We start from the raw sequence: 113017 nt of genomic DNA, 5'->3' as shown, positions 1-113017 counted from the left end.
GTGGCGATCTCAAGCTGTTCGCCGAGGCCGGGGCCGATGTGCCCTCGCTCGCGAGCGACATGCTCGTCGACTACCACGGTGCGATCTACAAGATGAACTCGATCCCGAAGCCGTTCGTGGCCGGTGTGCGCGGCGCCGCCGGCGGCGCCGGCCTGTCGCTGATGGCGGCGTTCGACCTGGTCGTGTCGAGCGAGTCGGCCAAGTACACGATGGCGTATACGCGTGCGGGCGTGACCCCCGACGGCACCTCGTCCTATTTCGTCGCCCGTCACATCGGTCTCCGCCGGATGCTCGATCTGACGCTGACGAACCGGGTGCTCGACGCCGCCACCGCCGAACAGTGGGGGCTGGTCAATCGCGTGGTCGGCGACGACGAGGTCGACGCCGCCACGGCCGATCTCGCCCAGCAACTCGCCGATGGTCCTGCCTGGGCGCTCGGGCACGCCAAGCGGGTCGTCTACCACGGCTACGAGACGTCGCTGCCCGCCGCCGGCGAGTTCGAAGGGGTCGTGATCGCAGAGTCGATGGGCCGACGCGACGGTCAGGAGGGCATCGCGGCGTTCGCCGAGAAGCGAGCCCCGAACTTCACGGGCGACTGACCTCAGCGAGCGCTTCGGCCGGTGCCGGCCGCCCGAACAGGTAGCCCTGCGCGAGCGGACAGTCGAGACTCTGCAAGAACGCGGCCTGGTCGTCGGTCTCGACGCCTTCGGCGATCGGCTGGAGCTTCAACGCGTGGGCCAACCCGACGACCGCCTCGACGATCGAGCGGTCGTCGTCGTTCGTCGGGACGCCGCTGACGAACGATCGGTCGACCTTCACGAACGTGACCGGCAACCGCTTGAGGTACGTCAACGACGCGAAGCCCGTCCCGAAGTCGTCGACACCCACGCCGACGCCGTGGCCGCGGAGCTCGTCGAGCTGGCGCAGCGACGACCCGACGGCGTCGATCAGAACGTTCTCGGTCAGTTCGACGGCGAGTCGTCCGGGGTCGACGCCGTGACGCTGCAGGGCGTCGAGCGTCGCCTCGACGAAGTCGGATGTCGCCAGTTGTCGGGCCGACACGTTCATCGTGATGTACCGCAGGTGCGGGAAGCGGGCCAGCGTGGCGCACACGTCGTCGGCCACGAACCGACCGAGCTGCACGATCAGGTTCGACTCTTCGGCGATGTCGATGAAGCGGTTCGGCGGGACCTGGCCCAGCTCGGGGTGCTCCCAGCGCAGGAGCGCCTCGGCGGCCGAGACCTCACCGGTTCGCATGTCGACGATCGGTTGGTAGACGACGCTCAGTTCGTCACGGTCGATCGCATGGCGGAGCTCGGCGGCGATCCGGATCCGTTCGAGCGCCTCGGTGCGGAGCGCCTCGTCGAACACCGCCGTGCGGGAGCGGCCGAGCGCCTTGGCGCGATACATCGCGACGTCGGCATTGCCGAGCGTCTCGCGGATCGGCGTGCCGGTTCCGGTCACGAGGTGCGAGCCGATGCTGGCCGACACGAACTGGGGAGCTTCGTCGTCCCCGATCGGGTCGCGCAGCGTCTCGTGCAAGCGGTCGGCGATCTCGAGCAGCTCCGACTGGGCCTCGATCCGATCGGTCGACAGGTCTTCGCAGAGCACCACGAACTCGTCGCCGCCGAGCCGAGCCGCCGTGTCGGTCGGTCGCACGACCGACGAGAAGCGAGTAGCGACCTCGCGCAGCAGCGAATCGCCGGCGCCGTGACCGAGGGTGTCGTTCACGTCCTTGAAGTTGTCGAGGTCGACGTAGAGCACACCGACGTGGCGCCCGTTGCGCCCGCTGCGCTCCTGGGCGTGCTCGATCCGGCTCGTGAGCAGCACCCGATTCGGCAGACCGGTCAGCGAGTCGTGGAGTGCGTTGTGGGCGAGCTCCTCCTGGGCGAGGTGCTGCTCCGTGATGTCCTCGACCTGGAGGATCAGCATCCGACGATCGGACCCCGACGAACGGTCGGCCGGCGCCGCGACGACTCGCGCCCACCGGTCACCTTTCGGTCCGGTGAGATGGCTCTCCCACGTGACGGGGCCGTCGGCGAGCGACCCGGCGAGGTGGGTCCGCAGCCCGAGCCCGCCGTGTTGCCAGAACGAATGCGACCAGTGCTCGGAACCGTCGACGCCCAACTGGTGCGCGAGGTAGCCGAGCTGGCCGTTGATCTCGACGATGCGGCCGTCGTCGGCCCCGTCGAACTCGATGATCGCCATGCCGATCGGCGATCGGTCGAACGCCGCCCGGAACTGCGCCTCGGACCGGCCCAGTTCGAGTTCGGCGCGCTTGCGGGCGTCGATGTCCTGGATCTGGGAGATGAAGTGCAGCGGCTCACCGTGGACGTCGCGCACCAGTGAGACCGACAGGAGTCCCCACACGACGCTCCCGTCGGGGCGCAGGTAGCGCTTCTCCATGTGGTAGGTCGTTCGCTCGCCGGCGAGCATTTCCTGGACGTAGTGGAGGTCGGCTTCGAGGTCGTCGGCGTGCGTGATTGCCTGGAACCCGATCTCGGCCAACTCGGCGCGTTCGCGTCCGAGGAGTCGACACAACGACGGGTTTGCGTCGATGAAGGCGCCGTCGGGGGCGACCAGGGCCATCCCGATCGCAGCCTCGTTGTAGGCGAGTTCGAAGCGCTGGGTCGCCAGGGTGAGTTCGTCGTCGGCCTGCCGGCGCCGGATCGCATCACCCAGGCGGGCGACGATCTCGGCCGCCATGTCGATCGAGGTCGGCAGCACGGTGTGATCGGGGCCACCGACCTCGACGATGGCGATCACCTCCCCGAGCGCGGTCATCGGCAGGAGCATCGACGTGAGGCCGTCTCGGATCGGCCCGTCGAGCTCGGCCGGCCAGTAGGGCACGCCGTCGGCCCAGGCGCGGTCGACCTCGGCCGGGGTCGCGTGGACGGGCGCTGCGGTGGACGTGGTCAGAACGACCGTCCGGCGACGCAGCGGTGTCCCGTCGTGTCGTTCCCAGGCCGCCGCCCAGCCGAAGCCGGCCATGCGGGCGAGTGATTCGAGGCCGCGCTCCCACGCCTCGTCGAGGTCGTCGGCGGCGTCCATGATGCGGCGCAGGTCGAGCAGTGGTCCGAGGATCTCGTCGGAGAGGTACTGCGTCGACACGTCGCGGAGGTCGACCGCGGTGTGGTGACCGGGTGCGCCGTCGTCGGACGGCCAGGGGCGGAACGTGCACTCGGCCCACAGCCAGCGCCCACCGAGTGAGCGAAGCCTGATGTGGACCCTCTGGTTCCGACCGGTGGCGCGCACATCGTCGCGCACGGTTCGGGCGAGGAGGCGGTCGTCGGGATGGACCATCTGGGGCGCGCTGGCGCCGATCAGGTCGTCGACGGGCCAGCCGTAGACGGTGTTGCCGGGAGCGCTCGTCGCGATGTCGACGATGCGGCCGTCCGCGTCCTGCACGATGCGTGCGTCGGACGTGTCGGTGAGAACGGGCGGCATAACGATATTGGTCGGGTGGTTGACCGATCACCGAGCGTAGTGGCTGGGGAGTGCGCACGTCATGACCCCGGTGATCGACGTCGACATGACGCCGTGATGAGGTGACCCCGTGATCGCGCTCAGCCGGCGGGCCGTTGGCGGTAGAACTCGGCCAGACGGTCGTACACCCGGGGGAGTCGATCGTGCAGGTCGTCCGGGCGGGTGAAGAACACCTCGCTCGTCACGGCGAAGTACTCCGCCGGGCTCGACGCGCCGTACATGCGTACCAGCCCGTCGGACCCGCGCCGTCGGAGTCGGCGGAAGTTCGTCCCGATCGTCTGCGTCCACTGGTCGCGGGCGGTGCGGGAGGGGAGCGGTGGCATGCCGTCGGCCGCCCCGGTGAGCTGGTCGAGCTTGTGTGCGAACTCGTGCACCACCACGTTTGTGCCGCGGCCGCGCCCGCTCGTCTGCTGGCGAACCGTTCGCCAGTCGAGCACGACCGGTCCGCGCCCGTGACCGGACTGCCCGGCGAGCCGCCTCGGTGAACGATCGACCGAGCCACGAACCGGACCCGGCCGCTCGCGGTCGAGGTAGGTGCCGTCGCGGAAGACCACCGCCGTGACGAGATGGAACGGCGCTTCGCGTGGCTCGTAGCCGGCCACCAGCAAGGCGGCGTACGCCGTCGTCGTCGCGATCATCTCGTCGGTGAGATCGAATCCTCGGGCCGCCTCCCAACGGACGCGACGCCGCAGGTCGGCACGGTGCCACTCGTATCGTTCGAGGTCGGCGTCGGTGAGCCACGGGGCATCGATCGTCGCGAGCACGTGCACAGTCTGCCCGTCGCCGGTAGAAATCGTGTCGCGGTGTCGCCCGCCACGCGCGACCCTTGCACTTGTCATGCCCCGCCGATCCCGCCCCGAGACCCGCGAGGCGCGCGCCGCGCGTCTCGCCGAGATCGTGGGTGCGCGCCCGATCGCCGTTCCCGAGTCGCTCCCGATCGCGGATCGTCGCGAGGAGCTGGTCGATGCGATCCGCAGCAACCAGGTGGTCGTCGTCGCGGGCGAGACCGGTTCGGGCAAGAGCACCCAGCTGCCGAAGCTGTGCCTCGAGGCCGGCCGGGGCGTCGACGGCATGATCGGCCACACCCAACCCCGACGTGTCGCCGCCCGCACCGTCGCCGAACGCGTCGCCGACGAACTCGGCACCGCCGTCGGCGACGGGGTCGGCTACTCGGTCCGGTTCAACGACCGGGTGACCGACTCGACGCTGATCCGGGTCATGACCGACGGCATCCTGCTGAACGAACTCCAGCGCGACCGCGATCTGCGCCGGTACGACACGATCATCATCGACGAGGCGCACGAGCGCAGCCTCAACATCGACTTCCTGCTCGGCTACCTCAAGCAGCTCCTGCCTCGTCGACCCGACCTACACGTGATCATCACGTCGGCGACCATCGACACCGAACGGTTCGCCGAGCACTTCGCCGATCCCGATGGCGAACCGGCACCGGTGTTCGTCGTCGAAGGACGCACGTATCCGGTCGAGGTCCGCTACCGGCCGTACGGTGCCGACAACGACGATGATCCGGGCGACCGGCGCGACCAGGTGCGTGCCGTCATCGATGCGATCGACGAACTCGAGCGAGAAGGGCCCGGCGACGTGCTCGTGTTCCTGAGCGGTGAGCGCGAGATCCACGACATCGCCGATGCGCTCCGCGACGAACGCCGGCAGGGCCTCGAGGTCCTGCCGCTGTATGCCCGCCTGTCGGCGCACGAACAGCATCGGATCTTCGAGCCGCATCGCGGCCGACGCGTCGTCCTGGCGACGAACGTCGCCGAGACGTCGATCACGGTGCCGGGCGTGCGCTACGTCGTCGACGCCGGCATCGCACGCATCTCCCGGTACAGCCGCCGTCTCAAGGTGCAACGTCTGCCGATCGAGCCGGTGTCCCAGGCGTCCGCGAACCAGCGCGCCGGGCGCTGCGGCCGCGTTGCGCCGGGTGTCTGCATCCGCCTCTACACCGAGGACGACTACGAGCAGCGACCCGAGTTCACCGAACCGGAGATCCTGCGGACCAACCTCGCCTCGGTCATCCTGCAGATGACGGCGATCGGCCTCGGTGACGTCTCACGGTTCCCCTTCGTCGAACCGCCCGACGCCGCCGCCGTTCGCGACGGCGACCTGTTGCTCGACGAACTCGGTGCGGTCCGCCACGACGGCGACCGTCGGTCGCTCACGAAGATCGGGCGCAAGCTGGCCCGACTCCCGATCGACCCGCGCCTCGGTCGGATGGTCATCGAGGCCGAACGCTACGGCTGCGTGCGCGAGGTCCTCGTCATCGCCTCGGCACTCTCGATCCAAGACGTCCGCGAGCGTCCGCGCGAGCAGCCCGAGCGGGCGAACGAACTCCACGCCCGCTTCCGGGTCGACGGCTCCGACCTGCTCGGCATCGTCGAACTCTGGGACTACCTGCGTGAGCGACAACGAGAACTGTCGGGAAACCGGTTCCGCCGGATGTGCCACGACGAGTTCCTCCACTACCTCCGAGTGAGGGAGTGGCGCGACCTGTACAGCCAGCTCCGACAGGTCGCCGGACAGCTCGACATCCGACCGTCGGTCGATGCAGCGCACCCCGATCACGTGCACCGGGCGCTGCTCGCCGGCCTGCTGACCCACATCGGCACCCGCGACGGCGACGGTCGCGAGTTCCGCGGCATCCGTGACTCGCGCTTCGTGATCGCCCCTGGCTCGGTGCTGTCGAAGCGGCCACCGCGATGGGTGATGGCGGCGGAGCTGGTCGAGACCGACCGGATCCGAGCGCGGCGCGTCGCGACGATCCAGCCGGAGTGGGCGGAATCGATCGCTGGCGACCTGGTGAAGCGCTCGTACGGCGAACCATGGTGGGACGAGCAGCAGGGCCGCGCCCTGATCGGCGAGACGGTGACCCTGTACGGGCTCCCGATCGTGTCGAACCGGACCATCGGCCTCGACCGTGTCGATGCCCGACTGGCCCGTGAGCTCTTCATCCGCCGAGCGCTCGTCGCCGGCGACTGGGAGGCGACGCACGACTTCATCGCCGAGAACGAGCGATTCCGTCACCGGGTCTCGCTGCTCGAGGCACGCGTGCGCCGCACCGACCTGCTCGACGACGAGGCGATCGTCGAGTTCTTCGACGCCCGGATCCCCGAGCGGGCGACGTCGTCGCGTGCGTTCGACCGATGGTGGCGCGACGCCCGTCAGGACGATTCGACGCTGCTGCATCTCGACGGGTCGGTGCTGGCGAATCGATCCGGCATCCGGCTGAGCGACTACCCCGACCGATGGACCGCCGGCGTGGCGAGCTATCCGATCACGTACCGCTTCGAACCCGGCAGCGCCCTCGACGGCGCCTCGGTCACGGTGCCGCTCAGCGAGATCAACCAGCTCGACGACTCGGGCTTCGACTGGCTGATCCCGGGCTATCGCGCCGAACTCGTCGATCTGCTGGTCCGCTCGCTGCCGAAGGACGTCCGCCGTGAGCTGATCCCCATGACCGAGACGGCTGCCGCAGCGGCGGAGCGCCTGGACACGACGCTGCCGACACTCCTCGAGGCGCTGGCGAAGGCGCTCACCGAGGTGTCGGGCGTGCCGGTCCGGCCGGGCGACTTCTCCGACGAGCGGTTGCCGACACATCTCCGCCTGCACATCGTCGTCGTCGACGACGATGGCCGGGTCGTCGACGCGGGCGACGATCTCGCCGCGATCCGGCGTCGTCAGGCCGGTGAGGCGCGCACCGCGCTGGCGAGTGCGGTGCCCGTCGAGGAGCGCCGCGACATCGTGCGCTGGGACGACATCGGCCACATCGATCGGGTCGTCGAGACCACCTCGCCGAGCGGCAACGTGGTGCGGGCGTTCCCGACCCTGCTCGACCGTGGCGACCGGGTGACCTTGCGGGTCGTCGACAACGAGTCGCTGCAACGACGTGCGATGCGCGGCGGCGTGCGGCGGCTGTTGCTGATGGCGGCGGCGCCGACGGTCGGCAAGGTCGAGCGGACACTCGACCAGTCGGCGAAGCTCGCCGTCGCCGCGAGTCCGGTGCTGCTGGCCGATCTCACCGCCGAGTGCATCGACGCCGCCGTCGACGCCGTGCTCGCCCGCTACGAGTTGCCGTGGGACGAGGCGGCGTTCACCACGATCGAACGCGCCGTCCGCGACGACGCGCCCCAGTTGGCCGCCGACGCGCTCGCCGAGGCGGCCGACGTGATCGCCGCCGCCGAGCGGGTCCGGGCCCGGCTGTCGTCGCTCACCGCCGAAGCGCTCCAGCCGACCGTCGCCGACGCCGGTGCCCACCTCGACCGATTGGTCGCGGCGGGGTTCGTCGCCCGGAGCGGCCTCGACCGGCTGCCCGACGTGCACCGCTACGTCCGGGGCATCGAGTACCGCCTCGATCATCTCGCCGGCGACGTGCCGCGCGACCAGCGTCGCATGGCCGAGGTGCGCCCGATCGAGCGTGAGCTGGCCGACGCGATCGATCGGGCCGGACGTGTCGACGACGCCCTCCGCGACATCACCTGGCTGGTCGAAGAACTCCGCATCAGCGTCTTCGCCCAACCCGTCGGCGTCCGCGGCCCCGTCAGCCCCAAACGAATCCGCACCGCGCTCGGCCGCCGCTGAACAGAAGGGGTCAGGCACAGATGGGGTCAGGCACCTTCTGTTCGGTCTGCGATGGTCACCGGCACCGGGTGTGAACAGAAGGTGCCTGACCCCTTCTGTTCCCCTTCTGTTCCGACCCCATCGGGCGGGGTGGGCTGGCGTACGGTGCGGGGATGGTGGATTCGGGGCGGGGGTGGCTCACGGTCGTGGCGGCGTTCCTGTCGTCCGCGGTCACGCTCGGGACGGCGTACAGCTTCGGTGCCTTCTTCGAGTCGATGAGCGACGAGTTCGGATCCGAACGTGGCGCGACTGCCGTCATCTTCGGACTCACGACCTGCCTGTTCTTCGTGCTCAGCTTGATCACGGGTCGGCTCATGGACCGGTTCGGCCCGCGCCTGGTGTTGGCGATCGGAGCGGTCTCACTCTTCGTCGGGTTGATGCTCACCAGCCGCGTCGACTCGCTCGGCCCCGGCTACATCACGTACGGCTTCGGCGTCGGTATCGCCGCTGCGTGCGGCTACGTGCCGATGGTCGCGATGGTCGGCGGCTGGTTCCTCCGCCAGCGAGCGTTCGCCGTCGGTGTGGCCGTCGCCGGGATCGGTGTCGGCACCCTCGTCATGTCGCCACTGTCGGCCGCACTCATCGACCGGTACGGCTGGCGTGACACCTACGTGATCCTCGCGATTGCCGGTACCGCCGTGCTGCTGGCGTGCATGCCCCTCGCCGCCGCGCCGCCGGGTGACGGCTCACCACAGCCGTCGCGCTTCTCCGACGCCGTGCACAGCCGGGTGTTCCGGCGGTTGCACCTGTCGTCGTTCTTCCTCGGGCTGGCGCTGTTCGTGCCGTTCGTGTTCGTCGGTCAGTACGCCAAGGACGAGGGCGTCGGTTCGGTCCCTGCGGCGGTGCTGGTCAGTGTGCTCGGCGGGGCGAGCGTGTTGTCGCGCCTCGGGTTCGGCGCGCTCGACCGTCGATTCGGATCGTTCCGGCTGTACCGGACCTGCTACCTGATCCACGGGGTGAGCTTCGTCGTGTGGCTGGTAGCGGGTTCGTCGTATGCGCTGATGGTGCTGTTCGTGCTCGTCCTCGGCGTCGGCTACGGGGGGTTCGTGGCACTCGGGCCGATCGTCGTCGCCGATCGAATGGGTGTGGCCGGGCTGGGTTCGATCCTCGGGATCCTCTACACGGCACCCGGGATCGGCGCGCTGATCGGCGCTCCGACGGCGGGCTGGCTGATCGACCGGACCGACGGCTACACGTGGGCCATCGTCGGTTGCATCGCTGCCTGCGCGGTCTCCGTGGTGTTGCTGGTCGGTCTCCCGACCACGGTCGACGGCCGCCTCGAACGCTCGGCCAAGGCCAAGGGCTGACCCGACACCGGTCGTCACGCCGTTCGTCGTCAGCGCCTCGGCTCGTATGACCGGATGGTGGCGACGGCTTCGTGCTCGTCGTCGGTGATGGTGAGCAGCGCTCGGTACGCACGGCCGTCGGCCAAGGCGCCGAGGAGCGGCCAGACCGGCAACGTCGTCGTCCAATAGTCGACGTCGATGAGCACCATCGGCGACGGTTCGCCGTAGCTCTCGTAGTGGTTCTGGGTCGCTTCCTGGAAGATCTCCTGCACCGTGCCCGCCGAACCGCGGGTGAACAGCACGCCGTACGTGGCGACGGCGAGGAGACCCTCCTCGCGCACACTGTTGGCGAAGTACTTGGCGATCTTCGTCGCGAACGCCGCCGGCGGTTCATGGCCGTACATCCACGTCGGGATCCCGATCGAGTCGTACGTCGGCTCGAGGATCGGCCAGCGTTCGCGGACGGCCATCGCTCGATGCAGCCAGTCGGGATCGGCGTACTCTCGGTTCGGTTCGGCACCGTCGGGTCGCGGCGCGAGCACCCTGATCGCGGCGTCGAGTTCGTCGTCGGGGAAGTGTGCCATCCACGCGCCGAGGTGGGTCGCCTCCATCGCGCCGGGGCCGCCACCCGACAGCATCGTGTAGCCGTCGCGGGTCAGGGTTCGCGCGATGCGGGCGACCGCCGCGTAGCCGGGCGCCGAGCGTTCGAGGCCGTGACCACCCATGATCGCGACCGGGCGGGTGCCGGCGAGCGCGTCGTGTAGTGCCTCGGTGAGCGAGTGATCGTGGAGACGTCGGGCGAGGCTCTCGTCGATGAACGGCGGATGCTGCCGGCCGGTGCGTTCCCAGTGGCGGTACACGCGAGCGTCGAAGGTGGTCGCGTACCCGTCGGCACGATCGGGATCGAAGCCGGCGAACAGTTCGTCGGGTGAGTAGAGCTGCCGCCGGTGCAGCGTGTAGGGCCGGTCGGGGCGGTCGCGGACGATCGTCGCTCCGGTCGTGGTGAGGAATCCGGCCTGTGCCGGGGTGAGCAGGCACGACAGGAACACGCAGCCGTCGAACGAGCCGTGCTCGAACCCGGCGGCGTCGCGCAGATCGAGGGCCCGGAACGCTGCGGGCGGTCGCGGTGGCGGCAGCGCGGCCCAGTCGACGGCGGCGTCGACCGTGACGATCTCGATCATCTCGCCGACGCTAACCGGGTCGCTGGTCGTCGGGCTGGTCCTCGCCGGTCGTCATGACCGTCGTCATCGTCGTCATCGTCGTCGCGGCCGGGGTTTTCAGGGCGATCGAGGTCGAGAACGAAACGAATAACACGTGTCTGACGAGGGACTTCGGACCCTTTTCGTTTCCAATGTGTTGCGCAGCGGTGCGATTTCTGCAAGCGTTTACAGCGGCCCGCACAATTCGCGTGGGTCGTGAACCGAGAGCGGTTCCACGCCGCTCACGAAAACGCTTCCATCGCCCAGGCGGTGGAGGGGGAGGATCCAACCAATCATGAAGCGCACTTGGACGAAGCCGGTCGTTGCCGTCGTCGCCTTGTCGCTCGTCGCCGCCGCGTGTGGCGACGATGACGACGAGTCGGGCGACGACACGACCGAAGAGACCACCGCGGACAGCGGTGACGACTCCGGTGACGACGCCGGCGACGACGCCGATGCCGGTGACGACGCTGCGGGTGGCGACAGCCTGCTCGACGGCGCCATTCCCTGTGAGAACCAGTACGAGGGTGAGCAGGTCAGCATCTTCTCGCCGGTCCGAAACTCCGAGGGCGACCCGACGGTCGTCGAAGAGTTCGTGGCCGGTTACGACCCGCTGATGGAGTGCACCGGCGTCGAGATCGTCTGGCAGGGCACCGACCAGTTCGAGACCGAGATCAACGTCCGCCTCCAGGGCGGCGACCCGCCCGACGTCATCGACTACCCGCAGCCCGGCCTCATGGCCAGCCACGTCGACGCCGGCTACCTGATCGCCGTGCCCGACGACATCGCCGAGAGCACCGCGAACGACTTCATCTCCGGCTGGGACACCTACGCCACGTTCAACGACACGGTGTACGGCATCCCCGGCCGCTCGAACGTGAAGTCGCTCGTCTGGTACAGCCCGAGCCGCTTCGCCGAAGCCGGCTACGAGATCCCCGAGAGCATCGACGAGCTGAAGGCGCTGTCCGACCAGATCGTCGCCGACGGCGGCATCCCCTGGGGTGTCGGCGCGGAGTCCGGTGTCGCCACCGGCTGGGTGCTCACCGACTGGATGGAAGACTTCATGCTCCGTGTGAACGGTGAAGAGGTCTACGACCAGTGGGTCAACCACGAGATCCCGTTCAACGACCCGCAGGTCGTGGCCGTGGCCGACGCCGTCGGTGAGTTCGTCAAGAACCCCGACTACCTCGGTGGCGACAACTTGGTGAAGGCGATCGCCACCACCAAGTTCCAGGACGGCGGCACGTGCGTGGCCACCGGCGACTGCTGGCTGCACCGTCAGGCGAGCTTCTACTCGACGCTGTTCCCCGAGGGCACCGACATCTCGCCCGAGGGTGACGTGTGGTTCTTCTACCTGCCGAGCCCGGCCGATGGTCCGAAGTACCTGCTCGGCGCCGGCGACATCTACGCCGCCGCCACCGACCGGCCGGCCTCGATGGACGTCCTGCGCTACACCGGTTCGGCCGACTACGGCCTCTACATGGTCAACACCCGTGGCGAGCTCTCGCCGCACCTGGCCATCGACGTGGCTGCGATCGAGGATCCGCTCGTGCGTGAGCTCTCCGAGCTCCAGCTCGGGGCCGACGTGTTCCGCTTCGACGCCTCCGACCTGATGCCCGGTGCCGTCGGCGCCGGCACCTTCTGGACCGAGATCACGGCCTGGGTGATCGACTCGATCGACACCCAGACCTTCGTCGACAACGTCGAGGCCAGCTGGCCCAGCTGACCCGACTCCACACGTGACGTCGACCGACGTCGTCTGAAAGGGGCCGGGGCGATCAGCCCCGGCCCCTTTCGCATCTTCCGTCGTGGTGACGTACGCTCCTCAGAGAACGTCACCGGTTTGAACAGGGGGTTCCATGGGTGAGTTCATCCGAGCACTCATCACGGTGCTGATCGCGTTCGCCGCGCTCGGCGCCCTACTCGGCAGTCTGTACTGGCTGTCTGGCCGTCTTCCGAAGCAGTGGCAGGAGGGCGCCCGCTACTGGGTGTTCATGCTGCCGGCCACGGCCGCCGTCGTCATCGGCCTGCTCGTTCCCGCGCTGCGCACCATCTATCTGAGCTTCCGCAACGACAGCGGCACCAGCTTCGTCGGGATCGACAACTACCAGACGATCTTCAGCAACACCGGCACGCGGCTGACGGTGTTCAACAGCATGGCGTGGGTCATCGTCGGCACCGCCTTCACGGTCGTGGTCGGCCTGGCGGTCGCCCGGTTCGCCGACAACGTGAAAGGCGAGAAGGCCTTCAAGACCGCGATCTTCCTGCCCGGTGCGATCTCGCTGGTGGGTGCCGGTGTGACCTGGCTGTTCGTGTACGCCGGTCCGCCGTTCGACAACGGTCTCCTGAACGCGATCACCGGGTCGATCCCCGGGCTCCCCGAGAGCATGGGCGGCGGCGGCGATCGGCTCTGGGTGCTCGAGCGTGGTTTCGGTGGTTTCGACCCGCCCGACTCGGCGCCCGGCTTCAACACGTTCCTGCTGATCGTCATCTTCATCTGGACCCAGGCCGGCTTCGCCACCGTCATCTTCAGCGCCGCCCTCAAGGGCGTCCCGGACGACCTGATCGAGGCCGCCAAGGTCGACGGAGCGACCGATCGGCAGGTCTTCTACAAGGTGATGCTGCCGTACATCCAGACCACGGTGATCACCGTGGCCACGACGATCACGTTCGCCGGCCTGAAGGCGTTCGACATCGTCGCTGCCACCACCGGCGGCCGATTCGGCACGAGCACGATCGCCAACGAGTTCTACGTGACCACGTTCGTCCAGGGTCGAGGTGGCCTCGGTTCGGCGCTCGCCGTGCTGCTGTTCGCCCTGGTGATCCCGATCATCTACCTGAACCGACGAGCCCAGAAGCGCGCTGAGGAGATGGTGGGCGCATGAGCACGACATCGGGAGCTGACGTCGATCCGTTCGCGGATCAGGACATGATCGACCACGCCGTCAAGGGCGACGTCGATCCGGTCGGACACAAGAAGGGAGGCACCGGCGCCGCCGTCAGCGGAGCGCTCGGCTCGAAAGCCGGGCTGGTGATCGTCACGATCCTGGCGGTGCTCTGGACGATCCCGACCTTCGGCGTCTTCGTGTCGTCGTTCCGGCCGGAAGAAGACGTCAAGGGCAGCGGCTGGTGGACCTTCTTCACCGATCCCGACGTCACCCTCGACAACTATCGGGCGGTGCTGTCGTCGGGCGCCGGCAACGACGATCTCTGGAAGTATCTCCAGAACTCGTTCATCATCACGGTGCCGGCGGTGTTGCTGTCGGTCGGGTTGGCGTTGCTCGCCGCTTACGCCCTGTCGTGGATCGAGTTCCGTGGACGCGAGTGGATGTTCGTCGCCATCGTGGCGCTGCTGATGGTGCCGCTCCAGATGGCGTTGGTGCCGATCCTGCAGCTGTTCAGCGGTGGTGCCCACATCGGCACGGTGACGATCTTCCCCGATCTCGACCTGACGGGTACCTACCTCGGCGTCTGGATCGCCCACACGATCTTCGGCATGCCGTTCTGTGTGTTCATCCTGAAGAACTTCGTGGGAGCCCTCCCGCGCGACATCATCGAAGCGGCGAAGATCGACGGTGCCGGTCACATGACCATCTTCTTCCGGCTCATCGTGCCGCTGTCGGTCCCGGCGATCGCCTCGCTCACGATCTTCCAGTTCATGTGGATCTGGAACGACTACCTGATCGCCCTGATCTACGCCGGCCAGGACAAGGCGCCGATCACCCGCCAGCTGGCGACGCTGACCGGTACCCGCGGCCAGTCGTGGCACCTGCTCACCGCGGCCGGCATGGTGGCGATGGTCGTCCCGATCGCCGTCTTCTTCGCCCTGCAGCGGTACTTCGTGCGAGGCCTCCTCGCCGGCGCCGTCAAGGGCTGACCATCACGATTCGGTGTCCTCGGCGAGGTACTCGCCGAGGACACTGGTCGTCCGACGGAGCGAGTCCTCGAGCCGTCCGCGCTGGCCGGCCCCGATGTCGTCGCGAGCCAGCTCGTCCTGGACGAGGCGGACGATCCAGCCGGCGTCCTTGTCGACCCAGGTCGGGTGCACGACCGGTCGGGCGACGGTGACACCGTCGGGCGACACGTCGACGTCGACGGTGACGACGGCAGCGTCCTGGCTGGCGGCGGGCCAGCGGTGTGACGTCGGCAGATTCGACAAGATGTTGCCGAGCCCGTACATCACCCAGGTGCCATTGACCTGTTCGATCGGTTGCACGACGTGGGCGTGGTGGCCGACGATCAGGTCGATGATGCCGGGTGCGGTCAGGCGGTCGGCCACCTCGCGCTGGTACGACGTCGGTTCGTGGACGCCCTCTGCACCCCAGTGCAGCGAGACGACCACGACCTCGGCGCCGAGCGAGCGTGCGATCAACGAGTCGGCGAGGATGCGATCCGGGTCGATCAGGGCCGACTGCCAGTCGTCGCCCTCGGGCAGGCGCAGGCCGTTGTAGCTCCACGTGTACGACAGGTGGGTGATCGCGACCCCGTTCGCCTCGAACACTCGTGGCTCGATCTCGTCGGGCGTGCGTGCCATGCCGACCTGACCGAGGCCGTAGGCGTCGAACGTGTCGACGGTGCGGACGATGCCCTCGAATCCGCGGTCGATCGTGTGGTTGCTCGCCGTCGAGCAGCGGTCCCAGCCGGCGGCAGCGAGCATGCCGATCACCTCGGGCGGGACGCCGTAGCGCGGCATCGTCGACAGCTCCTCGCCCTCGGGCGCGATCGGCGTCTCGAGGTGGCACATCGCCACGTCGATGTCGTCGAGGAGCGGTGCCAGTTCGAGCATCATCGGATCGAAGTCGAACCCGGCCGCGTCGGCGGCTGCCGCGTTGCGTTCTGCCTGCCGCCAGAGCGGGCTGTGGGGAAGCGTGTCACCACTGAACGCCATCGACACCCGCCGGACCGGCGGCACCGTCGTCGTCGTGATTGCGATCGTCGTGGTCGTGCTGGTCGCGGTTGCGGCCGATGTCGATGTCGATGTCGATGTCGTGTCGACGGGAGTCGATGCCGATGCCCGGACAGTGGGTGACGTCAGCACCGGGACGGCCGAGGTCGACGGCGACATCGGTGCAGGGGCGGTCGCGGCGACGTCGGTCGTCCCCGTTCGATCCGAGCACCCGACGAGCACGACGAGTGCTGCGATGACGGCCGGTCCCCGCCGGCGGCCCCCGTGCACCCCTCCAGCCTCGCGCATGGCGAGCAATCGTGCGACGACCTGGTCTACGGTGCGGCCCATGTCGCTCGCCGATGCCGCTGCTCACGTCGACCGCTCCTGGGACGACATCGTCCCCCTGCTCCACGACTACATCGCGATCCCCGCCGTGAGTGAGGCCTACGACCCCGACTGGCGCGAGCACGGGTACATCCATCAGGCGGTCGACCTGGTCGCCGAGTGGTGTCGGGGTCGAGCGATCGCCGGGATGACCGTCGACGTCATCGATCCGCCCGATCTCAGCCCGCTCGTCGTCATCGAGGTGCCGGCGTTCGGCGACGCCGCCAGCGACGACACCGCGCTGCTGTACGGCCACCTCGACAAGCAGCCCGAGATGGAGGGGTGGCGTGACGATCTCGGGCCGTGGAAGCCGGTGCTCGAGGGCGACAAGCTGTTCGGTCGCGGCGGGGCCGACGACGGTTACGCAGTGTTCGCGAGCCTGACCGCGATCGAGGCGGTCCAAGCCTCCGGCGGCTCGCACACCCGCTGTATCGTCCTGATCGAGGCGAGCGAGGAGTCGGGCTCGCCCGATCTGCCCGCCCACGTCGAGGCACTCGCCGACCGGATCGGCACGCCGAGCCTGGTCGTGTGCCTCGACTCGGGCTGCATCGATCCGCATCGCATGTGGGTGACGACCTCCCTGCGCGGCGTCGCCATGGCGACCGTCACGGTCGACATCGTGACCGAAGGTCTCCACTCGGGCGATGCGTCGGGCATGGTGCCCGATTCGTTCCGGATCGTGCGCGCCTTGCTCGACCGGATCGAGAACGCCGAGACGGGCGAGGTGCTGCTCGAGGCCTGCAACGTCGACATCCCCGACGAGCGACTCGACCAGGCCCACTCGACCGCCGACGAGATCGGACCGATCGCCGCCCACTACCCGTTCGTGAACGGTGCCGGACCCACGACGCCCCACGGTGCCGGTCAGCTGATCTCGCGCACGTGGCGGGCGGCGCTGAGCGTCGTCGGCGCCGACGGGTTGCCGCCGACGGCGAGCGCCGGCAACGTGCTGCGACCCTCGACCTCGCTCAAGCTGTCGCTGCGCACACCGCCGACCGCCGACGCCGCAGCGGCCCTCGCCGAGATGACCGAGAAGCTGACGACCGACCCGCCCTACGGTGCCCGCGTGACCATCTCGAGCGCCGGCTCGGCAGACGGCTGGAACGCCCCGGCGACAGCGCCGTGGCTCGCCGACGCGCTCGACACCGCGTCGAACGCCGCGTTCGGCGAACCGGCACGCCACTTCGGTGAGGGTGGGTCGATCCCGTTCATGGGGATGCTCGGCGAGGCCTACCCGGAGGCCCAGTTCGTGATCACCGGCGTGCTGCTGCCCGACTCGAACGCGCACGGCCCGAACGAGTATCTCCACGTCCCGACGGCGCGTCGTCTCAGCACGGCGGTCGCCCATCTCCTCGACGCCCACGCCGCGCGTGCCTGACCGGCGCTCGGCTGCTGCGGTGCTCGTCGCGTCGCTGCTCGTCGCCTCGTGTTCGTCGGCGGCCGACGAGTCGGACGAGGGCACCACGACCATGAGCACCGCACTGCCGAGCTCGTCGAGCTCGACGACCAGCACGTCGACGACGCCAGTGAGCACCAGCACCACCAGCACGGTCCCACCCACCACCAGCAGCACCACGACGACCAGCACCACGACGACCAGCACGACGTCGTCGACGACCACCAGCACCAGCACGACGACCAGCACGACGACGCTGCCACCGGTCACGCTGCCGCCGATCCCCGGCATCCCGCCGATCGTGCCGATCGACCCGGCGACCGTGCCGTTCGAGACCGAGTTCGAAATCGGGCGTTCGGTCAACGGCGTGCCGATCACCGTCGTTCGGCGTGGCGACCCGTCGGGCACCCGAGTCCTCGCGGTCGGGGTGATCCACGGCAACGAGGCCGACGGCGTCGCGATCATCGACCGGCTCCGAACCGACCCGGTACCGCCGGGCGTCGAACTCTGGCTCGTCCGGTCGATGAATCCCGACGGCGAGGCGATCGGCGACCGCCAGAACGCCAACCTCGTCGATCTCAACCGCAACTTCCCCGAGAACTGGGACGTGCTCGGCGAGCCGGGCTTCTGGCAGTACGGCGGGGTCGGCCCGGCGAGCGAGCCCGAGACGCAGGCGATGGTGGCACTCGGGTCGGGCGTCCGACCCGACATCGTGCTCTGGTACCACCAGGACCTGTTCCGCCTCGCTCCCGGCACCGGACGAGCCGGCGACATCCGGCTTCGCTACGCCGAGATCGCCGGCCTGCCGATCGTCGACATCTCGGGTGGCACCTACACGGGCACGGCGTCGCAGTGGGCACGAACCGTGATCCCCGAGGGCGGTGTCGGCATCACCGTCGAGCTCGGTCCGACGCTGTCGCCCGAGGAGGTCGACCGCCACGTCGCCGCCGTCGCAGCGATCGCCACCGAGTTCTTCTGAGCGGGCCGGGTCAGCGGGCGAACCAGTCGCCGCCCGCGATCGGCGTCAGCGACAAGCCGTTCCCGTAGGCGTAGGCCCACGCTGCGACGCCTCGTCCGGTAACGATCTCGACCCGGCGATACAGCCCGGCGACGGTGTCCTCTTCCTCGTCGAGGACCTGCAGCGCCTCGACGAGCCGTTCAGGTCGGAGTCGGAACGTGGTGCCGACGATCGTCCCCGCCCCGTCGAAGACGGCGGCCGGGTACCCGAGTCCGGTGTCGAACAGGGTGCCGCCGGCGGTGTCGTCGACCCCGTCGTCGGCCGCGAACGGTTCGAGGAACGACCAGCGGACGTCACCCCGACGCAGCGTCCCGTACACGAACAGCGCGTCGAGCCGTGACGCCATCATGCGTTCCCGTTCCCGTTTCCGTTTCCGTTCCCGTTCCCGTTCGTCCGGGCCGGGTCGGCCTCTTCGGTGTCGGCGGCGCGCGCCGCCGCGTCCTCGTCGATGCGCTGCTGCGTGGCTGCCGACGCCAGGCCGATGACGGTGCCCTGGCTCGGCACCGGGTCGTTGCGGCAGATGAAGGCGAGCTGACCGTCGAGCACCCGTGCGACCGGGACGAACTCGTCGGCCTCGGTCGCCGTGGTGATCATCGTCGACGCGGGCGCCGAGCGGACGCGCCAACCCTGCCGGGTCCGCTCGTCGATCAGCCCGTAGTCGACACCGTCGATGCCGATGATGCGGCCGAGGATCTCCTCGGGGAGTTCGCCCTGGCGCTGCTTCGACGAGGGCTTGAGCTGGAAGGTCTCGCGCCGCCCGAACACGCGAGCGAAGCGCGTCGCCGCGAGCGCGTTCACCTCGTCGTTCGGGGTCATCGCCAGGATGCGCCCGATGCCGCGCAGGTCGAGTTCGTGCGTGGCGTCCTCGGTGAGCACGCTCAGGCGTCGAGCCGGCAGGCCGAGCGCGACCGAGCGGGTCACGTTGTACGGGTCGGTGTCGACCAGCATCGTCGTCACGTCGAGATCGGTGAGCTGCTTGGCGAGACCACGGGCCGTCGGGTGGGCACCGACGATGAGGACACCGTTGGCGCGGGCCTCGGCGAGGCCGAGTTTGCGGGCGAGCGGGCCGGCGAAGAAGCCGTACACGACGATCGTGCCGATGATCACGAGGAACACGACCGGCACGATGATCTCGGCTCCCCGCACGCCCTCTTCTTCGAGTCGGAGTGCGAAGATCGCCGACACGGCGGCGGCGACGATGCCGCGAGGGGCCATCGCCATCAGGAAGAGCCGTTCGCGCCAGGTCAGGCTCGTGCGGACGGTCGAGGCGATGACCGACAGGGGTCGTGCGACGAACACGAGCAGGGCGAGGAACATGAGCGACGGCAGGATCACGTCGCGGAGCTGGTCGGTCTCGATCCGGGCCGCGAGCAGGATGAACAGTGCGGAGATCAGCAGGGTCCGCAGGCTCTCGTTGAACTCGAGCAGCTGGCGGACGGCGGCCGAGTCGCGCCGGGCGAGCCAGATGCCCATCACCGTCACCGTGAGCAGCCCCGACTCCTCCTGGACCTCGTTGCTGAGCACGAAGCCGACGACGACGATCGCCAGCGTGATCGGGTTCGCGAGGTGGTCGGGGATCAGGAAGCGACGGAGCGCGTGGTCGACGATCCAGGCGAGGACGAACCCGATCCCGATGCCGGCGACCAGGGTGAGGCCGACCACGCCGAGCGTCGCGGTGATCGCCTCGCCGGGTTCGTCGGTCAGGGCGACCTCGAACGCGATCAGCGACGCCGTTGCACCGATCGGGTCGATCAGGATGCCCTCGGCCCGCAGCATCGGCCCGGTGCGGCCGCTCGGCCGGACGAACCGCAAGAGCGGTCCGACCACGGTGGGGCCCGTGACGATCAGGACGGCGGCGAGCACGGCGGCCGCACCGCGACTGATGTCGAACAGCTGCATGGCGCCCCAGGCAGCCACGAGGAACGTGATGAGCGCGCCGATCGAGATGAGCCGTCGGACGACCGTGCCGGTCGATCTGAGTTCGCGCGGCGGCAGGTCGAGCCCGCCCTCGAACAGGATCAGGGCGACCGACAGCGACACGATCGGGAACAGGGTGTCGCCGAGGAAGGCGTCGGGATCGATGACGCCGAACACCGGACCGAGCAAGAGGCCCGAGATGAGCAACAGGATGATCGAGGGGATCTGGCTCCGCCAGGCGACCCACTGCGCGGCCATGCCGACGCCGACGATGATGGCCAGGGTGGGGCCGAGTGCGGATTCGGTGGCAGCGAGCAGCATGGTGGTGTCGGGGGATACGCAACGGCGAGTCCAGCACTGGCCGAACTCGCCGATCGCACTGTTCTAGCGGAATTCTCCCGAAAGCGACAGGGCACCCACCCGCGACGGGTCAGGCGGGGTCGGCGACCGGCTGCGGCTCGGCGACCGGGAGTGGGCCGCGGATGCCGATCCGATGGAGCGCAGAGTTCAGTTCGGCGCCGAACAGATTGACGAGGGCGTGGAGGCTCAACCACGTGAGCAGGGCGATCACACCGGCGAAGTCGCCGTACGTCTCGGCACTGTCGAGGATGCGGGTCGTCAGCGCCGTGCCGGCGAACTGGGCGGCGGTGTACAGCACCGCCGTGAACACGGCGCCGGGCATCACCATCTTCCACGTGACGTCGGCAGACGTGAGGTAGCGGTACATCACACCGACGACCAGGAGGTTGATCGCGAGGCCGCCGGCGATCAGTGCGAGGCGTCCGATGAACGGCAGGCCGGCGCGGTCGACGATCGCGGCGAGGGTCACGTTGCCGATCTGGGAACCGCCGATCGCAGCCAGACCGATCAGCGCCTTCAGCCGTTGCTTGCCGCCCGACGAGCGGTCGTCGACGTCGATCTCCCAAGTGTCGTCGTAGGCGGACTGGATCCCGACGAACGCCTTCAGAGAACCCCACATCGCCCCGGCGAGACCGATGACGAGGGCGATCCAGCTGCCGGAGATCTCGCCGGCCGCGATCTGGTCGCCGATGAACGGCACGGAGTCGATCGCCGAGTCGAGCAGGTCGTCACGCCACTCCGGCTTGCTCTCGAGCACGAAGCCGAGGATCGTGCTCGCCGCCAGGAAGAGCGGGAACAGGGTCAAGAAGCCGTAGTAGGTCAGCACGGCCGCGTTGCGGCCGGTCAGGTGCAGTCGGAAGCCGTCGAGCATCTCGACGACGACGTCGATCGGTCGTGAACGACGGCGGAGGGCCGTCACCTTCGGGTTGCTGGTCCACGCCATGTCAGCGTCTCCTGGGGTGGGTGGTCGTCACGTTCAGAGGCCCCAGTCGATCGGGGTCTGGCCGTGGGCGACCAGGGCCTCGTTCGTCCGGCTGAACGGTCTGCTGCCGAAGAACCCGTTGTGGGCCGACAGCGGTGAGGGGTGTGGTGACTCGATGATGGTGTGTCGGGACTCGTCGATCAACGATTTCTTTCGTCGGGCGTAGCCACCCCACAGGACGAACACGACATGGTCGGGTTTGTCGGAGACCGTTCGGATCACTTCGTCGGTGAACGTCTCCCAGCCGTGCTTCTGGTGCGATCCGGCCTGCCCGGCGCGCACGGTGAGCGTGGCGTTGAGCAGCAACACGCCCTGGGTGGCCCACGCCTCGAGGTTGCCGTGATCGGGGATCGCGACCCCGACGTCGGTGTGCAGTTCCTTGTGGATGTTGGCGAGCGAGGGCGGGGTGCGCACCCCGTGACGCACCGAGAAGCACAGACCGTGGGCCTGACCGGGACCGTGGTACGGGTCTTGTCCGAGGATCATGACCCTGGTGTCGGCGTACGACGTGAGGTGGAGCGCCGCGAACACCTCCTCGTGCGGCGGGTAGACGGTGCGCGACGCCCGCTCGTCGGCGACGAACCGTTGGAGTTCGGCCCAGTACGGCTTGTCGAACTCGGTGCGGAGGAGGGGGTTCCAGTCGGTCGTCACAGCGTCGGGGTCATTGTCGAGGTCGTTGTCGAGATGTTCGTCGAGATGGTGTCGTGATCGGCGGGAGGCCCGCGGATGACGGGTGCGTGGACCATCCCTATCATGCACGCGATGTTCGGTCATCTGCCGCGTGCACGCCTGGCGACGTTGCCCACCCCGCTCGAGCGGGGCCCGGAACTGCCGGGTGGTGTGCGCCTGTGGGTGAAGCGCGACGACCTGACCGGGCTCGGCATGGGCGGCAACAAGGCTCGCAAACTCGAGTTCCTGTGCGGTGCCGCGGTGGCCGAAGGCGCTCGATCGCTGGTGACCGTCGGTGCCGCGCAGTCGAATCACTGCCGGATGACCGCGGCGGCCGGCGCCGTACTCGGCCTCGAGGTCCATCTCGTGCTGTCGGGCGACCGGCCCGAGCAGGCCACGGGCAACCAGTTGTTGTCGACCCTGTTCGGTGCCCAGCTCCATTACACCGGCGCCGACGAGAGCCACTGGGGCGAGTTGATGATCGCGAGCGAGTCGCTCACCGACGAGCTCGTCGCCGCCGGCGCGGCGCCGTACTCGATCCCGATCGGCGGGTCGACGTCCACCGGTGCCGCCGGGTACGCGTGGGCGCTCGCCGAACTGCTCGATCAGTGCGATGCCGCCGGCTGCGCCCCGACCGCCGTGGTCCACACCTCGTCGAGCGGCGGGACGCACGCCGGGCTCGTCGCCGGCAAGGCCTTGCTGCGGGCTCAGGGCCGATCGGTGCCCGAGATCCTGGCCATCGGCGTCGCCAAAGGCGTCAACATCGGCATGCCCGACATCGCCGACCTCGCCCGCGACACCGCCGATCTGCTCGGCGGCGACCGCTCCACCGTCGAACGCAGCGACATCGCGCTCGACCCGAACTGGATCGGTGACGACTACGCGGTGCCGACGAAGGCGGGCGACGCCGCCATCCGGTGGGCTGCCCGACACGGCGGCTGGGTCCTCGACCGGACGTACAGCGGGAAGGGGTTCGCAGGCCTCGTCGGCAACGCCGAAGCCGGCCGCTGGCCCGAGGGGTCCGACGTCGTGTTCATCCACACCGGTGGCATGCCCGCCGTGTTCGCTCCCGGTGGTGCCCCCGCCGGGTTGTAGCGTTTCGCCCCGGAGGTAACCCCATGAACGAGATCCTCGACGTCGACCTGTTGGCGTTCGAACAGCACACCGGCGAGCGTCGCCGAGCCGTCGTGGACGGGGTCCGACGCAGCCTCGCGACCGGCTTCGTCTACACCCGACACGACGTCAGCGACGACCTGCTCGACACGGCGTACGGCATGTTGGCCGAGTTCTTCTCGCTCGACCAGGAGACCAAGGCCGAGTTCAACGTGCCGGGCGCGCACGGCCAGACCGGGTACACCGGGTTGCTGGTCGAGACGGCGGCGTCGAGTGAGCAGCCCGACTGGAAAGAGATGCTCAACTGGGCGTCGCCGATCCCGGCCGGTCACCCGCTCAAGCGCAAGTTCGCGACGGCCTACCCCGACCAGGTCACGCCCGAGTCGGCGGTGCCCGGCATCACCGAGGTGCTCTATCGCTTCCACGACACGATCGCCGATCTACAGCGTCGGTTCCTGCGGGTGATCGCCGAAGGCATCGGCTGCCACGAGACGTTCTTCGACGACATGGTCCAGGACGGCCCGACGCTCACCCGGGCGATCCGGTACCCACCGATGGGCGACGTGCCGGGCGACGGTCACGTGTGGGCGGGCGAGCACGGCGACATCAACCTCATCACCGCGTTGCCGCGTGCGACGGCGCCGGGCCTGCAGGTGAAGGTCGACGACCAATGGGTCGATGCCGTGGCGCCCGACGGCCAGGTGATCATCAACACCGGCATCATGCTCGAGCGTCTCACGAACGGTGTCATCCCCATCGGCTGGCACCGGGTGGTCGCGGCCCCCGGTTACGAGGGCGAGCGGTACAGCGTGGTCCAGTTCTGCCACCCGCGACCGTGGACGGTGCTGTCGCCCGTACCGAGCTGCTGCACGCCCGAGTCACCGCAGCGCTTCAGCGCCATCACCGCCGCCGACGCACTCGACGAGGTGCTCTACGAGATCAACCTCGTCGAGGACGCCCGCCGAGTCGCCGACTGACCGGCCAACGGGTCGGGTGTCGGAGGGAACGGCGACGGAGTAGGAAGCGGGTCGGGTGTCGGAGGGAACGGCGACGGAGTCGACGTTTCCGGAGATCACCCGACTCCGGTGACGTGGGTCCGCGACCGGGTCGGGTGATCTCCCGAAACGCCTCGGCTGCGCCTCGGTGTTCCGTCCGACACCCGACCCGGAGTGGCGGTCAGCCGAGGGGGGTGCGGGGGGTCAGGGTGGTCTGGGCTCGGGCGTCGGCGACCCAGTAGCGGGTGTCGATGTCGAACGGCAGCCCCCAGTACTGCGGCGGCTGGCTGCCGGCGGCGCCGGGGCCGTACGGCTTGGCGGGCGCCCACACGCACTCCTGCGGCGGCACGATCAACGCGGACTGCCCGTAGGCGGTCACCGTGGCGTTGGTGTGGATCGTCCAACCGCCTGCGATGTAGGTCGTCACGTCGATCGGTTCGTCGATCACCGCATCCGGGTCGATCGGCACCGACCACGGGCCGATCCCCACGTGACACGCCTGGCGGCGCTGGGCGTCGAGCACCATCGCGTCGGCGTCGAGACGCGTGCCGTCGGCGTCGTAGATCGACAGGCGGAGGTGCGGCCAGACCGACTCGTCCTCGGCGATCACGGTGTGGCCCGGCATCGGGTCGCTGTCGCCCATGAACCCGATGATCTGGCCGGCGTACACGTGCTGCCCCACCCGTGCGAGCGCGGTCGTGCGGAACCATTCGGGTGCGTTCGCGTCGTCGGTGCCGGGCGAGTCGTCGTTCAGGCCGGCGTAGACGAACCGACGTCCTTGCTTGTCGGTGATCGTCACCCGCACATTGCCCGAGGCGGCGTCTCCCACGTCGACGGCCGTGATCACGCCGTTGACCGACGCCATGACGGGCTGCATCTTCACACCGAAGATGACGGCGCTCGTGCCTTCCTCACATTCCTCGAAGTCGCACGGGATCGGCGGGGTGATCGCCGTCTTGCCGAGCACCGGGAAGGCGATCGGCGTCGTCGGCTCGACCGTGTTCGGGTCGTAGATGGCGTCGACGACGGGTTCGTCGGCGACGAGCTCGGGCGGGATCCCCGAGATGTACTTCAGATCGGGCGGGATCGCGTTCGGTGCGTAGAACGACGGGTTGCCGGTGATGAAGGCGAGCACGTCGAGCCAGCGGTGCTGGTACTCCCGAACCGTGAGCCGGTTGCCGGCGTGGGGGAGGGGCACCTGGTCCATCAGGGCAGGGTCGCGTGCCGCCTTCGGGTAGTACCAGATGACCGGCACCATCGAGACGTCACCCGCCCACGTGTCGAGGATGCCCACGACGTGGGCGAGCGCCCGCTCGTCCTGCACGTGCGGCGGCGCCAAGTACGCCTTCGGATATCCCTTGTAGTTGCCCCACGTCGAGTCGATGTACTGGTAAGCGCCCGAGGCGCCGCCCTTGTTGGGGCCGATCTCGTAGCGCTGGCCCGACTCGACGATGCGGATCGCGAGCAGGATGTCGCGGAGTTCCTGCGGTGCCGAGATCCCGAGCGCGGTCGGCGGCGCCTCCGGCACCGTGGTGGTGGTCGTCGTCGTGGCCGGTGCCGTCGTCGTGGTCGTCGGACACGGTGGCAGGGTCGTGGTGGTGGTCGTGGTCGTCGTCCCCGGCACCGTCGTGGTGGTGGTCGTGGTCGTCGGGGTGCCCGGCAGGGTGGTGGTCGTCGTGGTGGTGGTCGTGGTCGTCGGCGGAGCACACCGCACCGCCGTCCGGGGGGCGGTCGTCGTGGTGGTGGTGCGGGCGACGGTCGTGCTGGGGGCGACCGTGGTGCCGGTCCGAGGCACGGTCGTGCTCGTGCGAGGCGTGGTGGTCGTCGTCGTGCTGGTGGTCGTCGTCGGCGGCCGGGTCGTGGTCGTCGGCGGCAGGGTCGTGGTGGTCGTCGGCTGGGTGGTCGGCGGCGTCGTCGGTGTGGTGGTCGGGGTGGTCGGGATCGTCGGGTCCGAGTCGCCGGCGGGCGGATCGCCCGCCCCGATGGCGACCGAGCCGATCAGGAGCGCGGCAACGACGGCGACCCCGGTCGCCGTCATCGTGTCCCTCGTCCTCGTCAGTGAGCAGTGTCGAGCCATGTGGTTCGAGTCGTGTGGAGTGTCGCCCCGACCCACGGCCAACGGTCGCGGTTCGGGTGCAAGATTCATCGGCAAGCCGCCGGCGATCCATGAGCGGCATCGCCTGACGGAACGCTACCGCTTGACCCCCGTACGTGGTCAACGGTTGCGGCACGCTTCGAGTCGTCGCGGCCGGGGTGCCGCTCCGCCGAGGCGACGGGGGTAGCGTGCGCTCCCGATGACGGACCAGGCCACCGACGACACGGCGAAGCGACGCGACGTCGTGCTCGCCATCGACGTCGGCGCCGTCGAGTTCTCGGCCGGTCTCGTCACCGCCCGAGGCGAGTTGATCGACCGCTCGTTCGCCGACATCGAGCACGACGTCGGGCCCCAGTCGCACTTCGCTGCGCTCGCGTCGGCGGTGTTGGCGCAGCGCGAGCAGGCGAAACAGCACGAGGTCCGCATCCGTGCGATCGGCGTCGGCTGCCCCGGCGAGATCGACCGGAATGCTGTGGCCGTGTCGCCGGCGCACATCAGTGCGTGGCGGTCGTTCCCGCTCGCCCAGCACCTCCACGAACTCACTGATCTCCCCGTCTACGGCGACCTCGACGCCAAAGCGCTGGCGCTGGCGGAGGGATGGCTCGGCGCAGCGCGCGGGGCTCGGAGTTTCGCGACGCTGGTCGTGTCGTCGTCGATCAGCGGCGGCCTCATGATCGACGGCGAGTTGCTCGAGGGTCGATCCGGCAATGCCGGGCACATCGGGCACCTGATCGTCGAACCCGGCGGTCGCCGGTGTCGCTGTGGCGCCCGCGGCTGCCTCGAGGCGGAGGCGTCCGGTACGGCGATCGAGGCGATCACCGGGCGTCGGCTCGACGAGCCGTCGTGGGACATCATGCGACGGACCGGCGGCCTCGTCGGACGAGCCGCGGGCATGACCTGCTCCGCACTCGACCTCGACCTCGTCGTCGTGGGCGGCACCGTGCCCGAGAGCTTCGCCGCCACCTTCTTCAACGCTGCGCAGGAGGAGATCGACGCCGTCGCCCGGGTCGGCCACGGTGCCGCCGCCCGCATCACCCCGACCAAGCTCGGCGACCGCGGCCCGCTGATCGGTGCCGGTGCCCTCGGTTGGCGCGGCCTGCGCCGTGCGCTCAAGGCGCGCCAGCGCTCCGGCGCCGACCAGACCCCACCGAGCGGCGAAGCGCCGACGGTCGACGCTGCCGAGTAGACCCTCCTCCGGTGCGTCCGGCTGCCAGACTCGTGCCATGACCAAGATCCGATCCCGCAACGCCAGCCGGATCCAGGACCGTCGCGGCCAGGGCGGTGGCCTGCCCGGTGGCCTGGGTGGCATGCTCGGCCGGGGGTCGGGTGGCGGCGGCATGCCGATCCCGAGCGGGATGCTCAAGGGAGGCGGCGGCATCATCGTCGTGCTCGTGATGGTGGCCGTGTTCGTCCTGCCGCAGCTGATGGGCGGCGACCTCACCGGCGGCAGCCAGGTGGCGGGCACGCCGACCGGCGACGCCGCCGACTCGAGCACGTCGAGTGCCGACGCGTGCAGCACCGAACTCGAACAGATCCTGTGCGGCGCCACGAACGACGTCAGCGAGTACTGGATCGACCAGCTCCCCCTCTCGTTCGGCGTCGACTACGTCGACACCCAGACCGTGTTCTTCTCGGGGAGCACCCGCACGGGGTGTGGCCAGGCGTCGTCGCAGACCGGGCCGTTCTACTGCCCGGCCGACAACCTCGTGTACTTCGATCTCGACTTCCTGGTGCAGCTCCAGGAGCAGTTCGACGCGACCGGCGACCTCGCCGCGCAGTACATCGTCGCCCATGAGTTCGGCCACCACGTCCAGAACGTGTTGGGCATCAACGCCCAGGTCACCGAGGCCCAGCGGAGCGATCCCTCACGGGCCAACCAGTACTCGGTCGCACTCGAACTGCAGGCCGACTGCTTCGCCGGTGCATGGGCCCACGACGCTGCCGCCCGCGGCCAGTTCGACTCCGCGTCGGAGATCACCGAGGCGCTCGACGCCGCGGCAGCCGTGGGCGACGACGCCATCCAGCGCACGACGACCGGTCGGGTCGAACCGGAGAACTGGACGCACGGCTCGTCGGCGCAGCGGGTCGAGTGGTTCCGGCGCGGCTACGAGACGGGCGACCCGCAGCGCTGCACCACGTTCTCCGAGGTGCTCTGAGCGACGCCGCTCCGGCGGGCTCAGGCCGTGAGCGAGCGGTAGACCCGCTCGGCGGGGCCTCGCCCGTACCGTTGCTGGTAGGCGACGGCACCGGCGATCGACGCGAGCCACACGATGAATGCGAACGTGAGCGCCGTGCCGACCCCGTTCGGCTGCACCACGTCGAGCCAGTCGACGAGCAGGTTGAACACCAGCGCGTGCGCCAGATAGATCGTCAGCGAGAGCTGTCCGGCGCGTCGGAGCACGTCGACGACGGTCGTGTCCTCGAACGTGTCGGCGAGCCAGGAGATGGCAGCGAACGCGACGAGTGCGGTCCCCAACGTGCTCGCCACGTACACGAGACCCCGCTCGAACGGGTCGTCGCTCAGCAGCGTCCGCACACGGACGTCGGTCGACGTCGCCGCTGCGGGCCCGACGATCGCAGCGATCGAGAACATCGCCAGGCCGGCACCGGTGGCAGCGGGCCGCCACCAAGTGGTGTGGAGCAGTCGCCCGAGCACGATGCCGGCGCAGAAGAAGGCGAGCCATGGCAGGAGGGGGTGGGTGCCGTTGACGAACACGTCGAACACGAGGCCACGCGGTGAGCTGCTCGGCGGGTCGGTCAACCACAAGGTGCTGTGACCGTCGAGATCGCGCTCGATGCGCCACCATCGGATCGCCCACGCGGCGCCGGCGGCGACGACACCGGTGACGACCAGCCACCGGCTCCGCCAGGTGAACAGGGCCGCGGCGAGGACGAACATGACGCCGTAGTACGGGAGGATCGTGCCGGCCCAGATCATGTCGAACGCGAGACCGATGCCGTAGAGCACGAGGCCTCGACGCACCAGCCGCCAGCGCATCGCCCGGATCCGTTCGGCGTCACCGAACGAGCTCGCCGTCATCAGCGCCACGCCGACGCCGGCGGTGAGGACGAAGAGGGTCGCGAACCTCGTCGACAGCGGGCCGGTCCACGGGTCGAACACGTCGTACAGCACGCCACCCGCATCGCGCGGCGCGCCGCGGATGATGAGATAGCCGTGATAGTTCATCACCACGACGCCGAGCATCGCGATCGCCCGCACCACGTCGGGTCCCGGGCGGCGGCGCGACGGTTTCGTGCTCGGGAGCGCGTCGGGCGGCGGCACGGAGCCGTTCGGCGTCGAGGTGGTGGGTGCGGTGTCCACTCAGATCCAGCGCAACTCGTCGACCGCGGTGTGGATGAGCGGTCGCTGGAGATCGACCCAGTCGCCGGGCCTCGGACACGGGTCGCCGGCCGGCACGAACCCCATCGAGGTGTGCATGTGGGGAGATTCGAGCAGTGCCATCCGTTGGCGGCGGTGGTGGAACGGGCTGCGACCGTCGGAGAGTGGCGCGACGCCGTTCGCCGTCCCGGCGCCGATCATGACGAGGGTGCCGGCACCGGGGACCTCGGTGAGGTGATAGCCGGCCCGGTCGCCGGGGCGCACCTCACGGGTGTCGATCACGTCGGCCTCGAGGTGGAGTGCCTCTCGATCACCGTGCCACAGGTACGTGCCGAGCCGCAGCTTGTACCGGTGGCTGTCGGGAAGCGACTCGTAGGTCGACGGGAAGAGGTGACTGACCCACACGTCGAGCGACGGATCGATGTCGGGCAGATGGTCGACGATCTGTTGGCGGTGGTCGTCGTCGGTACCCGCCAACGGCGGATGGATCGCGACGCCGACGGTTCGCAAGCCCGCTCGTTGGGCAGCGGCGACGAGGTCGATGTTGCCGCCGTAGCGCTGCATCCCGGACGACAGCTTGACGATGACCCGGCCCTGCCAGCCGCGCAACGCGGCGATGTGATCGTTCGACCCGACGGTCAGCACCGGCTCGGTCGTGTCGGGCGGACGCCACGTGGGTGTCAGCACGACGGGGGTGACCTCGTCGGGGAGGCCCACGATCTCGTGCACCGTGCCGACGGCCAGGAGCGGGCTCAGCTTCGACGCGGCGATGGCGAGCCCGGCCCGGCCGAAGCCGTAGCCGTTGCCCTTCACGACGGGGATCAGCCCGTCGACCTCGTCGGCGACGCCGACGACGTGGTTCCACCAGCGTTCGCGGTTGACGGTCAAACGGATCGTCACGGTCGCTGACGGTAACAGCGCTTTCGTCGGCTCAGGACCGCGGTCGGCGACCGGCCGACCGGCCCGGCCAGCTCGTGATCTCCGGAACGATCGGGTCGAGCGTGCGTTCGGCGAGCATGCCCTTCCACACGCCGACGCAGTACGTCACGTCGTCGGCGAGTGCGATCGGGTGGCGCACCGCGACGACGGACGCCAGCAGCGCTCGGCGGGCGATCGTCGATCGCAGCGCCAACAGCACGGCGAGCGGGAACCAGGTCCGACGGATCGCGTGGGCGATCGACTCGCCGGCTCGGGCGTTGCCCATCGCAGCGAGCCGGAATGCGTCACGCGGTGGCACGTCGGGCAGTTTCGGGATCAGCGCAGCGGCCGAACCGACCCCGATCGCCGTCCCGGTCACCGGTCGCCCGCCGATGGCGAGGAGCCACGCCGCGAGGCTCCAACCGCTCATGCGCAGTGGTGCGAGCTTTCCGGGATGACGCACTGCGAGCGGTCCGGCCGACGACCCGTAGCCGATCCGTTGTTGGACCCACGACCGCCAGTCGGGTCTCGGCTCGTGCTCGATCACCGAGCGAGGGTCGTAGCGGCACCGCCAGCCGGCGTCGTCGAGTCGCCAGACGAGGTCGACGTCCTCGCCGTACCGCATCGCCTCGTCGAAGCCCCCCAGTTCGTGGAGCGCCTCGGCGCGGCACACGAGCACGGCCGCCGGGAGATACGACACTCGCGTGCCGGCGCGGACCCGGCCTGCCTCGGGCCCCATGTCGAGCGGCCCGTGGTCGTGCTCGTACGCCGAGATGGCGCCCGGTCTGGCGGCCGTCACGATGCGCGGGGCGACGACGGCGACCTTCGGATCGGCGAAGTGGGGGAGCAGCGGTTCGAGCCAGCCGTCGGGGAGGTCGACGTCGGCATCGACGAAGGCGATCAGCGGGGTGTCGGCCGTCGCCAGACCGGCGTTGCGCGCGGCCGCAGGGCCCCGGTTCCGGTCGAGTCGGATGGACGCCCCCGCCACCGGTGGGTTCGATCCGTCGTCGACCAGGAGCGCCCCGGCCGGGACGTGCGTCGGCGTGCCGAGCGTCGGCACGACCACGGTGACGTCGTCGGCCGAGTACGGCGCCGGCTCGTCGGCGACGGGGTGGACGACCCCCGCATCGAGCAGGCGATCGACCAGCGGTGAGTCGGCGACGGGTTCGCCCGAACGCAACGTCTCGAACGTGCGAGCGCCCGCCGGCGTGAGTCGGAACAGCTTCAGCGGCGATCCGCCGACCACGACGAGATGCTCTTGGCTCCTCACGCCGCTCGACCAGGCCTGCACGCTGCTGTCGAGCACGTACCGGCGGGGCCCGGTCACGACCGCAGCCATTCGTCGACGGCGACGGTGAGTTGGTCGGCGAGCGTGTGGAACAGCGCTCGTCCTTCGTCGGCCGACGCTCCCGCCGGGTCGCCCAGCACGCCGGAGTCGCTCAGTGCTCGGACGCCGTGCTGCACGAGATCGGGCAACGACGGGATCGGTCCGGCGACTGCGGCGTCGAGGTCGACCCGTTCGGGTGCGAGGTGCAGGAGCAACGACGTCTCGGTTCGACCGGCGTGCGGGTCGCCATCGGGGATGCGAGGCGACCAGATCAGAGCTCGGCGTCGCTCGATCTCGAAGACCTCGGCGGCCCGCTGGAGCGCGGTGTGGTTGCCACCGTGGCCGTTGACGAACACGACACCCGAGGCCCAGTCGGCCGAGCGCGCCAGCTCGATGACCACCCCGGCCATGATCTCGGTGCCGATCGAGAGGGTGCCCGGGAAACCCTGGTGCTCGCCGCTCGCGGTGATCGCGACGGGCGGAGCCACGACACAGTCGGACCGGCGTGCGGCGAGTGCCTGGGCGAGCGCGACGGCGATCCGGGTGTCGGTGTCGAGGGGGAGGTGCGGCCCGTGTTGCTCGCACGACCCGAGCGGCACCACGACGATCGGTTCCCCGACCGCCGGCCACGTCGCCCCTCCCAACTCCATCGCCCCGGAACCTACCCGGCGGCGACGAGAACCCGGGTCGGGTGTCGGAGGGAACGGCGACGGAGTCGACGTTTCCGGAGATCACCCGACTCCGGTGCCGAAAGCGCGCGACCGGGTCGGGTGATCTTCCGAAACGCCTCGGCTGCGCCTCGCCGTTCCGTGCGACACCCGACCCGGAGGGGTTCGTCAGGCGAGCATGCTGCGGAGCATCCAGGCGGTCTTTTCGTGGACCTGCAGTCGCTGGGTGAGCAGGTCGGCCGTCGGCTGGTCGTCGGCGCGTTCGACGACGTCGAACATCGAGCGTGCGGTCCGGGCGACCGTCTCCTGGCCAACGACGAGCCGGCGGATCATCTCGGTGGCGTCGGGCCGGTCGGTGTCTTCCTCGATCGCCGAGAGTTCGGCGAACTCGCGGTAGGTGCCCGGGGCGGGTTCGCCCAGTGCACGAATCCGCTCGGCGATCTGGTCGACCGCGAGTGCCAGCTCGTTGTACTGCTCCTCGAACATGAGATGCAGGGTGTTGAACATCGGGCCGACGACGTTCCAGTGGTAGTTGTGCGTCTTCAGGTACAGCGTGTAGCTGTCGGCGAGCACCTTCGACAGTCCGGCGGCGAGTTCCTTTCGGTCGGCGTCGCTGATGCCGATGTCGATGCTCATCGTCTGGCTGGTGTCGCTCATGTCGATTCCTTTCGTCGGACCTGGGGATGGTCCGTCTCCTCGATCATGCGCCTCTTCCATCATCAGGTCCAACAGCTTGATGTGTTGGATAACATCACCTTCTGTGATGGAACGACCGACGTTGCGTCAGCTCGAGTACATGGCGGCCGTCGCGCAACACGGCACCTTCGGCGGAGCGGCCGATGCGGTGCACGTCAGCCAGCCGGCGATGTCGGCCCAGATCGCCGAACTCGAGCAGCGGCTGGGCGTCACCTTGTTCGAACGAGACCGGCACGGCGCCCGGCTCACCGTCGAAGGCGAGGCGGTCCTCGTGGCCGCTCGCACGGTGCTCGACGACGTCGACCGCCTGCTCGAGGTCGCCGCCGAGCGGTCCGACGACCTCGTCGGACCACTGCGGATCGGCGTCATCCCCACCATGGCGCCGTACCTGCTCCCGACGATCGTGCGGGAGACGACGCGTCGCTACCCCCGTGCCGAACTGCATCTGGCCGAGCGCCGCACCACCGACCTGGTGGCGTCGATCGAGGCGGGCGACCTCGACGTCGGGTTGCTCGCGACGCCGGTCCCCGAGGTCGGCCCGTCGCTCGCCGTGGCCGATCTCGCCCAGGATCACTTCGTCCTCGCCCTGCCCGAGGGGCACCCGTATTCCGGTCGGTCCCGGCTCCCTCAGAGCGCGCTCGCATCCCTTCCGATGCTGCTGCTGGAGGAGGGGCACTGTCTCCGGAGCCACGCCCAAGCCGCGTGTTCGATCATCGGGGCCAGCCCGCTCGGTTCGACCCACGCAACCAGCTTGCCGGCCGCTGTCCAGATGGTCGCGGCGGGGATCGGTGGCACGCTGCTGCCTGCCTCGGCGATCGAGGTCGAGGCGCGGCCGGGTTCGGGCATCTCCACCCGGCGGCTGCGCAAGCCCGAGCCGTATCGACAGGTGTCGTTGGTCTGGCGCCGTCGCGCCGGCCGTGCCGAGCAGTACGAGCGACTCGCCGAGGCGCTGCGTGAGCCGATCGCCACGGCGTGCGAACTGCCCGACTGATCCGAACGGCGTTACCGTCGGCGCCGTCGCCGGACCGTAGGATGGCTGCCCGTGAGCGAGATCGACACCGACACCGACGCCACCTGGCTGCAGTCCGACGACCTGGAGTCGATTCGGGCGCAGATGCCGATCGTCTACGTCGAGGCGGTCCCCGTCAGGGTCGACTCGCTCGGCCACGTCACCGAGATCGGACTCCTGCTCCGTCAGGCGGCCGACGGCACGATCAGCCGCCTGATCGTCAGCGGTCGGGTGCTGTTCGGCGAGCGGGTTCGCGATGCCCTGCTGCGTCACTGCGAGAAGGATCTCGGCCCGATGGCGCTGCCGCGCATCCCGGTGGCGACGGCACCGTTCACGGTCGTCGAGTACTTCCCCGACGCCACGAAGACCGGTTATCACGATCCGCGTCAGCACGCAGTGAGCCTCGTCTTCATCGTGCCCGTCGACGGCGAGTGCCAGCCGACCCAGGAAGCGCTCGATCTCGCCTGGTTCACGCCGGAGGAAGTCGTTACCCCGTCCGTGATCGGACAGATGACCGGCGGGCAGGATCGTCTGCTCCGACTGGCATTGGCCCACGTCGGCCAGCTCCCCTGACGCGAGCGACGAACGGTCGTCGGCGCGAATAGCACAGCACTGCGCCATCCACCAACGCCACCGGCGGACGGCGTACGATCGCCCTGCAATGATCACCGGGGACCTCTGCCGTACGGCGAGCACGATGCGAACGGCGCTCGTCGGGCATCCGATGGTCCGATTCCACGCCCCACAGCTGATCGGTCCCGAACCGCAGCCCGGTCGCATGGTCGAGGCGGTCGAGGCCAACGGCAAGCACGTCGAGATCATCTGGGACGACGGGCTCGTGCTCGACACCAAGCTCCGCGGTCGGAGCGAGTGGCACGTCTATCGCAACGGCGCACCGTGGCGCCGCAGCTGGGAGTCGCTGCGTGCGTCCGTGCAGACCGACGACTTCGTCGCCGTGTGTTTCGACGCATCCGAGATCGAGACCTACCGACTTCCCGACCCCACCCGCCATCCGGGTTTCGGTCGGCTGGGCCCCAACCTCGCCCGTCCCGACGCCGATCTGTCCGAGGCGGTCAACCTGCTGCTGTCGTACGCCGACCCCGAGACCCGGCTGCGCGACGTGATGGTCGATCAGCACGTGATGCAGGGCGTCGGCAACGTGTACCGATGCGAGGTGCTCTGGGCAGCCGAACTCAGCCCGTGGGCGCACATCTCCGATCTCACGCATCACGACGCGGTCCTGATCGTGAACACCGCCGCCCGCATGGTGCGGGCCAACGAGGGCCGTTCCCGGCGCGCCACGACCCGGCTCACGACGGCCGGCCTCGCCGTCTACGGACGATGCGGGCAGGGTTGCATCCGGTGCCACGAGACGATCGAGTCACAGCCGATCGGACGCTACGGCCGCATGATGTACTGGTGCCCCGGTTGCCAGGTACGGCTCGACCGTCACCAGCCGACCGAGATCCGCGAGATGGATCCGCACCCGGCGGCGGTCAAGTATCTCAACGACCTGCCCTGGCGCTCGACCCGCGCCGGCTGATCAGCGCCGTTCTCGCCGCAGCGCCCCGCTGCGTCAGACCTTCCCCATGATCCGGTCGACCGCGATCACGATCGCCACGCGCCCGGGCCGCTCGCGTGGCGCCTGGTATCGCTGCTCGTAGGCGGCTTCGGCACGGGCGACGTCGTCGGGATCACGCTCGACGCGGGCCTCACCCTCGAGGGTGAGCCAGCGCCGGCCGTCGACCTGGCTCACGACGGCCCGGCCACGCCGTTCGACGTTGGCCACTTTCTGGGAGTCGCCGTTGGTGATGACGCGGACCACGCGCTCGTCGGGGTCGTACGCGAAACCGACGGGTACCACGTGTGGTGTCCCGTCGGCTCGGAGCGTCGTGATGGTGGCGAGGTGCCGTTCGGTGAGGAACGACGACACTGCGGGGTCGAGCCGGTCGAGGTCGAAGGCCATCCCCGCAGTGTCGCGCAGCTCACTCGTTCGAGATCGCGTCGAGCACGTTCATGTTCGATGCCTTGTACGCCGGGTACAGCGCCGCGATCACGGCCGCGACGATCGCCATGATCAGCACCGTCACGAGGTTGACCCACGGCAGGGTGATCCCGTCGATGACCGAGTCCGGGACGGCGATGGCGAGGGCGATCCCCATCGAGAGTCCGACGACGACGCCGACGACCACGCCGAACACGGCGACGATCACGGCCTCCCATCGAACGGCTCGACGCAGCTGCCTCTTCGTCATGCCGACCGCACGCAGCAGCCCGATCTCACGGGTGCGTTCGAACACCGACAGCGCCAGCGTGATGGCGATGCCGAGGAACGAGATCAGGATCGCCATGCTCAACAAGGTGGTGATGATCACCAGCAGCTGGTTGATCTGGTCCTCCTGCTCGGCACGGAACTCGGCGTTGTCCTGCACACCGGCCTGCGGGTACTCGGCGATGGCCTCCTCGACGGCCGCCCGGCCGTCGATCGGATCGACACCGTCGGCGAGGCGGGCGAGGACGAACTGGTCGCGTGGGGTCTGGTCGCTCGCCGCTTCGAGTTCGGCGAGTGAGATGTACCAGGCGCCGCCGAGCGAGTTGTCGTCGAAGATGCCCGACACGACCAGGGTCGACTCGACGCCGTTCTGATAGGTGACCGTGACGTCGTCGCCCACCTCCAGGGAGCGGTCGTCGGCGGCGTCCCGGAACACCATGACGCCGTTGCCGTCGACCAGCCCGCCGTAGTCGCCGTCGGTCACGTCGAGGTTGATCAGGTCGCCGAACGAGTTCGGGTCGACGGCGGTGACGCCGACCTGTTCGTCGCCGATCGTGCCGAAGATCGACCGGAACGGGGAGACGGCCTCGATCTCGTCGAGTTCGCCGATGTTCTGTGCGACGGCCGGCGGCAGCCCCTGGAACGAGTCGTCGGTGACGATGTAGTCGGCGGTCACCGCCCGGTCGAGCACCCGACCGAAGGTGTCGCGCAGCGACGAGGCGAACACGGCACCGGCGCTGATGAGGGCCACACCGATCATGAGCGCGGACGCGGTCCGTGCAGTGCGTCGCGGCGACCGTGACGCGTTGTCGCGGGCGAACTTGCCGGCCTGGCCGAACAGCTTCTCGATCGGCGCCCCGATCGCCCGGCTCACCGGGTGGGCGACCGTGGACGACAGGCTGGTGATGCCGAGGAACGTCAGGAGCGCTCCGCCGCCGGCGAAGACGGCCAGGCCGAAACCACCGCCAGGCTGCAGGAACAACCCGACCAGGAACATCGCGACGCCGACGCCGGTGACGATGGCGCCACCGATCAGACGGCGGCTCGCGCTGAGGGCCGTGAAGCCGAGCTCGGGTCGCATCGCCGCGACCGGCGGGATCTTCGACGCTCGACGGGCGGGCACGAGCACCGAGGCGAGCGTGACGCCGAGACCGACGATCAGGGCGACGATGATCGTTCGGGGCTGCATCGTGAGGCCGACGTCGGGGAACCCGGCGCCCGCCTGATTGAAGATGGCGATGATGCCCCGGGCGACGACGAGTCCGCCGAAGATGCCGATGACGGTCGCCGTCAGGGAGACGACGATCGCCTCGATCACGATCATCCGTCGGACCTGCGCGGCGTTGGCACCGATCGACCGCAGCAGCGCGAGCTCGCGGAGACGCTGGCCGATCGTGATGCCGAAGATGTTGTTGATGATGAACGCCGACACGAACGCGGTCACGAAGGCGAAGATCAACAAGCCCGTGCCGATGAGATCGACGATCTGGTTGATCGCGTCGGAGGTCTCGTCGGCGACCTGTTCGCCGGTGACGACCTCGACGCGAGCCGGCAACAATTCGGCGATCTGGCCCTGGACCGTGTCGATGTCGGCACCGTCGACGAGCGCGATCTCGATCGTGTCGACCTGGTCGCCGGCACCGAGGATCTCGGCGGCTTCGTCGATGTCGAACAACGATGTGGTCGCTCCGGCGAAGCCGTCGGTGTCGCCGAGACCGACCAGACCGACGATCGTGAAGGAGCGTTGGCCCGAGTCGAAGACGATCGTCATCTCGTCGCCGACCTCGTAGCCGACCCGGTCGGCCGTGGCCTTGTCGATCGCGACCTCGTCGGGTCCCTGGGGTGCGGCGCCGTCCTTGAGGGTCACGCCGTTGAGCGGGCCCTCCCCACTCCACGAAATGCCGAACTGCGGCGCGCCGCCGGTGGAGATCGGTTCTCCGTCGGGATCGAGCATCTGGGCGAATCGGGCGATGCTGCCCTCGGCGAGTTCGACGCCGTCGACCGCGGCGACCTCGTCGACGAGCGAGGCGTCGATCGGATCGCGGACGGCTCCGTCCATCTCGTCGGCGCCCTCGAGTTCGGCGCGGACGACGAGGTCGGTGTTCTCGCTGAGCTCGGTGAACAGGTTGTTGAACGTGGCCTTCATGGAGTCGGCGAGCACGAAGGAGCCGGCGACGAACGAGACGCCGAGCATGATCGCGAGACCGATGAAGATGTTGCGGCCCAGTCGGGCACGCAACGATTTGCGTGCGAGCGTGGTGATCATCTCAGTGCCCCAGCGACGCCATCTGTTCCATGATCGTGTCGCGCGTCGGCGACGCGAGATCGCCGACGACCTTGCCGTCGGCGAGGAACACGGCCCGGTCGGCGTACGACGCCGCGTACGGATCGTGGGTCACCATCACGATCGTCTGGCCGAACTCGTCGACCGCGTCGCGCATGAATTGCAGGATCTCGGTGCCGGAGTTCGAGTCGAGGTTGCCGGTCGGTTCGTCGGCGAAGATGATCGTCGGGCGGGTCGCCAGAGCGCGCGCGACGGCGACGCGCTGCTGCTGGCCGCCCGACAGCTCACTCGGCCGGTGCGACAGGCGGTCGCGGAGGCCGACGGTGTCGATGACGCGGTCGATCCAGGCCTCGTCGCCCTCCTGGCCGCCGAGGGCCAGCGGCAGGACGATGTTCTCCTTCGCCGTCAGCGTCGGGATCAGGTTGAACGACTGGAAGACGAAGCCGACCTGGCTGCGACGCAGCTCGGTGAGTTCCTTGTCGTTCAGTTCGGCCAGGTACGTCTCACCGATGAACACCGCACCCGACGTGAGGGCGTCGAGACCCGCGAGGCAGTGCAGCAGGGTCGATTTGCCGGAACCGGACGGGCCCATGATCGCCGTGAACTTGCCCGGCTCGAACCGGACGTCGACCCCGTCGAGGGCGTTCACGGCGGCGTCGCCGACGCCGTACGACTTGCGGGCGTCGATCACGCCGGCAGCAGCGGCGACGGTCGGCGGGGGAGGAGCCATCATCTCGGACATGGCCACCAGTCTGACGCGCCCGGGCCGGGCCGCCATCCACCTTTCGGACGATGGGCCTCGCACTCCAGGATGACCTCGTCGGCGAGACGATCATCCGGCCGGTTCGCGACGCCATGATCCGACACGTCTCCGACGCCGTCATCTGGCAAGTCTCCGACGCCATCATCTGGCAAGTCTCCGACGCCGTCACCCCAGTACGATCGGGGTTCTTGGCGTTGTGTGAGCAGTGTGCGTGCGCGCTCCCGGAGGGGGCGCGGTTCTGCCCCACCTGTGGGGCGCCCCAGGGCGCGCACGTGGAGGTGGCCGGGCTCGAAGAACGTCGGGTCGTCACGGTCCTGTTCGCCGACGTCGTCGGGTTCACCACCATGGCCGAACACCGCGACCCCGAGCAGGTCAAGCGGCTGGTCGACGCCGCCTTCGAGCTCCTCGTGCGCGACGTCGAGTCGTACGGCGGCGTGGTCGACAAGCTGCTCGGCGACGGCATCGTCGCCCTGTTCGGCGCGCCGATCGCGCACGAGGACGACGCCGACCGTGCCGTGCGAGCCGGACTGACGATGCAGCACACCCTGCACACCTTCCGCGACGAGCACCCGGCCGACGACCTCCGTATGCGGATCGGTATCAACACCGGTGAGGTGTTGGTCGGCACGCTCGCCGGCACCGACTACACGGCCATGGGCGACGTGGTCAACATCGCCGCACGTCTGCAGAGCGCCGCTCCCGCCGACGGGGTGCTCGTCGGCGCCGACACCAAGGCGCTGTGTTCGCCGGCGTTGCGGTTCGAATCGGTCGACCCGGTCCAGCTCCGCGGACGCGCCGGGGTGACCGAGGCGTGGCAGGTGCTCGCCGTCGAACGATCTCGCCCGCGCCGTCGCTGGGCGAGCGACGTCCCGTTCGTCGGGCGTACCGCCGAGCGGGCCATCCTCGACGCGATGCTGCGCACGGTGCGCTCGGGCCGCGGTGCGATCGTGGCCGTCTCGGGCGAAGCCGGCATCGGCAAGTCGCGCCTGATCTCCGAAGCGGTGAACACCCTGCTCGCCGAACGGCCGGAGACGCTGCTGCTCGAAGGGGCGTGCGCGCCGTACGGCGAGACGAACCTCTGGTGGCCGGTCGCGGCCAGCGTGCTCGAACAACTGGGTCTCGACCGACTCGGTGAAGGCCCCGATCTCCGAGAGCGGATCGTGGCCCGGCTCACCCCGTTCGACGAGCTGGCCCCCGGGACACCCCAGTTCGGTCGGTTCGTCGAGTTCGTGCTGCACCTGCTCGGCCAGCCGTCAGCGCTCGACGCGCTCGGCCCGATAGCGCTTCGTGACGCGATCGTCGCCGGGATGGTCGGCGGCATCCGTCGCCGCGCCGAGCGCGGTCCGGTGGTGATCTGGGTCGACGACGTGCAGTGGGCCGCCCCGGCATTGCTCGACCTGCTCGAGTCGTTGGCCCGTCAGCTCGCCGGTCTGCCGGTGCTGATCGCCACGACGTTCCGCCCCGACGCCGAGACCACCGATGGCTGGCCGCCGCCGGCCGACCCCGCGATGTCGCTGCACCTCTCGCTGGAGCCACTTCCCGACGCCGACGCCGCCGAGCTGGTCCGCGAGGTCGCCGGCCGCGAGCTACCCGCCTCGATGGTCACGGCGATCTCGGCCCGGAGCGGCGGGAACCCGCTGTTCCTGATCGAGTTGACCCGGCTCACCGCCGACGACGCGTCGGCGACCGACGAGATGCCGGGCTCGCTCCGAGCGTTGATCGCCGCCCAACTCGACCAGCTGTCGCCCGCCCAACGCGAGATCATCGACAACGCGGCCATCATCGGCAACGAGGGTCGCGCCGGTGCGCTCCGACGTTTCGCCGAACACCTCGGGCAGACGTACGACCCGGCTGCGTTCCGCAGCCTGGCCGAACTGGGTCTGCTCGTTCGAGACCATCGGGGCTGGCGCTTTCGGAGCGACGTCGTGCGTGAGGTCGCCTACCAGACCCTCACCAAGCAGGTGCGCGCCCAGCGCCACGCCGGCGTCGCGAACTATCTCGCCGAATACGAGCCGACATCGGTCGACCGACGTGCCCACCACATGGCGTCGGCCGCCGAGATCCAGTCCGAACTCGGACCGATCGACGGTGTGCCGACCGATGCCTCGTCACTGGCGGTCGAGTGGCTCGACCAGGCCGCTCGCCAGTGGCAGCGTCAAGGTGCGGCGCGCCGCGGGCTCGAAGTCGTCGAGCGGGCCATCCGTCTGGCCCCACGTTGGGGCTCCCCGTCGCGGTCGCTCTCGCTGCTCCAGGTCGAGCTGCTCGTCGATCTTCGCATGCACCGCGAGGCGCGTGCGGCGTTGGCCGAACTGATCCCGCAGGCCGAACTCGCCGCCGACCACGTCGTGGCCGCCGAGTCGACACGGCTGCTCGGCCAGATCGAGCAGATGGAGGGTGAGCTGCCGGCGGCTCGACGCGAACTCACGAAGGCGGTCGAGGCGTTCCGTCACCTCGGCGACGATCAGCGGCTCGCCGACGCACTGCGGGCACGTGGATTCGCCGAGATGTTCGGTGGTTCGCTCGCCGAGGCCGAACGCTTCCTCCGCGAGGCCGAGACGATCTTCCAGCGGGTCGACGACCCCCGCGGTCGGGCCTGGGTGCAACAGAACCTGGCCTGGGTGTCGTTCCTCTCGGGCGATCACGAGGTGTCCGAGCGTCGCCTTCGTGCGGCGATCGAGGCCTTCGACGCGATCGGCGATCGCGGCGGACGCTCCTGGTCGCTCGGCGTGCTGGCGTACGTGTACCACTTCGCTCGACGCAACGACGACGCGCTCGAGCTCGCAGCGCAAGCACTCGACGACGCCAAGCAGTGGAGCGACGCCTGGGGAGCGTCGATGATGCGCAACCTGCAGGCGAGCGTGCTGTTGTGGCGCGGCCAGATCGTCGAGGCCAACGAGCTCGCCGAGCGGGCGCTCGCGGGCTTCCGCAAGATCGACGACCGGTTCGGGCAGATCCAGGCGCTGGGCGTGCTGAACCGCACCGCCGTCGCGCTCGGCCGTTTCGCCGACGCCGACCGCACGGTCGAAGAGGTCATGGTGCTGTCGGGCAAGTTCGGCGAACTCGCCTACCCCGGCATCGCCGCGGCGGGCACGGCGATGCACCTCGGGCACGGCCACGAGGCGTTGCTCCGCGCCGGCGAGGCCGTCGGCCGGCTCGACACGACCGGCGCCAACGTCGACGAGGGCCGCGTGATCGGCGCGTTCGGACAGATCCTGACCGGCGACGCCGAGGCGGCGTTGGCGACCCTGCTCGAGGTGTCGGTCGAGCAATCACCCTTCGCGTTGGCGGCCCGGGCGACGGCGTCGGCCATGCTCGGCGACCACGACCAGGCTCGCTCCGACGCCGACCGGGTCGACTCGATGGGCGAGGTCAGCTACTGGGACCGGACGATCGCGGCGGCCGCCGGGTACGCCTCGTCGGCCACCAGCGCCGAGCGCGAGGTGCGGCGCGTTCGGTTGATCGACGCCGTGAGCGGCATCGACGACGTGATGCTCACCGCCTACGTCGAGCGTGTTCTCGGACGCCAGGCCGTCCGTTCCGTCCCGGGTGGAGTCGGCGACGGTCCCGCCCGCTCGGTCGACCTGGCCGGTTGGGGTGAGGTGGCTCGCCGCCTCGGAGCACCCGCCGAGATCGCCTGACGCCGGGGAGCGCCCGCTGTCAGCGGGCCGTCGGGTCGGGGAACACCGCCGTCATCCGGGCACCACCGAGCGGCGACTCGCCGGCGACGATCGAACCGCCGACCGACCGGACGACGGTGTCGACGACGGCGAGCCCGAGTCCGGCGCCGCCGGCGTCTCGGGCCCTGGCATCGTCGAGTCGCACGAAGCGCTCGAAGACACGCTCGCGTTGGTCGACGGGGATGCCCGGCCCGTCGTCGTCGACCACGAGGGTCACTCGACCGTCGTCGTGGGTGGCCAGCGACACGTCGACGCGCGACTCGGCGTGTCGAGCGGCGTTGTCGAGCAGGTGGACGACGACACGCCCGAGTTCGTCGGCTCGGGCCCGGACCTGCCCGGCGGACACCCCGGACACGTCGACGGGTACTCGTCGGGCGCGAGCCGCCTCGGTGTAGACGATGTCGTCGAGATCGACGACACCGTTCGGCGCCGTGCGCTTCTCGTCGTGCCGGGCGAGTGCGAGCAGGTCGTCGACGAGGGCACTCATGCGTTCGGCCTCGGCGAGGATGCCGGCGGCGAGCTCGTGCTGTTCGGTGTCGGGGAGCGCCGCCTCGGCCTGCGCCCGGATCGTGGCGAGTGGTGAGCGCAACTCGTGCGAGGCGTCGGACACGAACTGGCGTCGCCGTTCGTCTTCGCGTTGGACGCGATCGAGCATCGTGTTCATCTCGACCGCGAGTGCGGCGATCTCGTCGTCGGAGCGCGGCACCGGAACCCGTTCACCCAACGTCGACGACCGGATCTCACGGGTTCGGGCGGTGATCGCCGCGACAGGTCGCAGCGACCGGCCCGCCAGCATCCACGTGAGCAGCGCAGCGGCCGCCATCACGACCGGGACCGCGAGCCAGAGCAGGACCTGGATGCGGCGAACGCTGTTCTCGATCCCGTCCGTCGACGCCGTGAGGAGCATCGGACTACCGGCGACGGTGCGGGTCTCGACGATGATGCTCTCGGGTCGGGCGGCGACGACGGTGCCCGCCGCCGACGCTGCGTCGAGTTCGCCGCGCACGGCCTCCCACACGTACCGAGGGATGGTCACGCCGTCCTCGGCGTCGCCGAACACCTCCGGATCGAGGTACTCCTCGAGGTCGACGCTGACCCGTTGAGCGAGCTCGTAGAGGAACGTCTCGAAGCTCGCTGTGCTGTCGACGAAGACCGTGATCGGCTCCTGGTCGTCGAGGCCGTAGTCGGCAGCGAGCCGGATGAGGCGCTGGCGAGAGACCATCGGTGCGTCGATGGTGCGGTTGACCGTCGACTGGACCCGAACCTTCCCGCTGTCGTCGACGATCGCGACGACGTTCCGGTCGCACAGCACGTACAGGTTGTGGTCCGGGTCGACCTCCCGGAGCGGTTCGAGCGCGCCGACGGCGTCGAGGTCGGCGGTGAGCTGGACGATCTCGGGGCCGAACAGCGCCGTCAGCTCGGCGGTGCCGAACTGGCCGGCGTCGACGAGCGGTGTCCGGGCTGCGAGTTCGCTCGACTCGAGGTCGCGCTGCGCGTCGAGTCGGTCGTCGATGAGGCTGTTCTCGACGACGGTCGGGGCGATCAGCGCGGCGAAGAGGACGATCACGCCCACGATCAGTGACACGCCGAGCGTGAGGCGAGTCCGGACCGACCCGGACATCGTGCGGCTCGGGGGTTCGTGCTCGGTCACGACTCGTCGGTCTCGGTGGGTTCCCCGGTGATCTGGTAGCCGACGTGCCGAACGGTGCGGATGACGTCGCGCCCGAGCTTGCGACGCAGGTAGCCGACGTAGACCTCGGCGATGTTCGGGTCACCGGCGAAGTCGAATCCCCACACGGCGTCGACCAGCCCCTGCTTGGTCACGACGTCGGGTGCCTGGCGCGCCAGGTGGTCGATGACGGCGAACTCGCGGGGCGTCAACTGGACGGCGTCGGTGTCGCCCCACGTCGCCGACACCTGGCCGCGGTCGAGGTGCAGTTCGCCGACGGTGATCTCGTCGACCGACGCGGCCCGGCCCCGTCGGAGCAGGGCGCGGATTCGCGCGACGAGGACGACGAGCGAGAACGGCTTGCGCAGATAGTCGTCGGCTCCGGTGTCGAGCGCCTCGGCCTCGTCGTACTCGCCCTCCTTCGCGGTGAGCATCAGGATCGGTGTCGTGTTGCCGGCGGCGCGCAGGTCGCGGCAGACGGCGAACCCGTTGAGGCCGGGCAACATGATGTCGAGGATGATCACGGCGTAGTCGACCTGCTGGGCCTGCCAGACGGCGTCGTTGCCGTCGTGCACCATGTCGACGTCGAACCCCTCGGCGCGCAGGGCGCGCGCGATCGATTCGGCAAGACGGACCTCGTCGTCGACGACCAGCAGACGCATGACACCAGTCTGCCCGCTCGCTGGTGGTGATGCAGCCGTCGGGGTCGACGGGTGGCGGCTGTGCTCTCAGGCTTCGCTCAGCGCGTTCCCGGCATGCTCCCACCATGAACCCGTTCGATGCTCCGCCCTCCACGCCTGCCGTGTCGTACGAGCCGCCGCGTCCGCCGAAGCGGCGACGCGGTCGGGTGATCGGCGCCGCCGTGCTCGGCGCGGGCCTGGTGGGCGTCGGTGCCGTGGGCGCAGCCGCGCTCGACGCCGAGGACGACCGGGAGTCGGACCGCTCGTCGGCATCGTCGACGGCGACGTCGACGACACCGGCACCGCTCGTGGCCCAGGACGACGACGCTCTGGTCCGCACCGCCGCACAAGACGACCAGCTCGACGAGGGCGACCTGCGCGAGCTCCACGAGTGTCTCGGTCTCCCGGAGAACTGGGCCGACGCACCGTTCGTCGGCGACGAGTTCGACCTCGACCAGCTCCCACCGCTGGAGGAGCTGTTGGGTGAGGATTTCTCGCTCGACGAGTTGTTCGGGGAGTTCGAGGGTGAGCTCCCGATGTTCGAGGAGTGGACGACCGAGGGCGAGCTCCCGGCGCTGGAGGAGCTGTTGGGTGAGGATTTCTCGCTCGACGAGTTGTTCGGGGAGTTCGAGGGTGAGCTCCCGATGTTCGAGGAGTGGACGACCGAGGGCGAACTCCCGGCGCTGGAGGAGCTGTTCGGTGACGACTTCACGCTCGACGACCTGTTCGGGGAGTTCGAGGGTGAGTTCCCGATGTTCGAGGACTTCACCGTCGAGGGTGCCTCGGCGCCGGCGGCGGTCGGTGATGCCGACATCGACGAGATGATCGGCACCGTGCTCGATGAGATCGAGGGGCTCGTGGTGTTGATGGGCCCCGACGGTCCGATCGTCGTCGATCTCGGCGACGGTGACGGTGCGGTCACGATCGAGCGCAACGGTGAGACCGGCGAGGTGACGATCACGACCGATGGCGACGCCGTCGAAGTCGGCTCCGACGAGTTGTTCGACGAGATGATCGTGCCGCTGATCCCCGACGACGTGCAGGACTGCTTCGACGGCTTCGGCGCCGACGAGACCTGACGGCGGCGCGGCGCCGCATCGTCGCTGCCTCCCTCGGGGCACCCGAGTGCTTGACACGCGACGTCGTGGTGGCGTAGTCAGCGTGGCATGGTCGCGAGCGCCCATCTCGTCGAACGGCTGATCCGAGCGTCGCGCGAACGCGTCTGGGCCGCGCTCACCGACCCCGACCTGACCGAGCGGTACTTCTTCGGGACGCGGGTCGAGTCATCGTTCCGTCCCGGCGAGATGTACCGCTACGTCGACGCCGACGACACCGACGTCATCGACGGCACCCTCGAAACGGTCGATGCGCCGAACCGTCTCGTCATGACGTTCCGGATGCTGTTCTCGTCCGAGTTGGCCGACGAACCGCCGAGCCGTGTGGAGTGGACCCTGTCCGACGTCGGAGCCGAGCCCGACGCGGTGACGCACGTGACGATGCGCCACGGCGATCTCGCGCTCAGCCCGGCGACCTGGGATCACGTCCGAACCGGGTGGCCGATCATCCTCGACTCGTTGAAGTCGTTCCTCGAGAGCGGTGAGCCGCTCCCCGAGGTCGAGCGCACCGACGGTCCGGTCGATGCCGGTGAGATCGAGGGCAACTGGCACCGAGCGCAGGGGGTGACGGCCAACAACTCGGTCTGGGAGCTGCTCGACGGTCGCTCGCACACGCCCGACGACGCCGACGAGTTGCTCCATCGCGCGTACGCGGCGGCGTACCACTGGCACCGGGCGACCGGGGCGACCGAGGTCAATCAGGCTCGCGCTTCGTGGATCGTGTCGCGAGCCCACGCCACGCTCGGGCACGGTGAGGTCGCCCTCCACCACGCCGCGCAGTCGGCGGCGCATCTCACCCGAGCCGGCGATGCCGCCGCCGACTTCGACCAGGCGTACGTCTACGAGGCCCGTGCTCGGGCCCTCGCGTGCCTCGGTCGGCTCGAGGAGGCCCGGGAGGTGTATCGACGAGCCCGATCCGTCCCCATCGCCGACGAGCAGGATCGTTCGATCTTCGAATCCGATCTCGCTGCCGGTCCGTGGTTCGGCCTGGATGTCGACGCAGCGTCCTAATGACCCTGTTATGGTGACCCGCCGTGAGTATCGAGGTGCCGATCTCGCAACTGAGCGACGAACTCGATCGTCGGGCCTTCGGGTACCTGATCTCGGTCGGTGACGATCGACGATCGCATGTCGTCGCGCTCCGGCCACGCGTGATCGTCGACGACGGGGTCGTCGTGGTGCGGTTCGTCACCGAGTCGCGGCGGGCGGCGTCCAATGTCGGCACCAACGCCGACGTCACGGTCGTCTTCCCGCCCGTCGACGGTGACGTCGATGGCATGAGCCTGATCGTCGACGGAACGGCGACGCCGGGGCCGGGCTGCATCGACGTCGCCCCGACCTGGGCGGTCCTGCATCGCGCTGCACCGCCGATCGGCGAGGGCGACGCCCGATGAGCATCGACCGCGTCCCGTTGCCGTCGACCGACGGGTCGCTCTGGCTGTGCGGGCTGCGCGACGTCGCCGACGATCCCGACGCCGTGCTCACGTCCACCGGCGCATCGACGGTGATCTGCCTCAACGAGCGCCACGAACTCGAACGGCGTGCGCCGTACTACGCCGACTGGCTCCGGTCGAATCAGCCGGGTCGGGCACTGTGGTTCCCCATCCGCAACTTCCACGCCGAGTCGGCCGACGCGACGATGCCGCTCCTCGACCTGGTCGTCGAGCGGCTCGAGCGTGGCGAGGGTGTCGTGATGCACTGTGCGATGGGGCAAGGGCGCGCCGGCACGATGGGCGTGTGCCTGTTGATGCGACTCGGCGCCACGTCCGAGCAGGCACTCGCCACGGTCGCTGCGCACCGGATGTTCGCCGGCCCGGGCGACGGCGCCCAGTGGGCGCTGGTCGACGACATCGCCCGCGAACTCGGTCGCTGAGCTCCCCGTCTGCCGCGTCGGCGGTCGATTAGCGTGGGGTGACCATGTCATCGGACCAGTTGATCTTCGTCATCGTCGTGCTGGCACGGCTCGGCATCCCGCTGCTGATCTTCCGGTACCCGCTCCCGGCGATCCTGGCGGCGCTGGTGATCGACGCCGCCGATCAGACGATCTTCCAGAACTACACCGACCTCGAACTGGCCGGCTACCAGGGCTACGACAAAGCACTCGACGTCTATTACCTGGCGATTGCCTACCTGTCGACGTTCCGCAACTGGGCCGACCCGTTCGCCGCTCGCGTCGCCCAGTTCCTCTGGTACTACCGCCTCGTCGGCGTCGTGGCGTTCGAGCTGACACAGGTGCGGGCCCTGCTTCTCGTGTTCCCGAACACCTTCGAGTACTTCTTCATCTGCTACGAGGTCGTCCGCCTCGCCTGGAATCCCGACCGACTGTCGCACCGCCAGGTGATCGGCCTCGCCGCATTCATCTGGATCTTCGTCAAGTTGCCCCAGGAGTGGTGGATCCACATCGCCCAGCTCGACTTCACCGACTTCATGAAAGAAGACGTGTTCGGCGTCGAGGTCGACACCTCGTGGGGAACGGCGATCGGTGAGAACCTGTGGTTCGTGGCGCTGATGGCCGTGGTCGTGGTCGTGGTCGTGCTCGTGGTCCGCAAGACGCTCGCAGCCGCGCCCGCGCCCGACTGGTCGGCGTCGGTCGACGTCGACCGGCACCGCCAGAGCACCCGCCTCGACGCCACCCCTGCAACGGTGCGGCTGCTCGAGTGGGACCTGGTCGAGAAGGCGATGCTCGCCGGTCTCATCACCGTCATCTTCGCCCAGGTGATCCCGAATACCGACCCCACGGTGCGGCAGACGATCGTGTCCGTCTCGACGGTGGTGGTGGCGAACGCGGTCGTCAGCGCCTGGCTCGCTCGTCGAGGCAGGACCTGGGAGACGACGATGCAGCAGTTCCTCGCGATGGCTGCCGTCAACGCCGTCATCATGGCGACGTACTGGTTGTTCTTCCGTCGGAACTCGGTCGACGAGGGCGCCGCGATCTTCTTCCTGCTGCTGCTGACGTTGATCATCACGCTGTACGACCGGTACCGCCCACTGCGGTCGGCGACCTACCCGCCGATCGGCGCCGCTCGCGACGCGTGAGTGAGGACAGGTCGCCCGTGCAGACGGTGTGGGTGCTCGGCGACCAACTGAACCGCGACATCGGAGCGCTGCGGGACGCCGACCCGGAGACCCATCGTGTGCTGCTCGTCGAGAGCACCGCCAAGCTCGCGTCGAAGCGCTGGCACCGCCAGCGCGCCCATCTGGTGGTCGCGTCGATGCGGCGGTTCGCCGACGAACTGCGATCGGCGGGCTTCGAGGTCGATCATCGCCGGAGCGATTCGCTGCGAGACGGCTTCCGCGAACACGTCGACGAGTTCGGTCCCGAGCGGGTGCTCGCGACCGAACCGGCGAGCATCGCCGGGCTGGCGTTGCTCGAGTCGCTCGACGTCGAGATCGTGCGGTCCAACCAGTTCCTGTGCCACTACGACGAGTTCGCCGAGTGGGCCTCCGGTCGGAAGTCGTTCAAGATGGACGACTTCTACCGGTGGCAGCGTCGTCGACTCGGCTACCTGATCGACGCCGACGGCGAGCCGGTCGGGGGCCGGTGGAGCTTCGACGACGAGAATCGTGAGCCGCCGCCCAAGGACGAGTCGTTCACGTGGACCGACCCACAGACCTCCGCGCTCGACGACATCGATCGTGGGGTGCTCGACGATCTCCCCGACTCGTGCTGGGGTGCCGAGCCCGACGGCACGTGGGCGACGAGCCGTCGGCGTGCGTTGTCGCGCCTGCGGCACTTCGTCGACGAGGTGCTCCCCGGCTTCGGCCCGCACGAGGATGCGATGACCACCCGGTCGTGGCACCTCGCCCACTCGGTGCTGTCGCCGTACATGAACATCGGGTTGCTGCTCCCGGGCGAGGTGTGCGACGCCGTGCAGGAGGCGTACGACCGCGGTGACGTTCCGATCAACTCGGCCGAGGGCTTCATCCGTCAGGTGATCGGCTGGCGCGAGTACGTGTGGGGCGTCTACTGGTTGTGGGGCACCGAGTACCGATCCCGCAACGAGCTGGGCGCCGACCGGCCGTTGCCGCCGGTGTTCACGGGGGCCGACACCGAGATGCGGTGCGTGCGCGCCTGTCTCGACGGGGTGAACGATCGTGCATACAACCATCACATCCAGCGGCTGATGGTGCTCGGCAACCTGTCGCTCCTCCATGGCGTCGACCCGTGGGCGCTCACCGACTGGATGTGGTCGGGTTTCGTCGACGGCGCCGAGTGGGTCATGTTGCCGAACGTGATCGGCATGAGCCAGTGGGCCGACGGCGGCATGATGGCCACCAAGCCGTACGCGGCGGGCGGCAACTACATCGACACGATGAGTGACTACTGCGGCGACTGTCGGTTCGACCGCAAGCAGCGCGTGGGGGACGACGCCTGCCCGTTCACCACGCTCTACTGGGACTTCCTGGCCCGGCACCACGACCGTCTGGTGAAGAATCCACGTGTGGCGCGGCAGGTGCGCGCGTCGGAGCGGTTGTCGAATCTCGACGCGGTCCGAGAACGCGCCGTCGAGGTGCGGTCGCGTCTCGACGCCGGCGACCTGTAGCAGCGTCGGCCGGCTGGTTCTGGTCGTCAGCGTCGCAGGCGCTCGATCAGCACCTCGACCGACACGCGGTACTCAGCACCGAAGTCGCAGGCCGCGAGCGAGGCGCCGAGCTCGGTCAGCACCGGGCAGTCGTGGAGCGCCTCGCCGTCGATCAACGACGACGGCTCCTGCACCAGCGCGGTCGTCTCCGCCAGCAGCGCCCCGGAGGTCAGGTTGACGAACAGCCAGAACCACCGGACCGCCTCGTCGTCGGTGGCGCCGGCCTCTCGAGCGGCCGCCAACAGGCCGTCGATCCGATTCAGGACCGCTGGAGTCGTCGGCGGGCGCGTGACCATCCGGGGCAGCAGGTGCGGGTGGTCGAGCGCGACACGCCGGAGTTCGCCGGCCGTGTGCCGGATGCGCTCGTCCCACGGCGCTGTCGGTTCGGCCGGCGACGTCTCGTCGTAGCAGGCGCCCACCATCAGGTCGAGCAGGCTCTCCTTGTCGGGGACGTGCTTGTAGATCGACATCGCCTCGCAGCCGAGGGCCGTGCCGAGCTTTCGCATCGACAGGGCGTCGAGGCCGTGCTCGTCGACCAGTGCGACGGCGGCGGCCGTGATGCCGTCGACGGTCAGGCCGACCACGCGACGCCGTTCGCGGGGCTCGGGCGTGTCGCTCATGGTTGACAGCTTACGCCGTAACCCGTATGGTGCCGAACCGTGGCTTACACCGTAAACGACCCCTCCCGAACAGCCGGATCACCGATACCGATCACATCGCTCCCGTTCCGCGGGCTCGGCGGCCAACCGCCGTTCGAGCCCGACGATCTCGACCGCTTCCTGCGAGCACCCCGGATCGCCAACCTGGCGTACGTCCGCAAGGACGGCCGGACCAATCAGGCTCCCCTGTGGTACGGCTACGACGAGGGCGTCGTGCACTTCACGATGGAGGCGAACTCGGCCAAGCACCGTGCTCTCGTGCGTGACCCGCGGGTGACGGTGACGGTGCAGGACGAGCGCCCGCCCTACCGCGCCGTCATCGTCGACGGCACGGTGACGATCGACGACCTCGGTGACGACACGGCCCCGTCGATGAGCCTCGCGGAGCGCTACTTCGGCAAGGTCGCAGCCGCGAAGTACCGCTCGATGTACGAGGACGTCCGCAAGGACGCCGGCATGGTCCGGGTGACGCTGCACCCCGACGAGGTCAAGGGCTTCGACAACACGAATGCCGTCGACCCGGTCACGCTCGCGTTCGTTCGCGTGCGCAACCGCTTGCCGGTGCCGCGACGCTGGCTCTGACCGAGACGGCGGACCGGCCGACGAGCGTTCAGACGTCGGTGGTCTCGACCCGGATCGTCGAACCGTCGTCGACGAGTACCGGCACCGGTGCGTCGAGGTTCTGGCTGATGATGCGCTCGACGACATCGGATGGCGAGTCGGCCTTCAGACGGTCGAGCAGCTTCGGGTGGTCGGTCTTGTCCGGGAGCAGGATCACGTCGGCTCCGGCCTGGAGCACGACGTCGACGATCTCGGTGATCGACGGCACGGTGGCGATCCACGCCGTCACCTCGACGCCGGCCTCGTCGAACTCGGTCATCTGGTCGGCCAGGTGCTGCCGGTCACGGTCGGCCAGATCGGCGCGATCGCAGACGCCGGAGGGATGGGGATGATCCATCCAGGTCTCCTCCGAGCGGTCGTACAGCACGACCGACACGTCGTACTCGGCGGCCAGCGACGCAGCGACCGTGCGGGTCGCGGCGAGCGTTTCGTCATCGGTGTCGGTGGCGACGGCGAGCTTCGTGGCGCCGCGCAAGGCGTCGGCGGCGGCAGGATCGATCTGTCGCTGAGAGGGGCGGGTGCTCGATGTCATGCAGGGACGGTGCCCGCATCGACGTCGTCCGAAACGTCGACAGTGTCGCCCGACTCGTGCTCGGCGATCGCGTCGCCGTAGAGGAGCGTCATCGCGATCCCGGCGATCGGCACCGTGAGTGCCGACACGAGCGACGCCACGGCGGCGAAGACCCAGAGCGGCAGGCCGGTCGCCACCAGGAGGATCAGCAGCCCGACGACGAGCGACATCAGTGCCACCGCGCCGTTGAGCAACGCGATCACGAGCGCCGTGTGCAGCCACCGTCCGCGGACGAGCGAGCTGCTTCGGTCGAGTGCGGCAGCAGCGTCGAGGTCGTCGTATGCCACGGCTTGGCCGACGAACTGGTAGCGCACCAGCTGCCGGATGCCCCACGGGATGCCGACGAACGACGCCAAGAGCACGAACACGATGGCGAACGATCGGCCGAACGCCCCGAACAGGGAGCGCCGTCGCTGCCATGTCGATCGGATCGCCTCGATTGCAGATTCGAGGCCGCGCTCGGGTCCGTCCAGGTACTCGGCGACGATCGCGTTGATGACGACGAATGCGGCGACGTTGGCGATGCTGCCGACGAACGCAGCCATGACGAGGCTCGTCCCCGTTGCACCCTGCGCCAGCGACAACAGCGCCGAGACGCCCGGCACCAGCTGGATCAGAGCGGCCAGGATGCCGGTCACGAACGCGGCGGGGATGTACACGAGGCCGAACATGATGAAGATCAGCGGCGCCTCGCCGTAGATGCCGAGCGCCGTCCGCAGGATCTGGCCGGCACGGCGCCGGCGGACGATCGGGGAGGTGGGGACCCGGCTCCAGTCGGTGCGGCCGAGCAGGAACTTCGCCACGAAGAACACGACGACCGCACTCAGGATCAGACGCAGGGGCGACACGGTGAACGCGATCAGCTGGCCCGACCCCCACTCGACGACACCACAGAAGACGTCGATGATCTCGTTGGCGCTGGTGTTGCCGGCCGGGATGACGACCGATGAGGGCCGGAGGTCGTCGAACCACGGGGCGGGCTCGAGCCAGCGATCCTTGACCGACGGCCCGGTCGGGCCGTTGAACGCACCGCTCTGGCGTTCGCCCCATCGGCCCTCGTACGACACCCAGGCGAGCGGATCGGAGGGGTCGTCGACTGAGTCGGGGAGGACCACGACGGTGGGATCGACCCGCTCGGAGGGGCCCGTCGTGTCGTCACAGCCGAAGCCCTCGCTCGCGCCGCGTCCGAGATAGATCGCATCCTGGAAGTAGCTGGCGTGCGAGCCGGCCGACGAGTACACGACCGGTCGGTCGCCCTCGCGGCTCAGCTTGTCGTCGTCCCAGTCGGCGCGTTCGCCGCCCTCGTGCTGGGAGTAGCCGACGGCGATCGGCTCGGACGCCAACGCGTCTTCGACGCTCGTCGCGTCGAAGACGACGGTGATGCCCTCCCAGTCGCTCTCGTGCTTGTTGTTCCAGTCGTTGTAGTACCAGTAGATCCAGTACTGGACGAAGACCCGGTCGGGCACGTCGGGCTGCTGCACCACGTGGGCGTACACGGTTGGCGGGTAGTCGTCGGTGTACTTGTCGAAGTCGCGCTGGTAGATGCAACCGGGTTCGAGCGAACTGCCGGGGAAGTCGAGGAAGAAGCCCTCGCCGAGTCCGAGCAGGTCGCCGGCACTCGGACCGCGCATCACCGTCGGATTGCCGCCACCGACCTGGCGGAGGGCGATCTCGGGATTGTCGAGCACGATGTCGACCGAGGCCGGCGCATACGGCTCGCCGGCGGGGTCGCACTCTTCTTCTTGCTCCTTGAGCATGATGACCGGGGCGAACCGGTCGGCGAGCTGCTGCGCAGCGTCGTCCGCCGGCTCCGGCGTTCCGGCTGCGGCCGGGGCGCCGACACCCAGCACGGCGATCGACGCGATCGTCGCCGCCAGCGCCGCGCGCCAACTCCGTCGTCTCATCTCAGCGCCCGCCCGTCGGTCCGTCGCCGTCGGTGAGAATCCATTCGGCATCTGCGTCGTCGACCGGTGTCGTGATGTCGTCGTCGAGTTCGTCGAAGACCGTGTTGTCGAGACGGATCTCGCCCGGTTCGGCGCGGTCGCTCAACTCGATCGCACTGCCGACCGGTGTTCCCCAGACCCCGAACGTCACCTGATTGCTGCCGAGGACGCCCGTCGCGACGAGGCCGGCCGACAGCCCGACGCCGATGGAGATCCCGATACCGAGGTCGGTGCCGACGTGGGGGAGCTGGGCGGCGGCGTCGCGTGCGAACGCGATCGCCCGTGCCGCATCGACCGACGGGGTGCCGCGGCCCGTGACGTAGGTCTGGTGTTCGAGTGCGGCCTGGGCGCGTTCGACCCCGTGGTGCCGGGCGAGCGCGGCGGCCTCGTCGGCAAGCCGGGTGGTGAGTTCGACGACGGCGTCTTGGTCGGCGCCCGACGGAGCCGGGATACCGCGGATCGCGATCGACACGACCGTGGCGGTGTCGACCACCTCGGCGAGTTCACGCTCGCCGCTCCGCACGCGATCGACGAGCGACGGCGGCAACACGCTCGCCAGCATCTCGTTGATGCGCTCTTCCTCCGCCTCGATCGACGCTTCCTGTTCACGGAGCCGAGCGGCGACGAGCTCGAGTTGGCGACCGACGTCGCCCAGCTCGTTGCGGCCGAGGTCGGGCACCCCGGTCTGATAGTCGCCGTCGGCGATCCTGCCGGCCGCCTCGACGAGGGGCCGGACGGGACGGGCGAGCACGCGGGCCAGGAGCATACCGATGACGGCGAGGGACGTCAGCAACACGGCCAGGACGATCAGGATCGCCACGACGAAACGCATCAGTTCGTCGCGTGTCTCGCTGACCTCTTGTTCGGTCACGACGATCCATCCCAGGTCGGCGACGTCGACCGGTGAGGCAGACGTGAGGGTCGCACGATCGAGGAAGTTCGTGGTGCTCCCCGAGAACGACTCGCCCTCGAGCGCAGCGTCGATCGCGGCGTTGTCGACCGGCTGCAACAGCACCGGCGACCCGGTGAAGGCCATGAGCTCGGCCGCTCGTTCGTCGCCACCGATGTCGAGGAACCGGTCGAGGTAGGCGTCGGGATCCTCGAACCACGGGCGCGGCACGGTCCGGATCGTGCGGTCGGCACCGACGAGATAGGCGTCGCCGGTGTCGCCGAGGCCGAGCAGGTCCCATTGCTGGCCGCTGGTCACGATCTCCGTGAGGCGGTCGGTGTGCAGCACGACGACGACCACGCCGAGCACCTCGGCGTTCGAGCGGACCGAGGTCGCGATGTGGACGACGGGCTCCGAGGCGTCGGGGAGGTAGAAGTTGGTGTCGGCGATCGCTGCGGAGTCGACCGCCGTGCCGGTGAGCTTGTCGACGACATCGCCGAGCCCGCCGTCGGCGTACGGGCCGTCGACGACGTCGGTGCCGAGATCGATCCGTTTCGACACCGAGTACACGACGTCGGCGGTCTGGAGGTCGACGAGCAGGATGTCCTGGGCACCGATGCTCGTCGCGAGATCGCGCAGGAACGGGTGGTGTTCGGCGTGGGCGGCGCTGTACGCCGAACCGTCGCCGGCGTCGTCGAGGTCGGAGCGCGGCTCGGCCCCGTTCCGCGCCAGGTACTGGTACTGGACGTAGCGGCCGGCGTCGTCGGTCGGGACCAGCTCGTCGGTCGGTGGCCTGACGGCGTCGACGGCGTCGTACCGGTCGGTGACCTCGGCATAGGTCGCCACGACCTCGTCGAGCTGAGCGTCGTCGACCTCGGTGCCGTCGAGCGCGGCGTACCCCTCGGACAGGTCGGCGAGCGCGAAACCGACGCCGGGATCGGTGCCCATGACGGCGACGCGGTTGAGCGCACTGTCGATCGTCTGCTCGACGGTGTCGGCCCGGAGGTTTCGGAGGGTGTCGAGCTGATCGGTCGCGCCGCGTTCGAGGAGTCCGTAGACGACGACGAGGTTGACGGCGGCGAGCAGGATCACCGAGACCAGACCGAGTCCGACGAGCCGTCGGGTCAGGCGGGCACGGAGCGAACGGCCTCGGCTCACGACGTCGCCTCCTGTTCGTCGTCGGAGCCCGGTTCGTCAGCCGACTCGGGATCGTCCGGCGTCGCACTGAGTCCGAGTGCCTCCACCTGTTCGGCGGCGCGTTGCTGGTCGACCCGACGCAGGACTCGCTGGACCCGGCGACGCCGACCGGTCGTGAGCTGATCGAGCGCACCGTTGAGTGCCGGCGACCGCGAGATCACACCGCCGGCCGAGCTCGACGGGATGACGAGGACGTCACAGTCGTCGATCGCCTTCATGACCAACTCGTGCCCGCGGGTTTCGGAGCGGCCGATCGGGCTGACGACGTCGCCGTCGGACAGGTCGAGGACCGAGACGCTGTTCTGTGTGTCGAGGTGGAGCTCCAGCTGCGCTGCGCCGTGCTCGAGCAGCACCAAGCCGTCGTCGTCGGGGCCGAGCACCGTCTCGCCGCGCGCGAACCGCGCCGCCTCGACGCCGGCCGCGAGCTGGTCGAGCTCGTCGTCGGACAGTTGCTCGAAGAGCGTCGAGGCCCGGAGCCCGCGGAGGATCGACGCGTGATCGCGCCGCTCGTCGGCCGCGGTCCGTTCACCGTCCCAGAGGTACAGGTCTTGCGCCGGGCTGGGGAGGGGGACGCCACGTCGGTGCGAGTGGTACCAGACGAGCGACCCGAAGTCGCTCGACACGCGCGGCCTGATCGAGTAGTCGTCGATCCAGAGATGCACCTCGTACCCCATCAGCGGATCGTCGATCTGGACGACGACGGCGTTGGGTGGGGGTTCGGCGAGCACGCCCGGCGTCGAGCGTGCCGCGGCGAGCAACATCTCCTTGGCGTCGGTCGGCGAGTTGACGTAGGCAACCTGCACCGGGACGACCACCCGGTGGAGCCGGGCCGGTTCGTCGAAGTTGGTGATCGTCGCCCCGGCCAGCTTGCCGTTCGGCACGACGACCAGGTCGCCGTCGCGGGTCTGGATGCGCGTGCTCCGCCAGTTGGTGTCGATGACCTGACCCTCGACACCGTCGGCCTCGATCCAATCGCCCGGCTGGAACGGCTGGTCGGCGAGCAGCGTGAACCCGGAGGCGATACCGCCGAGCGTGTCCTGCAGCGCGAAGGACACGACGAGTGACGTGACACCCAACGCTGTCAGGGCGGCGGAGAGGTCGACGTTCCAGACCCCGGCGATGATGAGCCACAGGATCGTGAGGATGACGATGATGCGCGGGAATGCCAGCAGGAGCCGCGGGACCGAGCGTCGACCCTCGCGAGGCCGCGTCCGGATGCGCTCGATCACGATCGCCAGCGCTGCGAGCGCGGCGGCGCCACCAGCAGCGACCAGTGCGGTGGCAACGAGGCTGATCACCACGTCGGCATCGCCGGCCGGGAACAACACGCTCATCAACGCCCACACGGCGAAGAGCGGCAACACCCAGGTGCGAACGATCCCGACGGGTCCTCGCAGCGGCGAGTCTCGTTGACGGAGACGTTCCTCGAGCTCGCCGATCCCGATGATCACGACCGGCAGCAGGATCACGAGGACGGCGGCGTACCCGGCGTCCGGGTCGCGGAAGATGTCGCTCACGACGACACCTCCGACTGGGCGACCCGCGCCGTGACGGCGACGGCACCACCGGCATCGCCGGTCGTGACGAACGACGACGGCAGTTGGGATCGCACCGCATCGCTGACGACGACGGTGTCGGACGACGCCGAGCGGGCGAGTCCCTCGGCCTCGGTCACCGTGTCGCCCCAGACGTCGTAGACGAGTGCAGATCGGGCGGCGAGACCGACCGACACCGGGCCGGCGCTCACGCCGACCGAGGTGTGGAGATCGTCTCGGGTGAGCTCGGCGACCAACGCCCGTGCGTCGAGCGCGAAGTCGACGGCCCGCGGTGCGTGGTCGAGGTAGGGGCGGCTGACCCCGCACACGGCGTAGTAGGTCGACCCGATCAACTTGATGCGCTCGAGACCGTGCTGTGCGGCGAGCGCGTCGACTTCGTCGACCAGGTCGCCGAGCAGGTTGCGAACCTCGTCTTCGGGTGCATCGCCGACGAGGTCGCCGAGCCCGTCGACGTGGACGACGACGACGCTGGCGTGTTGCACGTGATCGAGTACCTCGCCGCCGCTCTCCTCGCTACGACGCGCGACCGACGCCGGCAGGAACTGCTGGAGCAGCGAGGTGCGCTCCTTGGCGTGGGCCTCGATGTCGGCCCGGCGCTCGCCGAGTCGACGCAGCATCTGGTCGACATTGTCGGACAACTTGCGGTACTCCGTCGGGCCGTCCTCGGCATCGTCGAGGTCGCTCATCTCGAGTCGTTCGCCCGTTTCCGACGCCGCTCTCACCCGGCGGAGCCGCTCGGCGATCGATCGGATGGGTGCCATCAGGCGGGTCGACCAGCGGACGGCGACGAAGGTGACGACGACGATGAAGAGCGCGACGGCGAACAACATGATGCGTGCGTAGTCCTCGATCGGGCGGTCGAGTTCGTCGCTGTCGACCTGTGCGAAGACCATCCACGTCGGACCGGGTATGTCGATGGGCCGATAGACCAGGCGGACGTCGCGCCCGAGGTGATCGACGACATCGGTGATGCCGCCCGACTCGGTTGCGGCGAGGACGAGCTGGCGGTCGACCGGTTGCACCAGCGACGTCGTCCCGGTCGCCGACATTCGCCGCCGCTGTGTGTCGGTGAGCTGCGACGGGCCCGGCTCGGACGTGATCGCGAGGTACGTCGACGGTGATTCGGCGAAGGCGCGTGTGGTGCTGCGCATCGTGGCGTCGGTGCCGACCAGGTACGCATCGCCGGAATCCCCGAACCCGTCCCAGGCGCCGTCGCCGGAGAGGATCGAGTCGAACGGCTCGACGGTGAGTGACGCAGCGATGTACCCGACCAGGGTCGATCCGTCGAACACCGGGCTCGCGACGAACGTGGTCGGTTCCTCGAGGGCCGGGACGTAGGCGGAGAAATCGCTGAACCGGCCCACCGGGCGGTCGGCGTCGGCGAACGTGTCGAGCAGTCGGGCGAGTGCCGACCCGCTGTGAGGACCGAGGTCGAGGCTGGTCCCGAAGTCGATCCGCTTGCGCACCGAGTAGACGATGGTGTCGGCGCGGGCGTCGATCAGGAACAGGTCGTCGAACCCGGACTGTGCCGCGATCTGCCCGTACACCTGATGCACGGTCGGGTGGATCTCGGAGTACGTCGAGCCGTCGCCGGCATCGGTCACCAGGTCGGGTTCGATCGTGACCACCGGTTCGTCGCCGTCGTCGTCGGTGCCCCCGGTGTCGTCGCCCGGGGCGCGAGGGATCGAGTAGGCGTTCTGGAGGTACACGGCGGCGTCGCCGTCGGGGACGAGGAAGGCTGCACCGACCCGAGAGTCGCGCACGTCTTCCAGCGCCGGCACGACGTCGGAGAGGTAGTACTCGGTGACGTCGTTGGTGGCCGTCGGGTCGACGGGCTGGCCGTTCAGTTCGAGGTACGCCTCGCCGAGGGCGACGATGGCGTCGGCTGCAGCGGGGCTCGACGCCAACGCGACCAGCGAGCGTTCGTACGACGTCGCCGCCGCCTCGAGTGCGTCCCCACGCGACGATGCGACCGACACGAAGCGATCGTCGGCGATCTCGTCGGCCAGTTCGCTGCCGCGGGCGAGTCCGACGGCCGCGGTGATCGCCAGCGACACCAACGTCACGATCAAGGCGACCATCGCCAGACGGGTCGCCAGTGAGGTGTTGCCGATGATGCGAGGGCGGGTCACGCGTCGTCCCGGAACAGGTCGGCGAGGAGGTGGTCCTCGGCTTCGGAGAGATTGGTGGCCACGAGTTCGGCTGCCACCCCGGCGAGCAGGCCGTGGACACGGTCGAGGTCGGCATCGCTCGTGAGCAGGAACAGCGCCGACGTGCCGGGCGTGACACGGTCACGAACGGTCTCGATGAAGCCGTCGTCGATCCCGAAGTCGCGTAGCGATCCGCTCAAGGCGCCCATGCCGGCGCCGAACGCGAGGCCGAACAGCGGGAGGAAGAAGATCGCACCGATCAGGAGGCCCCAGAAGGCACCGCCGGCGGTGGCCCAGCCCGAGCCGGTGTCCATCTGGTCGGTCCGCGGTTTGCTCGCACCGTCGGGCCATGACACCACGACCGCGTCGTGGACGTCGATGCCGCCATCGCGTTCGAGGTCGAGCACGCGGACGCGGAGGGTCGCGGCGGTGTCGGGGTGGTCGAATTTCCACACGGTGAGTGTGGCCATACCAGGTCCTTCCAGGCCTTCCGCGGTCGGCCGTGACTGTAGTGCAACTCCCACCACGGACGGTGAGCCACGTCTACAGTGGGCGCCGTCGCGACGCCGACGAGACGGGGATGACGTGAACGTGAACTCGGAGCCAGCAGGACTCGACGTCGGGGCGATGTTCGACCGACCCCCGGCCGAGGTCTCCCAGATCTTCGCCTCCGACCGCGACGAGACCCGCGTCCGTCGCCCTGCCGACGCCGTCATGGTCGTCGTCAGCGCCATCGTCGTGGCGCTCGCCGGCTGGGCCAGCGGCGGCGACAGCGAGCTCGAGACCTGGATCGCCGACATCTTCGACGACGCACCGGCCTGGATGCGATCGATCGCCGTCGTGGGGTTCAGCCTCTGCGGGATCGCCGTCCTCGCTCTCGTCGCGGTCGTCGCGTTCCGTTCGCGCTGGGCGCTCGTTCGCGATGTCTTCACGGCGATCATCGTGACGCTGCTCACCGTGGTGGTGCTCGGCCAATGGGTGTCGTCGGAGTGGCCCGACCTGGTGCCCGAGATCTGGGCCGACGCGACACCGCCGTTCCCCATCGTGCGGGTCGCGATGGTGGTCGCCGTGCTGCTGACCGTTCGCCCGTCGCTCACGGCGCCGCTCCGCCGCCTCGACCGTTGGGTCATCGGCACGAGCGTCGTCGGGGCGCTGATGCTCGGCTACGGGACCTTGACGACCGTCATCGGCGGACTCGGCGTCGGCATCGGTGCGGCCGCCCTGGTCCGATTCGTCTTCGGAACGTCGATCGGGCTGCCGACACTCGACCGCGTGACCGCTGCCCTGCACGACTTGAACGTCGCAGCGGTCGATCTGGCCTACCTCCCCGAACAGCCGAACGGCTGGCTGGAGGTGACGGGACGCGACCGGGAGGGTCCGATCGCCGTCCGGATCTACGGTCGTGATGCCGCCGACAGCGCGTTCGCGAACCGCCTCTGGCGAGCCATGTGGTACCGGGATGCTGCCTGGTCGCTCGGCGTGTCCCGACAGGAGCTCGCCGAACACGAGGCACTGCTCCTGTTGCTCGCCCATCGTTCCGGGATCGTGGTGCCTGACGTCGTCGCCGTCGGGAGCACGTCGACCGGCGATGTCATGCTCGTCACGCGCCGCGACGAAGGTCGCTCGCTCGACGACCTCACGGACGACGAACTCGACGACGCGCTCATCGGGAGCGTGTGGGAGGCCATCGAGGGGTTGCACCGGCACGGGATGGTGCACGGGCACCTCGATCCGAGTCGGATCACCGTCGGACCCGACGGGACCATCGGCTTCCTCGACCTCGCACGCGGATCGATGACGCCGTCGCCCCCCAAGCGGCGGCTCGACCTCGTCGAGACGCTGACGACGACGGCCCTGCTGGTCGGGCCCGAGCGGGCGATCGCAGCGGCCGCTGCCTCACCGATGCGGCACGACCTCGAAGAGTCGGTATCGACGTTGCAGAGTGCGGCGCTGTCTCGTGAGCTCAGCGGCGAGGTCCGGCGAGCCGACCTCGACGTCGACGATCTGCGTACCGGGTTGGTCGAAGCACTCGGGGTCGAGACCCCCGAACTGGCGAAGCTCCGACGGGTCCGGTGGGTCGATATCTTGATGATCGCGCTGGCGTTCGTGGCCGCCAACGCGCTGATCAGCTGGATCGCCAGCATCGACCTCGACACGTTCATCGACGAGTTGCAGTCGGCGTCGCTCGGCTGGCTGCTGCTCGCCTTCATCATCAGCCAGAGCACCAACATCGCCGAGACGATCTCGATGATGGGAGTCGTCTCCCACCCGCTCCCGTTCGGCCCCACGATGCAGTTCCAATACGCCGTGTCGTACATCGGACTCGCCGTCCCGTCCGACGCCGGGCGCATCGCGATGACGATCCGATACCTGCAGAAGCTCGGTGTCCCGACCCGCGTCGCCGTCGGACAGGGGCCGTTCACGACCGTGTTCGGTTGGCTGATCGACCTCGTGTTGCTCCTGGTGTCGGCGCGGGTGGTGGGCGCCGACATCGACCTTCCCGACGACACCGACTTCACCGGTTTCATCACGATCGTCATCATCCTGGCGGTCGCTGCGGTCATCGCCGTCGTCGTGGTGCTGGCGGTCCCGAAGTTCCGCAGCCGCGTCCTGCCGCCGATCATCGAGACGGTGCACGAGTTGAAGGGTGCCGTCTCCGAACCCGATCGGGCCGCGAAGCTGCTCGGCGGTCTGGTGGCCAAGAAGCTGCTGTTCGCGATGACCCTCGCGGCGATCCTCTATGCCTACGGCGAGCCGTTGTCGTTCGCCACCGTGGTCTTCGTCAACACCGCGGTCTCGTGGTTCGCCGGTGTCTTCCCGGTGCCGGGTGGCATCGGCGTGGCCGAGGCCAGCTTCGTGGTCGGACTGACGGCGTTCGGCGTGCCCGACACGGTGGCGCTCGCCGTCGCCCTGACGCACCGCTTGTTCACGACCTACCTCCCGCCGATCGCCGGCTTCTTCACCATGAAACGGCTCGAGCAACGCGGCTACCTGTAGCGAGTCGCTCAGCCGTGCGGCGTGCTCTATGCTCGCCGCGGACGCGGCCGAACGGCGGCCGCGCAACGGTGATGTGACGGAGGTCGAGATGTCACTCGGACCCATCGAAGTGTTGGTGGTCGGATTCCCCGGGAACCAGTTCAACGGCGAGATCCTGCCCGAACTCGAGCGGTTGGTCGAGGCCGGGACGATCTCGCTCGTCGACGGCCTGTTCCTCCGCAAGGACGGCGATTCCGATGTCGAGTTCTTCGAGCTCGAAGAAGTCGGTGCCGACGAGAGCGTCGCCCGTCTCGCCGGACTGCTCGATCAGGTCGAGTCGCTGATCTCCGACGAGGACGTCGCCGAACTCGCCGAAGGGCTCGAGCCCGACAGTTCGGCTGCGGTGCTCGTGTTCGAACACACCTGGTCGAGGCCGCTGCGCGACGCCATCGTCGGCTCCGGCGGTGTCCTCGCCGCCAACTTCCGCGTGCCCGGCATGGTCGTCGACGAACTGCTCGACGAGCTGGCCGCCCTCGACGACGTCGAGACCGACGCCTGACCGACCGATCGACACACAGGAGACGAAGCACCATGCCACGACGACGTATCGGACGACCCGGACTGGTCGGCACGATGGCCCGCACGGCCGTTGTCGCCGGAACCGCCAACGCCACGGTCGGCGCGATGAACCGCCGCCAGGCCAACAAGCAGCAGGCCGCCTACGAGCAGCAGGCCCAGCAGGCACAGTTGGCCGAGCTGCAGGCGCAGCAGGCCGCTGCCGCCGCTGCGCCGCCGCCGCCGCCACCGCCGGCCCCGGCCGCCGGTGGCAGCGACCTCATGGCCGAGCTCCAGCAGCTGGGCGACATGAAGAACGCCGGACTCCTCACCGACGACGAGTTCGCCGCCGCCAAAGCCAAACTCCTCGCCTGAAGGCTCCCGGGTCGGGTGTCGGAGGTGACGGCGAGGAACGAGCCGTTACCGTCGATCACCTGACCCGGGATCGGTGCGCGAACCCGAGGGAGCAAGCCGCTTGGTCGACCCACAGGACCCGGGGTCAGGTGACCGCCGGTAACGCCTCGCCCTGGGGGCGAGTCGTCACCTTTGGCACCTGACCCGCGGCTGGTCTCAGGCGGTGGCGAAGACGGTCGACCAGTCGGTCGCCATGCTGACGATCGTCCAGCCGAGGCGGCGGCCGACGTCGACGATCGGTTCGGGATCGGTGAACGTCGCGGCCTCGCTCGCATAGGCGAACTCGCGCTCCGCGTCGTCGTGGTCGATCAACACGGCGAGCCCGCCCCGCGGGTGCGCCTGCGCCCACTCGAGCATCTCGCGGTCGCCGCCCGAGTTGCCGATCGCGATCAGGGGCCGCTGGCCGATGTTGGCCTGGATGTGGGCGATCTTCGCGCCGCCCTCGTTCGGTGCGCTCATCATCGACATCGTCCGGCGGAGCTCGGGCCGTCCGTCGTCGTCTCGCCCGAACTGGTAGCCGATCATCGTGCCGACGACCATGCCCGGCTCGACCCCGTAGAGACCGTGGCTCACCCGGCGCACGAACTCGGTGCCACCGCCCGTCACGACGCCCACGGCGACGTCGTGGGCGCGCAACTCGTCGATCAGTTCGAGCATCGGTTGGTACACGACGCCGCCGATGGGTGCGCCGGTGGTGCGATGTCGATAGCGACCGATGAACTCGTCGACCGCCGCTGCGAACTCGTCCGGAGTTCGACCGTCGAAGAGCGAGGCCACTGCGGTCGCCACCTTCGGGAGGCCGACCTCGGCGAGCTTGGCGCGGTCGCCACTGAGCACGGCGTCGAACTCGGGGCGTTCGGCGAGGCGTGCATCGTCGGCCACCCGTCGTTGCAGCGCATCGACGAAGAAGTCGAGTTGCACGTACGTCGGCTTCTCGCACCAGAGCGTTCCGTCGTTGTCGATGTAGGCGACGCGTTCGTCGATCGGGACGTCGTCGATCGCATCGAGGAACTCGATGATCGCATCGCGTGTCGGGCCGGGCCGCCACGAGGGAAGTCGGTCGGTCATGTGGATGTCTCCTTGTCGGTGTCCCAGGCGCAGCGGAAGCCGACGTGGCTCATGCCGGTGTCGATCATCTGGGGGCGTCGCGCCGCCGGCCGGTAGCGCAGGCAGTACGAATCGGCGCAGAGGTGCGACCCGCCCTTGATCACCTTGCGCGGCACGCGGAATTGTGGCTGGGCCGGGTCGAAGCTGGCCTCGACGTCACCGCCGCGCGGGTCGGTCGGAACGCAGCAGGGTTTGTCGGCGTCGTCGGGGTGCGCGCTCGTCCACCAGTCGTCGGTCCACTCCCACACGTTGCCCGCCATGTCGTGGAGCCCGAATCCGTTCGCCGGGAACGACCCGACCGGCGCCGTGCGCAGATAGCCCGACTCGCCGGTCGATCGCCACGGGAAGTCGAGACCGTCCCACGTGTTGGCCATCAGGCTGCCACCGGGCCGCGACTCGTCGCCCCACGTGAACGCGGCACGCTCGAGCCCGCCGCGGGCGGCGAACTCCCACTCGGCTTCGGTCGGCAGCCGGGCGCCGGCCCACTCGGCGTACGCGGCGGCGTCGTCGTGGGCGACGTGTACCACCGGATGATCGAGCAGCTCGTCGATCGACGACGTCGGCCCGTACGGGTGCTGCCACGATGCTCCGGGCACCCACGTCCACCACTGGCTCAGGTGTCGGAGGTCGACCGGCCCGGGCGTGGGGGTGAAGACGAGTGACCCGGGCACCAGGTTCTCGGGCGGCGCTCCCGGGTAGTCGGCCGGATCGAGCGGCCGCTCGGCGACGGTGACATAGCCGGTCGCGGCGACGAAGGCTCGGTACTGCCGGTTGGTCACCTCGAATCGGTCGACGCCGAACCCCGAGACGCGAACCCGATGGGTCGGTGCTTCCTCGGGGTAGTGGTCGTCGGACCCCATGACGAACTCGCCGCCGTCGAGTGTCACCACCTCGTGTCCGCGATCGCTCATGTGGTCAGCCTGCCGCGGCGGGGGTCGTCGCGGTCGCATCGACGACGACGAGATCGTGTCGCCACAGCCGCTCGACGAGTGCTCGGGCGCCGTTCCCCAGTTCGCCGATGGTGCGGACGCCGTCGATCGCTCGGAACCGGGCCAGTTCGTCGTCATCGACGAACATGACGAGGTCGGTGAAGGTGTGTGCCCGGTTGAGGAGTGCAGCGGCAGCACCGGGCGGCAGCCGGGTCGGGTCGTCGACCGCGATCACCGTCGGGATGGGGATCGGGACGAGCCGATCGGCCCGATCGAACGGAACATGACCGGAGGCGTGGCCGTCGGCGGCGAACGCGATCACGGTGTGGCGTTCGATCGTCCCGCGGAAGAGTTCGACCGCCGCATACTGCTCGTGCGTCGGCAGCGCAGCGATGCGGGCGGCGTGCGGGGTCTCGCTGATCGAGCCGCAGTCGGGCAGGTACGGCGCCTGTCGCTCCCAGCGCCCGAACCGGAGGTCGGCGCCCTCGATCAGCGCCAGCAGTTCCGGTACGGCGTAGGCGCGGTCGCGTGGGTTGAGGAGTGCGTCGGCGAGGGCGTCGTCGTGCTGGAAGTCGGGTGACGTCCGCAACAGGCGCGAGAGGGGATGACCGTCGGGGAGTTCGCCGAGCGTCGCCACCAGCTCGGTGATGTCGGCCGGGTCGGTCGAGAGGCCCAGTCGGCGGCAGTACTCCTGCAGGAGGTAGATGCCGGTGCGCCCGTAGGGCGCGTACACCATGAGCGTGATCGCGCCGTGCGGCGCGAGCACCGAGCGGAGTGCGGCGAGGCCGACCGCCGGATCGTCGAGATGGTGGAGGACCCCGGTACAGACGATGTGATCGAACCGTCGGCCCAATCGGTCGACGTCTTCGATCGCGAGCTGTTCGATCCGGAGGTTCGTGATGTGGTGCCGGTCGATCAGTCGGCGGGTGTGTTCGATCGCCGTCGCGCTGACGTCGATGCCGACCACCTCGGCGTCGGGGTTGCGGAGTGCGTGCCGCGCCGCCTGGGCGGTACCGCAGCCGGCGACGAGGATCGACCCGGTCGAGTCGGGCGCCCGATCCGGCCAGATCAGGTGGTGGGCGACCCGGTCCGGGCCGGTCGACGACCTCGACGCGATCGCATCGAGGTCGTCGACGGGCGGCGGATACGGGTGCCGGTCGTAGAACGCGACGATCGGGTCGGTCATCGCGTCGGTCGGGGTGGTGATCAGTCGCTGCCGATGCCGGCCTGCAGCTTCGCCATCACCTGGTCGATGCTGAACGACGCCGGTGCCTGGCGGGGCGGGAACTCGACGAGTGTCGCGAGCATCTGGGCCACGTACATCTGGGCCGGCACGAGCATGAACGCGTGGTCCATGATCCAGTCGTAGTAGGTGTTCGACGTCTGGTCGGCCCGTTCGTACGGGTCGGTGCGGAGGTTGAAGATCTTCGGGATGCGCAGTTCGACGTACGGCTCCATCCAGACCTGCAAGGTGCCCGTCGCACGCTGTTCCATGAAGACGAACTTCCAGTTGTGGAACCGCAGCGCCGTGAGGTCGCCGTCGTCGGACACGTAGAAGAAGTGTTGCCGCGGGCTCTCGTCGGTCTGGCCCGTGATGTAGTCGAGCTGGTTGTGCCCGTCGAGGTGGACCTTGAACTCCTGGCCGTTCAGTTCGGTGCCGGCCTTGAGCTGGTCGGCGATCTCGGTGTTGCCGGCGGCCGCGAGCAGGGTGACGAACCAGTCGTTGTGGCTGACGATGCCGTTCAGGACCGAGCCGGCCGGGATCTTGTCGGGCCAGCGCACCACGCACGGCACGCGGTAGGCGCCCTCCCAGTTCGAGTTCTTCTCGTTCCGGAACGGCGTCATGCCGGCATCGGGCCACGAGTTCATGTGCGGGCCGTTGTCGGTCGAGTACATCACGATCGTGTTGTCGGCGATGCCGAGTTCGTCGAGCGCGTCGAGCACCTCACCGACGATGTCGTCGTGGTACAGCATCGTGTCGTGGTAGGGCGACTGCCACCGGCCGGCTCGCCCGATGTCTTCTTCCCGGGTGTGGGTGCGGAAGTGCATGTGGGTCGTGTTGAACCAGCAGAAGAACGGGGTGTCGGCGTCGGCCTGACGACGCATGAAGTCGATCGTGGCGTCGCGGAACTCCTCGTCGGTCGTCTTCATCCGCTCCTTGGTGAGCGGGCCGGTGTCCTCGATGCGCTGGGTGCCGTCACCGTTCGCCCACGTCTTCAGCACGCCGCGCGGGCCGAAGCGCTGGTGGAAGTTCGGCAGCTCGTCGGGCGTCGGGTAGTCGGGCTGCTCGGGTTCCTCCTCGGCATTGAGGTGGTAGAGGTTGCCGAAGAACTCGTCGAAGCCGTGCATGGTCGGCAGGTGCTCGTCACGGTCGCCGAAGTGGTTCTTGCCGAACTGGCCGGTGGCGTAGCCCTCGGCCTTGAGCGCCGTGGCGATCGTGGGGTCCTCGGCCTGGTAGCCGACCGCAGCGCCCGGCATGCCGACCTTCGTGAGCCCGGTGCGGTACGGGTTCTGGCCGCTGATGAACGCGGCCCGGCCGGCGGTGCAGCTCTGTTCGCCGTAGTAGTCGGTGAAGCGAACGCCTTCGTCGGCGATGCGGTCGATGTTCGGGGTGCGGTACCCCATCATCCCGTCGCTGTAGCAGCTGAGGTTGCTGATCCCGATGTCGTCGCCCCAGATGATGAGGATGTTCGGCTTGTCGGCCATGAGACCTCCAGGTCACAAGTGATGGAACGGCCGAAGTTAGCCGCGCCTCTCGTGACCGGGAAGGGCGGGAGGGAAAAGAACGCGTTTGTTTTCGGTGAACCGCCCGGGCTTACTCGGCATCTGCCCGATCAGCGTTGCGCCGCGTCGCCCACGGAGCGCCGATGAGGACGACAGCGGCGGCGACCAGCACCATCAAGGCGACGATCGAGTAGGCGAAGAGCGTTTGGTCGAGGTCGTCGGTCAGCGCAGCGGTGATGTTGCTCACGGTGGCTCGGGCGCCGGGTGACTCGACGACGTCGGGGAGCCGGTCGCTCGCCTGGTTGCCGGTCACGCTGACGACCAGCGTCGTCGCGAAGAGGCCCGCCACCAGGTAGCAGGCCGCCCGCCAACGCTGGCGGGCCAACCAGATCGTGAGACCGGTGAGCGCGACACCGGCGAGGAGCAGGATCCAGAACGCACGCTTCGCGAGCTGGAACACGTCGCGCAACGCTTGCACTTCCGAGCCGACCTCGTCGAGCCGCTCGCTCTGGAAGATCACCGGCGTGCCGAAGTCGTCCGGGAGGTCGCGATCGAACGCCGCCTCGAGCGCCGCACGCTGTTCGTCCGGGTCGCCACTGCGGTCCATGTCGGGGAGGTCGACGTCGCCGAACAGTCCGAACTCGTCCTGGAGCAGTCCGAGCGCCCGGTTCGTGAGCGGCAGCAGGTTGATCGTGACCTCGCCGTCGCTGATGTCGACGCCGTCGATGCTGTTGTCGCCGTCGAGGACGGCGATCGCTGCCTCGTGCGCCGTGCCGGCGACGGTGGCCACGCTTGCCGCGACCTCGTCGGTCCGGATCAATTCGGCCACGCGGTCGTCGACACGGGAACGGACGCCGGCGAGGAGGAAGTCGGCAGCCGGTTCGAGGGATTCGGGCAGCACCTCGACGACCGCATCTCGGATACCGATCCCCTCCGCGATCTCGGTCACGACACGACGAGCGAGTGCGTCACTGATCTCTTCGTCCTGGACGAGCTCCTCGACCCGTTCCTCGAACCGCTCGGAGTCGGTCGCCGTCTGGACGGTCCACAGACCGAGGATGCCGCCGACGAGGCAGACGATCGCCGCCACCCCGACCAGTGCGGTGCCGGTCGACCTCAGCGGGTTGGATGGCGACGGGGCGTCGCTCATGTCGGTGCTCATGTCGTTGCTCGTCTCGTCGCTCATGTCGGTATCCGTTCGTCGTGTCGTCCGTGGTGGACTGCGGAGTGACCGGCGGGATCGGTCGGGGTTCTGCCGAGCATTCTCGCGGATCGGGCCGTTCTCGGCCTACGATCTCCGTGCTCGCAATCGTGCTCGCGATCCCAGGAGGCCGCATGCTCATTCTCGCCATCATCGCCGCCGGCATGTTCGTCGGCTGGATCGCCCAGATCATTCTCGGTGCCAACAGCCAGACGACCGACTGGGCGATGGCGCTGATCGCCGGTATCGCAGGCTCGTTCGTCGGCGGGCTGCTGTTCTCGCTGCTCGCCGGTGACGGCATCGAGCTTCGACCGACGGGCTTCATCGGCTCGCTGGTCGGTGCGTTGGTCGTGACCGCCGGCTGGCAGTTCGCCCGTCGCCGGGCCGCCTGAGCCGCGCGGCTCGGACGACCCGGTTCGGGCGTTCGTCAGCCGAGGATCTTGGCCTTGAGGGCGGCGTACTCGGCGTCGTCGATCTTGCCCTCGTTGTGCAGGGCGCTCGCCTTCTCGAGTTCGCTGGCGGCACCGCCGCCGGCGACGTCGCGCACGTAGGCGTCGAACGACTGCTTGGCCTCGACCTGCTCCTTGGCGCTGCGCTTGACCATGCCGTCGCCACGGACGATGACGTAGACGATCAGGGTGAGGAACGTGAAGAACAGCAGGGCGATCAGCCATGCGGCCTTGCCCCACCCACTCAGTTCGTGGTCGCGGAAGATGTCGGTGATGACCGAGAACATCATCATCAGCACGGCGATGAACACGAACGACACGAACACGATCCAGATCGCGTTCCAGAGCGAGAATGCCAGCATCGGGGGAACCTTTCGTTTGGGCCGGACCGGCTGATCCGGGCGCGACGAAGCTACCCGATCGGCGGCGACGCACCGGTGAACCGACCGCCGCAGGCACGGACCGGGCGTGCGGGCCGCACTAGCGTGCGGGCATCGTGAGCGACCAGACCGATACGCCGGCTCCGCGGGGGCTCGAAGATCTGCCACCGCACCTCCGGCGACGCATGATCGCCAAGACCGCGCTGGTGTGCACTGCGCTGGTGGCGCTCGTGGTCGCCCTCTACTACTTCGTGCCCTGGGACAGTTCCGAGTTCGCCGAGATCGTGATCCGGTTGGGCATCAGCCTCGTCATCGTGGTCGTCGGCACGGTGATCTCGATCCAGTACATCTTGCGAGCGCAGTACCCGATGCTGCGCGTGTTCGAAGTGCTCGCCGTCGTCGTCGCCGTCGTGCTCGCCTCGTTCGCGTCGGCCTACGCCTACCTGTCCCACGTCGACGAGGCCGCGTTCAGTGAGGTGCTGTCTCGGACCGACGCGTTGTACTTCTCGGTGACGACGGCCACGACCGTCGGCTTCGGTGACATCTCCGCCTCCACCGAGACGGCGCGCATCATCGTGATGCTCCAGATGATCACGAACGTGGTCGTGTTGGGCGTTGCCGCTCGATCGCTGCTCTACGCCGCTCGCAAGCGGGTCGACCGTCGATGACCGACCTCCGTCCGACGTCGATCCTGCGTGAGATCCGCGACATCGTCATGGAGACCTACGAGTCGTGGCGGAACGACCGGACGATCCGGCTCGGTGCCGGGCTCGCCTACTACGGGTTGTTCTCGCTCACGTCGGTGATCGCCGTGTCGATCGGCCTGCTGCGCATCTTCGGTCGCTCGGCCACGGTCGAACAAGATCTCACGAACCGGATCGTCGAGGCCGCCGGCCCCGACGCAGCCGGAGCGGTCACGTCGTTCTTCGACACGGTCGACGGCGACGCCGGCTCGTCGATCGGGCTGATCGGTGTCGGCTCGTTGCTCGTGACCGGCTCACTGTTCTTCCTCGCTCTGGAGGACGCCTTCCACCAGATCTGGGACGTCCCCGTTCGTGCAGGCATCCGCTCGTCGGTTCGCCGCCGGTTGATCTCGCTCGCCGTGCTCCTGGGTGCAGCGTCGACGATCGTCGTCGCACTGGCCGTGCAGGCCGCAGCCGGCCTGTTGGAGCGGCTGGTGCCCGGTTCGGCGCCCGGGTTGCAGGCGCTGGCGTCGATCTTCGCCAGTCTCATGAGTTGGGGTGTGCTCGTCGTCGCCCTGACGCTGCTCTTCAAGTACCTGCCGACGATCGGCGTTCGGTGGCGGCCGATCATCATCGCGTCGCTCGTCACCAGTGCCTTCCTCGTGATCGGTACCGCCATGATCGGCTGGTATCTGCGAACCGTCGGGGCGTCGTCGGTCGGCGGCGTCGCCTCCACGCCCGTCGCCGTGCTCCTCTGGATCTACTACGAAGCCCAGATCCTGCTGGCGGGCGTCCAGTTGTCGCGCGTGTTGGCCGAGTCGCCGAACCGCTGGGTGTCCGGCTGATCACCCGATCCGGACGATTCGCCGCCGTGGTCGGTTCACGTACGGTTGGCCCGTCGCCATGCAGTTCCTGACCCGCTACCCGATCGCCTCGCCGAAGCGGTGGTTCCGGCGCGACACGCTGAAAGACGACGGCATGGCCGGCCTCGTGCTCGGGGTCGAGAGCGTCCCGGACGGTCTGGCGAGCGGCCTCCTCGCCGGGGTCAACCCGGTCTTCGGCCTGTACGGCTACCTGTACGGGATGGTGGGCGCCGCCCTGTTCACCAGCACGGCCTTCATGGCGGTGCAGGCGACCGGTGCGATGTCGATCATCGTCGCCGACGTCGATCTCGCGGGGCGGGACGACCCGGCGAGGTCGTTGTTCACCTTGTCGATCGTCACCGGACTCGTGATGATCCTCGCCGGCCTCCTCAAACTCGGCGGATTCCTGCGCTTCGTCTCGAACTCGGTCATGACGGGCTTCATCTCCGCCGTCGGCGTCAACATCATCCTCGGCCAGCTCGACAACTTCACCGGCTACGCGGCCGACGGGGGAGGCCGGATCGCCCGCGCACTCGACCTGCTCACCCACCTGTGGCGGGTCGACGTCGCATCGGTGACGGTCGGCGTGGTGACGATCGTGCTGATCGTCGCGCTGCAGAAGACGTTCCTCGGGGCACTGGGCCTCGTGGTCGCCGTCGGCGTCGGCTCGATCCTGGCTGCCGTGTTCGGGGCGCTCGACCGCAATGTGGCCCTCGTCGCCGACATCGCCGACGTGCCGCGATCGCTGCCGTTCATCACGATGCCCGTCTTCGGTGAGATGTTCGGGATGCTGATCCCCGCGGCGTCACTCGCGTTCGTGGGCCTGGTGCAAGGAGCGGGCGTCTCGGCCGGCTTCCCGAACCCCGACGGCAGCGAACCCGACGTGTCGCAGGACTTCGTCGGCCAGGGCGCCGGCAACATCGTCGCCGGCCTGTTCCAGGGGATGCCCGTGGGCGGCTCGATGTCGGCGAGTTCGCTCGTCGCCGGAGCCGGCGCCAAGACACGGACGTCGCTCGTGTTCGCCGGGGTCACGATGGCCCTCGTCATCCTGCTGCTCGCCGACGTCGTCGCATTCGTCGCGATGCCATCGCTCGCCGCGCTGCTGATCGTCGTCGGGTTCGGCACGATCAAGCCGAGCCGGGTGATGTCGGTCGCTCGAACCGGCACGGTCCCGCTGACGGTGATGTCGATCACGTTCGTCCTCACACTGGTCATCCCACTCCAGTACTCCGTGCTGGTGGGCGTCGGCATCTCGGTGCTGCTCTTCGTCGTCGGCCAGTCGAGCCGGCTCGTCACGAAGCGGCTCGTCATCCACGACGACGGACGTGTCGAGCAGACCGACCCCCCGCCGACGCTGCCGGGGGCCGAGGTGACCGTGCTGCAGCCCTACGGCGCGCTGTTCTTCGCCACGGCGCAGACGTTGCGCGATCAACTCCCCGACGTGGTGCCCGACTCGCGCTACGCCGTCGTGATCCTCCGCATCCGGGGGGCCGACGACGCCGGCGCCACCGTCATGGATCTCCTTCGCACGTACGCTGCCGATCTGCGTGAGGTCGACGGTCGGCTCGTGATCGTGACCGACAGCGATCGCGTCGCCCGCCAGATCCGGTCGGTCATCGACGCCGACCTGATCGGTCCTCGCCGGATCTATCGCAGCACGACGTTCATCGGCGAGGCGTCGAGACGCGCCTACCGCGACGCAACGACATGGATCGACGAACGAACGGCGGACGACCGGCAGGAGGATGGCACCGATGGGTGATCAACGGGTTCGACGGGCGGCTTCGGCGGCCATGGCGGCGGCGGTACTGCTGGTCATCAACCCGGCGGTCGGTGTCGCCACGGCCCCCGACGAGACGGTCGCGTCGACCGCCACGACCCAGCCGGTCGACACCTCGCCACCGACGACACCCGACACGACGGTGCCGGTCGACACCACGGCGCCCGGCGGGTTGATCGGCGTCGACGGCACGGGTTCGGCCGACGCGACCACGATCACATGGATCGGCATCATCGCGGCGCTCGTGCTGATCGCCGTGGCGGCATGGTGGATGCTCCGGCGCCACGAACACGACGACGGCCCGCCCCACCCGAACGACGACTGGCCCACCACCTCCGAAGTCATCTGACGCACCGGTCGCGACCGGCCTCGACGGTCAGGGTCGGACGGTGACGGGTTGGCCGACGTGGGCCAGCCAGCCCTTCAGGACCTTGTGGAGTTCGGGGGCCGAGTGGATGGTGTCGTCGGCCATCGGGAGCTCGACCGGGTGCATCACGAACGGGTGGGTCTGCGGCCCGCCGAGGGCGCCGTGCGAACCGACCTGGTGCTCGAACGCCGGCAGCTCGTTGGTCTCGGGGTCGTACGTCGAGTTGATCATCAGGTCGGCGACGTGCTCGTAGGCGTCGACCTCGCTCACCTGACGCACCGCACTCGGTCCGTACGCGGCGAGCGGGTCGTCACCCTCGACGGCGCCCGGGTCGTCAGCGGGGCGGTCGAGGAATCGGCGACCGGTCGGTCCGAGCACGACCGCGCCGTGCGCCGACGACTTCACGAGCACGAAGCCGATGCCGGGATGGGCCTGGAGCTCGGCGACGAGGTCGGGGTAGCGCTCCTCGATCTGTTCGAGCGTCCAGCGTGCCTTGCCCGGGAGGTACACGAGCCCGATGCCGCCCGACCCGAGCACGGTGACGGATCCGTCGGACAGCTCGTGATCGTCGTCGCCGCGGGCCGATCGAAACCACGCGGTCGACTCGGTCTTGCCCGCTTCGGAGTCGGGGTCGACGGCGGTGCTGCGACCGGTGAGGCGGGACACCATTGCTTCGAGGCTCTCGCCGTACTTGTGGGCGAACGGCTCGCCCTGGGTCTGGCCGTGATCGGACAGCACCACGATGTGGTACGGGCGTGGTGCCCACCTGATCGCCCGCTCGATGCGGCCGATCTGGCGGTCGATGTCGCGCAGCACGCCGAGGGTGTCGGCCCGTTCGGTGCCCGAGTGGTGCGACACCTCGTCGTAGCCGAGCAGGTCGACGTAGATCGCCGCTCGTCCCTCGGCCATGTCGGCGAGGATGCCGTTCACGCACACGTCGCGGCTGATCACCGTGGTGAACACGCGGAGGAGCGAGTCGACGATGCTGCGTTCGATGCGGGGCTGGACGTCGCGACGGCGTTGGTCGCGGGCGGCTCGGCGGTCGCGTGTGAAATCGACCACGGCGGCGACGAGGCTGCGGACGGCGTTCGACGGGCGGGCGAAGTAGCGGCCGTACCCGGCACCGATGCGGCCCTCCTTGATGCGACCGGCGCCGCTCATGGTGAGGACGGCCCGCTCGGCGTCGCCGCTGAAGAGATTGCCGTAGCTCGACCCGTTGTGGGCGAGCAGGCCGTTGCCGTCGCTGTGGCGCCGCTCGATCTCGGCGGCGGATGCCGGACGATTCGAGACCATCAGCGTGCCGGTCGATCGCTCGACCCAACGGAATGCGGGCATGCCGTCGTTCGAGCCGTGAAGGATGCCGCACTGGGAGACGCCGGTCTGGGACGACCACTGGGTCTCCCACGAGGTCAGCGCGTGGCTGCCCCGGGTGAGCCACGAGTGCAGCGTCGGCGCGTCACCCGAGGCCAGGGCTCGTCGCAGCACGACCTCGGCGACGCCGTCGACCTGGACGAAGACGATGCCGGGCACCTCGGTCGTGGTGGCGTGCTTGCGTCGACGACGCGCACGGTGGGCCATGTGCTCGTCGAACCAGGCGTCGTCGTCGATCGCCATGAGGCGCGACACGATCGTCGTCACGATCGTGAGGCCGATCGTGATCACGAGCGCGGTCCAGAAGTCGTCGACGTGGGTCCCGGGGACGAGGTCGAGCGCGACCCCGACGACGAACGCATTGACGGCGATCGCCCCGATCCCGAGTGTCAGCACCGACAGGGGGACCACGAGGAAGGCCAGCGCCGGCCACACCAGCGCGTTGAGGAGGCCGATGACCAGACCTGCGATCAGCGTCGAGGTGAGGTCGTCGAGGACGAAGCCGTCGAGGAAGGCCGCGAGCAGCCACAGCGCGAGCGCGTTGGCGATGACGACGACGACGCTGCGTCCGAGCGTCTGCCGCCAACCGGGGCGGAGTTCGTCGTCGCGCAGGAGTGTCGTGTGCTCGGCCATAGGACGCTCGAACACTACGTCACGCCTCGCGGCGCGACTGACGGCGCCGATCGTTCGTACACTGTGGCCGCCCCGGCGACGGGGCCCAGCCCCAGTAGCTCAGTGGATAGAGCGTCGGTTTCCTAAACCGTGCGTCGCAGGTTCGATCCCTGCCTGGGGCACCCTGCTCGATCACGCCGGCGCTGCGGGACGGTAACGACCGGGACACGGACCCACCGACGACAGCGTGGTTCTGCTCGCGCAGAACGCGACCCGCGACCACGCATGGTAAGTTTCGTGGGTTCCCTTGGGTGAGTCGCCCGCTTGGGCAGCCCGGCCGTCGAGGCTGTGCTCCGTGCAGGCTCGACGCCTCCTCCGAGTTCCACGCGAGGAAGGACGGCGATGCCGACAACCCAACAACCTCATCGGGCGATCGATCAGTAGCCGTCCCGGTCGCGAGCGCGCACGAACGCGGCGCCGTGAACGCTGACGAGCAGCAGGTCACCGACCTCGGCTGGCGACCCGCCGAGCCTGGACGAGGGCGTGCCGGCGGTCCGGGGCGTTCAGCACCTGACCATTCCCGAGCGTCTGACGAACCCGTGCCGGATCCGTCTGGCTTGACGTGACGAGACGCGTCGAGCACCACGTCGGTGCTCCCGACAGAAAAGAGAGAGAAATGGCCGCTTCCGAGAAGAGGACCAAGAAGCCGAAGCCGACTCGTTGGTACAGCGGCGATTCGCCGTCGGAGGATCTCGATCCGGTCGAGCAGGTCGCTCACCGCATCGTGCAAGAGTCTCGCTACCTGGCGCCTTCGGTCGACCGGATCATGGATGCCGACCTCACGCCGTCGCAACGTCTGGCGGCGATCAACCTGTTCAGCGCGTCGCTCGTCGACCCGGATGCCGGACATCGCGATCCGCGTGCGGCGATCGAGGCTGCTCGCGAGTCGGTCGATTGATCGGCTACGGGTACCGCATCTCGCAGCGCCAGCATCGCTCGGCCGGCTCGCCAGTGTCGAAGTGCACGGCGAGCCGGCTGGGCCGAACGAGCCGTTCCGGTCCGTTGACGGGGGCGATGCGGATCGTGACCTCATTGGAACCTGTTGCCCGGTCGACGTTGGTGACCTGGCCGGCTGCCAAGGAGAGGGCCGGGTCGTCGTCGTCGTGGACGAGCACGTGCTGGCCCACTCGAAGGTCGTTCCATCGTCGCCGGATCATGCGTCGTCACCTCGGTCCGGGCTGCGAACGCTGACTGTCCTGCGGGGAGCTGCGGTTGTCTCGGAGCGGGCGATCTCGGTTCGGAGCTTGTGCATGATCGGGCTTCTGCGTCTCAGGTGGACAGGGTGGTGATCGTCGCGAAGTGCAGTCCGGCCGCCGCGATCGTGAACGCGTGCCACACCTCGTGATAGGAGAACGTCGCCGGACGTAACGTCGGCCATCGGCGAGCGAAGCCGATGGCGCCCACCGTGTAGACGAGTCCTCCGGCGACGAAACAGACGAATGCGAGCGTGCCGCCCCGCTGCCAGATCGCCGGCGCGAGCGCGACGCCCGACCATCCCATTGCGATGTAGACGACCGGCCCGAGTCGGCTGGCACGTTCGAAGTGGCTGAGCTTGAGCACTGCTCCGACAGATGCGGCGAACCAGATCGCGATCAACACCGCGACCGCACGACCGGCGTTCAGTGTGGTGAGTGCGAGCGCCGAACAAGTTCCGGCGATCAGTGCAAAGATCGTGGCATGGTCGAGTCGCCGCCAGCGCGCTCGCGCTCGAACCGTGTGAACCCATCGGTGATAGGTCGTCGAGACCGCGAGCGTCGAGCACAGCCCGACGGCGTAGATGATCACACCGGCTCGCGCGCGGCCACCGTCCGATTGAATGGCGAGACCGGTGACCAGCGGAACGGCGAACACCAGCGCAACGAGGTGGAGGCGGCCCCGCCAGGTCGGACGCGCAGAGGTGCCCAGCGCGTCGTCCAGCGGTCGGGCGACCGCTCCTGCCTGCTCCCTGCCCACGTTGACCTCCCAGAACCGTTCGTGGTCCGGGTCAAGGCGTCAGGCCTGCACGGGGCGACAGCACTTTCGGCCGTCCTGCCCAAACGAGGCGACTCGTCCCGCCCGGACCGTACCATCACGAGCCGACATCCGTCGGGCGCGGGCGGGATGCCGGGTCCGGCGGCGTCGTGCGAACCGTCGTCTTCCCGGACGGACCCGCGAGCCACCCGACCGGACTCGAACGACCGAGGCGCTCCTTGCGCGGTACGATGGGCATCCTTGGGATGAGTCGCCTCGCTTGGGCAGGACGGCCGAGAGTGCTGTCGCCCCGTGCAGGCTCGACGCCTCGGACCGAGCCGACAGGTTCGAGGAGCGTTCATGAATCACCACCCATCCTGTTCAGCACTCGACTTCCGCCGACAGGCACGGGGTGGATCGAGATCCGGACGCCGACGTCGTGCTCGTCGAGGTCGGCCGGCGAGCACGATGATCACGGTTCGGGCTGTGCGCTGATGCGCGTCTTCCACTGTGACCGCTGCGAAGCGGTGCTGGCGTTCGACGCGCATGAATGTGCCGGCTGTCGAGCCACGGTCGGATACGTCCCGGGGGACCGGAGGCCTCGCGTACTCCAGGCGTCGACCGATCCGTCTGTGTTCCATCTCGATGCGCCTGGTGACCGGAGCGAGCGCCCGATGTGGCGTTGTCTCAACGCAGCCTGGGGCTGCAACTGGATGCTTCCCGTGGATTCGGGAGAGACCTGGTGTCGCTCGTGCCGGCTGACGCGAGGACGCCCGGACACCGGCCGGCCCGATGCGATCGCCGCCTGGGCCACGGTCGAAGCCGCGAAGCGCCGCCTCATCCACCAACTCGACGAGTTCGCCCTGCCCATCGAGATCGACTCGGCGTCGATGCCGGATGGGTTGGTGTTCGACCTCGTGTACCTCCCGGGCGAAGGCGGGATCACCGGCCACCTCGACGGCTTGGTCACACTCGATCTCGCCGAGGCCGATGACGGTCATCGGGATGGCCTTCGGCGGCGGTTGGGCGAGCAGTTCCGAACCGTCATCGGTCATCTCCGACACGAGATCGGTCATTACTACTGGCTCCGACTCGTCGGTCAGAGCAACGACATCGGTGTGTTCCGCCGGCTGTTCGGCGACGAGCGAGACGACTACCGCGTCGCGGTCGATGCCTACTACGCGGGGGCATCGTCCACGTGGGATCGAGCACGGTTCGTGACCGGCTATGCCAGCTCTCACCCACTCGAAGATTGGGCGGAGACGTTCGCGCACTACCTGCACATCGTCGACGCAGTCGACACCGCAGCCGCCCACGATCTCGTGCCGGCGGATCGCGCTGGCATGCTGGTCACCGATGCGGTCGCGACACTTCCCTTTGCCGACATCCTCGATGCGTGGCGACCGATCAGCGCTGCGGTGAACGCCATCGCCGAGACGGTCGGCGCGCCGGCCGTCTACCCGTTCGAGCCTGCGGGAGCGGTGGTCGACAAGCTCACCTTCGTCCACGACCAGGTCGCAGCGCACACCAAACGGGATCGGTTCTACGCGAACGAGTGATCCGCCGTGTCACGCCTTCGAGGTGGCGGACCCGTGCCGGCGACACGCTCGGGTTGCCGCGGGTTCGGTCCGTGCCTGGAGCATCAGGTGGTGCGCCCGGCTCAGGCCGTCTTGCAGTCGGCGCAGGTGCCGATCAGGTCGATGCGGTGATCGACGAGTTCGAAGCCGGCCTCGGTGGCGGCCGAGTCGAGCGACTTCTCGATGCTGCGTTCCGCACGGTCGGACAGATTGACGTCGACCACCGAGTTGCAGTCCTTGCAGACGAGGTGGTGATGGTGGTCGTCGGTGACCAGTTCGCTCAGCTCGTAGTACGACTTCGTGTCGCCGACGTCGAGCCGGGTGACGAGGCCCGCTTCCTCCATGACGGCGAGGTTCCGGTACAGCGAACTCTGCACGAGCTTCGGCGCCCGCTCGAGCAGCATCGGCATCGTCGCCGGGGCGCCGATCTCGGTCAGGAGGTCGACGAGTTCCTGTCGGCCACGGGTGTACATGTGCCCCGCAGCGGTCATCTGACGTCGAGCGATGGTGTGATGATCCGACACGCAAATGAGAATAGCTGAGAATCCGAGTCATCGCACGGACCGGTTCGGCGCGGTCGGGCGTCCGTCACACGGGGATTTCGTGCGATCGGGGTGGGACCCATTCTCAGTAGGGGTTAGCGTTGCTGGGAACGAATCCTATCCTCAGGGGAGAATCACCACATGCGGAAGCTCATGACCAAGGCGAACGTCGCCATCGTCGCCTCGGCGGGCCTCGTCCTCGCGGCCTGCGGCTCGGACGACGACACCGCCGACGAACCGGCTGCCGAGACCGAGACGTCGGACGACGCCGCTGCCGACACAGCTGCGACCGACGAGCCCGCTGACCAAGCGTCCGGCGAACTGCCGACGATCGTCGTGACGACCAACATCTTGGGCGACGTGGTCAGCAACGCCGTCGGCGATGCGGCCGAGGTCGTCACGATCATGCCGGTCGGTGCCGATCCACACAGCTTCCAGGCGTCGGCCCAGGAGATCGACGTCCTGATGAGTGCCGACGCCCTGATCGTCAACGGTGGTTCGCTCGAAGAGAGCCTGCTCGACGTGATCGAGTCGGCCGAGGCCGACGGCGTCCCCACCTTCGAGGCGCTGAGCGCCGTCGAGACGATCGAGTTCGGCGAAGGCGCCCATGATGAGGACGAGGATCACGCCCATGATGAGGACGAGGATCACGCCCATGATGAGGACGAGGATCACGCCCATGATGAGGACGAGGATCACGCCCATGACGAGGACGAGGATCACGCCCATGACGAGGACGAGGAGGGTCATGACGATCACGATCACGACCACTCCGGTGACGACCCGCACTTCTGGACCGACCCGATGCGGATGGCAGCCGCCGTCGACGGCATCGTTGTCTTCCTGCAGGAGACCGTCGAGTTCGCCGACCCGGCCGCCGTCGACGCATCGGCCGAGGCCTACGTCGCAGAGCTGACCGCGCTGAACGACGAGATCGAGGCACTGGTCGCCGAGGTGCCCGAGGACGGCCGCAAGCTCGTCACCAACCACGAGGCCTACGGCTACTTCGCCGACGCCTACGGCTTCGAGCAGATCGGCGCAGTCGTCCCGTCCGGCTCGACCGTCGACGGCACGAGCGGCGGCGAACTCGCCGAACTCGTCGAGCTGGTCGAGGCCGAGGGCGTCCCGGCCGTCTTCTCCGACAACACCGCGTCGGACGAATTGATCCAGGTGCTCGCCGAGGAAGCCGGCGGCGTCGAGGTCGTCGAGCTGCTGTCCGGGTCGCTGACGGAGCCCGGCACCGAGGGCGACAACTACCTCGACATGCAGCGGGTGAACGCCGAGCGCATCAGCGGCGCACTGAGCTGAACGAACCGACGACGGCCGCTCCTCCCGGGCTCCGGGTGGGGCGGCCGTCTTGCGTTTTCAGTGCCCGTGATCGTGATGCGGATCGTCGAGGATCAACGCGTCGCCGACGCGAACGAAGCGGCCCCCGAACGCCGTCCGGAGGTTGTCCTCGGTGAAGACCTCGTCGGGCGGACCGAAGGCGACGAACCGGGTCGCCAGGAGGAGCACCTGCTCGCAGCGCCCAGCGTCCTCGAAGTTGTGCGTGGTCGTGATGACCGTGCGGCCCTTCGCGTGCTCGTCGTCGATGACGCTGGTGATGATCGAACGTGACCGCACGTCGAGGCCGGTGAGCGGTTCGTCGAGGAGGAGCGTCGGCGAGTCCTGGGCGAGGCCCTGGGCGACGAAGGCCCGCTGACGCTGGCCGCCCGACAGCTGATGGATCTGGCGCCCGGCCAGGTCGCTGATCTCCAGACGATCCATGGCTGCCTCGACCGTCGTGCGGTCGTCGGCGCCAGGGCGGCGGAACAGGCCGAGCCGCGGATACCGCGCCATCGCGACGACGTCGCGCACCGTGAGCGGGAGGCTCGGGTCGACGTCGGTCGACTGCAGCACGATCGCCGGCGTCGCCCCGAACGTCTCGCACGATCCGCTCGTCGGATCGATCACGCCGGCGATGACCTTGAGCAGGGTCGACTTGCCGGAACCGTTCGGGCCGATGATCGCCACCGACGAACCGGCCTCGACCTCGAGCGAGAGCGGGCCGACCGCGTGGATCGAGCCGTAGTCGACGTGGACGTCGGTGAGTACGGCGGCGGCAGACACGACTGCGACGTTATCGAGAACCAGTCCGAAAGTTGTCGGGTTGGCGTTATCGTCGCACTGTGCAGATGGTCCTCGACGCCTTCGAGCCGGCGTTCATGCAGCGTGCGCTGGTCGGCGCATTGCTCGCCGTCGTGGCGACCTCGCTCGTCGGGACCTGGGTCGTGCTCCGCGGACTGTCGTTCCTCGGCGATGCCCTCGCCCACGGCGTGATCCCGGGCATAGCGCTCGCCGTCCTCTGGGGTTTCAACCCGGTGATCGGAGCGCTCGTCGCCGCGGCGGTCATGGGCATCCTGATCTCGGTCGTGACGTCCCGCACCCGAATTCGTGAGGATGCCAGCATCGGTCTGCTGTTCGTCGGGATGCTGTCGCTCGGCATCGTGATCGTCTCCAAGGCGCGCTCGTTCGCCACCGAGGTCACCGCCTTGCTGTTCGGTGACGTGCTCGGCGTGTCGCGCGACGACATCCGCGCACAGATGATCGGCGCGGCGGTCGTCGTGATCGCGACCGTTGTGCTCTACCGCCCGTTCCTCGCGCTCACCTTCAACCGCATGAAGGCTCGGTCGCTCGGCATGAGGCCGACGGCGGCGCACGTCGCCATGCTCGTCCTGATCGCGATCAGCATCGTCACCAGCTTCCAGGCCGTCGGCACGCTGCTGGTCTTCGGCCTCCTGGTCGGGCCGCCGGCCACCGCCTCGCTGCTCACCAATCGGGTGCCGGTGATGATGATCGTGTCGATGGTGTTCGGTGCGGTCGCCGTCGTGGCCGGACTGACGATCAGCTTCCACTACGGGACCGCCGGCGGCGCCACGATGGCCGGATTGAGTGTCGCTCAGTTCTTCGTCGTCTTGGCCGGTGTGGAGATCATCCGCGCCGTTCGCGAGTATCGCCACGCACGACTCGCCTGACGCGTCTCGGAGCGGTCGGTGGCAGAGCGGTATCTTCGGGCAGCGATGGGATCGGACGGCCCCGAACAGGGTGTGACGAACGAGGTGTCGCACGAACGGCTCCCACGTGCGGTCTCCGAGACGGCGATCGTCGTGGTCGTCCCCGAGGCGGAGGCGCTGCTCGAGCGGTATCGGCGACGTCGACCCGACCACGAGGACCCGGCGATTCCGGCGCACGTCACCGTGCTGTTCCCGTTCCGGCCAACGGTCGACGAGGCCGACGTGGAGTTGATCGGGGAGTGTGCTGCGGCGGTACCGACCTTCGACGTGACGTTCGCCCGGACGTCGGCGTTCCCGGTCGGGCTCGTCTACCTCGTGCCCGACCCCGTCGAACCGTTCCTCGAACTGACCGAGGTGCTCGCTAGCGCGTTTCCGGACACACCGCCGTACGGCGGCCTGTTCGACGAGGTCATTCCACACCTCACCGTCGCCGCCGACCTCGAGCCGGCCGAGGTGATCGCGCTGCGGGACGAACTCGTCGGGGAACCGCCGATCGAGGCCACGGTCACGCACATCGCGCTGCTGCGCCACGATCCTGCCGAGGGATGGCGGGCCGAGCACATCTGGCCGCTCGGGCCGGCGTCACCGCGGCTGGATTGATCAGACGTCGCGGTCGACGGTGATCACGACGAGGTCGGTCGGCTGCGAGGGCTCGTTGGCGAAGAGGTCGGTGACCTCCCAGCGTGGACCCACCTTCTGGACGAGCGCGGGTCGGGTGGTGTCGCCGTCGACCAGTTCGATGATCGCCTTCGCCCGCGCGATGGTCCGGCCGTCGAAGCGGTCGGGCAGCGAGGCGACCAGATCGTCGACGGCCGTTCGCGTCATCGGTCCGTCGATCGGCACCGAGTGGGTCTGATGGAGGTCGAACAGCGTCGGTCCGGGCACCCCGCTCGGGTCGCTGTCTCGGTGTCCGCCGATGGCGATGAAGCGTCCGAGCGCCCCCGGCTCCCGTCGATCTCGGCTGCCGTCGACGATCGGGATGTCCGGTGCGAGCGCACTCAGTCGTGACCGTGCCTCCGACGCGTCGCCCGGATCGACGAGGTCGGTCTTGGTGAGCACCAGGAGGTCGGCGGCGCCGATCTGGGCCTCGAGGTGGAGCCGGACCCAGCGGGGCATGTCGTCGTCGAGCAGTTGATCGGCGGCGACGACGGTGACGACGCCGTCGAGGATGAAGCCGGCCGACCGGCCCCATGGGGTGACGTTGTCCGGCTCGGCGATGCCGGACAGTTCGATCACGAGGTGGTCGGGTGGCTCGGGGCGGGCGCGGATGGTGTCGAGCGCTGCGCCCATGTCGTCGATCGACGTGCAACACACGCATCCGTCGGTCAGCTCGATCGCATCGCCGTCGCAGCCCTTGATGAGCCGGGCGTCGAGGTTGATCGCCCCGGCGTCGTTGACGACGACGGCGATCGGACGGTCGGCGACGGTGAGCACCTCGTTGATGGCGCTGGTCTTGCCCGCGCCCAGGTAGCCGCCCACGAACGTGATCGGGACGCGCCGTCCGTCCCACGGCAGGAATTCGGGCTCCTGGTAGGGCGCGGTCATGCTCGTCGCGGACGGGAGGGGAGCATGCGGGGGATCGTACCCACGTGCTCGTCGCGCGGCCGCCCGTCACGTCGGACGACGATGCAGCGCCGGCACTCGCTGGCCGGCGAGTTCACCGACCGCGTGGAGGACATGGTCGGGGACGATCGATCCGGCCGGCTCGATGTGCCCGGTCGAGGGCTCGACGATGATCGTCGACGATGCCCTCCGGATCTTGACCCTGCCGTCGATCATCAAGGTGAGCGTGTGCTGGACACGCCCCTGGCAGTCGAGCAGTTCGGTCGTCGTGAGGTACTTCTCGATGTCGCTCATCGCATCAGCGGTCTCCCCGGTCGCGTTCGTCGACACGCATCAGCGTTCCTCTGCGAACTCGACGTGGCGGCGGATCACCGGGTCGTACTTGCGGACGACCAACCGTTCGCGGCTGTTGGTCGTGTTCTTCTTCGTGACGTACGTGTAGCCCGTGCCCGCGGCACTGCGGAGCTCGATGACCGGACGACGTTCCCTGCTCGTCTTGGCCATGATCAGACCTTCTGGCCGCTGCGGCGGATCTCGGCGACGACGGACTCGATGCCGCGACGGTCGATCGTCTTGATCGCTCGGGTCGACAGGGTGAGCCGAATCCATCGGCGCTCAGACGCGAGGTAGTAGCGCTTCGACTGGATGTTCGGGCCGAAGCGGCGGTTCGAGCGCCGGTGTGAGTGCGACACGGTCTTGCCGAAGGAAGGAGCCGTTCCGAAAAGTTGGCATTGTCGGGACATGTGAGCAGGCTAGCAAGAATCAGAATGATTCCGAAAGAATATTCCGAACGGTGGAACCATCGAATCCGTCCTGCCGGGGTAGGGTGGCTGGCATCGAGGGGGAGTAGCCCTCCCTGCCGTCGATCGACACACTGGCGCCGATGGGCGCCCGGTCGGCGGGCCCGCTCCGGCGGGTGGGCGAGACCTTCGACCGTACGACGTCCATCGTCGTGTCGGTCGGAGCGTTTTCCGGGTCGACACGGCACGACCAGGAGGAGCCCGATTCATGTCGATGAGCGATGCCGCGAGAGCGTTCGTCACCGTCTTCCCCGCCGAACTGCCCGACAAGACGATGGTCGCGACGATCGTGTTGGTCGCCCGCTACCACCGCCCCGTGTGGGTATGGGTCGGCGCCGCCGGGGCCTTTGCGGTCCATGTCGTCGTGGCCGTTGCTGCCGGGAGCGCGATCGGCCTGCTCCCCGACGCCGTCGTCGGTGCCGTCGTCACGGTGATGTTCGCCGTCGGCGCTGCCGTCCTGCTGCGGGCGGCGCGCTCGGCCGAACCGGACGTGATCGACGATGACGCCGCCGGGGCGGTCGCATCGATCGGCGCCACGGTTGCCGGCAGTTTCGGTCTTGTGGTGGTCGCCGAGTGGGGCGACCTCACCCAGCTGGCAACCGCCAGTCTCGCCGCCGAGAGCGGTGCTCCGTTCGCCACCGCCGTCGGCGCCTGGCTGGCCTTGATCTCCGTCGCCGCGATCGCCGCCGTCTTCGGCCGCCAGTTGGTCGCTCGAGTGCCGATCCATCGGGTCAACTACATCGGCGCTGCGGTGTTCGCCGCCCTGGCGGTCTGGGCCGCCGTCGACGTCGTTCGCGAACTCACTGCAGCGTGATAAGGAGCCTTCACATCGATTGTGTGGGTTGGTGACGAAGTCTCTAGCATCACGTGGTCGTGAACCCGTCCACACCGCCCACCCGTCGGTCCGTCGCCGCACTCGCCCTCGTTGCGCTCCTGGCTGCCGCGTGCAGCGGCGGTGACGACAGCGACACCGCGACCTCCGACGTCGTCGCCGAGACCGCGACGACACCGACGACCGCGACGACCCCGACGACCACACCGACCCCGACGACCGACGCGGTGACACCGGGATCGGTTGCCCCACCCGCGTCGTCCGTCGCCAGCGATCCATCCGGAACGGTCGAGCATGCACTCGGAACGGTCGAGGTGGTCTCCGAGCCGACCCGTGTGGTGGCGCTCGATCGGTCGTTGATCGACGCGGCGCTCGCACTCGAGCTGCCACTCGCCGGCTACACCACGTACAACGACCCCGACGGAGCACTGCCGGCCTACTTCGGGGACGCACTCGTGTACGCCGACGCTGCCACCTGGGTCGGCGACCTGCTCGACCCGAACATCGAGGCGGTCGCGGCCCTCGACCCCGACCTGATCCTGATGACCGCAGTCCGCCACGAAGACCTGTACGACGAGTTCTCGGCCATCGCCCCGACGGTGGCGACGGAGTCGGCCGGTGGCGGATGGAAGGACAACATCCGGCTGATCGCCGCAGCAACCGGGCGCAGCGACCTCGGCGAGGACGTGCTCGCCGACTACGAGGAACGCGCCGCTTCCGTCGGTGCGGCGGTGAACTCGGCAGCCGGTGACCCCACGATCTCGGTGGTTCGCTTCGCCGACGCGATCCGGCTCTACCAACCCGTGAGCTTCAGTGGCGTCGTCCTCGAGGACGCCGGGCTGGCTCGGCCGGAGAGCCAGCAGGATCGCGACGACTTCATTGCGATCATCTCCGAGGAGGAGCTCGAGCTGGCCGACGCCGATGCGCTGATCTACACCGTCGCCGCCCACGAGGCCGTCGAACGCATGGCGAGCGAGGTGCAGGAGCGGCCGCTGTGGCAATCGCTGTCGGCCGTTCAGGAGGGCCGCGCCTATCCCGTCCTCGACGATTCGTGGATGAGCGGTGTCGGCGTGTTCGGCGCGCACCTGATCCTCGACGACCTCGAAGAGATCTTCGGCGTCGGTTGACCGACGCCGAATATCCGTACCCCGACCCAGTAAGGAACCCATGACCCGTACGACCATCTCGATCCTGCTCGGCTCGACCCTCGTGCTCGCCGCGTGCGGCGGCGATGACGAGGCCGCCGACACCACGGTGCCCGCCACGACCGTGGCGCCGACCACGGCAGCCCCGGAGACGACCGCAGCGCCCACGACGGCAGCGCCGACCACGGCAGCGCCGACGACCGCAGCACCGACGACCGCAGCGCCGACGACCGCTGCGCCGGAGACGACCACCGGCCACCAGCGTGCCCGCCGGCGAGACGATCAGCGACGTCGCCAGTGCCAACGGTGCGACGTTCATCCCCACGTACACCGACTTCGCTCCGATGTACGCGGCGGCGATCGAGGGACCCGGGCCGGTCACCGCGTTGATGCCCGACGACGACGCATTCATCGGATTCTCGACGACCTATCCCGACCTGCTCGAGGAGCTGCGGGCCGACTTCGACCTGCTCGACAGCGTCCTGTCGTACCACGTGATCGACGGCGCCCTGACGGCGACCGAGATCATGGAGGCGACCGAGTTGCCGACGTTGCAGGGTGAGGCCATCACGGTCGAGGTCGTCGGCGACGCGGTCGTGTTCAACGGTGGTGAGGGATCGGTGAAGATCGCCGATCTCGTCGCGACGAACGGCATCGTCCACATCCTCGACGGCATCCTGCTCCCGCCGTCGGTGTCGGCCGACGCGAGCTGATCAGCAGGCCCGCTCGGCCCACCACTCGCGGACGAGGCGAGTCGCCTCGTCGCGATCGATCGACCGGTCGGCCGCCAGCAGCATCGAGACGGCCTCGCCGACCTCGGGGCCGGGCGCGATGTCGAGGAGCTGCATGATCTCGTGACCGCTCAGGGGTGGCCGTCGGCGCGCTTCTGCGTCGTCGGCCGCCAGCCGGCGGATCCGCGACTCCAGGTCGTCCACCGAGGCCTGGAGTGCGGCGGCTTTGCGCGCATGGCGCGTCGTGCAGTCGTGGCGGACGAGCAGGTTGAGGTCGCCCAGCAGCGGGCCGGCATCGACGACGTATCGGCGCACCGCGCTGTCGGTCCAGCCTCGGTCGTATCCCTTGAAGCGGCCGCTCAGCTCGACGAGGCGGGCGACGTCGGTGACGAAGCCGGCGTCGAACCCCATGTCGCCGAGGCGTCGTCGGGTGATGCGTGCTCCGACGGCCTCGTGGTGGCGAAACGTGACACCGTCCGGCCCGAACCGACGGGTTGCCGGCTTGCCCACGTCGTGCAGCAGGGCGGCGAGCCGCAGGCGCGGCTGCGTCGGGGTCGACGCCGTGACGGCGACGGTGTGCGCCAAGACGTCCTTGTGCCGGTGGATCGGGTCGTGCTCCATCCGCATCTCGACGATCTCCGGGATCCAGTATCCGAAGAACCCGTCGTCGACCATCTCGAACAGCTCGTCGGTCGGGTCGGCCCGATCGAGGGTGTCGCCGAGCCGTCGGCGGGCGTCGCTGGACAGCACGGTGGCGGTCGTCAGCAACAGCCGTCCCGACAGCCGGGGTCGTCGTCGAGGGGGTCGATCGCAACGAACAGTCGAGAGCCCAGTTCGGCCGACGGTGACTTGTGGATCGCGCCGACGCCGCGTTCGTCGAACTTGCTCCCCGTGAGGATCAGCACCTCGCCGGGCAGGCTGTGGCGAGACGGCCCGCTGGCGATCGCCGCATTCGCATCGGCGGGGGTGCGGCCCTGCAGACCGAGTTCGGACCGGTCGACCGACGGCTCGGGAAGCCACTCGGTACCCGGTCCGGCGTAGGTGCACAGCAAGCGCATCACGTTCGCGTCCTGATGGAACACGGGGCACATCTCCGCAGCGTTGACCTCGACGCGGACGAGGACGTGGCTCCGGGCAGCGGCTTCGGCGACCGTCCGGCCGAGTAAGGCGACGTCATCGACGAGGGCTCGGCGGGCCGGGCCGTCCGCGACGCCGATCTCGATGAGCCCTCGGGTGACCGCCTCCGCGATCTGGTCGACGGCGGACGTGACTCGCAGTTCGAACCAGTCACCGCTCGCCAGCTCCTGAGCGAGCTGGGCGACGGGGCCGGGGAGGTCGCGCTCCCACCGCCACATCACCGGCCCGTCGGGTGTCGTCGGCTCGAGGGCCGGACCGTCGGTGGTGCGCTCGACCGCGACGTCGGTGTGCAGATCGATCGTGCTCACAGCTCGCACGATTCCTCCCACTCGGGGAGCGGATCGTCGAACTGTTGCCAGCCGGCGAAGCCGAGGGCGAACTCGTCGTCGGTCAGGAGCGCGCGGTCGAGCTGGGCCCGCAACGCCACCTCGTCCATGTCGACGCCGATCAGCACGATCTCGTTGAGGCGGTCGCCGAGCATCGGGTCCCAGCGGCTCTCGAGCTCGGCGCGGTCGGTGTCGCTCTCGAACTCCCACTCGGACTCGGGGAGTGCTGCGTACCACGGAGCGAGCGGTTCGAGCATGACCGACAGGCCGGCCTGACTCCACATCGCCTGGACGTCGGGTCGCGTCGCCAGCCAGACGAACCCCTTGCTGCGGAGCACGCCCGGCCACTCGGACTCGAGGGTCTCGGCGAGCCGCATCGGGTGGAACGGCCGGGCGTTGCGGTACACGAACGACGAGATGCCGTACTCCTCGGTCTCGGGCGGATCCTCGCCGTTGAGGGCGCGGACCCAACCGGGAGCGAGCGCCGCCTCCTCCTCGTCGAACAAGCCGGTGTCGAAGATCGCGTCGAGTGGGACATCGCCGCGTTCGGCGATCTCGATGCGGGCACGCGGATTGAGCGCCCGGACCAGGCTGACGACCTCGCCGAGCTGATCTGGGTCGACCAGGTCGGGCTTCGAGACCACGATCACGTCGGCGAACTCGACCTGATCGACGAGTAGGTCGGAGATGACGCGGTCGTCTTCGTCGTCGCGGCCGACGCCGAGTTCGATCAGCTCTTCGAGCTCGGCGAAGTGCTGGACGAACCGGCTGGAGTCGACGACGGTCACCATCGTGTCGAGGGTGGCGAGATCGGACAGCGTCGTGCCCTCGATGTCTTCGAAGAGGAACGTGGCGGCCACCGGCATCGGCTCGGAGATCCCGGTCGACTCGATGAGGAGGTAGTCGAAGCGGTCCTCGCGGGCGAGGCGGGCGACCTCGATCAGGAGGTCGTCGCGCAGGGTGCAGCAGATGCACCCGTTCGTCATCTCGACGAGCCGCTCCTCGGTGCGGTCGAGATGTGCGCCGCCGTCGGCGATGAGGGCGGCGTCGATGTTGATCTCACTCATGTCGTTGACGATCACGGCGACGCGGCGGCCGTCACGGTTGGCGAGCACGTGGTTGAGCAAGGTCGTCTTGCCGGCGCCGAGGAAGCCGGAGAGCACGGTGACGGGGAGCATCCCGTCACTCTACCCAGTAATGAGAATCATCCCTATTTTATCTCGTTCTTTGCGGTCCGCGGTCGGCCGAGGCTCAGGCGAGGGCTGCCACGGCTGGTCCCGACCGAGCACTCGCAGTAGATCCCTTCGGCACCACGAGCGGGGTGCCGGCGATCGGGTCGTCGATCACGACGCAGTCGAGGCCGAAAACCTCGTGGACCTGCTCGGCGGTGATGACCTCGTTCGGCGCGCCCGACGCCATGATCCGGCCGTCGCGCATGGCGACCAGATGATGCGAATAGCGACACGCGAGGTTCAGGTCGTGGAGGACGAGCACGATCGTCCGGCCGGCCTCGCGGTTCAGCTGGGTCACGAGCTCGAGGACCTCGATCTGATGGGAGATGTCGAGGAAGGTCGTCGGCTCGTCGAGCAACAAGAGGTCGGTCTCCTGCGCGAGTGCCATCGCGATCCAGACTCGTTGGCGCTGGCCGCCCGACAACTCGTCGACCGCACGGTCGACGAGATCCTCGGTGCCGGTCGACGCCAACGCGGCGAGCACGGCGGCCTCGTCGGCCTTCGACCATTGCTGGAACAGGGTCTGGTGGGGCGTGCGACCCCGTGCCACGAGGTCGCCGACGAGGATGCCCTCGGGCGCGATCGGGCTCTGGGGGAGCAGCCCGAGCCGTCGAGCGACCTCCTTGGTCGGCAGGCGGTGGATGTCGCCGCCGTCGAGGAGGACCGTGCCCGACTTCGGCTTCAGCAGACGAGACAGCGCCCTCAGCAGCGTCGACTTGCCGCACGCGTTCGGGCCGATGATGACGGTGACCTCGCCGTTGGGGATCTCGATGTCGAGCCCCGAGGTGATCTCCCGTTCGTCGTACGCGAGGGTCAGGTCGGTCGCTGCGAGCCGGGTCACGAGGCGTCCTCCTCGGCGCGGGCACGGTGAGTCAGTGCGACGACTGCCGACCGGACTGCGGTCGGGTCGGTCAGGGGGCCCTCGGCGAACGCGACGCGGACGAAGTGCCAGCCGCTCGGCGCGTCGGCGGCGAACGTCACGCCCGTCCGATCGATGTCGCGCACCCGGGCCGTCGTCGCCTCGGGCAGGCCGCCCAGGGTCCGCACGATCGACAGCGACGCATCGAGGTGATCGACGTTCATGTGCTCGACGGCTCCCGCACTCCCGGCGACCACCGGGTCGGCGACGGCGGCGGCGATCTCGTCGGCGCCGACCCAGCTCATGATGCCGAACCCGCCGACGAACCGGCCCGACGCGATCGTCAGCTTCCACCAGCCGAAGTCGGGCCAGTCGGCGTAGTCGGCCGCACCCGGGTGGTGCTCGAGGTGGCGTCTGACGTCGGCGGCCGACGGTTCGCAGCGCTGCAGCTCGCCCACCAGGCTCACTCGCGGCGCATCCATCGGGTCGCCACCGTTCGGGGTGCTGCCCGACACGAACAGGCCGGCCGCCGGATGAGCGGTCGCGAACCGGGTGTGTTCGGCCAGGTCGGAGATGCACGCCAACGGCGACCCGTCGTCGAGGACCGAATACGCGACGAGGCTGCCGTACGGGTGACCGTCGGGTGTCGTCGTGGTCAGGGTGCCGAATCCGCCGTGCCCGATCAGGGTGCGGATGAGTTCGGCGTGAGTGGGAAGCGTCTCGACGTCGCCGACGATGCGGAGCGAGGTGAGGTGTTGGCGGTTGGTGTCGGTCATGGCTGGGTGTCTCCGTCGGGTGCGGTGTGAGTCGTCAGGTCGGCGATGAGGTCGGCGAGGAGTTGGCCCGTGCGCGGTCCGTTGCCGAGCAGGAGCTGTGCGTCGTAGGCGATCACCGCTCGTCGCTCACCGGCGGGCGTCTGGGCGAGCGCCGGGATCTGTTCGAACAGTCCGTCGACCCCGCCGACCGACTCGAGGCCGCTCTCGGTCACGAGAAGGACGTCGGGTGCGGCGGCGATCATGGCCTCGTCCGAGATCTCTGCCGACTCCGTGACACCCAGTTCGTCGGCGACGTCCACGCCTCCGGCGGCCTCGACCAGCCAGTGCGTGTTGTACGCCTCGCCGAAGACGAGACGTGCGTTCGAACCACGGATGTACAGCGACGCGACCTTCGGCGCCGGATCGCGGCGCGGCGCCGACGCCGCAGCGGCGTCGATCTCCGCCTGGACCTGTGCCGCAAGGACGGCACCGTCGTCGGCCGCGCCCAGTGCGTCGGCGACGGCCATGATCTTCTCGGCCGCGCCGGTCGAGGAGGCGTTCGACGGCACGATCACGAGCGGGATGGCCAACCGCTCGAGGTCGTCGAGCACCTCCGGCGGGCTGGCGATGTCGGTGCCGAGCAGCAGCGTCGGCTCGAACGCGGCGATCGGCTCTGCGGTGAGCGAGCGTTGGTAGCCGATCTGTGGCAGTGCATCGGCTTCCGGCGGATACGTCGCCGACAGGTCGGTCGCCACGACCTGATCGCCGAGTCCGAGCGCGAACACGATCTCGGCCACGTCGCCGTCGAGCGGGATGATCCGCTCGGTCGAGAGGATCGTGACGGACTCGCCCCGAGCGTCGACGACGGTTCGTCCGGCGGAAGGGCTGGTCGCGGGCACCGTCGTCTCGACGACGGTCGTCGTCGTGCTCGTCGATGGCGGAGCGGTCGTCACCGGCGTCGTCGGCGTCGTCGATGTGGATGTCGATGTGGAGGTGGATGTGGCGTCGACGCCCCCGCATGCGGCGATCACCGCAGCGAGTGCAAGCGCCAGTGGGGCGAGTGGTCGGCGCGTCACAGCGCACCCGTCCTGGCGCGTCGGGTGAGGAGCCAGAGCAAGTACGGCGCGCCGATGATGGCGGTCATCACGCCGACCGGGAGTTCGGTGGGCGCCAACACGCGCCGGGCGACGAGGTCGGCTGCAGTGAGCACGAACGCCCCGACGAATGCCGCCGGTACGACGCAGGCGTTCGGTGAGTTGACCATGCGGCGAGCGATCGGGCCGGCGACGAAGGCGATGAAGGCGATCGGACCGGCAGCGGCGACGGCGAGCGCGGACAGCCCCACCGCCAGGACGATCAGTCCGAGCTTCGCCCGGTTGACCCGGACGCCGAGTGCAGCTGCGGTGTCGTCGCCGAGATCGAGTCGGTCGAGCGAACGTTGACCGATGATGACGAGCGGCGCCAAGACGAGGAGTGCCAGGCCGACGGTGCGGACGTGGTCCCAGCTGCGTCCGTTCAGCGACCCGGTCAGCCAGACGGCGGCGCGTTGGACGTCGTAGATGTCGGCCCGGGTGATGAGGTAGTCGACGCCGGCCGCTGCCGTGAAGCCGATGCCGATACCGACCAGAACGAGGCGCGACGACGACAGGCCGCGTTTCCATGCCAGGACATAGACGAGCAAGGCGGTGACGACACCGCCGGCAACGGCGCCGCCCGCGACTGCCAGGCTCGAGCCACCCCAGTAGACGATCACGAGTACGGCGCCGAACGCTGCGCCTTGCTGGAACCCGACGATGTCGGGCGAGCCGAGCGGGTTGCGCGCGATCGACTGGAAGACCGCCCCCGACATGCCGAGCGCTGCGCCGACCAGGATCGCCGTGAGGGCACGCGGCAGCCGCAGTGTCTGCACGATGAACTCGGCGTCGTCGCCGCCGTCGCCGAACACTGCCGACAGCACCTGCCGGACCGAGAGCGGGAAGTCGCCCACCATGATCGACCACGTCGCGACGACGAGGATGCCGACCAGCAGCAGACTGCACACAGTCACGGAACGCACGTCGACGCGCACCGAGAACGAGCCCGCTCGCACGACCCGTGCCGTGCCGACGACGGCGGTCACAGGCGGACCATCCGCATTCGTCGCACGAGGATCACGAAGGCCGGGCCGCCGATGGCTGCGGTCATGATGCCGACCTGGACCTCGCTCGGTCGGGCGATGACGCGACCCGCCGTGTCGCACAGCAGGAGGAACGCTGCGCCGCCGAAGGCACAGGCCGGGACCAGCCAACGCTGGTCGGGGCCGAAGAGGGCGCGGGCGGCGTGGGGCAGGACCAGCCCGACGAACCCGATCGGGCCGACCGCGGCAACGGCCGCGCCACAGAGCAGCATGATCGCAATCCCGCTCACACCGCGGGTGAGGTGCACCTTGACGCCGAGCGCGGCGGCCGCGTCGTCGCCCAGGCCGATCGCATTGAGGGAACGGCTGACGCCCACCGCCATCACGAGGCCGACGACGATGAACGGGGCGACGCTCCATGCGATGTCGGCGTCGCGCCCCGACAGCGAGCCGACGGCCCAGAACCGGAACTGGTCGAGCGTCGCCGTGTCGAGGAGCGTGACGGCGCGAGTGAGTGCGAACAGCAGGGCACTCAGCGCGGCGCCGGCGAGGGCGAGACGGACCGGGGTCGCGCCGGCGCGACCGATCGAGCCGAGGGCGTAGACGACGACCGAGGTGATCGCTGCGCCGACGAGCGCGAACCAGACCAAGTCGTCGACCGATGTCGTGCCGAAGGCCCAGATCCCGATCACGACGGCAAAGGATGCGCCCGCGTTGACGCCGAGGATGCCCGGGTCGGCGAGCGGGTTGCGCGTGACCGCCTGCATCAAGGCGCCGGCGACGCCGAGCGCACTCCCGACGAACAGGCCGACGATCGTTCGCGGGAGTCGGAGTTCTCTGACGACCAGGTGATCGGTGTCGGTCGGGTCGTACGACAGGAGTGCCTCGACGACCGGACCGAGCGGGATCGGCTTGGCGCCGACAGCGAGCGACAGGGGGACGGCGATCACGGTGGTCGCGATCAGCAGGACCATGCCGATCGTGCGACGGGCGATGCCGCGTCGCGCCGCGACCGGCACGACCGACGGCGCGGTGGCGGGATCGAGGGTGGCGGTCACTGGGTTCGGGGTGCGGCTGGGTCGAGGAGGTGGGCGTCGTAGATCACGACTGTTAGGTTGCCCTGACAATTCATATCAGGAGTTCCTGGTCAGCGGCCAGTCTGGTCCTGACGAGATCGTGAAAGTGAGCCGACATGAGTGAACAGTACGGAACCGTCGTGGCGGTCGAGCGGCTGACCCCGACCATGGTGCGCATCGTGTTCGGCGGCGCAGGGTTGGCCGACTTCGAGCCGACCGAGCACACCGATCAGTACGTGAACGCGCTGTTCGTGCCCGACGGTGCGCCGTACTCGGTGCCGTTCGAGGCCGATGAGGTCAAGGACCTCGATCCGGCCCTGAAGCCGAAGGGTCGTCGCTACACGATCCGGGCCTGGGACCCGGAACGTCGCCACGTCACCATCGACTTCGTCGCCCACGGCGACGTCGGGTACGCCGGCCGGTGGGCCCAGAACGCCCAGGTCGGTGACCGGCTCCAGATGATCGGGCCGAGCGGCGGGTACCGACCGAACCTCGACGCCGACTGGCACCTCTTGGTCGGTGACGAGAGCGCGCTCCCGGCGATCGCGGCCTCGCTCGACGTCCTGCCGGCCGGCCGCCGAGTCATCGTGCTCGGTGTGGTCGACGGACCCGCACACGAACTGGTGCTCGATTCGGCCGCCGACGTCGACGTCCGCTGGTGCCATCGATCGAATGATGTGTCGGCGGAACAGCGCCTCGTCGACGAGATCGCCGCGCTCGAGTGGGCCGGCGACGTCGACATCTTCGTCCACGGCGAGGCCGCCGAGGTGCGTGCCGTGCGTCGCTTCCTGGTCGCCGAGCGCGATGTCGACCGCGCCGGCTGCTCCATCTCGCCCTACTGGCGGCGGGGCAAGGACGACGAGGGCTGGCGCGAGATCAAGCGGCAGTGGATCGCCGACGACCTCGCCGGCGTCTGACCGACCGAACCCAGCACCAAAGACCCGAAGGAAACCGACACCGTGAACACCCGAACCTCCCGACTCCTCGCCGGCACCGTGGTCGCAGCGCTGCTCGTCGCTGCGTGTGGTGGCGACGACGCCGGGGACGGCAGCGATGCCGCGCCCGAGACCACCGCCGCCGCTCCGGAAACGACTGCCGCTGCGCCGGAAACGACTGCCGCTGCGCCGGAGACCACTGCCGCTGCGCCGGAAACGACCGTCCCGATGGCCGATGTCGGCCGGGTCGTCGTGGTGGCCGAGGAAGGTGTGCTGGCCGACCTCCTGTCGCTCGGTGTGCCGGTCGCCGCCTCGAGCGCAACGGTTCCCGAAGCCGGGTTCATCGGCATGGACGAGTTCGACACGTCCGGGATCGAGATCTTCGACTACCTGACCCTCAGCCTCGAGGAACTTGCCGCCTACGACGCCGACCACATCGTGACGTGGGAGTTCATCGTGAACCAGGTCGGGGCCGAACAGCTCGCCGGTGTCGGAGCGGAGGTGCACGTGCTCCCGGACGGCAGCACGACCCGCGAGCAGGCGATCCTGCTCGGCGAGTTCTTCGGGCGCCAGGCGCAGGCCGAGGAGTTGGTCGCCGAACTCGATGCCGAGTACGCCGCGTCGCAGGGCGAGGTGCCCGACGGATGCGAGGTGAGCGTCGCCGCGATCTACGCCGGCGCCAACGTCGCGGTCTTCGCCGAGCCGATCTGGACCGCTCCCAGCGCCGTCACCGAGCTGGGGTGTCAGCTCGTTCCCCGTGGGGACGAGGTCGACACCGACCGCAACGGGCGTCTCTACCTGTCACTCGAGCAGCTGGGCCTGCTCTCCGCCCCGACGATGATCCTGTTGCAGACCGAGGCCGTCGACGGTGAGGCCGAGTCGGTGGCCGAGATCGAGGCGAATCCGCTGTGGCAGACGCTGCCGGCCGTCCAGGCCGACCGCGTCACCGTGCTCGACCGCATCGGCTACCCGGGCATCGCCGGCGAGATCCGGCTCATCGACGATCTCATCGTCGCCGTCCAGCCCTGACCGCCCGATCGTTCCGTGTTGCAAGCTGCTCGCCTTGCGTTAGGCATTCCTAACAAGTAGCTTCTCCCGCCATGCAGAACCCAGGCCCGACGCCGCTGCCCGTCTACGAGCTCGCCTGTCTCGCCCACACGATCCCCGGGATCTCGTTCCGGATCGTGGCGCCGACCGGTGAGTCGCTGCTCGTCTCCGCCTCCTGCTTGGCAGCCGATCTCGACCCGTGTCGCCTGCGCACGGCACTGACGAGCAGCCAATCGGGGCCCCGCCTGGCCGTGACGGCCGAGCGGGCCGAGTTGGTGTCGGGAGCAGTCCACGTCGGCGGCGGCCTGTACCAGCGTTCTCACCCGCAGGCGGCGGGCGAGCGATGGTTCGTGGTGACGACGCCGGCCGACCGCCTGCTCGACGTCATCGCCGATGTCCGACTCGACGGCCCCGCTGCCGACGAGGTCGCGGTCACGATCGGACCCGACGACGGGCTCGGTCTGTGCGCTGTCCGAGTGCGGGCCGAGTCGGACGCCGCCTGCGCCCGCATCGACGACCTCGCCTTCGCCGTGCTCGCCACCTGCGTCGTCGACGAGTTCCTGCACGACGTCGCCGTCGACGTCCCCGAACAGCGCTGACGTCTCCATCGTCTCGATCGTCTCCGTCCCCTCCATCCCCAGCCAACCGAACCAGAAAGGTTCACCGTGAACACCCGAACCTCCCGAAACCGTCGAGTCGTACGCTCGCTGGCCGTCCTGACCGTCGCCGGACTCGTCGTCGCAGCCTGCGGCAGCGATGACGACGCCGCCGAGCCCACCACCACCGAGGGCGACGTCGCCGAGACGACCGACGCACCCGACGACACCCCCGCCACGACGGCCGCCGCCGACGACGACACCGACGACGCGTCCGACGACGAGGCCACCGAGACCACCGAATCCGACGACACGACCGACGACACGGCAGACGACGCAACGGCGTTCCCGGTCACGATCGAGCACAAGTACGGCGAGACGACGATCGACGCCGAGCCCGAGCGCGTCGTCTCCGTCGGCTTCGCCGAACACGACGGCATCCTCGCACTGGGCGTCACCCCGGTCGGCGTGCGCGACTGGTACGGCGACATGCCGTACGCCACCTGGCCGTGGGCGCAGGACGAACTCGGCGACGCGCAACCCGAGGTCATCGCGGCGACCGAGCTGAACTTCGAACAGATCGCTGCCATGGACCCGGACGTGATCCTGGGCATCGGATCGGGCATGACCGACACCGACTACGAAACGCTCGCCGCGATCGCCCCCACCATCGCCCAGCCGGGCGAGTTCCCCGACTACGGCACGCCGTGGCGTGACCAGCTGCTGGTCACCGGCGAGGCGCTCGGCCGTACCGCAGAGGCCGAGCAGATCATCGCCGACATCGAGGCGTCGTACGAGCAGGTGCGCGAGCAGTACCCCGAGTTCGAGGGTCAGACCGCTGCTGTTGCATTCACCTTCGAAGAGCTGCCCGGCGCATACTCCTCGAACGACATCCGGAGCCAGATGCTCATGGAGTTCGGCTTCGAGATCCCGGCCGAGTTCGACGAACTCGCCGGTGACGCCTTCTACTTCAACGTCAGCCAGGAAGAGGTCGACGTTCTCGACACCGACGTCATCGTCTGGGTCGTCAGCAACGAGGCCGGCTACGAGGCGGTTCGATCGATGCCGTTGCGCCCGACGTTGAACATCTACGCCGAGGGCCGCGAAGTCGTCGCCGATCCCCTGCTGTCGGGCGCCTTCTCCCACGCCAGCCCCCTGAGCATCCCGTTCGTCATCGACGAGCTGGTGCCCGAGCTGGCACTCGCCGTCGACGGCGATCCGAGCACGGTCGTGCCGTCTGCCGAACTGCTCGTCGACGGTGCGACATCCGGCGATGGCGAACTCGGCGACGACGAGCAGGCCGCCGCCGACGCCTGGGCCGTGGTGTTCGATTCTGCAGCATCGTTCGACGACAAGCAGCCCCACCTCGAGGACGCCGAGGCGCTTCGTTCGACCGTCGAGGCCTACGCCGCCACCGGCGACACGATGGGCGGTATCGCGCTCGACCCGACGGTCGTGCAGATCGACGGCACCGACGCGATCGTGACCTACGACGTCCTGTTCGGCGGCTCCGCCGCCTACACGGCCCTCGAGGGTGAGATCGCGGACGTCGACGGCGTGTGGCAGGTGTCGCGCGACGAGTTCTGCGACTTCATGGCGCTCGCCCGCACGCCCTGCCCGGCCGGATGAGCGCGATGATCGCCCCGCTCGCCCCGGCCGTGCGTGAACAACTCGACGAGACGCTCGAGCACTTCAACGCCAACCACGCCGACACCGTGTTGCTCGTCGCCCGCCACGTCGCGGGTGCCGAGTCGGCCCTCGACGCCGAGATCGTCGATGTCGACACCGCCGGTGCCACGATCACGGTTCGCGCCGCTGGTCATGAGCTCGGCGGACGGATCGAGTTCACGCAGCCCGTGTCGACGGTGGCCGACGTCCAACAGCAAGTGCTGGCTGCGATCGGCCGCGCTCGGGAGGTCGCCGGCGATGCCGAACCGATCACGAGCATGGAACGTGAGCTCGCCACGACGGCGACCCTGCCGACCTTCGTGACCAGCGTGGCCTCGGTGCGCACCGTCACGGACGAGATCCGTGAGATCGTGCTCGCCGGCGGGCTCGACGGCTTCCCGTCGAAGGGCGCCGATCAGTTCGTGTTCGTCATGGTGCCGACCGCCGAGGCGCCCATCCACGACGGCTACACCATGGCCGAGTGGCGCGACGCCGACGTCAAGCCGCTCGGGGCGTACTACACCGTGCGGTCCCACGACGCCGCCGCCGGATCGATCACCCTGTGGGCCGTGCTCCACGGGCACGCCGACGGTGTCGGCGGCTGGGCGGCACGGTGCGAGCCCGGCGACCGGGTTGCCGTCTGGGGGCCGCGGGAGGGGATGGGCGCGCCGACCGAGGCGCGCTCGGTCCTGCTCGTCGCGGACAGCAGCGGCGCGGCGGCGGTCGCCTCGATGGTCGACGACCTCGCCGCAGCGCCCGACGTCGCCGTCGACGTCGTCGTGGAGACCGGCGACGGTGCACCCCTGCCGTTCCCGGAGCGGCCGGGAACGGACGTCGAGTGGCTTGCTCGCGGCGACGCGGCCCCCGGCACCTCGGGGCGTCTCCTCGACGCTGTGCGGGCGCGCGATCTCGACCCGGACGGGTTGGTGGTCTTCGCGGCGGGCGAGTCTCGCGAGATGACCGCCATCCGACGTCACCTGCGCGACGCGGTCGGCCTGAACTCGACGGCGGTGCACGCCATCGCGTACTGGCGACGACGGGTCGGCTGACGATCGGTCCTGAACGGTCCGGTCATGGACGTACGACCGACGGTGACTACGTTCGGCGTCCATGACCGAACCGGCGTTCCCGCTCCGAGACCTGCTCGACTTCCAGATCGAGTCGGCGGACGGGACGTGCCGTGCCTGGCTCGACGTCGGGCCGGTCCACGTGAACCCGCACGGTGCGGTGCACGGTGGCATCCCGTACATCCTCGTCGACACCGCGATGGGCGGGGCGACGATGAGCGTGCTCCCCGAGGGCAACTGGTGTGCCACCCTCGACATCCACATCCGCTATCTCGCGCCGTGTTTCGGCGGGCGGCTCACGGCCGTTGCCGAGGTCAGGCGGGCGGGCAAGCGAGTCGTCCACCTCGACGCCACGGTGACCGGTGACGACGGAACCGAGTACGTCGCAGCGTCGGGCATCTTCGCGGTGATCCCGGCGGCGTAGCGTTGCGGCCATGTGCCGGAACATCACGACCCTCCGCGGTCTCGAACCATCGGCGACGGCCGAGGAGATCGAGGCGGCGGCCCGCCAGTACGTCCGCAAGGTCAGCGGAGTTCAGAAGACATCGGACGCGACGTCCGACGCGTTCGAGCGCGCCGTGACACTCGTGACGGCGGCGACGACGGAGTTGCTGTCCGAACTGCCGCCGCGCAAGGTCCCGCCCAAGACCGAGCCGCCGCTGCGTCGCATCGCCCGCACTCGTCCCTGACCTCGGGGGTCGAACGGCCCTGGCGGCCGGCGAGCGACGTCGCGACGATGTCAGTACAGACGCGACCCGTGGAGGTGCCTGATGTTCCAGCATGTCGTGGTTCCCATCGATGACTCCGAGGCTGCCTGGCGGGCAGTCCCGATCGCCGCTCGGATGGCATCGGCCGTCGACGGCAAGCTCGACGTCGTCACGGTCGTCGACCGCGTCGGGGAGGTCGAGAACGAGCAGATGACGCTGCGAACCGGACTCGAGCGACTCGGGAAGCTGTCGGTCGACGCTCGCGCCGACGTGCTCGTACACGACTCGATCGCCACGGCGATCGCCGAGCACGTCGAGTCGCTGAACGGCGCCATCGTCGTGATGAGCTCGCACGGGCACGGTCGATCGGCCAGCGTGCTCGGCAGCACCACCGACGACGTGCTCCGTGAGCTCTACGGTCCGGTCGTGGTCGTCGGACCACAGGTCGCCGACGATGCCGGTGCACTCGACGGTTCGTACGTGGTGCCGCTCGACGGTTCGCCGCTCGCTGCAGCGGTCTTGCCGATCGTGACGGCATGGTCGGTCGAGTTCGGGGGGACACCGTGGCTGCTCGAGGTGATCGACGCGAACGCCGTCACCCCGTCCGACATGCAGGACTCGGCGTACGTGGCCCGCCGCGCCCGTGAGACCAAGCGGACGACCGGTCACGAGGTGCAGTTCGAGGCCGTGCACCACAAGCACCCGGCGCAGGCGATCACCCAGTTCGTCGAGCAGAACGGCGCTTCGCTCGTGTTCGCCACCACGCACGGACGCACCGGCATGTCGCGCCTGCGGTCGGGGTCGGTCGCCGCCGACATCGTCCGACACGCTCGGTGCCCGGTGGTGCTCCATCGTCCGCCCGAGCTCCCGGGCTGATCGTCCGCTGCCGTCTCGGTCGTCCGCCCTTCCCGGAGCGCGACACGAGGGCCGGACGGATCCGGCCCTCGTGTGGTGCTGCTCCAGAAGCGCTGGCGAAGCGGAAGGGGAGATCAGGCGGCGCGGGTGTCTTCGACGTAGTGCTGGCCGTCGGCCGACACGTGCCGCTCCGTGTGCATCTTGGTGTTGCGCATCGACGCCCAACCGGCTGCCTGGATGGCTGCGGCGAGGAGTGCGAGTGCGCCACCGCCCATCAAGATGTACCCGAGCGCTTGGAGGTCGAGGCCATTGACGGTGGTGTCGACGGCGAAGGTGACGATCGCGCCGGCGACGATCAGGATGATGCCGAACGCTGCAAGCATGGTGGGTTCTCTCGCTTTCTGTCTCCGGGCGGCGGGCCCGGGTAGGTGGACGACAGAACCGATACCCGAGAGCCTCGGCGGGTAAACCAGGTCGCGATCAGCGGGTGCGGGCGAGGTCGTGCGGGCCGCTCGCCGGGTAGCCGTGGCCGGCCCGCACCGCGGTACCCCAGGCCTCCAACACGGTGAGCACCTCGTCGAGGTCGTCGCCGAACGAGGCGACGACGCTCGCCATCTGTCGATCGGTGTCGGTCTCGACCCGTTCACGCAGCTGCCGTCCGGCATCGGTGAACCCCGCGTCGTCGATCAAGCCCTTCGACCGCAGCGATTCTTCGCCGGCATCGAACTGTTCGCCGCTCCAGCCGCGGGTCCGGGCGTACGACCGCAACGGCAGCCCCCAGTAGAGCTCCGTGAGGAGGCCGATCTCGACGGCGTCGAGATCGGCGGTCACCCACGACGCGATGTGGCTGTCACCGCGGAACTCCCGGAGCAGGTCGCCGAACCGGAACACACGACCGAACGGGTGATCCGGCACCGAGAGCGCCGTGATGCCCGCGGTGAGGGCGCGTCCTTCGACCCTGACCGAGGCGGCGGCGCGTTCGAGCGCATCCCCGACGGCGGCGAGACCGTCCGGAGCGGCCCCGAGGTGGCGTTCGAGATGTGCGAGGGCGCCGGCGTCGCGAGCCGCGCAGATGGTCGATGCGTCGGTGAGCGTCCAGCCCTGGGCGACCGAGGGAACGACGACATCGGGGTTGAAGACGCCGAACGCCGCCGCGACCACCTGACCGGGGACCTGGCCGAGCAGCGAGCCGCGACTCGTGAAGTAGGCCGGACCGTCGGGCCCGGCGACCCCGTTGAACTCACCGGGGCTCGGACCGAATCCGAGCTCGACGTAGCGCTCGTGGCACTCAGGAGCGAAGTAGACCTGGCCGATCACCGGTTCGAGCGCACCTCCCAGTCGTCGAGCGTGTGCGGACAGTGTCGAGGAGCCCATCGTCCGATCGTGGCAGCGTCGGCGTCGCCGGAGCGAGGCGGCGCCGTCAGTCGGCCGATCGCCGGTCGGGGTCGTCGATCGAGCGGTACTCGGTCACGGCGCGCAGGACGGCGTCTTCGTTGGTCCGTTCGACCCAGCGATTGTCGCGGGCGGCTCGTGAGAGGACGAGGACCGGGTCGACGCGTCGTCCGCCACCCGCTCCCGCCGGCATGGGCGTCGTCACGTTGCCCCGCATCAGGCGGAGCCGCTCGGCGAGGTCGGAACACGGTAGGCCGACGAACCGGGGGACGAACAGCAACTCGTCGTCGTCGGGCACAGACGAACGGTTCGCCTGGTCGACCCGGTTCGTTCGGTGTCGCACCCACCACGAGCGCATCCCCATGTGCCAACGGTACGACGAGATGCGAGGCCTGTCCACGCGGCTCGGGCGCATCTCTCGGCAACGGCGAGGGTCGGGTGCACGGTGACCACGTGTGCGAGGCTGGCGGCATGACGACTCGATTCGAGGTCCAGCGGGCCATCGCCGCCGATCCGGCCACCATCTTCGAGGTGCTGAGCAGCCCCGAGGGCCACGTCCGGATCGACGCGTCCGGCATGCTCATGTCGGCCGACGGTGCGCCGGCTGCGGCCGTCGGCGACACCTTCGTCGTCCACATGGACCGCGAGGCGCTCAACGACTATCCGCTCGGGTTGTACGACGTCACGATCGTGATCACCGCGTTCGAACAGGATCGCGAGATCGCGTGGACGATCGAAGGGCAACTCGACCCGCCGATCGGCCACATCTATGGCTATCGGCTCGAACCGATCGACGGCGGCACGATGGTCGCCAGCTACTACGACTGGACCGACATCCACCCGCAGTGGAAGGAAGCCGACATCTTCCCGATCCTGCACGAGGGAGCGCTCCGGGCGACCCTCGGCATCCTCGCTCGCACCGTCGCCCCGGGCGAGCCCCGACCCGGCGCCTGACGGTTTCCGACGTCGCCGCGACCGGCCGGCTTCCGTAGCCTGTCGCAGTGACCGTCGTCCAGCCTCCCCCCACGGCCGGTCGAGCCAAGCTCACGCTCGGTTCGAAAGGCTTCATCGCCGTCCTCTCGATGTGTATGGCGGTGACCGCGCTCGGGATCGACACCATCCTGCCGGCGTACGACGACATCCGTGAGTCGCTCGACCTCGACCCGGACGCGACCGAGGTCACCGGACTGGTGACCTTCTACTTCATGGGCAACTCGCTCGGCCTGCTGCCGGCGGGTCTGCTCAGCGATCGCTTCGGTCGCAAGGCGGTGATGTGGGGTGGCCTCGCCCTGTACATCGCCGGTGCGATCGGTTCGGTGCTCGCACCGTCGCTCGGCGTGATGTTCGTCTTCCGGTTCATCTGGGGTCTGGGCGGTGCCGGTCCGCGCGTCGCCTCACTCGCCATGATCCGCGACGGCTTCTCCGGCGAGCAGATGGCACGCCAGATGTCGCTCGCGATGGCCGTGTTCCTCCTCGTCCCTGCCGTCGGCCCCGCCCTGTCGGCCGGGGTGCTCGCGATCTCGTCGTGGGAGTGGGTGTTCTGGATGTGCGCGATCGCCGCCGGTGTGGTCGCGACGTTGGTGACCCGTCTCCCCGAGACGCTCGCCGACGAGAGCCGTCGGCCGTTGGCCGCGCGTTCGGTCGGTCGCAGCCTGCGCACGGTCTTCGCCACGCCGGGCACCGCCTGGTACCTGCTGTCGCTGACGGCGCTGTTCGGCGTGTTCATGTCGTATTTGGCGACGTCGGAGTTGATTATCGACCAGACCTACGACCTCCAGAGCTGGTTCCCGCTCTTCTTCGGCGGGATCGCGCTGGTGATGCTCGGCGCCATGCTGGTCAACAGCCGCTTCGTCGAACGGCTGGGGCTGCGCCGGCTGCTCGGGATGGCGTTCGTCGCCAGCATCGTGTCGATCGTCGCGCTGCTCGTCACGTCGCTCGCAACGGGTGGTGAGCCACCGTTCTGGCTGTTCGTCGTCCTGATCTCGGCGGTGCTGTTCTGCCAGCAGATGCTGATCCCGAACATCAATGCGGCGGCGATGCGGCCACTCGCCGAGGTGGCCGGCACCGGTGCCGCCGTGCTCGGGATGGTGTCGGGAGCGCTGGGTGCGGTGATCGGTGAGCTGATCAACCGTCAGTTCGACGGCACGATCACGCCACTGTCGATCGGCTTCGTCGTGTCGGGCGCGATCGCCTTTGCGGCGTGGCGCCGGGCCGAGCAAGCGGTCGGCTGACCGGCGCCTGCGTCGTCCGGGTCGCTCACGGGGTCGGCGGTTCGAACGGTTCGACCTCGGGGTCGAAGGGGTCGAACGCCTTCGCATCGAGCGCCAGCTCCGTCAACTCCTCGTCGGTGAAGGTCACCCGATCGAACGCGTCGCGGTCGTCGATGTCGATCGCGTCGTCGATCGGCGGTTCGCCGATCGGTGCGCGTCCGAGGAGACGCCGCCCGTCTCGCCCTGCCATGACGTCACAGTACGTCATCCGGACACCCCCGTCGACCACGAAGCGTGGTGCCCAGTCAGCCGCGGGCGACGACGGCGGTGAGCCCGGCCATCAGGGCGGTGAACGGCCCGAACACCGCCTGCTCGATCTGGCTCTCCGAGGCGAGGTTCCCCAGGGTGTTGAGGGTCATGTAGGCGCTGATCGCCCACGTGGTCTTGGTGAGGCGGCCGGGTCCGCCGGCGGTGCGGATGACGCCGCTGCGCACCAAGACGACCGTCGCCATACCGGCCAGGACGACGACGGCGAACCCGCTGCCGATCCGGAGCGACGTGGGGAGGACCCCCTCGTGGCGGCCGCCCCACACATGATCGCCCCAGGGGGCGCCCGCGGCGAGGGCGGCCTGATAGAGGGCGAAGCTGCCGAAACCGACCGCTGCCACGATCGATGCTCGCCGCGCACGACGGGACATGGTGGCGACCGATCGGGCGGTCGGGGGAGTGAGGGTGCTGGACATGAGAGCTTCCTTCCGATCAGTCGGGATCGACGGCGGAGACGCTCACGACCTCGACGGCCATCGAGGTGAGGTGTGCGAGCACGCCGTGCAAGTGGGACGGGTCGCGAACGATCCCGATGAGCCGCGTCCGATCGGCGACCGGATGGTCGACCGTGAAATCGTCGAGCAGCGGGCGCAGCACGCGCTCGCCGGCTCGGCCACGGATGACGATCTCGTAGACGGTGCGGGTCATGCCGACACCATCCCGACGAACGGGGTGAGCAAGCCACCCCTCCCGGGTGATCTCACCCGGGTGAACCCGCCCCTGGCGGCCGACGTCGTCAGCCGATGGCGGCGATCGCGTCGGCGACGGCCAGGATGCGCTTGGCGTTCTCGACGTGGAGGTTCTCGATCATGCGGCCGTCGACCGTGACGACGCCTCGGCCCTCGGCCTCGGCCTCCTCGAACGCTTCGATCACGCGGCGCGAGAAGTCGACCTCGTCGGCCGACGGTGCCCACACCTCGTTCGCCGGGTCGACCTGGCTCGGGTGGACGAGCGTCTTGCCGTCGAACCCCATCGCCTTGCCCTGTTCGGCCTCGACGAGGAAGCCGTCGGGGTCGCGGACGTCGTTGTACACGCCGTCGAGGATGACCTTGTCGGCTTCGCGTGCACCGAGCAGCGCCAGGGCGAGGTGGGGGATGAGCGGAGTGCGTTCGGGCAGCACACCGGTGCGCAGTTCCTTGGCGAGGTCGTTGTTGCCCATCACGAGCACGTTGACCCGCGGGTGCTGGGCGATCGCCCGCACGTCCATGATCGCCGTCGGCGTCTCGATCATCGCCCAGATCGTCATCTCGGCCGGTGCGCCGGCCGCGTCGAGCCGCTGCTCGATCTCGTTCAGGTAGTCGACCGAGTTGACCTTGGGGATCACGACGGAGGCGGCACCCGACGTTGCCGCCGCTGCGAGGTCGTCGGCGCCCCACGGGGTGTCGAGACCGTTGCAGCGGATCGTGACCTCACGGTGGCCGTACTCGCCCGACCGGGCGGCGGCGACTGCGTTGGCACGAGCCGCGTCCTTGGCGTCGGGTGCGACGGCGTCCTCGAGGTCGAAGATCAGCGCGTCACAGGCGATCGACTTCGCCTTCTCGAGCGCACGCTCGTTGGACGACGGCATGTACAGGACGGAACGGCGGGGTCGGAGATCGCTCATCGGGGTCACCTCTCAGAAGCCGTAGGCCTCGGCCAGTTCGGGATCGCGGTCGGCGAGTTCCTTCGCCAGCGACAGCACGACCTGACACTGCTTGCAGGAGGCGTCGTCCTCCATCTTGCCGTCGAGCATGATGGCGCCGGTACCGTCGCCCATCGCCTCGACGACGCGGCGGGCGTGCGCCACCGACTCGGGCGAGGGCGAGAACACCCGCTTCGCGATGTCGATCTGCTTCGGGTGCAGCGACCAGGCACCGACGCAACCGAGGAGGTACGCGTTGCGGAACTGATCCTCGCAGGCCACGACGTCGGCGATGTCGCCGAACGGCCCGTAGAAGGGGAGGATGCCCGCGGTACCGCAGGCGTCGACCATGCGGGCGATCGTGTAGTGCCACAGATCCTGCTGGTAGATCGTGCGGTCGCTCTCGATGTCGCCGTCGATCGGGTCTTGCCGCACGAGATAGTCGGGGTGGCCGCCGCCGACGCGGGTCGTCTTCATGCGGCGGTTGGCCGCCAGGTCGGCAGGACCGAGCGAGAGGCCCTGCATCCGGGGCGACGCCAGACAGATCTCCTCGACGTTCGCGACCCCGCGCGCCGTCTCGAGGATCGCATGGATCATCAGCGGCTCGCTCAGACCGGCCTTCGCCTCGAGCTGCGCCAGCAGTCGGTCGACGTAGTGGATGTCTTCGGGGCCTTCGACCTTCGGGATCATGATGACGTCGAGCGCCTCACCGGCTTCGAGCACGGCGGCGGTCAGGTCGTCGAGGCACCACGGCGAGTCGAGGCTGTTGACCCGCGTCCAGAACTGGGTCTCGCCGAAGTCGGTGTTCTGCGCGACCTCGACGAGGCCGGCACGAGCCGCTTCCTTGTCGGTGGCCGGCACGCCGTCTTCGAGATTGGCGAGCAGCACGTCGACCTGCGGGACGATGTCGGGCACCTTGCTCCGCATCTTCTCGTTCGACGGCGGGAAGAAGTGGATCATCCGGCTCGGTCGGAACGGGATCTCGTGCCGCGGCGCGGGTGCGCCGACGGCGAGCGGCTTGAAGAAGTCCTTGGGCGAACGCACGACCGCGACCTTACCGAGGGGTAACTGGCGCGCGGAAAGCGAGCGTTGGTCGATACTGGGTCGATGGAGCCGACCAGCACCGAGACGATGGCCGACGAGCGCGACGATGTCCCGCACGACCTGACCGACGCCGAGGTGCGCGTGCTCGGCTGCCTCGTCGAGAAAGAGGCGACCGTTCCCGACAGCTATCCGCTCACGGTCAACTCGCTGCGGAACGCGTGCAACCAGTCGACGAGTCGCGACCCGGTCGTGTCGTACGACGAGTACACGGTCGAGCAGGCGCTGGCGTCGCTGCGAGCGCGCAGCCTGACCCGCACGGTCCACTCCACTTCGAACCGGGCGACGAAGTACCGCCACGTGCTGCCCGATGAACTCGGCCTGGAGCCCGACGAGGTCGCCGTGCTGGCGGTGCTCATGCTGCGCGGAGCGCAGACGGTCGGCGAGCTGAAGTCGCGCACGGAACGGATCCATGCCTTCGACTCGGTCGACGACACCGCCGACGTGCTCGCCCGACTCGCCGGCCGTGATCTCGCCCTGCGGCTCGAACGCCGACCCGGCCAGAAGGACGCCCGCTGGATCCATCGCCTGTCGCCGGCACCGGCCGACGCAGGGGAGGCAGACGGAGCGGCTCCTGCTGCGCCGGCATCGTCGCAGCCGGCTCCGGACGTGTTGGAACGGAACCGAGCCAACGTGATCGCCTTCTACGACCTGATGTTCAACCAGTGTCGACCGGCCGAGGCGATCGAGCAGTACGCCGGCGCCGAGTACGTCCAGCACAACCCGCACGTCGGCGACGGCAAGGAGGCGTTCGTCGAGTACTTCGAACGGATGGCTCGTGAGCACCCGGGCAAGACGGTCGAGTTCGTGCGGTCGGTCGCCGAGGGCGATCACGTCGTGTTGCACTGCCACCAGATCTGGCCCGACGAGGAGTACGCCGGCATCGACATCTTCCGACTCGACGACGACGGCAAGGTGGTCGAGCACTGGGACGTGCTGCAGTCGATCCCACCCTCGTCGAAGAACGACAACGGCATGTTCTGACACGACGGCGGGACCGCCGCGCTTCAGTCGCCGGGAGGCCCGCCCGATAGACGGAGCATGGACACACCCGTGGCCGAACGGACGGCTGCCCTGCTGACGCGCCCCCCAGCGCCGTCGATCGATCCGGTCGAGGCGATCCAGGCCGACCGGTCCGACGACCCGTACGGCGTCGCCACGGCCGAGTTCTACGAACTGCTCGCGACCGCCCACTGGGAGCGGACCGGCGCCGAGTTGATCGAGGTCCTCGCCGGCGTCGACCCCACGCACGGCCCGATCGTCGACGTCGGCGCCGGCACCGGGATCGGTCTGCCGTACCTGCTCGACGCCGTGCCCGGCGCCGACGTGCACGCGATCGAGCCGAGCCGAGGCATGCGGACGGCGCTGCACACCCGACTCCGGCTCGACCAGCGCCTCGCCGGCCGCGTCACCGTCGATCCGCGCCCGCTCCGCGAGGCGCTGCCGGAGCGGGCCTGCGCGATCGTGCTGTCGGCCGTGCTCGGCCATCTCGACGAGATCGACCGCTACCGACTGTGGAGTTTCGCCGCCGGTCAGCTCCCGCCCGGAGCGCCGGTCGTCGCGGAGGTGCTGCCGCCGTATCGACCGATCGAGGTCGAACCGGTCCGGTACGCCGCGGTCCCGGTCGGTCGTTTCACGTACGAGGGCTGGCAGTGGGGTGAGCCCGCCGACGACCGCCTGATGCGCTGGACGATGTCGTACCGGGTCGTCGACGGTGCCGAGGTGATCGCCGAGCAGACCGTGCAGTCGACCTACCGCTGCTGGTCGCCCGACGACGTCAGCGACGAGGTCGAACCGTTCGGTCTCACCGCCGACACCCACGGCGACGCCGTCATCGTCCGCCGCCCCTGATTCCTGCGCTCGGTGCATCCGTCCGGTCGAGCGGGTTCGTAGTGGTGCATGTCGTCGTGCCCACGGCGATACCTCACGACAACCCGCCAATCGGAGGACACCATCATGAAGAAGACCGCCAAGAAGACCGTGGCAGCCATCGCCACCGCCGGTGCGCTCACCGTCGGACTCGGCATGACCGCCGGCACCGCCTCGGCTGCGCCGAACGAGAAGGGCTCCTGCGTGCAGGCCGGCCTCGGCACGCTCAAGGACCTGGGCCTGCTCCAGCAAGCCGCCAAGAAGCAGATCGACTACAGCACGCTCGCCGACGCCGAGGCCGGCCCGATCTTCGCTGACCTGCCGGAGGGGTCGTTCCTGTCGCTCGGCCAGGTGGTCAAGCTCCACACGACCAACCCGGAGCTGTTCGCCTGGTGCTGAGCCACTCCTGATCGCCTGCGATCTCCCACACCGGCGGCCCGGCGCCCT

Annotated in this window: 110 protein-coding genes, 1 tRNA gene and 1 pseudogene (1 of these 112 running past the window's edge); 54 read left to right on the top strand and 58 right to left on the bottom strand. The window is 69.1% G+C overall.

The genetic code is table 11. The annotated features are described in order from the left end of the window. Positions 1-599 carry the 3' portion of an enoyl-CoA hydratase/isomerase family protein gene (locus BDK89_RS18020; RefSeq protein ID WP_133870272.1) on the top strand. 190 nt of this gene lie to the left of the window's left edge, so the window shows 599 of its 789 coding nt (coding positions 191-789); its start codon lies off the left edge, out of view; the stop codon is at positions 597-599. On the opposite strand, the gene BDK89_RS18015 is transcribed toward BDK89_RS18020, so the two are convergent. Together BDK89_RS18015 and BDK89_RS18010 are read right to left on the bottom strand one after the other, a co-directional pair. Further along, complete coding sequence (locus tag BDK89_RS18015; RefSeq protein WP_133870271.1) at positions 586-3447, bottom strand: EAL domain-containing protein; 2862 nt, start codon at positions 3445-3447, stop codon at positions 586-588. The two genes, BDK89_RS18020 and BDK89_RS18015, sit on opposite strands and share 14 nt — an antisense overlap. Before the next feature lie 119 nt (positions 3448-3566). Continuing rightward, positions 3567-4250, bottom strand: a complete 684-nt coding sequence (locus BDK89_RS18010; RefSeq protein ID WP_166657672.1) for a M90 family metallopeptidase — start codon at positions 4248-4250, stop codon at positions 3567-3569. A gap of 73 nt (positions 4251-4323) precedes the next feature. On the opposite strand from BDK89_RS18010, the gene hrpA reads away from it, so the two are divergent. Beyond that, positions 4324-8082, top strand: coding sequence for an ATP-dependent RNA helicase HrpA (gene hrpA / locus BDK89_RS18005; RefSeq protein WP_133870269.1), 3759 nt, complete (start codon positions 4324-4326; stop codon positions 8080-8082). A 152-nt stretch (positions 8083-8234) separates the two neighbouring features. Beyond that, on the top strand, positions 8235-9428 hold the full coding sequence (locus BDK89_RS18000) for an MFS transporter (protein WP_133870268.1): 1194 nt from the start codon (positions 8235-8237) through the stop codon (positions 9426-9428). Positions 9429-9457: 29 nt separating this feature from the next. Here BDK89_RS18000 and BDK89_RS17995 read toward each other — a convergent pair whose 3' ends face one another. Next, complete coding sequence (locus BDK89_RS17995; RefSeq protein ID WP_133870267.1) at positions 9458-10588, bottom strand: LOG family protein; 1131 nt, start codon at positions 10586-10588, stop codon at positions 9458-9460. Between the two features lie 313 nt (positions 10589-10901). Between BDK89_RS17995 and BDK89_RS17990 the strand changes: the two genes are divergently transcribed. The 3 genes from BDK89_RS17990 to BDK89_RS17980 all read left to right on the top strand — a co-directional run bounded on the left by BDK89_RS17990 (position 10902) and on the right by BDK89_RS17980 (position 14483). Further along, complete coding sequence (locus BDK89_RS17990) at positions 10902-12332, top strand: ABC transporter substrate-binding protein (protein WP_133870266.1); 1431 nt, start codon at positions 10902-10904, stop codon at positions 12330-12332. Between the two features lie 133 nt (positions 12333-12465). Next, positions 12466-13491, top strand: coding sequence for a carbohydrate ABC transporter permease (locus tag BDK89_RS17985; protein WP_133870265.1), 1026 nt, complete (start codon positions 12466-12468; stop codon positions 13489-13491). Continuing rightward, positions 13488-14483, top strand: a complete 996-nt coding sequence (locus BDK89_RS17980; RefSeq protein WP_208294116.1) for a carbohydrate ABC transporter permease — start codon at positions 13488-13490, stop codon at positions 14481-14483. The genes BDK89_RS17985 and BDK89_RS17980 overlap by 4 nt, the downstream gene beginning before the upstream one ends. Positions 14484-14486: 3 nt before the next feature. Here BDK89_RS17980 and BDK89_RS17975 read toward each other — a convergent pair whose 3' ends face one another. Further along, on the bottom strand, positions 14487-15494 hold the full coding sequence (locus BDK89_RS17975; protein ID WP_243839262.1) for a CapA family protein: 1008 nt from the start codon (positions 15492-15494) through the stop codon (positions 14487-14489). Next, positions 15478-15723 (bottom strand): hypothetical protein, encoded by a 246-nt coding sequence (locus BDK89_RS21885; protein ID WP_166657670.1) that lies wholly within the window; start codon positions 15721-15723, stop codon positions 15478-15480. Before BDK89_RS21885 ends, BDK89_RS17975 begins: the two co-directional genes overlap by 17 nt. Before the next feature lie 117 nt (positions 15724-15840). Between BDK89_RS21885 and BDK89_RS17970 the strand changes: the two genes are divergently transcribed. Then, positions 15841-17256 carry a M20/M25/M40 family metallo-hydrolase gene (locus tag BDK89_RS17970; RefSeq protein WP_133870263.1) on the top strand — a complete coding sequence of 472 codons (1416 nt, stop codon included), beginning with the start codon at positions 15841-15843 and terminating at the stop codon, positions 17254-17256. Further along, on the top strand, positions 17249-18253 hold the full coding sequence (locus BDK89_RS17965) for a M14 family zinc carboxypeptidase (protein ID WP_133870262.1): 1005 nt from the start codon (positions 17249-17251) through the stop codon (positions 18251-18253). Before BDK89_RS17970 ends, BDK89_RS17965 begins: the two co-directional genes overlap by 8 nt. A 10-nt stretch (positions 18254-18263) precedes the next feature. Here BDK89_RS17965 and BDK89_RS17960 read toward each other — a convergent pair whose 3' ends face one another. The 4 genes from BDK89_RS17960 to ung form a co-directional block, all read right to left on the bottom strand. Then, positions 18264-18641: a gamma-glutamylcyclotransferase family protein gene (locus BDK89_RS17960; protein ID WP_133870261.1), complete on the bottom strand. Its 378-nt coding sequence runs from the start codon at positions 18639-18641 to the stop codon at positions 18264-18266. Beyond that, entirely contained in the window at positions 18638-20530 is a 1893-nt protein-coding gene (locus BDK89_RS17955; RefSeq protein WP_133870260.1) for a cation:proton antiporter, read from the bottom strand. Before BDK89_RS17955 ends, BDK89_RS17960 begins: the two co-directional genes overlap by 4 nt. A 109-nt stretch (positions 20531-20639) precedes the next feature. Further along, positions 20640-21512 (bottom strand): YihY/virulence factor BrkB family protein, encoded by an 873-nt coding sequence (locus BDK89_RS17950; RefSeq protein ID WP_133870259.1) that lies wholly within the window; start codon positions 21510-21512, stop codon positions 20640-20642. A gap of 33 nt (positions 21513-21545) precedes the next feature. Then, entirely contained in the window at positions 21546-22202 is a 657-nt protein-coding gene (gene ung, locus BDK89_RS17945; RefSeq protein WP_243839213.1) for a uracil-DNA glycosylase, read from the bottom strand. Positions 22203-22304: 102 nt separating this feature from the next. On the opposite strand from ung, the gene BDK89_RS17940 reads away from it, so the two are divergent. Next, positions 22305-23315 (top strand): 1-aminocyclopropane-1-carboxylate deaminase/D-cysteine desulfhydrase, encoded by a 1011-nt coding sequence (locus BDK89_RS17940; protein ID WP_166657669.1) that lies wholly within the window; start codon positions 22305-22307, stop codon positions 23313-23315. Between the two features lie 23 nt (positions 23316-23338). After that, entirely contained in the window at positions 23339-24310 is a 972-nt protein-coding gene (locus tag BDK89_RS17935) for an isopenicillin N synthase family dioxygenase (RefSeq protein WP_133870256.1), read from the top strand. Positions 24311-24509: 199 nt separating this feature from the next. Here BDK89_RS17935 and BDK89_RS17930 read toward each other — a convergent pair whose 3' ends face one another. After that, a complete protein-coding gene (locus BDK89_RS17930; protein WP_166657262.1) occupies positions 24510-26366 on the bottom strand; it encodes a M23 family metallopeptidase in 1857 nt (618 codons plus the stop codon). Positions 26367-26622: 256 nt separating this feature from the next. Here BDK89_RS17930 and BDK89_RS17920 point away from each other — a divergent pair, with 256 nt between their 5' ends. Both BDK89_RS17920 and ypfJ read left to right on the top strand, forming a co-directional pair. Then, positions 26623-27609 (top strand): ROK family protein, encoded by a 987-nt coding sequence (locus tag BDK89_RS17920; RefSeq protein WP_133870254.1) that lies wholly within the window; start codon positions 26623-26625, stop codon positions 27607-27609. Between the two features lie 37 nt (positions 27610-27646). Then, a complete protein-coding gene (gene ypfJ / locus BDK89_RS17915) occupies positions 27647-28579 on the top strand; it encodes a KPN_02809 family neutral zinc metallopeptidase (RefSeq protein ID WP_133870253.1) in 933 nt (310 codons plus the stop codon). Positions 28580-28599: 20 nt separating this feature from the next. On the opposite strand, the gene BDK89_RS17910 is transcribed toward ypfJ, so the two are convergent. The 5 genes from BDK89_RS17910 to BDK89_RS17890 all read right to left on the bottom strand — a co-directional run bounded on the left by BDK89_RS17910 (position 28600) and on the right by BDK89_RS17890 (position 33333). Then, on the bottom strand, positions 28600-29745 hold the full coding sequence (locus BDK89_RS17910) for a DUF418 domain-containing protein (RefSeq protein WP_133870252.1): 1146 nt from the start codon (positions 29743-29745) through the stop codon (positions 28600-28602). Then, positions 29746-30663, bottom strand: a complete 918-nt coding sequence (locus tag BDK89_RS17905) for an alanine racemase (protein ID WP_166657668.1) — start codon at positions 30661-30663, stop codon at positions 29746-29748. 31 nt (positions 30664-30694) lie between these two features. After that, the gene (gene mftF / locus BDK89_RS17900) at positions 30695-32020 is read right to left on the bottom strand and encodes a mycofactocin biosynthesis glycosyltransferase MftF (RefSeq protein WP_133870250.1); all 1326 of its coding nucleotides are present in this window, start codon (positions 32018-32020) and stop codon (positions 30695-30697) included. Next, positions 32005-32658: a mycofactocin biosynthesis peptidyl-dipeptidase MftE gene (mftE, locus tag BDK89_RS17895; protein WP_133870249.1), complete on the bottom strand. Its 654-nt coding sequence runs from the start codon at positions 32656-32658 to the stop codon at positions 32005-32007. Before mftE ends, mftF begins: the two co-directional genes overlap by 16 nt. 186 nt (positions 32659-32844) lie before the next feature. Continuing rightward, on the bottom strand, positions 32845-33333 hold the full coding sequence (locus tag BDK89_RS17890; RefSeq protein WP_133870248.1) for a Dps family protein: 489 nt from the start codon (positions 33331-33333) through the stop codon (positions 32845-32847). Positions 33334-33439: 106 nt separating this feature from the next. Here BDK89_RS17890 and BDK89_RS17885 point away from each other — a divergent pair, with 106 nt between their 5' ends. From BDK89_RS17885 to BDK89_RS17875, 3 genes are all read left to right on the top strand, one after another. Beyond that, positions 33440-34363 (top strand): LysR substrate-binding domain-containing protein, encoded by a 924-nt coding sequence (locus tag BDK89_RS17885; protein ID WP_166657667.1) that lies wholly within the window; start codon positions 33440-33442, stop codon positions 34361-34363. A 51-nt stretch (positions 34364-34414) separates the two neighbouring features. Then, positions 34415-34954: a DUF4916 domain-containing protein gene (locus BDK89_RS17880; RefSeq protein WP_133870246.1), complete on the top strand. Its 540-nt coding sequence runs from the start codon at positions 34415-34417 to the stop codon at positions 34952-34954. A gap of 88 nt (positions 34955-35042) precedes the next feature. Continuing rightward, positions 35043-35924, top strand: a complete 882-nt coding sequence (locus tag BDK89_RS17875; protein WP_133870245.1) for an Fpg/Nei family DNA glycosylase — start codon at positions 35043-35045, stop codon at positions 35922-35924. Positions 35925-35957: 33 nt separating this feature from the next. Here the strand turns inward: BDK89_RS17875 and BDK89_RS17870 are convergent, their stop codons facing one another. Genes BDK89_RS17870 through BDK89_RS17860 form a run of 3 tightly spaced genes read right to left on the bottom strand, consistent with a single transcriptional unit; the run spans position 35958 to position 39679 of the window. Further along, positions 35958-36347, bottom strand: a complete 390-nt coding sequence (locus BDK89_RS17870; RefSeq protein ID WP_133870244.1) for a pyridoxamine 5'-phosphate oxidase family protein — start codon at positions 36345-36347, stop codon at positions 35958-35960. A gap of 19 nt (positions 36348-36366) precedes the next feature. Further along, positions 36367-38919: an ABC transporter permease gene (locus BDK89_RS17865; protein WP_133870243.1), complete on the bottom strand. Its 2553-nt coding sequence runs from the start codon at positions 38917-38919 to the stop codon at positions 36367-36369. Position 38920: 1 nt separating this feature from the next. Beyond that, positions 38921-39679, bottom strand: coding sequence for an ABC transporter ATP-binding protein (locus BDK89_RS17860; protein ID WP_133870242.1), 759 nt, complete (start codon positions 39677-39679; stop codon positions 38921-38923). A gap of 50 nt (positions 39680-39729) precedes the next feature. Here BDK89_RS17860 and BDK89_RS17855 point away from each other — a divergent pair, with 50 nt between their 5' ends. Continuing rightward, positions 39730-43338, top strand: coding sequence for an adenylate/guanylate cyclase domain-containing protein (locus tag BDK89_RS17855; RefSeq protein WP_133870241.1), 3609 nt, complete (start codon positions 39730-39732; stop codon positions 43336-43338). Positions 43339-43357: 19 nt separating this feature from the next. Here the strand turns inward: BDK89_RS17855 and BDK89_RS17850 are convergent, their stop codons facing one another. Beyond that, positions 43358-45028 (bottom strand): sensor histidine kinase, encoded by a 1671-nt coding sequence (locus BDK89_RS17850; protein ID WP_133870240.1) that lies wholly within the window; start codon positions 45026-45028, stop codon positions 43358-43360. Beyond that, positions 45025-45708 (bottom strand): response regulator transcription factor, encoded by a 684-nt coding sequence (locus BDK89_RS17845; protein ID WP_133870239.1) that lies wholly within the window; start codon positions 45706-45708, stop codon positions 45025-45027. The genes BDK89_RS17850 and BDK89_RS17845 overlap by 4 nt, the downstream gene beginning before the upstream one ends. Positions 45709-45812: 104 nt before the next feature. On the opposite strand from BDK89_RS17845, the gene BDK89_RS17840 reads away from it, so the two are divergent. The 6 genes from BDK89_RS17840 to BDK89_RS17815 all read left to right on the top strand — a co-directional run bounded on the left by BDK89_RS17840 (position 45813) and on the right by BDK89_RS17815 (position 51385). Then, a complete protein-coding gene (locus BDK89_RS17840; RefSeq protein WP_133870238.1) occupies positions 45813-46805 on the top strand; it encodes a hypothetical protein in 993 nt (330 codons plus the stop codon). A gap of 87 nt (positions 46806-46892) precedes the next feature. Continuing rightward, complete coding sequence (locus tag BDK89_RS17835) at positions 46893-47852, top strand: SRPBCC domain-containing protein (RefSeq protein ID WP_133870237.1); 960 nt, start codon at positions 46893-46895, stop codon at positions 47850-47852. Positions 47853-47875: 23 nt separating this feature from the next. Then, on the top strand, positions 47876-48235 hold the full coding sequence (locus tag BDK89_RS17830) for a pyridoxamine 5'-phosphate oxidase family protein (RefSeq protein WP_133870236.1): 360 nt from the start codon (positions 47876-47878) through the stop codon (positions 48233-48235). Next, positions 48232-48714: a protein-tyrosine phosphatase family protein gene (locus BDK89_RS17825; protein WP_133870235.1), complete on the top strand. Its 483-nt coding sequence runs from the start codon at positions 48232-48234 to the stop codon at positions 48712-48714. The genes BDK89_RS17830 and BDK89_RS17825 overlap by 4 nt, the downstream gene beginning before the upstream one ends. A gap of 44 nt (positions 48715-48758) precedes the next feature. Further along, positions 48759-49877, top strand: coding sequence for a hypothetical protein (locus tag BDK89_RS17820; protein WP_133870234.1), 1119 nt, complete (start codon positions 48759-48761; stop codon positions 49875-49877). Between the two features lie 17 nt (positions 49878-49894). Then, positions 49895-51385: a cryptochrome/photolyase family protein gene (locus tag BDK89_RS17815; protein WP_133870233.1), complete on the top strand. Its 1491-nt coding sequence runs from the start codon at positions 49895-49897 to the stop codon at positions 51383-51385. A gap of 26 nt (positions 51386-51411) precedes the next feature. On the opposite strand, the gene BDK89_RS17810 is transcribed toward BDK89_RS17815, so the two are convergent. Continuing rightward, positions 51412-52044, bottom strand: coding sequence for a TetR/AcrR family transcriptional regulator (locus tag BDK89_RS17810; RefSeq protein ID WP_133870232.1), 633 nt, complete (start codon positions 52042-52044; stop codon positions 51412-51414). 39 nt (positions 52045-52083) lie between these two features. On the opposite strand from BDK89_RS17810, the gene BDK89_RS17805 reads away from it, so the two are divergent. Further along, the gene (locus tag BDK89_RS17805; protein ID WP_133870231.1) at positions 52084-52665 is read left to right on the top strand and encodes a TIGR03618 family F420-dependent PPOX class oxidoreductase; all 582 of its coding nucleotides are present in this window, start codon (positions 52084-52086) and stop codon (positions 52663-52665) included. Positions 52666-52693: 28 nt separating this feature from the next. On the opposite strand, the gene BDK89_RS17800 is transcribed toward BDK89_RS17805, so the two are convergent. The 6 genes from BDK89_RS17800 to BDK89_RS17775 are packed head-to-tail and all read right to left on the bottom strand — an operon-like array spanning position 52694 to position 61480. Further along, complete coding sequence (locus BDK89_RS17800) at positions 52694-53236, bottom strand: universal stress protein (protein WP_133870230.1); 543 nt, start codon at positions 53234-53236, stop codon at positions 52694-52696. Further along, positions 53233-55179 (bottom strand): Vps62-related protein, encoded by a 1947-nt coding sequence (locus BDK89_RS17795; RefSeq protein ID WP_166657666.1) that lies wholly within the window; start codon positions 55177-55179, stop codon positions 53233-53235. Before BDK89_RS17795 ends, BDK89_RS17800 begins: the two co-directional genes overlap by 4 nt. A 1-nt stretch (position 55180) precedes the next feature. Further along, complete coding sequence (locus tag BDK89_RS17790; RefSeq protein WP_133870228.1) at positions 55181-57265, bottom strand: adenylate/guanylate cyclase domain-containing protein; 2085 nt, start codon at positions 57263-57265, stop codon at positions 55181-55183. Beyond that, on the bottom strand, positions 57262-58821 hold the full coding sequence (locus tag BDK89_RS17785; RefSeq protein WP_133870227.1) for a mechanosensitive ion channel family protein: 1560 nt from the start codon (positions 58819-58821) through the stop codon (positions 57262-57264). The genes BDK89_RS17790 and BDK89_RS17785 overlap by 4 nt, the downstream gene beginning before the upstream one ends. Next, positions 58818-60992 (bottom strand): adenylate/guanylate cyclase domain-containing protein, encoded by a 2175-nt coding sequence (locus tag BDK89_RS17780; RefSeq protein ID WP_133870226.1) that lies wholly within the window; start codon positions 60990-60992, stop codon positions 58818-58820. Before BDK89_RS17780 ends, BDK89_RS17785 begins: the two co-directional genes overlap by 4 nt. After that, the gene (locus tag BDK89_RS17775) at positions 60989-61480 is read right to left on the bottom strand and encodes a DUF1269 domain-containing protein (protein WP_133870225.1); all 492 of its coding nucleotides are present in this window, start codon (positions 61478-61480) and stop codon (positions 60989-60991) included. The genes BDK89_RS17780 and BDK89_RS17775 overlap by 4 nt, the downstream gene beginning before the upstream one ends. A 115-nt stretch (positions 61481-61595) precedes the next feature. On the opposite strand from BDK89_RS17775, the gene BDK89_RS17770 reads away from it, so the two are divergent. The 3 genes from BDK89_RS17770 (at position 61596) to BDK89_RS17760 (ending at position 64916) form a co-directional block, all read left to right on the top strand. Continuing rightward, on the top strand, positions 61596-64007 hold the full coding sequence (locus BDK89_RS17770; protein WP_166657665.1) for a lysylphosphatidylglycerol synthase transmembrane domain-containing protein: 2412 nt from the start codon (positions 61596-61598) through the stop codon (positions 64005-64007). An 88-nt stretch (positions 64008-64095) separates the two neighbouring features. Beyond that, a complete protein-coding gene (locus BDK89_RS17765) occupies positions 64096-64545 on the top strand; it encodes a DUF6325 family protein (protein ID WP_133870223.1) in 450 nt (149 codons plus the stop codon). Between the two features lie 32 nt (positions 64546-64577). Further along, complete coding sequence (locus BDK89_RS17760) at positions 64578-64916, top strand: SHOCT domain-containing protein (RefSeq protein WP_133870222.1); 339 nt, start codon at positions 64578-64580, stop codon at positions 64914-64916. A gap of 195 nt (positions 64917-65111) precedes the next feature. Here the strand turns inward: BDK89_RS17760 and BDK89_RS17755 are convergent, their stop codons facing one another. The 5 genes from BDK89_RS17755 to BDK89_RS17735 form a co-directional block, all read right to left on the bottom strand. Then, complete coding sequence (locus BDK89_RS17755; RefSeq protein WP_133870221.1) at positions 65112-66023, bottom strand: haloacid dehalogenase-like hydrolase; 912 nt, start codon at positions 66021-66023, stop codon at positions 65112-65114. Beyond that, positions 66020-66973 carry a formylglycine-generating enzyme family protein gene (locus BDK89_RS17750; RefSeq protein ID WP_133870220.1) on the bottom strand — a complete coding sequence of 318 codons (954 nt, stop codon included), beginning with the start codon at positions 66971-66973 and terminating at the stop codon, positions 66020-66022. The genes BDK89_RS17755 and BDK89_RS17750 overlap by 4 nt, the downstream gene beginning before the upstream one ends. Before the next feature lie 4 nt (positions 66974-66977). Then, a complete protein-coding gene (locus BDK89_RS17745) occupies positions 66978-68177 on the bottom strand; it encodes a class I SAM-dependent methyltransferase (RefSeq protein ID WP_133870219.1) in 1200 nt (399 codons plus the stop codon). Positions 68178-68197: 20 nt separating this feature from the next. Then, entirely contained in the window at positions 68198-69697 is a 1500-nt protein-coding gene (locus tag BDK89_RS17740) for an arylsulfatase (protein WP_133870218.1), read from the bottom strand. A 109-nt stretch (positions 69698-69806) separates the two neighbouring features. Then, positions 69807-70901 carry a hypothetical protein gene (locus BDK89_RS17735; protein ID WP_133870217.1) on the bottom strand — a complete coding sequence of 365 codons (1095 nt, stop codon included), beginning with the start codon at positions 70899-70901 and terminating at the stop codon, positions 69807-69809. 149 nt (positions 70902-71050) lie between these two features. On the opposite strand from BDK89_RS17735, the gene BDK89_RS17730 reads away from it, so the two are divergent. Continuing rightward, positions 71051-71308, top strand: coding sequence for a GlsB/YeaQ/YmgE family stress response membrane protein (locus BDK89_RS17730; protein WP_133870216.1), 258 nt, complete (start codon positions 71051-71053; stop codon positions 71306-71308). 35 nt (positions 71309-71343) lie between these two features. Here the strand turns inward: BDK89_RS17730 and BDK89_RS17725 are convergent, their stop codons facing one another. Beyond that, complete coding sequence (locus BDK89_RS17725) at positions 71344-71727, bottom strand: SHOCT domain-containing protein (RefSeq protein WP_133870215.1); 384 nt, start codon at positions 71725-71727, stop codon at positions 71344-71346. A gap of 134 nt (positions 71728-71861) precedes the next feature. Here BDK89_RS17725 and BDK89_RS17720 point away from each other — a divergent pair, with 134 nt between their 5' ends. From BDK89_RS17720 to BDK89_RS17705, 4 genes are read left to right on the top strand one after another with little or no spacing between them, the layout of a single operon-like run. Further along, positions 71862-72413, top strand: coding sequence for a potassium channel family protein (locus BDK89_RS17720; protein ID WP_133870214.1), 552 nt, complete (start codon positions 71862-71864; stop codon positions 72411-72413). After that, the gene (locus BDK89_RS17715; RefSeq protein ID WP_133870213.1) at positions 72410-73273 is read left to right on the top strand and encodes a YihY/virulence factor BrkB family protein; all 864 of its coding nucleotides are present in this window, start codon (positions 72410-72412) and stop codon (positions 73271-73273) included. Before BDK89_RS17720 ends, BDK89_RS17715 begins: the two co-directional genes overlap by 4 nt. 58 nt (positions 73274-73331) lie before the next feature. Further along, positions 73332-75053 carry a SulP family inorganic anion transporter gene (locus tag BDK89_RS17710; RefSeq protein WP_208294115.1) on the top strand — a complete coding sequence of 574 codons (1722 nt, stop codon included), beginning with the start codon at positions 73332-73334 and terminating at the stop codon, positions 75051-75053. After that, a complete protein-coding gene (locus tag BDK89_RS17705; protein WP_133870212.1) occupies positions 75046-75420 on the top strand; it encodes an LPXTG cell wall anchor domain-containing protein in 375 nt (124 codons plus the stop codon). The genes BDK89_RS17710 and BDK89_RS17705 overlap by 8 nt, the downstream gene beginning before the upstream one ends. A 27-nt stretch (positions 75421-75447) precedes the next feature. On the opposite strand, the gene BDK89_RS17700 is transcribed toward BDK89_RS17705, so the two are convergent. Next, positions 75448-77442: a phage holin family protein gene (locus BDK89_RS17700; protein ID WP_133870211.1), complete on the bottom strand. Its 1995-nt coding sequence runs from the start codon at positions 77440-77442 to the stop codon at positions 75448-75450. 88 nt (positions 77443-77530) lie between these two features. On the opposite strand from BDK89_RS17700, the gene BDK89_RS17695 reads away from it, so the two are divergent. After that, positions 77531-77603, top strand: a tRNA-Arg gene (locus BDK89_RS17695). Between the two features lie 494 nt (positions 77604-78097). Further along, a complete protein-coding gene (locus BDK89_RS17690; RefSeq protein WP_133870210.1) occupies positions 78098-78379 on the top strand; it encodes a hypothetical protein in 282 nt (93 codons plus the stop codon). 4 nt (positions 78380-78383) lie between these two features. Here BDK89_RS17690 and BDK89_RS17685 read toward each other — a convergent pair whose 3' ends face one another. Together BDK89_RS17685 and trhA are read right to left on the bottom strand one after the other, a co-directional pair. Beyond that, complete coding sequence (locus BDK89_RS17685) at positions 78384-78638, bottom strand: hypothetical protein (RefSeq protein WP_133870209.1); 255 nt, start codon at positions 78636-78638, stop codon at positions 78384-78386. Positions 78639-78750: 112 nt separating this feature from the next. Beyond that, a complete protein-coding gene (trhA, locus tag BDK89_RS17680) occupies positions 78751-79434 on the bottom strand; it encodes a PAQR family membrane homeostasis protein TrhA (RefSeq protein ID WP_133870208.1) in 684 nt (227 codons plus the stop codon). A gap of 248 nt (positions 79435-79682) precedes the next feature. On the opposite strand from trhA, the gene BDK89_RS17675 reads away from it, so the two are divergent. Further along, positions 79683-80990, top strand: coding sequence for a putative zinc-binding metallopeptidase (locus tag BDK89_RS17675; RefSeq protein ID WP_133870207.1), 1308 nt, complete (start codon positions 79683-79685; stop codon positions 80988-80990). 101 nt (positions 80991-81091) lie between these two features. Here BDK89_RS17675 and BDK89_RS17670 read toward each other — a convergent pair whose 3' ends face one another. Further along, on the bottom strand, positions 81092-81532 hold the full coding sequence (locus BDK89_RS17670) for a Fur family transcriptional regulator (RefSeq protein ID WP_133870206.1): 441 nt from the start codon (positions 81530-81532) through the stop codon (positions 81092-81094). Between the two features lie 159 nt (positions 81533-81691). Here BDK89_RS17670 and BDK89_RS17665 point away from each other — a divergent pair, with 159 nt between their 5' ends. Further along, positions 81692-82858, top strand: a complete 1167-nt coding sequence (locus BDK89_RS17665) for a metal ABC transporter substrate-binding protein (protein ID WP_133870205.1) — start codon at positions 81692-81694, stop codon at positions 82856-82858. 57 nt (positions 82859-82915) lie between these two features. On the opposite strand, the gene aztA is transcribed toward BDK89_RS17665, so the two are convergent. Continuing rightward, positions 82916-83659, bottom strand: a complete 744-nt coding sequence (aztA, locus tag BDK89_RS17660; RefSeq protein WP_166657663.1) for a zinc ABC transporter ATP-binding protein AztA — start codon at positions 83657-83659, stop codon at positions 82916-82918. Between the two features lie 65 nt (positions 83660-83724). Between aztA and aztB the strand changes: the two genes are divergently transcribed. Further along, positions 83725-84564, top strand: coding sequence for a zinc ABC transporter permease AztB (gene aztB / locus BDK89_RS17655; RefSeq protein ID WP_133871154.1), 840 nt, complete (start codon positions 83725-83727; stop codon positions 84562-84564). A 45-nt stretch (positions 84565-84609) separates the two neighbouring features. Beyond that, on the top strand, positions 84610-85203 hold the full coding sequence (locus BDK89_RS17650) for a 2'-5' RNA ligase family protein (protein ID WP_133870203.1): 594 nt from the start codon (positions 84610-84612) through the stop codon (positions 85201-85203). Here the strand turns inward: BDK89_RS17650 and BDK89_RS17645 are convergent, their stop codons facing one another. The 4 genes from BDK89_RS17645 to rpmB form a co-directional block, all read right to left on the bottom strand. Then, positions 85204-86148 carry a CobW family GTP-binding protein gene (locus BDK89_RS17645; protein WP_133870202.1) on the bottom strand — a complete coding sequence of 315 codons (945 nt, stop codon included), beginning with the start codon at positions 86146-86148 and terminating at the stop codon, positions 85204-85206. It abuts the gene before it with no gap. 66 nt (positions 86149-86214) lie between these two features. After that, complete coding sequence (locus tag BDK89_RS17640) at positions 86215-86496, bottom strand: hypothetical protein (RefSeq protein WP_133870201.1); 282 nt, start codon at positions 86494-86496, stop codon at positions 86215-86217. 3 nt (positions 86497-86499) lie between these two features. Then, on the bottom strand, positions 86500-86670 hold the full coding sequence (gene rpmG / locus BDK89_RS17635) for a 50S ribosomal protein L33 (protein ID WP_133870200.1): 171 nt from the start codon (positions 86668-86670) through the stop codon (positions 86500-86502). Positions 86671-86672: 2 nt separating this feature from the next. After that, positions 86673-86909 carry a 50S ribosomal protein L28 gene (gene rpmB / locus BDK89_RS17630; RefSeq protein WP_133870199.1) on the bottom strand — a complete coding sequence of 79 codons (237 nt, stop codon included), beginning with the start codon at positions 86907-86909 and terminating at the stop codon, positions 86673-86675. Between the two features lie 265 nt (positions 86910-87174). On the opposite strand from rpmB, the gene BDK89_RS17625 reads away from it, so the two are divergent. The 3 genes from BDK89_RS17625 (at position 87175) to BDK89_RS17615 (ending at position 89656) form a co-directional block, all read left to right on the top strand. Beyond that, the gene (locus BDK89_RS17625; protein ID WP_133870198.1) at positions 87175-87780 is read left to right on the top strand and encodes a TMEM165/GDT1 family protein; all 606 of its coding nucleotides are present in this window, start codon (positions 87175-87177) and stop codon (positions 87778-87780) included. Between the two features lie 59 nt (positions 87781-87839). Further along, complete coding sequence (locus tag BDK89_RS17620; protein ID WP_133870197.1) at positions 87840-88925, top strand: ABC transporter substrate-binding protein; 1086 nt, start codon at positions 87840-87842, stop codon at positions 88923-88925. A gap of 281 nt (positions 88926-89206) precedes the next feature. Continuing rightward, complete coding sequence (locus BDK89_RS17615) at positions 89207-89656, top strand: fasciclin domain-containing protein (RefSeq protein ID WP_166657662.1); 450 nt, start codon at positions 89207-89209, stop codon at positions 89654-89656. Here the strand turns inward: BDK89_RS17615 and BDK89_RS17610 are convergent, their stop codons facing one another. From BDK89_RS17610 to BDK89_RS17575, 8 genes are all read right to left on the bottom strand, one after another. Further along, positions 89657-90442, bottom strand: coding sequence for an HDIG domain-containing metalloprotein (locus BDK89_RS17610; RefSeq protein WP_133870195.1), 786 nt, complete (start codon positions 90440-90442; stop codon positions 89657-89659). Then, positions 90436-91119 (bottom strand): DUF1826 domain-containing protein, encoded by a 684-nt coding sequence (locus BDK89_RS17605; protein WP_133870194.1) that lies wholly within the window; start codon positions 91117-91119, stop codon positions 90436-90438. The genes BDK89_RS17610 and BDK89_RS17605 overlap by 7 nt, the downstream gene beginning before the upstream one ends. Further along, positions 91116-92315 carry a GTP-binding protein gene (locus BDK89_RS17600; protein ID WP_133870193.1) on the bottom strand — a complete coding sequence of 400 codons (1200 nt, stop codon included), beginning with the start codon at positions 92313-92315 and terminating at the stop codon, positions 91116-91118. The genes BDK89_RS17605 and BDK89_RS17600 overlap by 4 nt, the downstream gene beginning before the upstream one ends. A 73-nt stretch (positions 92316-92388) precedes the next feature. Continuing rightward, positions 92389-93210 (bottom strand): ABC transporter ATP-binding protein, encoded by an 822-nt coding sequence (locus tag BDK89_RS17595; RefSeq protein WP_133870192.1) that lies wholly within the window; start codon positions 93208-93210, stop codon positions 92389-92391. After that, positions 93207-94004: a HugZ family pyridoxamine 5'-phosphate oxidase gene (locus tag BDK89_RS17590; protein WP_133870191.1), complete on the bottom strand. Its 798-nt coding sequence runs from the start codon at positions 94002-94004 to the stop codon at positions 93207-93209. The genes BDK89_RS17595 and BDK89_RS17590 overlap by 4 nt, the downstream gene beginning before the upstream one ends. Further along, a complete protein-coding gene (locus tag BDK89_RS17585; protein WP_208294114.1) occupies positions 94001-95059 on the bottom strand; it encodes a heme/hemin ABC transporter substrate-binding protein in 1059 nt (352 codons plus the stop codon). The genes BDK89_RS17590 and BDK89_RS17585 overlap by 4 nt, the downstream gene beginning before the upstream one ends. Next, the gene (locus tag BDK89_RS17580; RefSeq protein WP_133870190.1) at positions 95056-96102 is read right to left on the bottom strand and encodes a FecCD family ABC transporter permease; all 1047 of its coding nucleotides are present in this window, start codon (positions 96100-96102) and stop codon (positions 95056-95058) included. Before BDK89_RS17580 ends, BDK89_RS17585 begins: the two co-directional genes overlap by 4 nt. Beyond that, entirely contained in the window at positions 96099-97157 is a 1059-nt protein-coding gene (locus tag BDK89_RS17575) for a FecCD family ABC transporter permease (protein WP_243839210.1), read from the bottom strand. Before BDK89_RS17575 ends, BDK89_RS17580 begins: the two co-directional genes overlap by 4 nt. 134 nt (positions 97158-97291) lie before the next feature. Here BDK89_RS17575 and BDK89_RS17570 point away from each other — a divergent pair, with 134 nt between their 5' ends. From BDK89_RS17570 to BDK89_RS17535, 8 genes are all read left to right on the top strand, one after another. Beyond that, complete coding sequence (locus BDK89_RS17570; protein WP_133870189.1) at positions 97292-98092, top strand: siderophore-interacting protein; 801 nt, start codon at positions 97292-97294, stop codon at positions 98090-98092. 42 nt (positions 98093-98134) lie between these two features. After that, on the top strand, positions 98135-99139 hold the full coding sequence (locus BDK89_RS17565; protein WP_133870188.1) for an ABC transporter substrate-binding protein: 1005 nt from the start codon (positions 98135-98137) through the stop codon (positions 99137-99139). A 71-nt stretch (positions 99140-99210) separates the two neighbouring features. Further along, the gene (locus BDK89_RS21880) at positions 99211-99756 is read left to right on the top strand and encodes a hypothetical protein (RefSeq protein WP_166657661.1); all 546 of its coding nucleotides are present in this window, start codon (positions 99211-99213) and stop codon (positions 99754-99756) included. Between the two features lie 66 nt (positions 99757-99822). Continuing rightward, complete coding sequence (locus BDK89_RS17555) at positions 99823-101382, top strand: iron-siderophore ABC transporter substrate-binding protein (protein WP_133870187.1); 1560 nt, start codon at positions 99823-99825, stop codon at positions 101380-101382. A 5-nt stretch (positions 101383-101387) separates the two neighbouring features. Next, positions 101388-102470: an SIP domain-containing protein gene (locus tag BDK89_RS17550; protein WP_166657660.1), complete on the top strand. Its 1083-nt coding sequence runs from the start codon at positions 101388-101390 to the stop codon at positions 102468-102470. Positions 102471-102531: 61 nt separating this feature from the next. Further along, positions 102532-102912, top strand: coding sequence for a PaaI family thioesterase (locus BDK89_RS17545; protein WP_133870185.1), 381 nt, complete (start codon positions 102532-102534; stop codon positions 102910-102912). A gap of 10 nt (positions 102913-102922) precedes the next feature. Continuing rightward, complete coding sequence (locus tag BDK89_RS17540; RefSeq protein WP_133870184.1) at positions 102923-103177, top strand: DUF2277 domain-containing protein; 255 nt, start codon at positions 102923-102925, stop codon at positions 103175-103177. Positions 103178-103258: 81 nt separating this feature from the next. Next, positions 103259-104071 (top strand): universal stress protein, encoded by an 813-nt coding sequence (locus BDK89_RS17535; RefSeq protein WP_133870183.1) that lies wholly within the window; start codon positions 103259-103261, stop codon positions 104069-104071. A gap of 113 nt (positions 104072-104184) precedes the next feature. On the opposite strand, the gene BDK89_RS17530 is transcribed toward BDK89_RS17535, so the two are convergent. From BDK89_RS17530 to BDK89_RS17520, 3 genes are all read right to left on the bottom strand, one after another. Beyond that, complete coding sequence (locus BDK89_RS17530; RefSeq protein ID WP_133870182.1) at positions 104185-104433, bottom strand: DUF6458 family protein; 249 nt, start codon at positions 104431-104433, stop codon at positions 104185-104187. A 97-nt stretch (positions 104434-104530) separates the two neighbouring features. Then, positions 104531-105424: an SCO6745 family protein gene (locus tag BDK89_RS17525; protein WP_133870181.1), complete on the bottom strand. Its 894-nt coding sequence runs from the start codon at positions 105422-105424 to the stop codon at positions 104531-104533. Positions 105425-105470: 46 nt separating this feature from the next. Then, positions 105471-105806: a hypothetical protein gene (locus tag BDK89_RS17520; RefSeq protein WP_133870180.1), complete on the bottom strand. Its 336-nt coding sequence runs from the start codon at positions 105804-105806 to the stop codon at positions 105471-105473. A 107-nt stretch (positions 105807-105913) separates the two neighbouring features. Between BDK89_RS17520 and BDK89_RS17515 the strand changes: the two genes are divergently transcribed. Together BDK89_RS17515 and BDK89_RS17510 are read left to right on the top strand one after the other, a co-directional pair. Then, a complete protein-coding gene (locus BDK89_RS17515; protein WP_133870179.1) occupies positions 105914-106396 on the top strand; it encodes an SRPBCC family protein in 483 nt (160 codons plus the stop codon). Positions 106397-106443: 47 nt separating this feature from the next. Beyond that, entirely contained in the window at positions 106444-107673 is a 1230-nt protein-coding gene (locus BDK89_RS17510) for a multidrug effflux MFS transporter (RefSeq protein WP_133870178.1), read from the top strand. Positions 107674-107698: 25 nt separating this feature from the next. On the opposite strand, the gene BDK89_RS17505 is transcribed toward BDK89_RS17510, so the two are convergent. The 5 genes from BDK89_RS17505 to BDK89_RS17485 form a co-directional block, all read right to left on the bottom strand. Beyond that, complete coding sequence (locus tag BDK89_RS17505) at positions 107699-107902, bottom strand: hypothetical protein (protein ID WP_133870177.1); 204 nt, start codon at positions 107900-107902, stop codon at positions 107699-107701. A 55-nt stretch (positions 107903-107957) separates the two neighbouring features. Then, positions 107958-108395 (bottom strand): hypothetical protein, encoded by a 438-nt coding sequence (locus tag BDK89_RS17500; RefSeq protein ID WP_133870176.1) that lies wholly within the window; start codon positions 108393-108395, stop codon positions 107958-107960. Positions 108396-108411: 16 nt separating this feature from the next. Then, complete coding sequence (locus tag BDK89_RS17495) at positions 108412-108627, bottom strand: hypothetical protein (protein WP_133870175.1); 216 nt, start codon at positions 108625-108627, stop codon at positions 108412-108414. Between the two features lie 88 nt (positions 108628-108715). Beyond that, positions 108716-109582 carry an HpcH/HpaI aldolase/citrate lyase family protein gene (locus tag BDK89_RS17490; RefSeq protein WP_133870174.1) on the bottom strand — a complete coding sequence of 289 codons (867 nt, stop codon included), beginning with the start codon at positions 109580-109582 and terminating at the stop codon, positions 108716-108718. Positions 109583-109594: 12 nt separating this feature from the next. After that, entirely contained in the window at positions 109595-110644 is a 1050-nt protein-coding gene (locus BDK89_RS17485) for an HpcH/HpaI aldolase/citrate lyase family protein (protein ID WP_133870173.1), read from the bottom strand. Positions 110645-110707: 63 nt separating this feature from the next. On the opposite strand from BDK89_RS17485, the pseudogene BDK89_RS22725 reads away from it, so the two are divergent. The 4 genes and pseudogenes from BDK89_RS22725 to BDK89_RS22715 form a co-directional block, all read left to right on the top strand. Further along, positions 110708-111193 (top strand): annotated as a pseudogene (locus BDK89_RS22725) (DUF480 domain-containing protein); the annotation flags it as partial. A gap of 117 nt (positions 111194-111310) precedes the next feature. Beyond that, a complete protein-coding gene (locus BDK89_RS22720; RefSeq protein ID WP_424955306.1) occupies positions 111311-111685 on the top strand; it encodes a nuclear transport factor 2 family protein in 375 nt (124 codons plus the stop codon). Positions 111686-111742: 57 nt separating this feature from the next. Continuing rightward, complete coding sequence (locus tag BDK89_RS17475; protein ID WP_133870171.1) at positions 111743-112552, top strand: class I SAM-dependent methyltransferase; 810 nt, start codon at positions 111743-111745, stop codon at positions 112550-112552. A gap of 105 nt (positions 112553-112657) precedes the next feature. Beyond that, positions 112658-112969 carry a hypothetical protein gene (locus tag BDK89_RS22715; RefSeq protein WP_133870170.1) on the top strand — a complete coding sequence of 104 codons (312 nt, stop codon included), beginning with the start codon at positions 112658-112660 and terminating at the stop codon, positions 112967-112969. Positions 112970-113017: the final 48 nt, after the last annotated feature.

Origin of the sequence: Ilumatobacter fluminis (genome assembly GCF_004364865.1) — a bacterium.
In the GTDB taxonomy this organism is placed as follows: Bacteria; Actinomycetota; Acidimicrobiia; order Acidimicrobiales; family Ilumatobacteraceae; genus Ilumatobacter; species Ilumatobacter fluminis.
This window is presented reverse-complemented; position numbering and strand designations above follow the sequence as displayed.

Bases quoted from the DNA above. Each gene is read 5' to 3' on its own strand.
- BDK89_RS18015 (WP_133870271.1), bottom strand. From the start codon at position 3,447: ATGCCGCCCGTTCTCACCGACACGTCCGACGCACGCATCGTGCAGGAC.
- hrpA (WP_133870269.1), top strand. From the start codon at position 4,324: ATGCCCCGCCGATCCCGCCCCGAGACCCGCGAGGCGCGCGCCGCGCGT.
- BDK89_RS18000 (WP_133870268.1), top strand. From the start codon at position 8,235: ATGGTGGATTCGGGGCGGGGGTGGCTCACGGTCGTGGCGGCGTTCCTG.
- BDK89_RS17995 (WP_133870267.1), bottom strand. From the start codon at position 10,588: ATGATCGAGATCGTCACGGTCGACGCCGCCGTCGACTGGGCCGCGCTG.
- BDK89_RS17990 (WP_133870266.1), top strand. From the start codon at position 10,902: ATGAAGCGCACTTGGACGAAGCCGGTCGTTGCCGTCGTCGCCTTGTCG.
- BDK89_RS17985 (WP_133870265.1), top strand. From the start codon at position 12,466: ATGGGTGAGTTCATCCGAGCACTCATCACGGTGCTGATCGCGTTCGCC.
- BDK89_RS17980 (WP_208294116.1), top strand. From the start codon at position 13,488: ATGAGCACGACATCGGGAGCTGACGTCGATCCGTTCGCGGATCAGGAC.
- BDK89_RS17975 (WP_243839262.1), bottom strand. From the start codon at position 15,494: ATGGCGTTCAGTGGTGACACGCTTCCCCACAGCCCGCTCTGGCGGCAG.
- BDK89_RS17970 (WP_133870263.1), top strand. From the start codon at position 15,841: ATGTCGCTCGCCGATGCCGCTGCTCACGTCGACCGCTCCTGGGACGAC.
- BDK89_RS17960 (WP_133870261.1), bottom strand. From the start codon at position 18,641: ATGATGGCGTCACGGCTCGACGCGCTGTTCGTGTACGGGACGCTGCGT.
- BDK89_RS17955 (WP_133870260.1), bottom strand. From the start codon at position 20,530: ATGCTGCTCGCTGCCACCGAATCCGCACTCGGCCCCACCCTGGCCATC.
- BDK89_RS17950 (WP_133870259.1), bottom strand. From the start codon at position 21,512: ATGGCGTGGACCAGCAACCCGAAGGTGACGGCCCTCCGCCGTCGTTCA.
- BDK89_RS17940 (WP_166657669.1), top strand. From the start codon at position 22,305: ATGCACGCGATGTTCGGTCATCTGCCGCGTGCACGCCTGGCGACGTTG.
- BDK89_RS17935 (WP_133870256.1), top strand. From the start codon at position 23,339: ATGAACGAGATCCTCGACGTCGACCTGTTGGCGTTCGAACAGCACACC.
- BDK89_RS17930 (WP_166657262.1), bottom strand. From the start codon at position 26,366: ATGACGGCGACCGGGGTCGCCGTCGTTGCCGCGCTCCTGATCGGCTCG.
- BDK89_RS17920 (WP_133870254.1), top strand. From the start codon at position 26,623: ATGACGGACCAGGCCACCGACGACACGGCGAAGCGACGCGACGTCGTG.
- ypfJ (WP_133870253.1), top strand. From the start codon at position 27,647: ATGACCAAGATCCGATCCCGCAACGCCAGCCGGATCCAGGACCGTCGC.
- mftF (WP_133870250.1), bottom strand. From the start codon at position 32,020: ATGGCTGCGGTCGTGACCGGGCCCCGCCGGTACGTGCTCGACAGCAGC.
- mftE (WP_133870249.1), bottom strand. From the start codon at position 32,658: ATGGAGTTGGGAGGGGCGACGTGGCCGGCGGTCGGGGAACCGATCGTC.
- BDK89_RS17890 (WP_133870248.1), bottom strand. From the start codon at position 33,333: ATGAGCGACACCAGCCAGACGATGAGCATCGACATCGGCATCAGCGAC.
- BDK89_RS17885 (WP_166657667.1), top strand. From the start codon at position 33,440: ATGGAACGACCGACGTTGCGTCAGCTCGAGTACATGGCGGCCGTCGCG.
- BDK89_RS17875 (WP_133870245.1), top strand. From the start codon at position 35,043: ATGATCACCGGGGACCTCTGCCGTACGGCGAGCACGATGCGAACGGCG.
- BDK89_RS17870 (WP_133870244.1), bottom strand. From the start codon at position 36,347: ATGGCCTTCGACCTCGACCGGCTCGACCCCGCAGTGTCGTCGTTCCTC.
- BDK89_RS17865 (WP_133870243.1), bottom strand. From the start codon at position 38,919: ATGATCACCACGCTCGCACGCAAATCGTTGCGTGCCCGACTGGGCCGC.
- BDK89_RS17860 (WP_133870242.1), bottom strand. From the start codon at position 39,679: ATGTCCGAGATGATGGCTCCTCCCCCGCCGACCGTCGCCGCTGCTGCC.
- BDK89_RS17855 (WP_133870241.1), top strand. From the start codon at position 39,730: ATGGGCCTCGCACTCCAGGATGACCTCGTCGGCGAGACGATCATCCGG.
- BDK89_RS17845 (WP_133870239.1), bottom strand. From the start codon at position 45,708: ATGCGTCTGCTGGTCGTCGACGACGAGGTCCGTCTTGCCGAATCGATC.
- BDK89_RS17840 (WP_133870238.1), top strand. From the start codon at position 45,813: ATGAACCCGTTCGATGCTCCGCCCTCCACGCCTGCCGTGTCGTACGAG.
- BDK89_RS17835 (WP_133870237.1), top strand. From the start codon at position 46,893: ATGGTCGCGAGCGCCCATCTCGTCGAACGGCTGATCCGAGCGTCGCGC.
- BDK89_RS17825 (WP_133870235.1), top strand. From the start codon at position 48,232: ATGAGCATCGACCGCGTCCCGTTGCCGTCGACCGACGGGTCGCTCTGG.
- BDK89_RS17820 (WP_133870234.1), top strand. From the start codon at position 48,759: ATGTCATCGGACCAGTTGATCTTCGTCATCGTCGTGCTGGCACGGCTC.
- BDK89_RS17810 (WP_133870232.1), bottom strand. From the start codon at position 52,044: ATGAGCGACACGCCCGAGCCCCGCGAACGGCGTCGCGTGGTCGGCCTG.
- BDK89_RS17800 (WP_133870230.1), bottom strand. From the start codon at position 53,236: ATGACATCGAGCACCCGCCCCTCTCAGCGACAGATCGATCCTGCCGCC.
- BDK89_RS17795 (WP_166657666.1), bottom strand. From the start codon at position 55,179: ATGAGACGACGGAGTTGGCGCGCGGCGCTGGCGGCGACGATCGCGTCG.
- BDK89_RS17775 (WP_133870225.1), bottom strand. From the start codon at position 61,480: ATGGCCACACTCACCGTGTGGAAATTCGACCACCCCGACACCGCCGCG.
- BDK89_RS17765 (WP_133870223.1), top strand. From the start codon at position 64,096: ATGTCACTCGGACCCATCGAAGTGTTGGTGGTCGGATTCCCCGGGAAC.
- BDK89_RS17760 (WP_133870222.1), top strand. From the start codon at position 64,578: ATGCCACGACGACGTATCGGACGACCCGGACTGGTCGGCACGATGGCC.
- BDK89_RS17755 (WP_133870221.1), bottom strand. From the start codon at position 66,023: ATGACCGACCGACTTCCCTCGTGGCGGCCCGGCCCGACACGCGATGCG.
- BDK89_RS17750 (WP_133870220.1), bottom strand. From the start codon at position 66,973: ATGAGCGATCGCGGACACGAGGTGGTGACACTCGACGGCGGCGAGTTC.
- BDK89_RS17745 (WP_133870219.1), bottom strand. From the start codon at position 68,177: ATGACCGACCCGATCGTCGCGTTCTACGACCGGCACCCGTATCCGCCG.
- BDK89_RS17740 (WP_133870218.1), bottom strand. From the start codon at position 69,697: ATGGCCGACAAGCCGAACATCCTCATCATCTGGGGCGACGACATCGGG.
- BDK89_RS17735 (WP_133870217.1), bottom strand. From the start codon at position 70,901: ATGAGCGACGAGACGAGCAACGACATGAGCACCGACATGAGCGACGCC.
- BDK89_RS17730 (WP_133870216.1), top strand. From the start codon at position 71,051: ATGCTCATTCTCGCCATCATCGCCGCCGGCATGTTCGTCGGCTGGATC.
- BDK89_RS17725 (WP_133870215.1), bottom strand. From the start codon at position 71,727: ATGCTGGCATTCTCGCTCTGGAACGCGATCTGGATCGTGTTCGTGTCG.
- BDK89_RS17715 (WP_133870213.1), top strand. From the start codon at position 72,410: ATGACCGACCTCCGTCCGACGTCGATCCTGCGTGAGATCCGCGACATC.
- BDK89_RS17710 (WP_208294115.1), top strand. From the start codon at position 73,332: ATGCAGTTCCTGACCCGCTACCCGATCGCCTCGCCGAAGCGGTGGTTC.
- BDK89_RS17705 (WP_133870212.1), top strand. From the start codon at position 75,046: ATGGGTGATCAACGGGTTCGACGGGCGGCTTCGGCGGCCATGGCGGCG.
- BDK89_RS17700 (WP_133870211.1), bottom strand. From the start codon at position 77,442: ATGGCCGAGCACACGACACTCCTGCGCGACGACGAACTCCGCCCCGGT.
- BDK89_RS17690 (WP_133870210.1), top strand. From the start codon at position 78,098: ATGGCCGCTTCCGAGAAGAGGACCAAGAAGCCGAAGCCGACTCGTTGG.
- BDK89_RS17685 (WP_133870209.1), bottom strand. From the start codon at position 78,638: ATGATCCGGCGACGATGGAACGACCTTCGAGTGGGCCAGCACGTGCTC.
- BDK89_RS17675 (WP_133870207.1), top strand. From the start codon at position 79,683: ATGGGCATCCTTGGGATGAGTCGCCTCGCTTGGGCAGGACGGCCGAGA.
- BDK89_RS17665 (WP_133870205.1), top strand. From the start codon at position 81,692: ATGCGGAAGCTCATGACCAAGGCGAACGTCGCCATCGTCGCCTCGGCG.
- aztB (WP_133871154.1), top strand. From the start codon at position 83,725: ATGGTCCTCGACGCCTTCGAGCCGGCGTTCATGCAGCGTGCGCTGGTC.
- BDK89_RS17650 (WP_133870203.1), top strand. From the start codon at position 84,610: ATGGGATCGGACGGCCCCGAACAGGGTGTGACGAACGAGGTGTCGCAC.
- BDK89_RS17645 (WP_133870202.1), bottom strand. From the start codon at position 86,148: ATGACCGCGCCCTACCAGGAGCCCGAATTCCTGCCGTGGGACGGACGG.
- rpmG (WP_133870200.1), bottom strand. From the start codon at position 86,670: ATGGCCAAGACGAGCAGGGAACGTCGTCCGGTCATCGAGCTCCGCAGT.
- rpmB (WP_133870199.1), bottom strand. From the start codon at position 86,909: ATGTCCCGACAATGCCAACTTTTCGGAACGGCTCCTTCCTTCGGCAAG.
- BDK89_RS17625 (WP_133870198.1), top strand. From the start codon at position 87,175: ATGTCGATGAGCGATGCCGCGAGAGCGTTCGTCACCGTCTTCCCCGCC.
- BDK89_RS17600 (WP_133870193.1), bottom strand. From the start codon at position 92,315: ATGCTCCCCGTCACCGTGCTCTCCGGCTTCCTCGGCGCCGGCAAGACG.
- BDK89_RS17590 (WP_133870191.1), bottom strand. From the start codon at position 94,004: ATGACCGACACCAACCGCCAACACCTCACCTCGCTCCGCATCGTCGGC.
- BDK89_RS17570 (WP_133870189.1), top strand. From the start codon at position 97,292: ATGAGTGAACAGTACGGAACCGTCGTGGCGGTCGAGCGGCTGACCCCG.
- BDK89_RS21880 (WP_166657661.1), top strand. From the start codon at position 99,211: ATGCAGAACCCAGGCCCGACGCCGCTGCCCGTCTACGAGCTCGCCTGT.
- BDK89_RS17550 (WP_166657660.1), top strand. From the start codon at position 101,388: ATGATCGCCCCGCTCGCCCCGGCCGTGCGTGAACAACTCGACGAGACG.
- BDK89_RS17545 (WP_133870185.1), top strand. From the start codon at position 102,532: ATGACCGAACCGGCGTTCCCGCTCCGAGACCTGCTCGACTTCCAGATC.
- BDK89_RS17540 (WP_133870184.1), top strand. From the start codon at position 102,923: ATGTGCCGGAACATCACGACCCTCCGCGGTCTCGAACCATCGGCGACG.
- BDK89_RS17535 (WP_133870183.1), top strand. From the start codon at position 103,259: ATGTTCCAGCATGTCGTGGTTCCCATCGATGACTCCGAGGCTGCCTGG.
- BDK89_RS17530 (WP_133870182.1), bottom strand. From the start codon at position 104,433: ATGCTTGCAGCGTTCGGCATCATCCTGATCGTCGCCGGCGCGATCGTC.
- BDK89_RS17525 (WP_133870181.1), bottom strand. From the start codon at position 105,424: ATGGGCTCCTCGACACTGTCCGCACACGCTCGACGACTGGGAGGTGCG.
- BDK89_RS17520 (WP_133870180.1), bottom strand. From the start codon at position 105,806: ATGGGGATGCGCTCGTGGTGGGTGCGACACCGAACGAACCGGGTCGAC.
- BDK89_RS17515 (WP_133870179.1), top strand. From the start codon at position 105,914: ATGACGACTCGATTCGAGGTCCAGCGGGCCATCGCCGCCGATCCGGCC.
- BDK89_RS17505 (WP_133870177.1), bottom strand. From the start codon at position 107,902: ATGGCAGGGCGAGACGGGCGGCGTCTCCTCGGACGCGCACCGATCGGC.
- BDK89_RS17500 (WP_133870176.1), bottom strand. From the start codon at position 108,395: ATGTCCAGCACCCTCACTCCCCCGACCGCCCGATCGGTCGCCACCATG.
- BDK89_RS17495 (WP_133870175.1), bottom strand. From the start codon at position 108,627: ATGACCCGCACCGTCTACGAGATCGTCATCCGTGGCCGAGCCGGCGAG.
- BDK89_RS17490 (WP_133870174.1), bottom strand. From the start codon at position 109,582: ATGAGCGATCTCCGACCCCGCCGTTCCGTCCTGTACATGCCGTCGTCC.
- BDK89_RS17475 (WP_133870171.1), top strand. From the start codon at position 111,743: ATGGACACACCCGTGGCCGAACGGACGGCTGCCCTGCTGACGCGCCCC.
- BDK89_RS22715 (WP_133870170.1), top strand. From the start codon at position 112,658: ATGAAGAAGACCGCCAAGAAGACCGTGGCAGCCATCGCCACCGCCGGT.